Raw genomic sequence first — 115,343 nt, forward strand, 5'->3', positions numbered from 1 at the left:
AAAGATTACAAAAACAGAGTGCGATTCCATTGACCTAGAATAGAGCTTCTTTACAGAAGACTCAAAATTCCTAGAAAGGAGGTGATCCAGCCGCAGGTTCCCCTACGGCTACCTTGTTACGACTTAACCCCAATCATCGCACAAGCCTTGGCAGGCTGCCCCCTTGCGGTTAGCCCACCTGCTTCTGGCTTATGCAACTTTCGTGGTTTGACGGGCGGTGTGTACAAGGCCCGGGAACGTATTCACCGCAGCCTGATGATCTGCGATTACTAGAGATTCCAACTTCATGTGGTCGAGTTGCAGACCACAATCCGAACTGAGACCATGTTTTTGCGTTTGGCTCCACCTCTCGGCTTAGCTTCGCTTTGTCTTGGCCATTGTAGTACGTGTGTAGCCCTGGATGTAAGGGCCATGAGGACTTGACGTCATCCCCACCTTCCTCCGGTTTATCACCGGCAGTACCCCTATAGTTGCCAACTTAATGATGCCAAATAAGGGAAAGGGTTGCGCTCGTTGCGGGACTTAACCCAACATCTCACGACACGAGCTGACGACAGCCATGCAGCACCTGTATCCGTGTGTATTGCTACTATTACGCATCTCTGCGCTTTTCACGGTATGTCAAACCCAGGTAAGGTTCTTCGCGTTGCTTCGAATTAAACCACATACTCCACCTCTTGTGCGGGCCCCCGTCAATTCCTTTGAGTTTTAGTCTTGCGACCGTACTCCCCAGGCGGATAACTTAGCGCGTGGGCTACGGTACTGGAGGGGTCAACTCCCCCAACACCTAGTTATCATCGTTTACGGCGTGGACTACCAGGGTATCTAATCCTGTTTGCTCCCCACGCTTTCGTTCCTCAGCGTCAGTATTCGGCCAGGTGGTCGCCTTCGCCTCCGGTGTTCCTGCTGATCTCTACGGATGTCACTCCTACACCAGCAATTCCACCACCCTCTCCGAAACTCAAGAAACACAGTCTCAAATGCACGTCCCAGGTTAAGCCTGGGGATTTCACACTTGACTTGCATTCCCGCCTACGAACCCTTTACGCCCAGTAATTCCGAACAACGCTCGCACCCTTCGTATTACCGCGGCTGCTGGCACGAAGTTTGCCGGTGCTTCTTCTTTTGGTACCATCAAATTACTGCTTTATTAAAACAATAACCCTTCTTCCCAACCGAAAGAGCTTTACAACCCGAAGGCCTTCTTCACTCACGCGGCGTTGCTGCGTCAGGGTTTCCCCCATTGCGCAATATTCCCCACTGCTGCCTCCCGTAGGAGTCTGGGCCGTGTCTCAGTCCCAGTGTGGCTGATCGTCCTCTCAGACCAGCTATCCATCTTCGCCTTGGTGGGCCGTTACCCCGCCAACTAGCTAATGGAACATGGGCTCATCTTTCGGCTGCCGGCCTTGCGGTCCCGGCATTTCCAGCATCGCTGCTGCTTACGCGGTCTTAGCTACAGTTTCCCGTAGTTATCCCCCTCCAAAAGGCAGATTCCCATGCATTACTCACCCGTGCGCCACTAAGGTATTGCTACCTCCGTTCGACTTGCATGTGTTAGGCACGCCGCCAGCGTTCGTTCTGAGCCAGGATCAAACTCTTAGCTCTAATTTACTTACAGATAAGTATTTCTACCCATCCGCTTTTTTTACTATCTTGACGGTTCTTTTTACGGAACCTGATTTCTTTCCATTTCCTCTCGCGAGAAAATCTACTTAAAACCATGGAACCGCACTCTGTTTTTGCTTTCTTCTCTTGTCAAATAACTTAACCAGTATTATCGGGTTATTAAGTTCTTTCGAACTTTTTTTCCCTGCTGGTGAATGAAGTAGCTACAGAAACCAAAAACTTTTGTCAAATTTTTTAAAATATTTTTTAATAAAAAAATATTATTATATATTTTCAAATACTTATAACTGCACAACAAAGATGCTTTTCATTTCAAAACAAAAGTTATATCTTTCTGACTGATCGCGAATATCTTAATTATTAAGGATTTTTTATGCATATAGGACTTATTGGAACATCGGGAAGATTGGGAACCCTTGCGAAAGAACTTTTTAAAGAACAATCCGTCCCTTTTACACAGATCTCAAGAGAAGATCTAAAAAACATAAATAACTTCTCTGAATTGTTAAAGAATATTCAAGACGACATAATCATTTTGGATGTCAGCTTACCTACAGGAACGACAAGTTTATGCAATATTATAAATGACTTAAGCATTGAAGACTTACGTAAAGTACGTGGTGTAGTTGTAGGAACAACGGGGCATGATGAACATCAAAAAGATCTCCTTTATAAATCTTCTAAAAAAGTTCCTATTTGTCTTGTCTCTAATTTTTCAAAAGGCGTTTTTCTTTTTGAAGAGTTATTAAAGGCTAAAACAACAAAAGGGATAAGTGTTGCTGAGCTAGCTAGGGCATTAGGTTTTGACTTAGCAATGAGTGAAATTCATCATACAAAGAAGAAAGATGCTCCAAGTGGAACAGCTATAACACTTGCTGAAAGTGCTCATATCCATAAAAATCAAATTAGCTCTGTTCGAGTTGGAAAAGTTGTAGGCGAGCATATTCTATATCTTAGCAGCGACTCTGAAGCTTTAGAATTGAAACATACGGCTCATACCAGAAAATTATTTGCAGAAGGAGCTTTAGAACTTTGCAGAAATATTTTTAAACAAGCGCCAAAGCCTGGCTTTCTTAAGAAAGAAGATTATTTCATTCATTAAATAAGCCAAAGCAGGGGACTGTTGCATAAATTTTCAAGCTCATTTATATCAATGCAGGGATTCGCCCCAAAGGAAAAGCATTATAAAGTATAATTTACATTATTCTTTTTTGATGTTTATAGAGTTTTACTTAAATTAACTTTTAACTTGGTTGGAATATGGAAATCGTAATTCTTATTTTTCGCATATTATTTTTTGTTATAGGATCTCTAACAGCAATCGTATATATTCTGTTACAGTTTTACCAAAAAGTACCTAAATTAGCTTTTAATCTTGCTACTGCTGATTACATAGTTTATTCTGTTATCTCATTAATTTTTGGATTTGGAACAAACTCATACTATGGATTAGCAGCTTTTATTCCACTATTATTAATTAAATATTTATCAAATAAATTCATCACACCAGAAAAATTAAATGGTTCTGGATTTTGGATGGAAATAGACTGGAAAAAATTAACACCTCGTGGATTTGAACGTAACGTTCCAAAACATATTTTAGATGAAATGAATAAAATGTTAAACAGTACTCCTAAGGATACTCATTTTTTAATTCCAAGAATATATGCCATAATTGCAGTCCGTTTTATGCTTAGAAAAATGAAAAAAGAAAGCAGCAATATGCCAAAAGGAATTTCTGCACAGCAACAAAATATGGGGATGGAACAATTTACTGGATTGGCCCAAAATATATTAAGTCTTGCTAAAGGAAAATCTGAGAAAAAAGATCTTAATATTGGAATTTTAAAAATCACCCGCCATTAATTTGTTTCTTTAGGCAAATCAAAAATCCATTTAAACTCATTATTTTCTTTTTCTAATCCAGAAACAAATACGGTTGGAATAACATTATTTTCAGAGGATAAGTGGATTATTTTTTCAAAATAATCCGTGTAATCAGCTACTTTTTTTTCTTGAACCCATTCAATTAAAGATTCAATAGAGGTTGCTATAAGAAAAACTTTTGGACAATTTTCTTCCTGAATATTTTCAAAAAGAGTACTCATAGCATCATTTAACGTTCCTAATTGAGGTTCTGATTTTTTATGTTTATCAAAGCGATTTTCAACACAAATAGGAAGAGCAAGACTTTTTGCTAATACTTCACAAGTTTTCATGCTTCTAACGTCGCTACCAGATAATAAGAGGACTTCAGAATAAAGAGATAAAGATGCAGCGACCGCTTTTTGGAAAGAGCTTTGTTCTTTAAATGAACGCCAAAGTACATCTTCATTTAAAGATTGGGCTCTAGCTTCAAAATTATCTAAAATACGAATTTTTAGACTTTCAGATAAAAATGAAATTATTGTTTCCGCAAGAGTTTCAGCACCTTGCTCACCAGTCCGACTTAAATAGTCTGGCGCACCCATCTCAGATTGTGTAAAAAATAAAAAAAGAGACTTCATAATGTTTTTCCTTAAACTAAAAAACATGAATAGCAATAGATTTTATCTCTCGCCTCAGTCAAGCCCTTATTGTATGTTAGAAAATGTTCGATGCAAAATCACTTTTTTCATAGTTAGTTGCATCTTTCTAAAGAATTACAGGCAATAAAACCTGCGGAGTGATAAAATGCCTCTAGATATTGAAACCGATAGTACAAATAAAAATAAGATTGAATTTGAAAATCATTTTTCAGCAAGAGTTGTAGTTATTGTTTTTCCAAATGGATATAAAGTAAATAGCGAACAAGATCTATTAGAAATTAAAAATGCTTGGACAAAGAATTTGAAATCTTGGCATTCTCCCTATACATGCCTTTTTGATTTAAGAGATTTTTATATTTCTCCCGACCTCGAACCTTCGTTTGAAAAATTGATTCATTTTTTTAAAAACTTTTTTATGAGAAAAATAATTGGTTTTTGTGATGAAAATTCTGAAAAAGTAAATGTAAAATTTGAGACAGTAATTGGAATTGATAATGCTTCTGCACAAACTGGTCTTGCTAGAGGTAAAGGATTTGAAAAAAATATTACCGATTTAAGAAGTAAAATTCAAATTGATAATGATTTTAATGCACATGTTATGGAAATTACATTTATTAGTGACACTGATTTTACAACAAAAGAAGATATTGCTATCCTTAAATCTAAGCTTCAAAATATTCTCATGCTTTGGCACACACCATATAGTGTTATCTTTAATTGTGTTAACTGTACCTTTTCAGAAGAAGCAAAAAATGAATTCGTCAAAGTTGAAAGATTCTTGAAATCATTTTTTTGTAAATCAATTGTTGGATATGCACCAAAGGCAAATAAAGAAACATACCCATTTACCATGTTTCGTTCACGGCATTTAGCAGCTGGCTCATTGGAAAACAGCGGGATTGAATCCGGAGAAATAGCAAATTGCTCTACACGTAAAATTGGCACATAAATAAACAGAAAATAGAGTTATAATTAGATATCTGCTTGTTTTCAAGAAGGAGTCTAATTAAATGACTAATACAGTAACAGATAAAGAAATTCTTTTAGCTTTTATTAAAAATGCAACCCAAAAGGTGCAAGAATTAAATGGAGTTGCCACGGTTCTCCTAAAAGAGGGTGCCAGACCTGAACTTTTTGATGCCATTGCTAGATCGACTTCTGCTATAAAATCTTTTGCTTCAACATGCCACCAAAATCATATTTCTGATTTTATTACGTCAAAATTAGATTCAGAATTTGATCATATTAGACTTCAAAACCTTTCTATTACTGAAGAAATTAAAAAAAATGTTAAAGAAAATATAACTGTTTTAAAAGATCTTATTAAAAATGTTTTAAAAGAAGAATCACCGCAAGAAACAGAAGTTTCAAAGGAAGATGATGACACCTTTCATTCACTTTTAACTTCAATTGGCCAATTAAGTGTTTGGAGTTTTCATGAACTTATGAACGCGCTTGCAAAAGTTCATGGTTATACAGAAATGCTAGAGGATATCAATCAGCAAATACCTGATACAACTCCACAATTAAAAAGCGACTTAAAGACAATACAAGAAAAATTAATTTATAACACATCTCATATGACTGGAATTATTAATAGAATTAGATCTCTTAGAGGAAAAACAAAAATTAATATTAAAGAACATAATATTAGAGATGTTATTAAAAACATTCAAGATCTAACACAGCAACCGCCCAAATCTTTAAATTGGTCTTCATTACATATTCCCAGTGTTAACGTTCAATTTGACCAAATTATCTTTGAACAAATTTGGGTGCATTTATGGAAACTTTTAGGTGAATGGCAAATACCTGGTACTTTAGTTCAATCTATGTGTTTTGGTAAAATAGATTTAAATAAATCTACAAATAATCCTAAATTTAAAAATAATTTAACTATTTATATTTGGTTAGAACCTAACGGAACAGTAAAGTTTGACCCCACAACTCTTCAATATTCAACTCAAACACCGCAACCAGATTTAGCTTACGTTTTTCACTATACATCCAAAATTGCAAAGAGAATTTCTGCTGAAGTTAACTGTGCAAAAACAGCATATAACGGAGTTATATTTAGTATAACAATTCCGTGTGGAGATATAAATTTATCTGTTTCTGAATCAACGGGAAATCAAATTCCACAACCATTACATATTTTAAAAATGAAACAACAAGATAAAGCAGTAAAAAATGTCTTAATATTAGATGATGAAAAAGATTTAAGAACAATATTAAGTCTGAAAATTAACAAGATGGGCTATGCAGTCAGTGTGGCAGAAAATATTGCGGAAGCTAACAAAATATTAGATTCAAAACATATTGATTTAATTATTTCGGATCTTTTTTTAGGACAAGAAAGTGGATTAGATCTCTTAAAAACCTTAAGTATTAATGCTCCAAAAATTCCTTTTATTTTTATAACAGGAGCAAGTGAAGATGACATTTCAAAACCAATACTCGATATTTTAGCTAAGTATTCAAAAGCTTTCTTAACAAAACCAATTGCAACTCAATTACTTAAAGAAACACTTGATAAAATTATTCCACTATAATATTAATAAAATTGTTTTTTTGAAAGGAATAAAATGCAATTTTATTATAGAATTAAAAAATATTCACATATAATTAAATCATTTTTTGGTATTACATCAATCGCCATATTGACAAATGCAAATGCTGATACCAATATGAATTTTAATTTTACTTCACAAATTTCAGATGATGATTATAAAACATTAGCTAAAACGATTATTAATCCAACCCGTTTTCAATTTATGTCTTCACCCACTCCATCAGCAGGTAAAATTGTACCATTAGGTATTTCTTTAGGTGGCGGGTTAAGTTATTTATCTATTCCACAATCTACCATCGACATTATTAATAAATATACGGATTCCGCAAATAACTTTCCTTCAACAGTTTTAATTCCAAGATTTATTGGAAAAGTTGGAGTTCCATTTGGAATTGATTTTGCTGTTAATTATGCAAAAATTCCACAAAGCTCAATAGAACTTTATGGACTTGCAGCACAATATGTTTACGCTAATCCCAAAGTAGTTCCCATTACATTAGCAGTACGCGGAGGTTATACCCAAATTTCAGGATTTAGTCCTATGAGTGCAAACTCAAGTAATGCTGAACTATTATTAGGTATTCCTTTACCAATTATAAAACCTTATGTAGGAGTTGGAAATAATTGGTCAAACGCAAACACATCTATTTCATTAACTGGTACTTTATCGAATCAAACATTATCAAAAAGTGCAAATTGGTCTGAAACCTACGCCATTATAGGAGTTCAAGCAATTGCGCTAATTGGTTTGGATTTTGAAGCCCAAATATCATCATTTCAAACAATTTATAATGCTAAACTTTCTATAGAAATATAATTCAAATTTTAATTTTAACTTCTTTAAAAATTCAATATTAAAAAATTTATCCAAGTTCTCACCATAGGAAAATTTTACTCCATTAATAGAAAACCCGTTTTTCCGAAATCTTCAGGAAGCAGGATTGAATCTCAAAAATTCTTTCCGCCTTAGGAATCCAAGACGTGTTCCTGAAAATGCCATGGAGGCTTTTTTATGATTTTTTTTACGTTGCAGAAAAAATTAAGAGAACTTGTAACTTCAAAATGCACTTTATTATGGCTTGAAGGAACAAAACACGAAAGGGTTTTAAAAATTAAATTATCTGGCAATAAAGTAATTTTAACTTTAGCTAACGAAACAACAAAAGTCATTGCTTTTGATAAGTATACGTTTACATCCGTAGGATTACAGTTTTGGTTTCAAGGCAGAGCGGGGGTTTTGTATAAATGGGAACAAGTTTCTAATTTAGATCAATACAACCAATCTATTAAAGATGATTTTTTACCAGATGATGACCCGACACCACCAGATATTGCGGCTTAAATACACAATATCTAATTTAATGGTTTACTCGGAGAGATTATGAGGCTAACGGCAAAAATTCTATCATGGTTACTTGCATCTATTGTAGTTGTAATGATCATGTTTACAAGTTTAGCTATATATATGCTACAGAAAAACCTTGAAGAAGAGGCTTTTCGGTCGCACAAATTAATTTACTCATTATTTTTACCAACAATTACACGTTATCTTTGGGAATTTGATATTACAGGAATAAAAGAAACATTATCAAATATTATCGAAAATAATTATGCAAATAAAATATATATCTACGACGCTGATTCGGTTTTAGTTACATATCTTTATAAAGACAAATTGACTGGTAAAATATCAAACATTAAAGACAATAAAGTAACAGAGTCTACAAATATCATAACCCCAGATTTTAAAGACCAGTTAGACAAAAAATCGTTAACTAATGAAGATTTCTTTATTTATCAAGATAATATATTAAAAGATACTTCAAGAATTATAGGGGCAATGCAACACAAAAAAGGAACAAGTTCAAATTCATCGGTAATAGGTTACTTTGTTTTAGACTATTCAACTGATAACATTGCTGTTGCTGTTCAATCTATGATTCGTGGTGTAATTGTTCTAGCCGTTTGCATTACTGTTATGCTAGTTGTTTCTATAGGCTTATTATTAAGAAAGTCTTTAATAAATAGTATTCTAAAATTAAGCCAAGCAAGTATCAATATTACTAAAGGTAACTTTACAAAAATTGATGAACCAAAAAGAAGTAAAGACGAAATGGTTGATCTTGTTCGAAACTTTAATATGATGATAACACAAATTGAAGTCAATCAAGAAAATTTAAAATTACTTGCTGAAGAAGGAATTAAAATTTCTAGTAAGTTTGATATTAGTGATATGGCAATACAAGTATCAGACTCTTTAAATAAGATCTCTAAAATTAACATTCATACAGAGTTTTTTGTCATTTATTCTATGCTTGGTTCTACACAAGCAGAAGGATATCACGAAATGCTAAAAGCAGGTGATAGAAATTTCATTAAAGTTTCAGAAGAATTAAATGAACCACCAAATAAAAAGCGTTTTCTTATTAAAGATAGTTCTGGAAAAAATTGTATTGTCTTGCAAATTGATGATTTAAGAAGCGCTCATATGTATTCATTTACAGCTGCACAATCTATTTATAATGCTATTTTAGCTTTACAAATTAGTATCACAAACGCATTAGATAATATTCATTTTGTCGCAGAACAAAAAGAACAACAAAGACTAGTTAGCGAGCAAGAAACCGCTCGACTTGTTCAAAATAATCTCATGCCAAAATTTGAATATCGAAAAGTAGGTAATTTTGAAATTGCAAATCACTTTGAAGCGGCTACTGAATGCGCTGGTGATTGGTGGAATTATTATATTCTTCCTAATAATAAATTGCTTCTTTTATTAGGAGATGTCACTGGTCACGGAACAGCAAGTGCCATTTTAACCGCTGTTGTAAAAGGATATTGTGATTCCATTCATATTCAACCCAATATTACAGCTAATGATATATTAAGTCAGCTAGACTCTGTTGTTAGGCAAAGTGGAGATGGAAATAAAGTAATGACAATGTTTGCTGCAATATTAGATCCGAATAATGGAGTGATTGATTTTTCAAATGCAGCACACAATTTTCCTATGATGATTAAAAGGAAAAACGATAAAAAAGTTGTAGAGAAATTAGTTGCACAAGGAAGACCACTTGGATATGAGTTACTTTCTGATAATAATGAAGCTTCTTATGGCTATAAACAAAAACAAATTAAATTAGAATCGGGAGATATTTTATTTATTTTCTCTGACGGTTTGATTGAGGCTATCAATTCAAGTGGTGAAGAGTTTAGCGAAAAAAGATTAAAAAATGCACTACAAAAATATTCAGATAGTGAGGCAACAGAAATAAAAGATAATATCATTAATGACTTTAGAGAATTTATCTCTAATAAAAAACCAGATGATGATGTTACTTTTTTAATTTGCAAATACGATAAAGATGCAGCATAGTTTTCTAAAATATACTCTGAAAATTTTTAATCAAACCATTTTAAAATTTATTTTTTTGGTTCATAAAAATTTCTTTTAATGCATTAATGTCACCACTAGTGATTAAATTAAGATGATCACTAATTTTTTCTACATCCCAATCCCACCATTTTAATTCAAGCAAAAATTGAATCGTTTCTTCGCTAAATCTTTTACGAATTTCTTTAGCAGGATTACCACCTACAATGCTGTAAGGCTCTACATTTTTAGTAACAAGACTGTTTGTTCCAATAATGGCTCCATCACCTATTTTTATTCCTTGCATAATAGTAACACTATTTCCGATCCAAACATCATTTCCAATTACAGTATCACCTTTGCTCACAACATTCATAGGATCTTTTTTTGCCCAAATACCTCCAAATACTTTAAAAGGATAAGTAGAAATACCTTCCATAGCATGGTTTGATCCATTCATAATAAAACGAACGCCAGTTGCTATTTGACAAAAATTTCCAATGACAAGTTTATCACCCATAAATTCAAAGTGATAAAGGACATTTTTTTCAAAGTTATAAATATCCTCTGGGTCATCATAATAAGTATAATCACCAACAATTATATTTGGATTTTTTATGATATTTTTAAGATAAATAGTTCGTTTAACATTATTAATTGGATATAAATTATTTGGGTCAGGATATTTAAATTCACTCATAGCGCGCCTCTATTAAGGTTAACGATACCAGTTAAGAATAATAAAAACACAGGCTCATTAACACATCTTAGATCACCTTAATACTTACAAATTTTTTTCTCAACTTTAAAAATTCTCTTCTTTAAAAATAAAATTCAATTTACTAAGAAAGAGTTAAGTAAGTTTTAAAATTTGAGATTCAATTTCTAACCAAATTTCTTCATTAGCTAATAATTTATTTTTATACTTTTTAAGTTCTTTATCGAGTTCTTCAATTTTTTTATAATTACTTGGATCTTCTTTTTCTAATCTAGCTTCAAGATGTTTTATTTTCTCATTTAATTCTAAGATCTCAGATTCAATTTTTTCCTTTGAGCGTTCTAACTTTTGTTTTTCACGTTTATTGTCCTGTTGTTGTTCCCTTAGAATTTCTGCTGGCTTTTCATTTTGAATTTGAGATTCTTCCGTAAGCTTAGCCATTTCCATACTTCTATCTGGACTTAAAATATCAGGAAAACCAGACAGTGGGGCAAGTCGTTCGTAATCATCAAGTTTACCTTCAAATAAAGCAAAACGACCATCGTTAGTCATAGCAAATACGTGTGTACAAATTGAATCAATAAAACTTCTATCGTGACTTACAAATAATACAGTACCTTCATATTCTTCAATGGCGCTTGCTAAAATTTCAGCACTAGACATATCTAAGTGGTTTGTAGGCTCATCTAATAAAAGAAAATTTGCTTGTTGTAAAAGTAAACAAGCTAAACCAACACGGCTTTTTTCTCCTCCAGAAAGTACACCTACATTTTTAAAAACATCATCTCCTCGAAATAAAAAGCTTCCTAATAAATTTCTTGCTCTTTTTTCGCCAACATCATCCGAAATACCCATAACATTATCAAGAATAGTTTTCTTTTCATCTAAAATATCTAATTGATCCTGAGCAAAAAATGCTAAAGAAACATTGTGACCTAGTTCAAAACCACCATTAATAGCGTTTATTTTACTTGCAATTGTCTTTAAGAAAGTTGATTTTCCTATTCCGTTTGGTCCAATAATTGCAATTTTTTGTCCTCTTAAAACATTTAATTTAATGTCTTTAGAAAGAATTGAATTATAACCAATACTCATAGCTTCAATTTTTAAAACTTCCTTACCACTAGCCGTTACCTTAGGTAAAGTGAACGAAATTTCGTCAACGGAGTCATCAATATCAAAGCTACCTTCAAGCTCTTTCATACGATCAAGCATTTTCATTCTACTTTGCGCTTGTTTTGCTTTAGATGCTTTTGCTTTAAAGCGATCAACGAAACGTTGAATTTCATCGGCACGTTTTTTATGCCTTTCATAAGCAGCTGTTTCTAATTCAAGGCGTTGTTCTCTTTGTTCTAAAAATGAATCAAAGTTACCTTTATATGGCGTAAATTTTCCATTAAATAAATGCAAAGTTATTGTTGATAATCTGTTTAATAAAGCTCTATCATGAGAAACAAATAAAAGTGTTCCTTTAAAGCTTTGTAAGAATTTTTCAACCCAAATTAAACTAGGAAGATCGAGATGGTTTGTAGGCTCATCTAAAACTAAAAAGTCGGGATCGTTTAAAAAAACTCTCGCAAGTTCTAGACGCATACGCCATCCACCCGAAAGCTGTTTCGGATGTTTATTTAATTGAGAACCTAAAAATCCTAAACCAACTAATATTCCTTTAGCACGTGCCTCAAGAGCATATCCACCAGCTTCTCGAAAAGCATCTTCAATTTTTTCAAATTTTTTATGAACTTCTTCGTTGTAATTAGTTTCCATTTCAACAAGAATATCATCTAATTGGCGTTTTAATTCTTTTAATTTTAAAGCCCCATCAACACACTCTTCTAGAATAGTTGGCTTTGGGTTTGAATTGGGTTCCTGAGGTAAATACCCCAAATTCACTTTTGCTGGTTTTAAGATTTGACCCGAATCTGCTTCTTCAATCGCACAAATAATGTTTAATAAAGTGGACTTTCCTGCCCCATTTGGTCCTACTAAAGCCACTCTTTCTCCATCTGGAAAATGATATGACGAGTTTTGAAAAAGTACTTTCTTTCCATAAGCTTTGCTTAAATTTTCGATCCGGATCATTTCCTAATTTCCATTTCTTTTTTCAATTTCTTTTTTCTGTCCATTGGATTAAATCAGATAGAGCTTGAGAGCGAAATTGCTCCGTTTCATTGAAGATTTCATGCCCAGCCCCCTGAATCACTTTGAAAGTGCTATCATTATGAGAGAAATAAGGCACGCACTTTTTCGTCACGTCCAAACGAACAAGTTTGTCATCAGCAGCCGCTACAATTGTAACGGGAGCACTTATTAAACGAATTGCTTGGATGATCTTTTTTTCTTCAACAGCACCCAAAAAAGTATTCCCCATTCTTGCTGTAATCATTTTTAATATAAGAGAATCTTCGCGTGCTGCATTATTATTTTCATCATTATTTGAAAGATTTTCTGGTGGAATTCCTATGGGAGCGACAATTTGCGGAAGAAACTTTGCTACTTTATCAGCTAAAAAGCGCTTCCAAGCTGGAATAGATTGTTTCACACCATAACAAGGTGAGCTTAAAAATATGGGGGGACAAGAATCTGCTAAATGAGCTGCAGCATAAGTAACAAGTAAAGAACCAAAACTATGTCCCATTAATCCAAAAAATGAATTTTTTTGTTTCGTTAAGCCAAGCAATTGTTTTACATGATTTGTCATAAATATCACATCTAAAACCATAGCATGTAAATTTTCTGCGTCACCACGTGATGGCCCTGACTTTCCATGGCCTCTAATGTCAAAAATAGCGAAGGCAAGATTTTTTGCACATACAGCTTTAGCAACATGTGGATATCTGCCACTATGTTCACCAAATCCATGCACGGCAAGAACAACCCCATCTAATTTTGACTCAGAAAAATCTTTTTTGGCGGGTGTATAAACACGAAAGAAAAGTTCATTTCCATCAAAACTTTTTATATTTTCAGCACGTTCTTGAAACATACATAAGTCTCCTTGCTTCAAATTTTCCTACAGCATTTCAGATAGCTGCAATGTTTTCACATAACTTTCAGACTAAAACAAATTATCCTTCAATAAGAATTCAAAATTCTTTTGAAGGATCGAAAAAGGAGGCTTTTATGCTGCGTAGTTTAAACACAGCCGCAACAGGTATGGATTCACAGCAGAGGCTTATTGATACATTGTCAAACAATATGGCAAACGTGAACACAATAGGTTTTAAAGCCAGTAGAGCTTATTTTCATGATTTACTTTATCAAAATATTAGAGCACCTGGTTTGCAAACAACAACAGGAGTGATTGCGCCAAGTGGTATTCAAATTGGAAATGGTTCAAAAATCGTTTCAGTAGAAAAATCATTTGATGAAGGCGCAATTAAGATAACAAATAAAGATACAGACATGGCAATCATGGGAAAAGGATTTTTCCGAATTCAGTTGCCAGATGGAACAATAGGCTATTCCAGAGACGGAACATTCCGCAGAAGTGCTGATGGAAGAATTGTTACCTCAGAAGGATTACCTTTGATACCTGAAATTGTAATTCCACAAAATACATTGCATTTAAACATTGGTATAGATGGTATTGTTACAGCTAAAGTAAGCGGAGAACAAGAGCCACGAAATTTAGGTCAAATCCAACTTGCCAATTTTATAAATCCAGCGGGTCTCAATTCTATGGGGCGAAACTTGTATACAGTAACACCTGCATCTGGAGAGCCTATTGTTTCAATTCCAGGAGAAAATGGATTAGGAAACATAGACCAAGGTGAACTTGAAACAAGTAACGTTAATATTGTTGAAGAAATGGTACAACTTATTGTTGGACAAAGAGCATATGAATTAAATAGTAAAGTGATTAAAACGGGCGATGAAATGCTCGCATCAACAAATCAAATGAAATAATGGGATATTTAGATGATACTTTCTCCTCCACAAGTTTATGTCGAATATAAAGACCTTTCCAAGGATGAAGGTATTGCTGAAATTCAAAAGGATTTTATAGTTCAAATTATAAAATTAAATAAACAAAACGATACCATTGTAATTGACAAAATAATAGACTCAAATAACGATAATCTTTTTATAGCACATTGCATACAATGTAATTTACCAAACTTATCTTTTAATGAAATAATTCCATCTACTATTAAAAGAAACAAAAGTAATTTTAGCTCAGAGTATATTTTTGATATTAAAAATGACTCTAATAGTAAAATCACCTGGAAAATCCAACTCATTGAAAAGAAAAAAATATATTATCTTGCAGCCAAGCAAAACATATCAATAAATTCAATTTTAAATGAAAAAGATATAGATGTTCTTTCGTGCTCAACAGAAGAATCTAAATGCAATCCGAATCATTTTTACTTAAGTAACAAAGAAGCAGAAAATTCAATTTTAAATTTCAAAAATAAAAAATCTTCAAATCAAATCCGTGTTGGCCAAGAAATCGATCCTAAATGGCTTTCCCAAGAAATTCTAATCCATGCTGGTGAAAAAACAAAAGTAACTTATTCTCCGAATCGTTCTTTAATCATTCAAACATTTGGAAAATCTCTTTCAAATGCTGGACGAGGAGAAACAATTCGTGTTCAAATAAGCGACTGGTTCGATAAGAGTTCTGTTTTGCATCCAACAGGGATTATTGAAGGAATCGTAATAGCTCCTGGTGAGGTTGAATATGCAACCAAATAGTAAGTATACAAAATATAAACAAGTTTTAGATGAGATTAATCTCCAAGAAGAAGATGGATATGTAGAGTCAATCAAAAACAAGTTACATTATGAAACAAAAAGAGTAAATAAATTCCTAGAAGAAAGAGAAACAAAATCAAAAAAGAATGAAAAATTTTCAATAGTAGAAAAGTACCTTAATTCTGTTGAATACGCATTTGACAAAGGAAACAGCACAGGAAAAAAGGTATCACATGCACTCGATAATATTCCTGAACCTACTTCTAAAAAAATTGTTGTACGTTTAACAATTTGTTTTGTATTTATTGCCTTAGTTATCTTTTTTACAAGTTGCCGTGCTCATGCTCAAGTGACTTCCCCAAATGCAGTAAATAATCCTTTACCAATCCCAAAATTAAATGAAATGACAGATCAAAATATAATGAGACAAGATAAAAATGAGCGTTCCGAAAGTCAGAAAGAGCAAGAACGTTTATTTATAAAAAGAGAAAGTCTTCAAATAAAACATAAAGAACCAGGATCGCCATCGGGAAGTATTTGGGCAGACTCTTCGCAACCAAAATCTCTAGCAACTGAATATCAACCAACAAGAACAGGTGAAGTGATTACAGTAACAATTCCTGACGATCTTCAGTACAAACCTTCCACAGAACAAAGTGCTAATGGAACAACTGGACAAAAATTTGATCCTGTTAAATCTTTGAAATTTGAAATTGTTGGATTTGAACCTGGTGGTGATGTTTATTTAAGAGGCACTAAAACCTATGTAAATGAATCAGGTGAACAAAGATCAATTATGGTTATGGCAAAAATGCCTCAAAGAAGCTTAAATAAATTTGAAGTGGATGCAAAAGATCTTACTCAAGTAGCTGTTAATAGCGTCATAAATGGAGCAGCATCTGACTATTCATCTGCAGGTTGGGATATTACAACGTCAAGAAAGGTTTCTGGATTTGCACCCGATCTTAATTCAGCAATTGCGTCTCTTGATGGCCAAAAGAAAGAATTAGATACACAACAAAAAGCATTAAAAGATCAACAAAAAGCATTAACAGAAGAAGCGGATAGACTCAAAAAAGATAGAAATAGATTAAATGCTGAAACAGCTCAAGCAAAACAATTATTAGACTCAGCTACAATTATGGATCCTCCTGCAGAAGATGGAAAAGAAAATAAATCTGGCGGTGGAAAAACACAAAATAGCAACAACCAAAATGCGAGCAATGCAAAAAAACCAAGTAATTAAATTATAGTAAAAAGGAATTTACCTTGATTAAAAGGAATTTGAATTTAGCTATAAAAATATTATTCACATCTCTTTTCTTTACTTTAGGAAATACCATCGCTGCAGAAGAAATTGAGCTTCCTGTTCGTATCAAAGATCTTGTTGAATTTAGAGGTGTTCGATCAAACCAATTAACAGGACTAGGAATTGTTGTTGGTTTACAAGGGACAGGCGATAGCAAATCAAGTATTGCTACAAATAAAGCAGCTGCTTCCGTTATGAACCGACTTGGTATGGCTATCACTCCGAATGAAGTAATTACAAAAAATATTGCTGTTGTTGTCGTAACGGCCGAGTTACCTCCTTTTGCAAGAATAGGAGATAAATTGGATATTCGAATCTCAAGTATTGGAGACTGCCAAAGTTTAGAAGGTGGTACCTTATTGTTAACAAGTTTAAGCGCAGCAGATAGCCAAGTTTATGCAACAGCACAAGGAAGTATTAGCCAAGGAACTTCCATGGCGGGAAATGAAGGTGGTGCGGGACAACCTGCAAAAAGTACAACACCTAAAACAGTTTCATTATCACTAAGTGGAATTGTTGAAAAAGAATTTTTATCTACCTTTATGAGTAATAATAATGTTGAATTAAGTTTAAAAAATGCAGATTTTACAACAGCAAGCAGAATAGCTAAAGCTTTAAATGATTTTTTTGGTGAGTTTATTGCAGACCCTGTTAATAGTGGTTTAATTTCAGTTAAAATACCAAGAACAGTTGCTAGAAATAATCCTAGCTATAATCCTGTAACCTTTATGTCTATTTTAGAGCAAATTAAAGTAACACCAGATTCAAAAGCTTTAATTGTAATTAATGAAAGAACAGGAACAATTATATCAGGAAATAATGTAGTTATTGAACCCGTGGCTATTAGTCATGGACGACTTGAAATTCAAATTGGTAAAAAAACAAATAAAGTAAGTGAAATACCAACTTCAACTACAATTGGAGAATTGGTTCGCGCTCTAAACACGCTAGGAGCAGGCCCTAAAGATGTCGTTTCCATTATTCAAACACTTGAAAGTGCCAAAGCATTAAGAGCTCAAATAAAACTTATGTAAAGGATTAAAATGAGAATTAACTTAATTGATAATGCACCATTAAATAAAAGCAATGAGTATTTAAGACCCGATGAAAAAATAAATACTCAAAAAACAGATGATAAAAATAAAAATCCAAAACTACTTCAAAAAGTTAAAGATGCTGAAAATGTAGCAAAAGAGTTTGAAACAATTTATTTAGACATGATGTTAAAAAGCATGAGACAAACATCTAAACCAGAAGATGAAAGTAATGCTCATGACATTTTTCAAGGGATGCTGGACGGTGAATATACAAAATTAATGGCAGATTCACAGAGCTTTGGAATTCGCGATCTAATTTTAAATTGGATGAAAGAAAATGATCCTTCCTTAAATCCAAATTTAAAAACACTTGAAGACTCAAAGACAGATATCAACGGCAAAAAAGACTTATTAAATGCAAAAAAAATGATCGATTCCATGAAAAATGATTCATATATGTCTAAAATGGCAATCGAACAATATAAAATAGAGATGAACAAATAAATTATTATTTATATGTTATTTGTCCATTCATATCTACATAAGCAACAATATTACTTTGTTTATTTACCTTACCACCAAAACCTTCATATACCAAAGTGGTATCTAACGGTAAGTGAAATTTTGGATAAACAATATCCTTTATTTCCTTATGAGAATCGAATATTTGTCTTGATGATGAAACAATGGTTTTATAATAATCAAAGCCAGAATCTTTTTGAGAAATTCTTGTTGGAACAAAATAAATAATGGCTATAACACTAATAATTTGAATGAAGTATTTTAAATTTTTTGGAAAAATAAAATAATGATAAGCCAAAATAAGTGGAGATAAACTTAAAGGAAATACACTTGATAAAAGTAAATAGTCAGATCGAGTCGCTGGTGGAAGACTAGAATAGCAATGATAACTTATCAAAATAAATAAAAATGAAAATTTTGTTAACGATGTTCTAGCTTCTTTTTTAAATATAAATACAAATAATAAATATAAATAAACTAAAATAAAAGGATATAATTTAGATTGTTTAAACAGAATATTAAAGGAAGCTTCAAAAATAAAAAGAAAACCCTGACCGTAGGCTCCTTGAAATAAGAAAAATCTCTCAAAAGCCTTTGAAGTCCCTCGATTATAATCATTTATAACATTAAGATTTTGATACAAATGTATTAAATGAGGAATTTGTAAAATAAAAATTAAAATAATAATATACAAAACAAATTTTATTTTTAAATTTTTACCATTTGTTTTTAAAAAAACAAAGAGAAACGAAGCAAAGACAAAGAATAAAGCAGGTGAATGACACTGAACTGAAAACCAAGTAATTATAACATAAAGAATAAATATCATTCTATTTTGATTTGTGAATCCATTATCAAAAATTTTAAATAATATACCCATTCCAAAAGAAAAATTGACAAAAGCTGCAGCTAAATTTGGATTCCAAGAGGTAGATCCTATCGAAGATATTATTGGACTTGTAATATATAAAATGAAAATCCCAAAAATAAAAATGATTGAAGAATAAAAATTTTTGCTAAAAACATAAAACAAGAATGAATATGATAATGCGCTTATAAAACCCATTCCATAAACTGCAGTATGAGGTAAATAGTTAAAAAATGGACCTATATAATGATAAATAAAATGCAAAATCCAATAAAATATGGGTCCAAATGAGGTACCTCCCGTTGCAATTTGAGTTCCTGTTAGATTCAAACTTGAGTTACTCGCAATTCGCCAATCCCTCGTTTGATCATAAAACATTGCATAATGATTATTTATGCCATTAATGAAAGAAATATAAGCAAAAATAAATATAGAAAAAGACAAAAATAATATAATTATATTTTTTCTGTTGCCCTCATTTTTAAAACTACTGAACATAAAATCCCTTTTTATAAATTTGAAACAAACAAACCATTTTCTGTTGCTAAGTAGAAAGACAATGAAACGCTCTGTGAATTTGAAAAATTTATATAAATATCGTTTATTTTTTCAGCACCGAGCCCACTCTCTTCTCCTAGCACTTTGAAAGATTCGCCTCCATCCTCTGAAATTGCAATACCGTCATCTGTAGCAAGATAAAGCATGGATCCAAATTTTTGAATAGAGTTAATATGATTCATCTTTATATTAAAATCAGAAACTTGGTATTTTTTTAAATATTTATCATTATTATAAAAAACAAATAATCCATTATCTGTTCCCACATATAAATTTTCGTTGTCAAAATATAGAGATAGTATTTTTTGATCTTTTATTATATTTTTATAAACTTCAATATAATTTTGCTCATCTTCAGATTTAAATAATTTTCCATCATTTGTGACAAAATAAATTGTATTATGAAGTGAGTATATTTTTTTTGTACTTAATGAATTTAATTTTTTAATATTCCCATTGTTCAATAATTCAAATACGCCATCATTTGATGATAATAATATTCTATTTTTATAATTTGTCACATGATTATAAAAGCGATTATCTAAACTAATATCAAAAAAATTATCATTATCATGCGAAACAAATAATCCTTTATTGGTAGCTAGATATATAGAATCGCCAAAAGGAAAGATAAAATGACTTTTTATATTATTTTTACTTAAATTAATACGATTAAAATTTTTTCCATTATCAATCGATAAAATCAATTGGTTGTTATTTATAGAAAATATTTTATTTTTATTTACAATAACTTGAGATACATCTTTCAAATTTATTGAACGAGAACTATTTAATTTTAATTCTAAAAAATTTGTTATATAATCATAAATATTAACTAAATACAAACCATCACTTTTCATTATATAAAATATATTTCCTAAAAGTTTAATTGTTAGTACTTCCTCATTATTATATAAATCTAATTTCTGAAAATTCCCATTAAATATACTTTCAGAAAACCAAATACCATTTTGAGTGGCTAAATAAATTGAGTTATTTTTTACAAAAAATGAGTTTATATTTTTAGGAAGATTTGTTTTTATTTTAATAAAATTTATTTCTTTTAGCAAAGAATTTTGATCATTCACAAATAAAAATGATTTATATATGTTTTTATCAGTTAATAAATATAAAGCATTATTATCAAAATACATATCAATAATATTTTCTTTCAATCTATAATTAAATTCGGATTCATTACTTAAGTTTAAATGTCTTAATTCATATGGATTTTCAAGTTTTGATAATATAATATTTTTTTCTGTAATAAAAAATATTAATTCATTTGCCTCTATTACTGACTTGATGTTAAAATTTGAGAAAGTATTAATATGTTTAAAATTTAATGATTCAGATTTTAATAATTGTGAATTTTCTGCAAACCAGACCCCTCTGTTAGGTGAGTTTTTAACTATAGCATATATATTAGAATCATAAGCTTTCATTTGGTAAATTTCTTTTAAATTTGGTGTCATATTTATTTTATTAAAATCATTCTTTCCAAATAAATCAGAATAATATAAACTATTTTCTTCGCCATTGTTAAAAAGAAATAATCTATCTTCTTTAATAAAAAAATCACTTTTAAAGATTTGCTGAGAATCACTTATCAATTTATTCTCTATTTTACTGCTTCTATTAAATTCATAATAATCAACGCCATTAGTTTTAGTTCCATAGATACTACCACCATCAATTGTAATACCAACAAATTTATCATCTAAATTTTGATTTGAAAATATTTTTTTTGTTTCATTATTTTTACCATTATTAATTTGATAAATACCATTTTTAAACTTACAAGTTTTATTTTCACAAATTGTAACAACATATATTGAATCATCATAAACTTTTAAATCATATATATCATTAATATTAAAATTTAATTTTTCACCTCCATAAATAACATCTAATGGAATAAATTCATTTCTTAAATAATTTGATGAAAATTCACTTAATATTTTATTTGTATAAAATAAACCTTTATTCGTACCAATTAGTATTTTGTTTTTCACTAATGCGATATTTTTTATAAATATGTCTTCGTCAGTGTTGATTATGTTAATATTAAAAATTTCAAAATTTTCTTTATTTATTGAGTTAGCATAATAAATAGTTTTATCTTTAATTATAAAAATTTCATTATTAAATACAAAAACATCGCCAAATTTTTTAAAAATCTCTTTTGTATTTTTATCATGGATATTTAATTCTTTAATATTTTCATGATTTCCATTTTCAAAATAAAAAGCTCCATTTTGGTTTGTTACTAAATATAATAAATCACCATTACTAGATATTCCATGAAAATCAATATAATTTCTCATTTTATTTACTACTTTAAAATTATAATTATTTTCATTTAATTCTGCGTAGTATAGCCCTCCTCTTTCATCATTAATATTATTATTATTAAATGCTATAACATAAACTTTATTACCAGATTTAGCCATTCCTCTAATTTCAAGATTATGAGGAAGGCCACTTACTTTTACGAAATTATTATTTGTTTTTTTATTTGAGTAATATAAGCCTTTTTGGTTTTGATAAAAATTTGCTGCAAAAATAGTATTGTCAAAGTGGTATAATCTATATATATATATATCATCTAATATTTTAGAATTATAATTAAAAGTAGATTCAATTTCAACGTTTTTATTAGTGCCTTTAATTTTAGCTAATTCATTATTATATTTATAATTTGCACTTATTTTTAAATTTTTATTAGAAACATCTCTTGCAGTTAATAAAAAATCAGCAAAACAATTTTGAGATGGCGATAATAAATTAGTGCAAGTGTTATTAAAAACGAGATCATTTGAAAAACCTAAAATAGAAATAGGAGATGTACCCGTATTTGTAAAATTATATCTTTTTACTATAGAATCACCATAATTCATATTTATTTTATCCAAATTATTCTGAGCTTCTGCTTTTAGATCAACTTTTATTTTTTCTATTTTTTTATTGACTCCAATTACAGATTTTGATTTCATAAAAAATATCTCAATAATTGATTTATCTTCTGAAAGTCTTATATTAGAATAAATATAGTTATTCCTATTTTTCAGTTCTAAGTTATAATTAAAAAAATTATTTTTCAAAATTGTGTCTTCACTTCCATTTGGTATATAAATATATTCAACATTACTTAAATTTTTTAATGAAATTTTTGTAAAATGCAATTCACAGGCTTTGTCATCTTTTTTAAAAACCAAACGATTTTTTATTTTTTTATTATTATTTATATTAGAACTAATTCTCCAAATTTCTTTATTATTTCTTCCCAAACATTTAACATATTTTCCTTCTAAAATAAGTTCATTTAGAAATAAAGAACTATTACTATTTATACTTTTTAGTATATTAATGTTTGGGTATAAAAGTTCATCTGAATTGTTTAATTCAATATAACTTGAATTATCTTGCCTAGAACATGCTGTTAAAATTAAGAAATATATAAAGAACAAAATAAAATTTCTCATTTTATAAACTCCTTTTAAAAATGATAAAGTTGAAATAAATATATTTTTTTTTACTATTATAAATTATTACTAATTTCATTTTAAATGAAATTGTCTTTGAAACCCTCTTAAATTAAGAAATTTACTGACTTCATCAAATGCATTATCTGATTCAATTAATTTTTGCAAGAAATAAATATTCAATATGAAATTTTATTCAATAATAAAATGTTATAATTACAATCAAATATAATAATAATTTCATTAATAATAAAATCCATAACCAAGTTAAATTAAAATATTTTAAAAAAAATGGTAAGTTTATATTAATTTAAATTTGATATTTGATTTTTAAGCAAGTTATGATTTTATTTATCTTCAATAAAAATATTTTTTAATTCTATATCATTTTTTTTTATTTAATTTTATAATTCTCGTTGAATATTTTTATACTTTCTTTAAATTAAATGAGCAATTAAGCTGGAGAAGAAATTAAAATGGCTAGCTACAAGAACCCCAAAAAAATATTTATCCTTTTTTTAAAAATAAATTTTATTAAAACTCTAATTATATTATTTAATTTAATATCAAATTTTAATGCATTTGGACAAGAGAGTTTAAATTTTAAAACAACAAAAGAAAATAGTATGATCAAAATAGACATTGAAAACGCAATGAAAATGACTCAAAATCAATCAGACAATCTAAAAGCTTCTCAAGCAAATTTATCCTCAACTGAATACGAAGAAAAAGCAACAGCAAGAGGCTTATTACCAAATCTATCTGCTACAAGTAACATTACTTGGAATGAAGGAAATTCAGACTCCGAAAGTTTCACGTTTCCACAAAATGCACCAAGCTCTTCGTCAAATGCAACTCTTACTTTAACTCAGCCTATTTTAGGTGTTATTCCAATTTTTCATCAATTAAATCAAAAAGAAATTACCACAAAAATTAATAAATTACTTGTTTCACAAACAAAAATACAATCTGCTCTATTAGGCGCAACCTATTTTTTAAATGCTCAATTAGCTTCCCAACAATTATCTATTGCAAATGCAACAATAGAAACTGTAAAAAAATCTAAATCAGATGCTGAAGTGTTGTACCAAACAGGAAGCATATACAAAGATGACTATTTGAGAATTCTACTTCAATATTCTCAAACGACTCAGGAAGTAAATAATGCAAAATCGCAATTAGATATAGCCTTATTTTCACTTTCCCAAGCTATTGGCGTTTCAAATTTTAACCAAATTCAGCTTGTTTCAAATGAAAAATCATCTTGGGAAATTAAAAATCCTAAAATACCTTCATTAGAAGATGCAAAAAAAATTGCGCTGAAAAATAATCAAAGCATTCTCATAGCAAAAGAAAATATAAAATATGCTGAGGTAACTAAAACTTTAAATTTAGATAATTATTTACCATCAATTAATGCTTTTATTAGTTATACAAAAAATATTAATCCTTCCTCCTCAACAAATAGTTCCAATTCTTTATCAAGCTCTGATAACTATGTAAGCTATGGTTTACAAATGAGTTGGAATTTATGGGACTGGGGTATTAGAAATAACCAAGATAACTCATTAAATGAAAAAGTTGTAGCGCAAAAATATCTTGAAAAAAATCAAAAAGAACAAATTTTAAATCAAGTATTTCAAAATTATAGTACAATTCAAAATAATATAAGTTCTGTTTCATTAGCGAAAGATGCTGCTCAAACAGCTGAAGAGGCATATAAATTGGTTTCATATCGTTTTTTAAATGGCCAAGTTGCAGCACTTGATCTTGTCACTTCGCAACAATCTTTAACAACAGCAAAAGCTTCACTGGCACAAGCAAGGTTTAATTTGGATCTTGCCTGGTTAACTTTTCAAGCAACTCTTGGCCTTTACCCAAGCTTATCCAAATTAGATTGAAAGGAAATAACATGAAATATAAAATTATAATTATATCGCTATTTATAGGTTTAATTCTATTTCAAGCTTGTAAAAGAAAAGAAGTAGCAGAACTTCCTCCAGAAATAAACTTCAATAAAAAGCAAGAATTAAAAATCAATGAACAAAATGAACAAAATTTAAAACAGATAAATCCTGCCGAAAAGAAACATATTATTAATTTAAACAATGAAGTCATTTTAAATCAATTACCAGCAACAGTATATGGAACAAATACAAGTCAATTAAGTTTTAGAGTGAACGGATTTATTTATTCAATTTTAGCTAAAAATGGACAATATGTTAAAAAGGGTCAAGTAATTGCTAAATTAGATAATTCTATTTTTTCAGAACAACTTAAATTAGCACAATACAATCTTGAACAAGCAAAAAATTCTGAAAAATTCGCATTACTTTCATTGAAAAGAACCCAAACATTAAATCAAAAACAAGCAACAACACAAATTGCCCTTGAACAAGCAGAATCAAATTATTTAAATTCACAAATTGCTGTTAAATTAGCTGATACTCAACTTAAAATTGCTCAAATAAATTTTAATGATACTTCACTTATAGCTCCATTTTCAGGTTATATTTTTAATTTAACCTCATGGATAGGCAATTATGTTTCAGCTACTTCACCTATTGTAACTTTAGCTTCACTTGAAAATCTGCAAATACAATTATTAATTCCACAAACGATTGAAAATAATTTCAAAGTTGGACAAAAATTTCCATTTAAATCAACAAATCAAAAAAATAAAGGAATTTTTACTATCACAAACATTATTCCTTATATCGATCAAAACAACAAATCTTATTTGATAATAGGAGTCCCAAGTAATACAGAAAAGCAACTTATGTCAGGTGAATTAATTTTAATACAATTAAAATAAGGAAATAAAATTATGTTGCTTTCTAATGTTTCTATAAAACGCCCTATTTTTGCAGGTATGATGAACTTATTAATTATCATTATAGGGCTTTTGGCATATCAAAAAATAGGAGTAGACAATCAGCCAAAAGTAGATTTACCTATTGTCAATATCAAGGTTCAAGTTGCAGGCGCTACACCAAAATATATAGAACAAAATGTTTTGAATCCTATAGAATCTGCATTACGTTCTATAGAAGGAATTGATACAATAGATTCAACAGCTTCAAATGGATCCGTAAATATTAGAGTTACTTTTGTATTATCTGAAAATATAAATGTTGCTGTTAATAATATTAGAAATGCAATGACAAGTGTGACTGGAAAGAAAAATTGGCCATCCAATGCGCTCACTCCCGTAGTAAAGCCTGTCGACCAAAATGCATCCTCTATTCTACAAATTGCTTTATCTAGTAAAACAATTAATTTTGGAATTGGAAACTTATCAGAATATATCAATAGCATTTTTGTCCCAAATATATCACAGGTAAAAGGAGTAGGAGATATTGGAATTGCAGGTTTAAGACTTCCTGAATTTGATATTTCTTTTGATAATGATAAACTAGATTCACTTGGTCTAACGGCATATAACGTTATAAATCAAATTAAATCACAAATTGTTACTGTTCCAGGTGGGCAAGTTAAAAATGAAAAACTTGCTTATAATATTAACTCAACTACTTTACCGAATTCAATTAATGAAGTTGCAAATATTCCAATTTTAACAACAGCTGGTGTTATAATTCGGCTAGATGAATTAGCAGTCATAAAAGACACCATTCAAGAACAGACAACATACGGGGAAAGCGATGGAAAACCTGCGATTATTGTTTATGTGTCTAAATCTTCTGATGCAAATACAGTTGAAGTTGCAAATAACTCAAAAAAATTAATAAATAATTTATCGCTATCAGTAAAAGATAAAATTGATATTCGCATTGTAAATGATACTTCTCGATTTATATCTGGCTCAATGAATGCCGTTAATTTTGATATTATTCTTGGAGCTATTCTTACAATTTTAATCGTGTATTTATTTTTGCAAGACTGGAAATCTACATTTATCAGTTCAATTGCCATTCCAACTTCTGTTTTAGGAACAATTGGTCTAATTCATTTACTTGGATTTACTTTAAATTCAATGACAACATTAGCGCTCTCTTTATCAATTGGAATTATAGTTGATGATGCCATAGTTGTAATAGAAAATATACATAGGCATATCCTTTTAGGAAAATCGGCTCGTGTTGCAACATATGATGCCATGAAAGAAATAGGAATACCAGCAATTGCAATAACATTTGCTATTATTGCCGTATTTATGCCCGTTGCTTTTATGGAAGGAAAAATAGGTCGGTATTTTTATGAATTTGCTATTACGGTTTCAGCATCTGTATTAATTTCACTTTTTGTCGCCTTTACCTTAAGCCCTATGCTTGGTAGCAGGATATTAAATAAACATGACTCCGAAAAAAAGAAAAATTTTATATTAGAAAAATTTGAATCTATTTTTATATATTGGGAAAATTTATATTCAAAATTAATTATAGTCACTCTTAAAAATAGACTTGTTACAATAACAATGGGTTTTTTCGTACTTATACTAAGTTTAATCCTATTACATTTTGTACCAACAAACTTTACACCAAAAATGGATACAAGTTACTTTGCTATTTCAATGCAGCTTGCTCCAAATACATCAATACCAGAGACAACAATTCGCTCTCAAGAAATTGCAAATTGGCTTAGAAAATATCCAGGAATAAAAAACGTATTTTTTAGACTAACCGATCAAAATGACTCTGTATTTATTGTTAACTTAGTTGATCCAATTGAAAGAAATTTTACTCAGCAAAAATTAGAAAAAAGAATTCGTAGTGAATTAAAGAAATTTATTAAAAATCCAGATGAAATCATAACACTCGGAAGACCGGGAAAATCACAGCAACCTATACAAGTTATTTTAACTAATCCAAACTCACAAGATCTTGAAAAATACGCTCTTGAATTGCAAAAATATTTAAAAACAATAGATGGCGTTGAAGATATTATTTCAGACACTCCACCTCCCGCTGATGAAATTAAAGTGGTACCAAACTTCGTAATGGCAAATTCTTTAAACGTAACAAGCGATGCAATTGCAACTACATTATCTTATTTGTTCTATGGTGAAAATGTGGGGTCTTTTAATAGGAATAGCGACACATTCGACATAGTCGCAAAAGTAAATGATAAACAAGCTTTAACTCCAAACGATATTTTATCTGTGACTGTTCCAGGAAAAAATAATACACCAATTCCTTTAAACAGCATTGCAAAAATATCATTAGACAAACAAAATTCAGTCATTCAGCATCATAACGGGATACAAGAATATACAGTTCTTGCAGACTACACAGGAAATGATTTAGGTAAAGTATTAAAACAAATTGAATCTTACCTAAATCAAAATAGAATGCTTGGATTAAGCTATGATTTTTCAGGAGATTCAAAAGATTTAAAAGATACAAATACTGCTGTTATACAAACACTTTTATTATCTTTATTATTTGCTTATATGGTCTTATGTTCGCAGTTTGAAAGTTTCATAACCCCTTTTGTTATTTTATTAAGTGTTCCTTTAGCATTTTCAGGGGCTTTTATTGCTCTGCTTATTTTAAATCAACCTATGTCACTTTACGCAATGGTTGGCTTAATCTTATTAACTGGACTTGTGAAAAAAAATGCTATTTTACTATTGGATTTTACTGAACAACTCATCCAAGAAGGCAAAAATGTTAACTTAGCTTTGCAAATAGCAGGAAAAACAAGGTTAAGACCTATTCTAATGACAACTTTTGCTATGATTTTTGGAATGTTACCTATGGCATTTGGAAGCGACTTAGGTCATGAGCAGCGTTCCCCCATGGGAGTTGCTGTCATAGGTGGTCTTATTTCTTCAACAATTTTAACACTTTTAGTCATACCATGTGTTTTTAGTATTTTTAAAGAAGCAAAAATGATTTTAAGTTATAAACCTTCCAAAAAATAAGCTTATGATATATATAGAAAATTAATTATTTTTTCAGTTTTTTGAAAACCAACTCCGATAACTTAATTGTTATTCCTTATATTAAGGAAACAAAGGAGTCATAGTTGGCGAGCAAGAAATTGATTACAAAATCTATAGATCCGCAGTCTGCTATTCGCATGTTTATTATTGAATCAAATATGCTTGAACAAAATTCTTCTAAAATAAAAAGACATGCAAATATTATAGAACAGTATAAATCACTATCTAAAGATCAAAAATATTACATTGCCGAATTTACTACTGATACAATTTATACAAAATATTTAAATGCTGAAAAATTTAATGACATTTTATTTTCATATTGTATATTATCTAGTTCAGAAGAAAATTGGCATTTTTCTAAAGTTCTAATTGATATATTATTAAAAAAGACTAAAGATGAAATATTTACTAAAAAAATATGTGAAGTTTTATTTGAAATTATAGATCAAGAGTTTTCTATTGAAGAAAATGAAAGAAAAATAATTGCTAATTGTTTATCATTAGTTATTAACATTGGAATAAATAAATTTGAAGAGAATTCCAAAACAAACAAAAAAATTAATAAAAACAATGAAATTATTGAATACATCACATCAAATCTTTTAGCCAGGGGAAATATTAATAATATAGAAATAAGAATTGCTATTGTATATTATTTATCTAGAATTGAGATAAAATCAAAAATAAATTTACAAAAAATTCTTTCTCGTTTTGGGCAAAGTTTACTTGAGCATATTTTTGCGAAATATTTTTCTGAAAATGAATCCTCAAAAACAGCATTTATATTTTTAACAGAACATTTAAAAGATTTTCTATCTGGCTCAGCACATCTTGCAGAAATGGGAAATGCTGTTCTACAAAATCAAATGTTAAAAAATCCAATTGAATTTATAAATTTTTCTGATAAATATTCAGACCTAATTTTTGACAAATTAGATGACTTAAAATCACTTAATATTCATTTATCATTTCTTTTAAAAAAGTCATGTGAGATAAACAAATTAGAATTAATCAATGGGTTGCAAAAAATAATATTAAAAAACTTAAATAATTTAAAAAAACATTCTGAATCATTATTCGTAGAAAGCTTTGAAAATATTATTGAAATTATTTCAAAAGCACACTCAAAAAATATCAGAGAATCAATTAATATAATTACAAAATTTTATCAAGAAAACACAAAAAAGTTAAATTCAAACATAATACATAAAAATTTTAATCAAAACAAAAATTATAAAAACCAAAATCCAACCGAATCAAATATAAATGAGTCTCCGTTTGAACAAATATTTCTTTTGGCTAAATAATACATATTTTCCCATTTTCTCATTTTATACTCAATTATAATATCATGGTAATTATTATACTTGAGTAAGGGAAAAAAATGCCTAAAGAAAACATCAAAAGTAAAAGAAAATTTAAATATTTATTTGTTCCTTCCTCTTTTAAAATTGGAATATTAATTACATTATTATGCTTATTCTTCTTAATTAAACATTATAGTTTACCAAAAAATTCTATTGATATCGTTGGTCAATTAGAACGGGTTCTTTATGATATTCGCTTTAAATTAAGAGGTCCTAAAAAATTAAGTGGAGTTGTAGGAGCACTTACAGCAGATGATAAAAGTATAGAAAAATTTGGAAGATGGCCATTCCCAAGAGGAATTTATGAAAAGGCATTTCAAAATCTACAAAATGCAGGTGTAAAATGGATCGGGTTTGACGTATTTTTTTCAGAACCTTCACACAGGCTACTTGAAGAATCTTTGCCAGATTTAGAAAAAATTCTTATTTCTTCAAATTATAATCCAAAAGCATTTGAAAATGGCTTAGCAGAGTTATTAGAATCAAGTCCTGGTGATATTTCTCTAGGAAAAAGTATCGACAATTTTGGAAATATTGTGCAAGGATTCTTTTATTTAGAAAATGACGAACAAATAAAAGGTTCTTCTTATGACTGGTTTAACAGCTTTAATCGGCTTAAAAGTTCATCAATTGATTTTCTAGATTTTCCAAATGGCTTCTCATTAAACAATTATAAAGATATTATTTCATATGGTGCAATTACAAACACACCAATTATTGCGGGTAAATCCAAATATATGGGTTTTGCAAATAATCAATCCGATTCCGATGGAATGATTAGAAAATCAATATTAGTAAGAACAATTGATCCAATAAATAAATTTGGTGAAAAAATTGGGGCTCCCATTATTGTTCCTAGTCTTGCCTTATCTTTAGCTGCAAACTATTTAGCAAGCGGAGTTGTTATCCATTTTGACCCATCTGGCATTGATTCGATTGAACTTTATCCAACCGATAGCAAAAAGAAACAAATTAAAATCCCAGTTTATTTTGATGGACTAGGAAAACTTCTTATTAATCATTATGGTGAATTCTCAAAAATTCCTCAAATTTCGTTAGAAGATGCTTATAATAATAAACTTCCGAAAGATATACCTAAAATTTTAGTTTATGGAGGAACAGCGACAGGAACAAATGATAAAAGACCTTCTCCATTTGATGAAAACTTTGATGGAGTTGGTCATCATGTTGCGATAATTGAAAACATATTAACACAAAATTTTATGAGAAGACCTATTTCTGCCCCATTAATAGAAGTTTCATTGCTTTTATTCACTGGTATTCTTTTTTCTTATGCACTTAAATATTTAAATGCATTAAAATCTTCCTTTTTTATTATACTCATTCTTGCTACCTTCTTTTACATTGATGAAGAATATTTATTTGGACAAGGTAACTGGTACTATGCAGGTATGTTCTATTTACAAAGCGTATCTATTTATTTTGGAATAACCATATTTAAATATTTTACAGAAGAACGAGAAAAGAAAAAAGTGCGAAGCGCTTTTCAACATTATTTAAATCCCGCTGTTATTAATCAATTAATGGAACATCCTGAAAGATTAAAATTGGGTGGAGATAAGAAGTTTATGACTGTCTTTTTCTCCGACGTAAGAGGATTCACAACAATCAGTGAAGCTTTAAGTCCAGAAAAACTAACTTCCATTTTAAATGAATATTTTACACCAATGACTAAGATTATTTTAGATTCAAATGGACTATTGGATAAATATATTGGAGATGCCATTATGGCTGTTTGGGGAGCCCCAATTCCAATGGAAAATCATGCAGACAAAGCTGTTGCTTCTAGCTTAAAAATGCTTGATGAACTTGAAGTTCTTCAAAAAAAATGGAAATCAGAAAATCTACCATTTTTAGATATTGGTATTGGACTGAATACAGGAGATATGGTTGTTGGTAACATGGGTAGCGACCAACGCTTTGATTATACTGTTTTAGGCGATGCTGTTAACTTAGGAGCGCGTCTTGAAGGCATTAATAAAAACTATGGAACCCGAATTATTTGCTCAGAATTTACTAAAAATGCTTTAAAAGAGCCACATAAATTTATTTTTCGTGAACTCGATAATATTCAAGTTAAAGGAAAAAATGAACCTGTTCGTATTTTTGAAATCATGAGATTTAAAGAAATGGATAGACAAAAAGCGCTAGAATTGGTTAGGTTGTTTGAAGAAGGCTTGGCTCTTTACCGTGCCCAAAATTGGAAAGAAGCCATTCATAAATTCAAAGAAGCTATTCGCATGAACGATGGCAAAGATCCTCCTAGTGAAGAGTTTATTGAAAGATGTAATTACCTAAAAGAAAAAGGTCTTGAAAAAGATTGGAATGGCGTTTGGGTATTTAAAACAAAGTAAGGATAAAAATGACTACACTTAAAGAGACACTAACAAATGACTTAAAAAGTGCACTTAAAAATCAGGATAAAGAACTTACTGGAGTTCTTCGTATGTTAATTAGCGCTATACAATATGGCCAAACAGCTGCTAAGCCCATCTCAGAATTTGATGCTGTCCTTTCCTATAGAAAACAACTTATCGATGCTCTTGAAATGTTTCCAAAAGGAAGTGAGAAACATTTACAAACGGAAAGCGAATTAAAAATAGTCGAACGTTATATGCCTAAAGCGCCATCAGATGATGAATTAAATAAAATCATACAAGATAAAATCTCTCAAACACCTTCTCAAGAAAAGGTAAATATTGGTTTAATAATGAAAGAAATAAAACAATTATACCCTACTTGTGATGGAAAAGCTGTTATGGCTCTCATTCAAAAAGAAGTTGCTCAGCATAAATAAACATTTTTAAATTGGAATAAAAATGGCTATTACAAAAACATCAGAGAATAAAACCTTATTTCTTTGTTCTATTGGTGGTGCTTTTGAATATTATGATTTTTCCTTATTTGCTTTAATGACTCCTGTAATTAGTAAACATTTTTTTGATGATTCCATTCCAAGTGTTGCTTTATTAAAAACATTTGGAATTTTTGCTGCTGGGTATTTTGCAAGATTTTTAGGTGGTTTTTATTTTAGTCATTTAGGAGATACTTCTGGCCGTAAAAAACCATTTATGATCACTCTTTTTTTAATGGCAATTCCAACTTTAGGAATTGCCTTGTTACCTACTTATGAACAAATTGGATTTCTTGCTCCCCTTATTTTATTGCTATTAAGAATTGCACAAGGTTTTGCCTTAGGAGGCGAAGCTCCTTGCGCAATGGCTTATATTCATGAATATGCAAATGAAAAAAGAAAAAGTCTCGCAATGGGCTTTCTTTTTGGAGGCATTATTTTTGGATCTTTTTTTGCTTCCTTATTATATTCATCTTTAAATTCTTTAATGTCTCCTGAAACATTTTATTCATGGGGATGGCGTATTCCTTTTGCTGTCGGCGGAATTTTAGGAATAATTGGAATTTACTTAAGAAAAAGTCTAAACGAAAGTAAAGATTTTTTGCAATGCAAAAAATCAAATGGCGTTTTAAAAGTTCCTTTTTTTACTTTATTTCAGAAACACTTTAAAGATGTTGTTTTAGGAATCATTATATTATTGCCATCTTCAACTGCATTCTTATATTTTTTGTTAATATCTTCAAAAACCTTAGAAACCGCATTTCTATTTGAAAAAATATTTATTGAGAAAATTGTAACGTTAGGATTTTTTCTCAATGCCCTTTTTTGCATTATATTTGGATACCTTTCTGATAAAATTAAATCAAAAAATGTTTATATAATTGGTATTATTTCTCTTTTTATTTTAACTTTAATATCAAATTCAGTATTTCAATCTGGCAGTAAAGAAACCATAACAATATTTATTATACTCATGTCTATTACTTTAGGCGCTTGTGTGGGTTCTGTTTTTAATATTTTAGCAACTATGTTTTCCACTAAAATGAGAACATCTGCACTTGCTCTTTGCTTAAATACAACAAATGGATTATTTATTGGAATAACCCCATATGTTTTCACTCAAATAGCAACAATACATTATTTTAATCATTTTCCCATGTTGTATATTAGTTTTTTATGCCTAATATCTTTATTTTTAATTAGAAAATTAAAGACAAAATAATATTCATCTGTTTAGATAGAATTTTTTAGGGTTTTTGGAATTGCCCATATCATCCATTATTTTATTAAATATACTTTCATCATCATTTAGAATATCATAACTTGTTGGCTTATTAATATAATCAGAAATTACACCAATTCCTTCAATATACTGCTCGTCCTTACTATTATTTTCTCTCTTCACTTTATTCCAAGCAAAGCGAATTTCACTGCCTTTAGGTAAAGGTTTTCCATCAGGAATAAGAGGAGACTTTGTCCCAATATCATCAATAACGACAGGAATTAAAAAGTCTTTCCATTCAATCAAATTTGCACCACCACCGCCTGTATGTCTTGTCTCACCAAAAATTCGAGCTATTTTATAATCCTTAAATAAAGCTGTAAAATCGTCACATGAGGAATAGCAATTACTATTTGTTAATACTGCTATTGGCTTTTCAGTATAAATTGGTTTTAAAATTTCTGTCTCTTTTTTTGAATAATTTGGAGGAAGTGAGTCATTCTCATCTCCATCAAACCGATCAGCTGGTTTTAGTAAAAGTTCTCTTTTCTTTACTAATTCTTTTGTTAATTCATTATTAATAAAATATATCATTTCAGCATATGTATCTAAAATAGGTTTTGGCAATTCATCACTTGTCTCTTCTCTAGCAAAGAATCTTGACATTTCTAAATTATAAAAAGTGTCACTATTTGTTTGAGAAACTAAAGGAAATACTTTCATATTTTTTACAAATTTATGTGTAAACATATTTGCTATTAATAAAGGATAACTTCCATATCCTCCCCCATTATTTCTAACATCAAATATAATACCTGAAAGAATTTCGTTATTTTCTAAAACAAATTTACGAATCATATTTACTTCTTCATGAATTTTTTGTCTTACAGCTAAATAATTGTTTTCGTCATATTCACCACTTGGTATAAACATTTCTAAACGAATAATTCCATATTTTTCATTATCATGTTCAACTATTTTCATTGAAATATTTTCATTTGATTTATTCTTTGATAGTTTATAAAAACTGCTAAATTTTTCTTGTTTATTTGATTTTTTTAATTTAAAAAAATAGGATTTATTTTTGAAATTAATTTTTTTATTTTTACTAGAATCACAAATATCTAAATCTGATTTTTTTATAACCCAAGGAAAAGAATATTTTTTTATTGAGTTGTCAGATTTTCGAACATTTATCGTAAATCTTCCTTCAGGTGTTTTCATATATGCACCATTTCTTGAAAAAAAACTTTCAATAGCTCGTGTTTTAAATGCATCTATATTAGAGCCACGGGTATATTTTCCTAATTCATTTATTGCATTTTTTACTAAAATTTCATTAGGGGTAAACGCCTCAATCCCAAAATTTGATATTGATAAAATTTCATCATTTAATTGAAGATCATTATAATTTAAATTATCATCTTCATCTTCAAAATCAGGTTTATCAGTTAGCTTTTCTGAAATAATTAATTTTTCATTTTTTCCATTTGAATCATATGATAAATCTACATTTAATGGAAATCCACCTATTATACATCTAGCAGGTAGTGGATATTCAAAATCTGTATGAAGATCTCGAATATTGATAAATATGGACATTGTTTTTTTTAGTAATTCATCTGAACTCATTTCTATATTTAATTTATTTGCTTCTTTTAAAGCATCATAATTATAATCCGTAATTTTTTGTAATCTGTTCACATAGAAATCATTAAAAACTGTTTTAACAGAAGAAATAAGATTTTCTTTTTCTTCTTGAGATAATTCTGGTAATTCCCATTTTAAGTTATTATTTTTGTTACTTGTCGAAATTTCTTTACTTTCTGAGATCGAATTTATATTGCTATTTTTATTTGCTTTACCACAAGACACTAACAAAATAAAGGAACATAGAATTGGTTTTTTGTAAAATAATTTTGTAATATATTTATTTAAAATCATGATTTCTCCATAAGATACTTATTGTTAAATTATATGTATTGAAAAAATTAATCTTATTTTATATTAAAGTCAAATTTATAAAAAATATATTTTGATAGGTAATAAATAGATAGTATTCTCTATTTTTTGAGAAAATAATAAAACATCAATTTTTAATCATGAAAGGAATAATATTATTAATTTAATCACAAAATATACTATTGCTTATATTTTCTATCTTTTTCTTTCTTTCTAATTTATATTTATTATACATATAAATTATCTTTTTATTTAAATTAACTTTGATTATAAATACAAATAAAAATTGTTAATTTTTGAAAAAATTTCATATTTAAAAAAGTTACTTTACTATTTAAGAATTTATCTTTATCTCAAAAAGAAGGTGACATTTTTATCTATGCATTGGTCCACATCAACTAGATAAATATAAATCTTCAAAAAATGTATACCTAACTATTTTTTAATTTGAAGAAAATTATTGTTTTTATAATAAAAATGAATTGCATTGATTTTTTTAATATAATTGTATAAATGAGTTGAAAAATTAATTAAACGACAATACTCAGCTCAAGATTAATTAACTTTCCAAGCAGGAGTAGGGCAATAATTTCAATAAATGAAGCTATAGAATAAAGATAAACAAAAGAACTAGTGTTATTTTGGAAATAAGCTCCAATTCCTTTATTTTTGTATGAATAATAAAAAAAATTGTCTAAAATATGTATAGTTTTTGTCTATATTTGAGAATCACAATTGCTCGAAACTTAAGCTATAACTCCACCATTGTTTACCCAAGAGTGAGCTCAACTGCTACATAAGTAATTTAAACAATATTTGGATTATTAATAGAATCTAGCTGAGTAAAGAATCATGAGCGTCTAGCTATTCGTTAGCTTAAGTTATTAAAGTAACTTATCACTTAAGGACATAAATGGTATAGATTTTTCTAAATTACATATTAATATTATTAACAAGATTTACTTTTTGCTATAAAAAAATATTGTGCATGAAGTTATTATAAAGTCCAATACTTATCTGTATATTTAAATATTTTTTCTAGTTCTAAAATAGTAAGAGGTCTTCCATCTTTATTTTTAAGACAAAAACTTCTTTCATTAAAAAATTTTGAATTATTGGTATTTTTATTTTCACTATCATGAGTTTTTTCATTAAATTTATTTCCATAATTATTTCTAAATGGATAATCACTTTTTTGAAAAGCTCTTAAAGCCGAATAACCATAATTAGCAGATTTTAATTCATTTGGCATAGAAAAATTATCGTCTGTTTTACCAAAACTATACAGGTCATCAATAAATTTAATCAATTCTTTATTGCTAGTATTCCCAGAAAAAAAATCTTGGTCAATACTAATTGGAGAATTTTCGTGCAATAGGTTTCTTATTAAATAATTATTATTGTCAATGCCTAATTCTTTATCTAATTTTTTTTCATTATCAATATTAGATACTGGTTCATAATAGTATCTTGTAAGTGAATTCATTGTCGTGGGTTTAACTAAACTATTAAAATCTTTACTTTCTAATTTGATACCATAAATTACTTTATTTCCCGTAGTTTTGATTTTATTATAGACATTTTTCAAAAGTTCTTTAGCAAAAACAAATAAATTAGTTGGTATGTGGTAATTTCCTATCCATGATCCGCTATCAGAAAAATTTAATTCTGGATTTTCAAAGGGAGCATAAATTTGGTCAAATTCATTCGGCATAGTTTTCAACATGGAAGCTTTTAAAAGTCTATTGGCAAAATGGACACAGTTATGATCCATACCATACTTTGCTGAAATTGTTTTTTGCCTTCCTAATCTAATGTTCCCATTTTCAATAGGAGAAGAGGTTTCATTCCATAAATTTGATTTATTTTCTCCTCTTAATTTAGTTTCTTCTTCTATAAATCTTTTATATTTATAGTAGCGCCAATATTCAAATACCGCTGTTTCACTTAGCCCTATTTTATTTCCATCTTCCAAAGTTGGATAACAATATCTATATTTTATTTTATTGTAAAGACCACCTCCTTCTACTATGTATTTATGTTTAGGATAACTATCTCTAGGTTGAGCATGCATATGTAAAAAGCATGATTTTTTTCCTAAACCAGTTAAAGCAATACCGTAATGACCGCCAGCACCCATTTCATTATATCCAATTAAAACAAGCATAAAGTGACTCCTTTACAATACTTAACAAATTTATAATATAAAAAAATTAAGTGCCCCGAATTAAAAAAGAAGTTTGCCAAATAAAAATACAATATTTTTAAGATATTATTTTGTTAATTATATTTATAAATAGCTTAATAAGTTTAAATTTTATTTCATTTTTATACTTTTGTTTCAACTTTTTTACAAGATCTAAGATTTTAAATATATATCATCAGATACTTGCCAATAAAAACAGGAATAAATGTCGAAAATTCTGACAACTTCAAACATTAAATAAGAGAAATTTTTTTAATTATAAGAAGATATACCTTAATTTAAAGAGTATGATTTTAAAATATACAGTCTATTTTTCTTAATATTTTAATGAATTTCCTAAATTTTATTGTTTGGACGTTTTTTTACAAAAATATTTTTGGCCTTAGTTTAAAAATTTTATTCATACTAATTAATTATTATTTTGAATGAGTTTAATTAATAAAAAGAAAAATAAAGAAATACTTATTAATGAAGTTAACAAGTATTTAAAAAAATAATATTAGTACAAAAGAATTCCGCAAATATCTTGGTTTTCCCAAAATAGATTTTAATAAATTTATGGAAATTTCTGAAGATATATCACTTATACTAATGGCAGAAATAGCAGAATTTATCAAATGTGATCTTGAACTTACATTTACAAAAAAGAGTTAGATAATCATTTATTATTTTAAAATTATTGAGTAAAGTAATTATTAATTTATATCCCCGAAGCGTTGAAGCTCAAAAAGAGACAATTTTATTTTATTACTATAACTTGCAGAATCCGAAACGGAACCGAGCTTGCAAATTGCTATACGAATTGTAAGAGGCATGCAATTATTTGGAGCTTATAAAAATGAAGAAGCAAAAGAATTTATAGGAGAACTTGGATGGAAAGTTGTACAATACAACGGAGGATGGCAAGAAATATGCTACAATACAAATATTAAATATATTAGTTTATTTAAAAAGAAAAATTAAAATTAATTATATAAAAAAGCCTCAGACCGACAGCTAGAATCTTTAATTAACTTTATCATTGTCTAAAAATGTTGATGTTTTTGATAAATCAATCTAGGTTAAGGATTTCCACAAATCATGCGTACACCATTCAATCCTGAATCATCACCATCACCTTGAGGTCTTTCAACTCTTGTCATTAGTCCTACTACAACTTGGCCTGATGGACAAAATTGAAAATTACTCCAATTTCCCCAATGTGTTTTTGCTTCTGCACGAGCCACATTACCATTTCTACACATTAGGGCTACATCATTTGCAGCAGTGTCATCCCCATCCCCCTGAGGTGCTTCTATCTGAATTGCAAACCCAGTTACTGGACCGCTGCAATATGCAGGATATCCCCATGATCCCCATTTTGAAACAGTGCTTGTTACATTCGAACCGCCACTGCAGTGGAGAGCAATACCATTCAAGGCACTGTCATCCCCATTTCCCTGAGCCCCTTCAGATTTAAGCATATAACTATCGACATATTGTCCTTGTGGGCATCTTTCAGAAGAACCCCAATCACCCCAATATCCGTCAGTTGGTGAATAATTTCCTGGGAAATCAGGAAGCCAGCTATCTGCAAAAGCAAAACAAGAAAATGAGCTCATAAGAAGTATTGGTAATATTTTTGTATACATATTTTTTGCCTTTCTAATAAATTATGAATTGATTCACTGATAATACATTGATATTTTTATTAAAAATTAATACGTCAATATATTGACATATTAATAGCGGCTTGCAGGAGGGACTTTTGCGGAAATTCAATTTTAAGAAGTGAAAATTGAAATTATACTTAAATATTTGATTTTATTATATTATAATTTTTTGACTTTATAAGAGGCTATATCAGGTATATTTAAAAAATTTTAAGCAATAAATTTTTATTAGAGATAGATATGATGTTTATCTATTTGTGATAAAAATATTTTTTCTTTTGTTTTTTTAAGGTCCCATCAGAATTCAAATTTTGAATTTTTTCGTCTATTTTTTATACACTTTTTTATAGAAATGTAAATAATTTAAGCGCTTTTCAGCCTTTATAAGATTTAATTCAAAGTTTACTTAATATTAATAATTGGAATGCTTTTTGCTTCAAAAAAGTGTGTTATATTCGTTAAACCTTTTTCATTCTATCAATATGGCAACAAAAAATATTTTAACAAAATTAATTTTAATAATGTCGGTTTGTTGTTTTTTTGAAAAGCCAGTATTTTCAAAAAACTTTGTCTCTAATTATAGCGAAAATTATAATTTAGGAATTACTGCAACAAATAATTCAACAACTAAAAATAATTATTTAAGAATGCCAGCAGAAATAGAACCCACTAAGTTTGGCAATGAAGCTATCCCTGATTTTTTCCTCTGGGGAAAGCCTGGTAAAGACGCTGTTTACTTAGGAATGTGGTCATTTCATTTGAGTTTATTAGCGAAACAAGGAGACGATTTAAATTGGCAACATGATCTTATAGCTTTAGCGTACTCAGGTTTTATTGCTGGTACATTTATTAATTCATTTAATGATCGTTGTTACGTCTTTGGTTTGCATAGAAGTATTTATAGATATGGTAACAAAAATGGGTTTTCTACTGATTTAGGGTACAACTTAGGTGTTGTTAAAGGTTATGACAGTCGTATGGTTTCTGTTGCAGATGATTTAAAATATCTTCCTTTTTTGCAAGTAACATATGATATATCCTGGAAAATGCTTGGCATTCAAATGAGCTATGTAGGAACAGTTTTAACTGCTGGATTTTATATTGAATATGAAATTTAATAAACACTCTTAATCCTATTCAATTAGCTATGTTTTTAAATAGGCAATATTATTTTTAATGATTTAAGAGATAGCTCTGCGCTTTTCCTAGGGCCTTTTTATTTTGTTATGTAATTTTTTTAATATTTTTAGCAGTCAAATGACAGCAATCGAATTTGTATTACTAACTCACTTTATCTTTTGGTACAAAAGTGATTTTGACATCATAACCAATCGCTCCAAGAATTTCTTAAAACTTAGAAAGACCAGCTCCACTAGAACCATTTTCATATGCAGTTAAAGAGCATCTAGAAGTTTTTCCCATTTTTTCAATTATATTTTCTTGCGATAAATTACTAAAAGTTCTTAGTCTGTGAATAGCAAAACCAGATACTTCTTTGATTTTATCTGTCAAAATATCAAAAGTAACAGTGCTCGTGGAAATAACTTTTAAATCATTTTTTGTTATTTTTCCTTTTGTATAGTCTTCAAGTAACACCCCAAAGGCTTCTTTAATCATCTCAAATGTCTCTACAAGAGTTGAGCCTTGGCTATGTATTTCAAGTTCAGGAATCCTTATATAATAGGGGACTTTTTCACTTAAATCATATTCTAAAATTCCACTTATTCTCATAATTTATCCCTTAGCCTTTTGAGCGCCTTTTAGAATTCCTCAAGAAAGCCGTTCATTGAATTCAATGAGCCTTGGAATAGCAACAGTGTCTTTTCCATTGGCGTGTTCACACTTCGTGGCTTCCACCCTCACGTAAAAACCACCAACCTATTTCTTTGAGGGCTTTTTCTAAATCTTTTTTTTTCATATCGGCGCCTCCCAAGCATAAAATGACATAAATATGTACACAAGCCAAAATTTGTATACATATTTGTGTCACTCTTAAATTGTCGATATAATATCAAAAATCCTCATAATAAGAGTATTAGTAGCACTTAAATAAATGCCAAAATCAACACACTATAATCAAAGTTATGATAAATATATGATTATATGCATATTTTTATAAGTTTTTTTCTCTCTTATATTAACAATTTTCAGGACTTTTGGGCTAAGAATAAAATCAAATTATTGCTCTAATGGAATTTGAATTTAATAGAGATCATCATCATATAGGCCTGCGGTAAGCTATAGTGTCAAATAAGACATTATATTAAATTCGAATACAAAAATACTGTAAAAACATATGTTTATAATATAGCTAAAAAAGTAATACCAAGTTGATAATCTCATCATCTTCTAAAATACTTCCTTATTTTTCTCTTTTTTTATTCAGAGTTTTTCTGATATTAAAAGTCTATTAAATTCTTGGTATAAAACTTGATTTTACTCTACGATACTTTTTTAACTAAATAATAATTAAAAAAGAGATTAAATAAAATATAAATAATTTTCAATTCATGAATAAATTAATATAATTAAAGTCTTATATAAAAAAGAGAAGTATAAATTAATTATTCACAAATCCAAAATGAAAGTTTTTATTTATTTTCTAACTTAAATGAACTAATATATTTTTTGAAAAAAGGAGCATCATATTTTTTTGATGCATTAATCTTTTATAACTTTTTATTTGTTTTGATAAATATAAGGAATTTAAATGAAAAAAGATACTGAATTCGAAAAACTCTTTGTGTATACAGATATTAAAAATTCAATTACTGGAAAAAATGATAGCTATTTTAAATATGTAAAAACAGGAATAAAAGATTCAAAAATGTTATTATCTTTTTTAAAAAAAGACTTTTTACAAAAGTTTAACCCAACAAATTCAAGAACAAACTGTGTAGAAATCTCCACTCGTTTGCTTTGGTTTTTTATTACTGGAAAATTGATTCATGCTTCTAATAATTTAAGTAATACTGATTTAAAAAACTTCACATTTAAAGATTTTCAAAAAATGTTTTTTGAAAGTTTTCATATGAATTATGGCATAGCACAAACTAGAGAGAAAATTGCAAACATTTTCAGTATTAAAAATATAATGTTAAATTCAAATATTTTAGATTATACAGATAATACTTATAAAATAAATATTCCATATGGAGCTTTATTTCATATGACAACTAGCCCATCCCTTATTTTTAAAAATGGGAACTTTGTGATTCAAAAGCCCTCGTGTTTCTCTAATCCTATGCACTCTTTCTGTGGAATATTTCTTGAAGATGGTTTTTTTGTAATAGACGGACAAACTGCTTCTGTGTATAATATTAGAAATCAAGAATTCCTTTATTATTCATCACTTTCATCAATGATGAATGTAAAATATAGATATAACTATAACCAAATGTATACAGTTTATGGAGTATATGACAAAGATGTTGAACCAATTAATAATACCTGTAGAATTAGAAATAATTATTATCATAAATTAGGTATATTATAAAAACTTCTATTTTAGAGCAACTAAATCCTTTCAGTTATAGATTAAAGTACAATCTCCAAAGCGGATCTCAGGTTCTATCTGAGAGGAACTTTAAAATAAAATCACTAAGAGAATTGGAAATTTTATGGTTCTCTTTTGTTTTTTTTCATTTTTTATATTCTCTGGAAAACTCATTTTTTAGCTTATTTTCAATCAAAATTCATTAAAAATCATGTGTCAACTTAAATGGGGTCCAAAGCAAAGTATACTAATCATTATTCACTATAAATGATAAAGTAAGCTTTATTTTTATGATTAAAATAAAATCAATCAACTCAAAACTCTTAAATTATAAATTATAGATATTTAATTCATTAAAAATAATTTTTTAGGGACTTGATATTAAATAAATTGAAATTACTAATTATAAAATTCTTTCTTTATTCTATTGAAAGGAAAAAATTGAACAATAGTAAAAATAGATAATATAAAAATTTTATAGGATATAAAATTCCTACATCTCAATTCATTCGAGGCTATAAAATGATAAAAAAATTAATGATTATAAGTTCATTTTTCTTAATTTCCTGAAAACAGGATTCAAGTAAGTTAAATGATACCAATTCGAATAATGAAGTTAAAAAAAATGTAAAAGTTGATCCTAATTTATTTGGATACTGGAAATTAACTATAGAAGATATGTGGACAAAAACTAGTTCTGAGCCAATAATTATGCCTAATATTATAGATCCTAATGAAAGGTATTTTTATTTTATCGACAATAATTTTATAAGAAATTGTTATGTTAAATATGATAAAAATATATTAAAAAATTTATCCTACGAAATAAATTGGATTGATACTAATAATTTTAATTATTTTGATAATGATACTTTATTTCATAATAAAATTATTAAAAACATCACTTTAAATAAAAAGAAATATTTAAAAATTGAAAATAAATATGGATTTAATGGAAAAAATAGAGACTTTGAAATCAACGAAAAAACGGATTCTGATCAAAACGAATTTAAAAATTACTTCCATACCCTTATGCATTTAGAGAGTATTGACGAGGTTTTAGATAAGGAATTCCTAGAAATCGCAAAGTAAAAATGCAATATATAACATTTAATAGAGTTTAAATTAAAGCAACCAACTCTCTACAAATTCTAAAAAAACCAAATAAAATTCACATTTCTTTTTTTAGTCGACATTACACCGAATGTTTGGTATAATTTTAACAAAGGGGACTTTTATGAATAAAAACGAATTAATACAAATACTTATGACAGAGTTTCGAAAAACGGGGTATGAAGGCTTGAGTCTTTCCCAAATCTCAAAAGCGACAGGTTTAGGAAAGGCTAGTTTATACCATCACTTTCCAAATGGTAAAAAAGAAATGGCACTGGAAGTGTTAAAATTTACAAATAACTGGATACAAACAGAACTCTATCCAATTGTGAATAAAGACCTTTCTCCAAATGAAAAATTAAATAATTTAATTCAAACTTTAAATGAATTCTATTTTAAGGGAGAAAACTCTTGTTTACTTGATGTGATGTCAATTGAAAACTCATCCGAAAATGAATTAAATATTCATTCAAAAGAAATTCTTTTAAATTTTACAAATGTATTAAATAAACTTGCAAAAGATTTTGGAAAATCAAACGAGGAAGCTTCTATGATTTCTCAAATTGCATTAAGTATTTTTCAAGGGGCATTAATTCAAACAAGAATTCTTAAAGATAAAAATATTTTTCAATCACAGGTGAGCTACGTTAAAAATTTATTTAAAATATAAATTCCTATTAAAATGTATAACTAACAGTTACACCCATAGCCATTTTATTTAGATAGTCTAATTGAAATAGATCTTTAGAGTTTGTTTCCTTTATTTCATAGCCAGAGTTTTGTGGTAAAAAAGAAAGCATTGGGCGTGCTCGAAAACCTTCTTCTTTTTTCTGAGCGTTTCTTCTTCCAGAACAATCAGATAAAGACAATTCAACGATACCAACAACGGCACCAACGCCAGCACCAATTAAAGTTGCAGTAGCCAAATTTGGAGCAATTTTATCAGAAGATTGATTGGCAATTAAAACAAGAGCACCCACTCCCAATCCGATACCTGCACCAAATAAAGTATCACGAAACATGACAGGACCAACTTCACACTGAGCATGAACAGATTGAAATGTGGGAAGCATTAAGAAACAACTAGAAAGAATTAATTTCATTTTTTTTGTAAACAATTTTCTCATGAAACCACCAATTTAAAATATTTAAAAGAAGTTCAAAAGCTTCCCTTTAAAAATGCAGAATACATAAATTAACAATTCTTTGCAATAAGCTTCATGAATCAAGTTTTTTTTGTAAAACTTTAATAAACGCTTCATCATAGTCTGCTGCGATAACGTTTTGATCAATTCCACCGTTTGATATGTATTGAACAGCTAATTGCAAAAAGTTTTTTTCTTTTCCATTTGAAAGTAACTTAACAGCCTGAGGAAATAACATCCAATTCAATGAAATGCTCTCATTATTAAATAAAATATCACTTGGTAATAAGTCTTTTAATTGTGTTTGCCATTCAATTAAATATCGTAAAGAAAAATTTTTATTAACCAAGGAATCAAATTCTTCGTGCCGCTTTAAATTATATTTTTGAACACAATCTATTATTGAATTATTATGAATAGATAAGCTAGGTAATTCATTATTTTTTAATGCAAAATATATACTTGAATTCCCATTACTTATAAGAATTTTAGCAAAAAAAAGTACTTTAACTTCCATATAACCTCAATTGATTATGCCATTTCTAATAATATTTATTTAGAATAAACATTATTTTTCAAAACTGCTTCTTTAAAACTCAATTTAGATAACCAATCGTTATCCATCATTTTTGTCATGTAGTTACGAATACCATCTGGTAAAATAACAACAATTTTTGATCCGCTTGGAACATGGTCAATAATTTCATTTACTCCATAAAGAGCTGTTCCAGAACTTCCGCCACATAAAAATCCTTCTTCACGAATTGCTCTTCTTGCCCATTTAAAACTAGGCTCATCTGTCGTTTTAATCCATTGATCAATTAAAGAAACATCCAATGCCTTTGGAAAAAAGTCGTACCCTATACCCTCAACTTGGTAAGTACCAACATCTGTACCGCCCCCTAAAATACTGCCAACAGGATCACACCCGATAATTTTACAAGATGGTTTTAATTCTTTAAATTTTCTTGCTATTCCTGTAATAGTACCGCCCGTTCCTGCTCCTGCGACTAAATAATCTGGAACCATTCCTAAATCATCTATAATTTCTTGAGCTGTAAAACGGTAATGAGCATCACAATTGGATGGATTTGCATATTGATCAAGCACATGAGCATTTGGCAATTCTTTTGCCAGTTTATTTGCAATAGAAATATGGCTTTCAGGAGCATCAAATGCTGCTTCTGTAGGTGTTCTAATAATTTCAGCACCAAGAGCAGCAAGAACAACTTGTTTTTCTTTGCTCATTTTTTCAGGCAGAGTAATGATAACTCTATAACCTAAAACAGCTCCCGCTAAAGCAATACCTATTCCTGTGTTTCCACTTGTTGGTTCAATTAAAATATCACCTGGCTTAATTCGTCCGGACTTTTGAGCATCTAATACCATTTGATAGCCAATGCGATCTTTTACAGAACCACCTGGATTTAAAAATTCACATTTTGCATAAACTTCCACATTTTGCTTTTGAAATAAGCGATTAATTTTTACTAATGGAGTTTTACCTATTGCCTCTAAAATATTTTTTGTTTGCATTTTGATACCTTCCCATGCGACAAACCTTCGTCGCTTCTTTATTAAGGATCCCTTCTAACCACAAAGGATAGCTATGTCCAAGCAAAATACTAAACAACAAATACTTAAGCTTAAGGTAGCAAAAGGTCTCCGCTTTAGAATTGCAGAGGACGGAAATTCATACGCTTCAATTTCAAGTTCTTCTGGAGAGTTTTACATGGCTCCTGAAGTCTTGTCTATTATAAGTCTGCTATCAAATAAAAATCTTAATTTAACTTTAAAAGACATTCCTAAGCATTTAAATAATCATTTTAAAAATGTATCTACAAATTTGCCTTTGGAAGAAGAGTGCGAAGCATTAATAGACGATCTTGTTGGAGCTGGTATCCTAATAAAAGAGAATGATTCACAAACAAAGCACATGCAATCCGATGGCTTTGGGGATCCTTGGGCTCAATGGACCATGCTTGCCGATAAATATCGATCAGAAGCATATTTTAACTCACTGAAAAAGCATATAAACCCATCCTCTATTGTGTTAGATGTGGGATCGGGTACTGGATTTCTATCAGGAATATCACTTCATTTAGGAGCAAAAAAAGTAATTGCTATTGAAGAAACAAGTGCAGCAAATAATATTAAACCTATATTCCAAAAATTAGATCTGCAGGCATCAAATAAAAACTTTGTTCTACATAATATAAACAGCTTTGATGTAAAATTAAATGACGATATTTCTATTATTGTAAGTGAATTATTTGGCAATGATCCTTTTCAAGAAGGAGTTATTCCTACCCTAAGGGAAATCGGATCTCGTTTCTTTAATAAAACCATAACGTGTATTCCTAAAAAGGTAACAGTATTTTTTGATATCGTAGATATTCAATCCAATCCAGCTCTTCATCGAATTCAAGCATTTCAAAATTTTAAAGATAAAAAATTCTTTAAAGAAACATTTTTAAATGATTTTTTAATTTCTGCTGGTAATACACTTGATCTTGAAGATATTTCTTTTTCATTGGCATTAGGAAAAAGCGATTTCAATAAAGCAACAAAATCTACAGTGATTGGCGAAACAAGATTAGATCCACCTCCTTATTTTTCAAAAGATTTAAATAAACATCCTTTTTTTGGTAAAAAAACGATTAAAATAACTAAAGATTGTCAAAATTCAATAGCTTTAATTTGGTTCAGAGTTGAACTCACGGATGATATTTTTATTTCTTCGTTAGTATCCGAAAATGATGCTTGTGCCCATTGGAGCCCTATAGCAATCCCTTTAAAAAAATCATTAAAAGAAAATGATTTTATAGAAATCCAACATCAATTAAATGATGAAGAAAACTATATCCATTGTAATATTTACCATAATAAAGAAAAAATAGGTTCCAGATGAATATTAAAATAGAAGAAAATTTAGATCGCAAAATAAAAAAATATATTTATGGAAAATCACAAGTAGCTAAGCTAATCTTTCCTGCTGGCTTAGGATCAATTGCTTTATATGAAACAGAGCAAATTTTAAATAATTTATGGTTTCCTCAAAAATTTAATAGCAAAAGCACTCTCCTTAAAAATGAAATCCTTATAGAAAATATACATATGTTTTCTATTACAGAATTATTAATGAGAAGTTTATGTCTTACTGATATTAGACTTGTTATTTTTGAAGGCAAATGTGTAGGAAAAGAAGCCTTTGAAAAACACTGTAAAAGTATTAACTGGAATTTATTTATTAATGAATCTATGTCTCTTAAATTAAAAGTAGATTCTGTTGCTAGTAAAGCCTTTCATGAAACTGGTTTAAAAGAAATTTTAAGTTCTATTTTAAAAGATTCGGTGAAAGAAATTGTAAGTGGAGAAAATACCAGCGAAACAACTTGTGTATTTGCAGATTTATACAAAGATAAATTAACTGTAAGTATTTCCTTAGCAGGAGATCCACTGTATAAAAGAGGATATCGAGGCACATTAAGCGCCAGCGCTCCTTTAAGAGAAGATTATGCATCATGTTTACTTTTAAAAAGTATGCAATTCGTAAAAAAAATAAATGAAAATTTTGATATTCATAATTTATTTATCCCTTTTTCAGGTACTGGTACATTTGCTTTTGAATATCTTCAATATAAATATAACTGCGCCCCAGCGCTTTTAAAGAGAGAATTTGCTCTACAAAAGATGCCCTTATTCAAGCCAGAAAATTTTAATTTTTTATTAAAAAAAGCAAAAGAAAACTGCTTATTTTTTAAAGAAATATCTTCATTAAGTACTAAAAATAATTTAAATATTATTTGTAATGATAACTCAAAAAATGCAAATGATGCCTTATTAGAAAATATAACAAGTTATAAAAACTTAATTTCAAATCATAATCTTGAGGCTCATATTCCTTTTTTTGATATTAATAATAATTCATTGTTAAATCGTGAAAATTTTTTAAAAATGGATTTTACTAAATTAAATTTTATTGGAAATCTTTTTATTCCACTAAATCCACCCTATGGAATCCGCATAGGAAGCAATTCAGACTCTGCCAATTTGTATAAAAACATTGCAAATAAGCTTAATGAATTATCTAAAACAACTAAAAAAGTGAATTCAAATATACTTGGATTTATATTATGTCCTAATGAAGAAACATGGTCTATCTTTTGTAGAAATCTATTTTGCAAGGAATCAGAAACATTTCATTTCACTCAAGGTGGAATTGATATCAGAGTGTGTTTATTTTATATTTAAAAAGAATAAATATTTATGTGCCAAATAAAAAAAGAATTTTTTATTCAAAATGCTACTGAAGTTGCCCCAAAAATATTAGGAATGAAAATTTGTCGAATTACAAAAAACGGTGAATTCAAAACAGGTATCATTGTAGAAACAGAAGCCTATATGCAAGATGATCCTGCGTGCCATGCATTTAATGGAATTACAAAACGTACTGCTCCTATGTTTGAAGAAGGGGGCATTTCTTATGTTTATCTTATATATGGTATACATTATTGTTTAAATATAGTTACTGGAATCAAAGGCAGTGGACAAGCTGTGCTTATTAGAGCTATAGATTTACAAAAGTCTTCTTTTGAAGCGTCTGGTCCTGGTAAATTATGTAAGTACCTTGATATAAAAAAGGATCAAAATGGAATTTTATTTTCGAAAGAAAATAACCTTTGGCTTGAAAAAGGAATCGAAGTTCCTGACAATAGGATTGGAAGTTCCCATAGAGTCGGAATTTCAAAGGGTATAGATTATAATTGGAGGTTTTTTATTAAAAATAATCTTTATGTATCAAAATTAAAATAAAAAATTACTTTTTGTTTATTTACCAAAAAAGTAAATAATCAATCGCTTTAAAATTAAATTATTGGAGCCTATATTTTGAGCGGAATCTATACTATACTTATATTTCTTACCGCATTTGCTCTTTCTCTAGTGATTGCTCCAATTTTAATCCGTTTTGCAAAAGCAAAACGCTTGTATGATCTACCGGATGGAGCGCACTCCAATGACACACTATTAGTAGAAGAATTTTCTAATAATAATAAAATAAAACAAACACCAAGAAGGGTTCATACAACTCCAATTCCTCGCCTCGGTGGAATTGCAATTGTTTCAGCTTTCTTTATTAGCCTTGCCATTTGGAAACTACCTTCGAATATGGCTGCTATTTATATTTGCTCTTTTTTAATGTTTATTATTGGTCTTATTGATGATTTAAAAACACTTTCAGCAAAATTTAGATTATTTATTCAATTATCTGCTTCTATTTTTGTAGTTTTATTATCAAATTTAGAAATTAATAGCATTGCCATTACTTCTGTAAATTCTATTCATTTACCCTACATGATTGGATTTTTACTTTCTGTTTTTATTATAATTGGTGCTATTAATTCAATTAATATGATTGATGGATTAGATGGATTAGCTGGTGGCGTAGTATTAATTGGCATATCTTTATTAAGTTATATACACTTTTTAAGCACGCATAATATTAATTTATTAATTATATTCAGTATTCCAATCATTGGAGCTATATTAGGATTTTTAAAATATAACACTCATCCTTCAAGTATTTTTATGGGCGATTCGGGTAGCAATTGGCTTGGATTTATGATTGGTATTTTTATTATTTTAATCATAAATAATTCTATTGTAATTGAAAAATCAAATCAATGGTTATTAATTAATAACGGAAGCTCAAATATTATTCCTATTTTAAGCATCATACTATGTCTTTCCATTCCTATATTTGATACAGCTCATGTTATTATAACTCGTCTTTTAGAGGGTAAAAACCCAATGAAACCAGATAAAAGACATTTTCATCATTCATTAATGAAAATAGGCTTTAGTCATCCTCAAAGCGTTGTTGCTGTTTACTTTCTAATGCTATTTTTTGGAATTCTAGGAATTTTACCGATTGCTTATCCTCAATATCCATTAAATTGGACACCAGTGGTAGGAATTATTTTATTAACAACTTGTATAGTTTTCTCTTTGAAGTTAAATGAAGGTTTTATTACAAATTTAGCTGGATATAAAATTTTTCTTACTTCTCAAAAAACGGCAGGACCTAAAATTTCTTTTATATTAAAATACTGGGAACATCTTAATAGATATACCATATATTGCATTTTATTAGCGGCGCCTTTACTCTCTGGAATAGCCCCAAAAATTGTAGGGCTTTCCGCAGCTGCAATGTGCATTGTGATGATATGCACTCTATTTTTGAAAAAATCTTATAGCTTTTTTGAATCTTTTTTAATAGCAATATCATCAACAATATTATTAACTGCAAATAATTCTAATATTATTTGGATAGAAATTTTAGGAAAAAAGTATAATCTTCAAGAGGCATATAATTTATTATTTATTTGGCTAATTATAAGTACACTAGGATTTTTCATTGTAACATTTAAAAGAAAATATCTTGTTATAGCACCAACTGATTTTCTATTGGCAATTTTACCTTTAATTTTACTTTTATTACCTACAGATATTCAAAATGAATACAAATTAAATATTATTGCCCTTAGAAGTTTGGTATTATTTGCAGCACTTAGAACATTATCTAAAAGACATGAGATGTTTTTTTACAAAATTCATTTTATATGTATAATTGCTTTAGCTTGGATTGCATTAACAACATTAGCTGGATTGAGGTTGGTATATTAAAATATTATAAATTTAGTTAATAGATTAATTTTACTTAATCTATTACAATTCAAGCTTGTTAGTCAAAGAGGTAGTTATTAAAAGCTACTCAGGATAATATTTATTATCTTTAAAATTTTAAATAAAGGATCTTTATGTTAACAAAAAAAAATTTTTTAAATGAAATTATTCTTATTTCGCCAGTTGTTTTTAATGATGATAGAGGTTTTTTTTATGAAAACTATCATGAATTAAAATATAAAGAATTAGGTATCACATGCACTTTTGTACAAGATAATATTTCAAGATCTAAAAAAGGAACTTTAAGAGGAATGCATTATCAATTAAATAACCCTCAAGCAAAACTAATAACTGTTTTAAGAGGAGCTATTTTTGATGTCGCAATTGACATAAGAATTGGTTCTCCAACATTTGGGCAATGGTACGGCACTGAATTAAATGATGAAAATCATAATCAATTATTTATCCCTGAAGGATTTGCACATGGCTTTTATGTTTTAAGCGACTTTGCAGATATTCATTACAAATGCTCAGACTTTTATAATAATAAAGATGAATATGGAATTCAATGGAATGATTCAAAAATTCAAATCAATTGGCCATTATTAAATGAACCAATACTATCATTTAAAGATGCCGAAAATATTTCTTTAACAGATATTGATAATACAAAACTTCCAAAATATTCAGTTATAAAATGATAATAAAAATTTAAATTGGACTCTTAAATGAATATATTTTTATTTGGTAAAAGCGGACAAATTGGGAATGATATCTTTAAAATATTTTCTGAAAATGGTGATAATGTTATATTTTACTCTTCAAAAAAATTAGATATATCAAATATAGATCATATTAATGAATACAAAAATATTTTTAAAGGAGTCGATTTCATTATTAATTGTGCTGCATATACAGCTGTAGATAAAGCTGAAGACGAAAAAGATCAAGCCCTACAAACAAATCATATAGGCGTAAAGAATCTATGCATGTTGTGTAAAGAACTCGATTTACCTCTTATTCATTTATCGACAGATTATGTATTCTCTGGTGAAAAAGAAGTATATTCTGAAATAGATGAAACACTCCCATTATCTGTTTATGGAATTAGCAAGGAATTAGCAGAAAAAGAGATTATTTTTAATTTAAAAAAATATTTTATTTTAAGAGTAAGTTGGGTTTTTGGTAAATATGGAAATAATTTTGTTAAAACAATATTAAAACTATCAAAAGAAAAAGAAAGTTTAAACATTGTTGCTGATCAAAAAGGCTGCCCAACATCCGCTAAAAGCATAGCCCAAGTTATTTATAACATTACTAAGTCAAATATAAATGAAAAACAATATGGGATATACCACTATTCAAATTCTGAAATTGTTACTTGGTATGATTTTGCAAAAAAAATAGTTGACATAGGCAATAAATATATGAGCCTGAAAATCAGGAATATATCTCCAATTAGTACATCTGAATATCCATGTAAAGCTACAAGACCCAAAAATTCTGTTCTTTCTTGTAAAAAAATTAATGATATTTTTCAAATTGAACAAGATTCATGGGAGCCCTATTTAGAAGAAGTAATTTCAAACTATTCAATTCAAATAATTGATGAAAAATAAAAAAGGAATTATATGGACTTAAATCACATTGATATTATAAATCTTTTCAAAAGAAACTGGAAAGCTACTATATTCATATGTTTAATTATTTCAACATGTGGAATTTTTTTTTCAATAAAGTCTAACAAAAAAAGTTATAAAGCAATAATTCCAGTAAAAATAACCTATCAAAATGCATTAGAAAACGGAGTTAACACACAAATAGTAAATTTAGATTATTATATTCAATCTATTCAAGAATTATGCAATAATTCCATAAGAGAAACCTTTAAAAATGAAAATAGTAAAGCTATATTAATAGGGAACTCAAGTGTTAGAACATCCTCAATAACAATAACATCACTAGAAAACTTCGATAATGAAAAAATAAATAATTTCTTAGTCACACTTAATAAAAAAATTGACGAAAGAAATCAAATTTTTCTTAAAAATAATTTATATGTCTCCTCTATTTTAAATGAAAATTTAAAAAATTCTAGGAATATATCTGAAGCCGCATTCAATAGCGAAGCGCAAATAATACTTAAATATTTAAAATACATTAAAGATCTACAGGAAAAAACAAATAATAAATTTAGCTCATATGCAAATATTTTACTTTCTGACTCATTTAAAGACTACTATAGTGATAATTTAACTAAATCACAATATAGCATTGATAATATAATCACTTTAAGTCTTAAAATTAGAAAAATAAGTCTTATTTTTCTAAATGAAATCAAATCAAGCAATAAAATATCAGAAACTGAATTTAATAAATTATTAAAAGAGTCAAATGATAATTATTATTATACAATTACCGAATTAAATAATGTAAAAAAAATGTTTTCAATTTTAGAACAAAACTACTTACCAAATGTATCTAGCTTTGAAACTTATATACCAAATGAAGCTTACATTCCGCTCGAAACCAATTTAAAAAACTACATTATTTTTCTTTCATTATTCATAGGCATATGCTTTTCTTTTATTTACCTAATCATTCTTTCTAAAATAAAATTATTAAAAAATAGAAATAATAAAAATAGTTTAAATGCTTAAAATAATTAATTTTTTTCGTATTGAATTGAATACAACTCTGACCAACGAATAAATACTAAAACACGCCAAATAGCAGAGTCAAAATGAATTCTATTTTCTATAAAATTATCTGCATATTGTCTTATTATATTAATATTTAAAAATGGAATATTATTTGCTGTTTCACTATTTAAAATTTCAAGTACCCAATTTTTTAAAGATTTAATCCAAATCTCTTCTGGAGCTTGAAAACCAATTTTATCTTTTCTCTCAAGAATTTCACTTGGAACTATTCCATTAAGAGCTGAACGAAAAATCGATTTAGTTGTACCATTTTCATCTAATAAATATTCTGCAGGTAAAGACAAACCATACTCTACTAAATTTTTTGTCAAAAAAGGAACTCTACTTTCAACAGAAAAAGCCATTGAATTTCTATCCTCATATCTTAATAATTCTGGAACATTTAAAGTTTTAACTGTCAAAGCGAGTTCTTCTCTAAACAAATTTTTGCTTATTCTATTTCTTTGTTCAAAAGGATATACTAATTTCTCATTATTTCTTTCTAAAAACCATTCCTCTTTAAACCAATTTTTGCTTAAAATATTTTTATTCATTAATTTTTTAATGCTAGGAATTAAATTATTGTGGAAATAATTAGGTAATAACCATGAACACACTTGTGCCCAAGATATTTCTCTTGAAGGTAATAAGGATAATCTATTCTTTAACCTACAAGCGGATATTAAATTTCCATTACGAACAAAATTAGCAACTTTAGCAACTGAATAATATGGATATCCTGCAAATATTTCATCACTTCCCTGTCCATCTAATAACACTTTAATATTATTTTCTTTTGCTAACTTCATAATTTGATATTGAGCAAATATGGAAGAACTTGCAAAGGGTTCATCCTGAGCAATTATAATTTTATCAAAATCAATGATTAAATCATTTTGATCTGGAGATATCAAATGAGGAATAGCTTTTACCTTTTTATTAACTATATCAATCCATTTTGCTTCAGATAATTTCTCGTTATTTGGAACAAAGCTAAAAGTATGAATTTCAAGTTTTGGTTCTAAATATCGCATTACTGAAACAATTGCTGATGAATCAATCCCACCAGAAAGACATGAACCTACAGGAACATCACTTCTTAAATGTAGTTTTATATTTTCTACAAAAATTGATCTCAACTCTTCTTCAGCATCTTTTCTTGATATTTTAATTTCTGGTTTAATTTCTAAATTCCAGTATTTAATAAATTGAACGCTATTTTCGTTATATTTATCCATTTCAATTTCAAGATAACTTGAGGGATCTATTTTATAAATATTATTAAAAAAAGTATTTTTTGTATTTTCTACCTTACCATATTGTAAGTAAGTTTGAACAACCTGATGATTAATAGAAGGCTTTGACTCTAAAACAGATAAAATAGCCTTGATTTCCGAAGCAAAAACAAAAGAATCTTTATCAAAATAAAAAAATAGAGGTTTTATTCCAAAATAGTCCCTAGCTAATAATAATTTTCTTTCTTGAGAATCAAAGATACAAAAAGCAAACATTCCATTTAGTTTTAAAAGACAGTCTTTTCCCCATTCTTTATAAGCATTTAATAATACTTCTGTATCTGAGTTTGATTGAAATTCATAACCAAGAACTTTTAATTCTTCCCTAATTTCAATATAATTATATATTTCACCATTAAAAGTAATATAAAATCTTTTATCATTGCAGGGCATTGGCTGCCTGCCTGAGTCAGATAAATCTAATATAGATAATCTAAAGTGTGCTAAAAAAACTTCCGAGCTATTAAAGTCAAGTAATTCATTTACAAGCTTAATATTTCTTCCTTTATTATAATATAGATATCCTTGTCCATCAGGACCTCGATGGAGTAGAGATTTATATAAATGAGAAGAGTCAAACTTAAAAACTTTTGAATCGCGTTTAAATATACCAAAAATACCACACATTTAAATAACTCTCTTTTTAATAATTTTTAATACACTAAATTTAAAAACGTTTTTGTAATTGACATTTTTTTGCTAAAATAATAATCAATATCATAATTTATTCCATTTTTTATTGATCTCTCATATAAATCAATAAAATCATTATCTAAGTTAACTAAAGTAGCTGTTTTATTTTCTATAATATCATTTAGAAATGAGGAATATCCAAGATCAAAAATCCAAATTGGTTTCTTATAAATCATTAAATCAAATATAAGAGTGGTCATTGAGCCTGCAACAACATCTATTTCAGCCATTAATTCGGGATTGATATCTTTAATAATAGTGAAATTAGTATTTAATAAAATATCTTTATTTAAACCATAACAAAAAACTTGATCATTTATTGGTTCGTCTGAGCGTACTTTAAAAAAAATTGAAAATCCATTATTTAATAATTTTTTTATATATATTCCAACTTTTTTTGTATCCGTTAAAAACTCATAAGGAATTAAAATATTTTTTGTTTCAGACTTTTTCTCTAATAATGGTTTTAACATATAAGTGTTTTTATTTGCACCAATTATTATTTTATCTCCATTAATTATATTAGATTTTTTAAGTAAAAAATCCTTCCAATATTCACCCCATACAATAAGATAATTAAACCATCTAATGTTGTTGAATGAGTCCAATAAATAAGCTTCATGGCTTGAAGTATATGCTCCATGCTGAAATGCAACGGTTTTCATACCTGAATCTTGACAGGCATACAATAATGGATAAACATAATTTGTATCATCAATACTTAAAAGAAATTTAAAAGATTTAAATTTAAATATAAATTTATAATATTGATATGACATTCTAAAATAATTTACTCTTTTTCCAATTTGATCAAGTGCAAAGTCATATATTTTATTTTCATTCTTTAAATAACTTTTATTATTATATTTAATATTATATACAAATAAAATGAAAATATTTCTGTTAAAGAAATTTTTCAAAATTTCTTTATAACTTAAACCAAGTGCTTGAACAGGAATTTTATCTTCATAAATTAATTCTTCATATATTTCTTTTGTTCTAAAATCATTTAAACCATATCGATAAAGAATAATATCAGATTTACTATTGACAATTAATACATTTCTTAAGAAGATTAATAAATTTAAAACATATTTAAAATAATAAATTATATTTTTTAAAACTAGCTCTGAGTTTTTTTTATTATAAAATAAATTTATCATACTAATATAATTTTTACAGTCATAATTATTTTCAAAATAAAATTTTGCTTTTTTATCAATTGACAAATTTACAATTTCATTAAATTTAATATAAAGACCAAATATAGTCCAATATAAATAAGACACATTCGCAGGAAACCAATCAATCTTATCATACAAATAATCATCTTTTATACATGAATTAGTCGTAGAATTTTTTTTTGAATAGAATTCTTGAAGTATTTCTTTAGATTCTTTTAAATTATAATTATTTTCATATTCAAAATGCTCACCAGTTTCAACATTAACCAAAGAATCAACGCATGGAATATATTCTTTTACTATATATTTTCCCGATTTAATATTATATTCCTTCATTTATTCTTCTCTTGTAAAAATATAGTTCATTACGATGCCCACATGCTGACCAGGATAACTCGGCTTTAACTTGAATCCATATGATAATATTTTATTCTTTAATTCTAAATCAACTTCTATAGAAGCATCTAATTCAATTAAAATTGATTTTAAATTTTTATTACTCAATAAACTTTCTGCTCCCGTAATAATTTTATTTTCAACACCATCCACATCTATTTTTAAATAATTTGGTACTGGAAAACCATATACATTTATTAATGTATCTAGCTTAGATAAATAAACTCCCTGTCGGAAACTATTATTTGAAACATTTAAATCTATTGAGTGCATTGCACTTCCTTCTTCATTAGAACTTAGGTCTATAAAACCAAAAGTATCTTCTGAACTAAGTGCTAAATTATAACACTTCATGTTTTCAGATTTAATTGAATTTAAAAATGTGTTCTTATTTAACAACCAATAATTTGAAGCTACTGGCTCAAATGAAAAAACCTTTACACCCATTTTAGCGGCATACAAACTATATAAACCGATATTTGCACCAACATCATAAAAAATTTCACCTTTTTTAATTGACGAAATCCAATTTAACGTTTCAGGCTCTTTTGAATAAAAAGTATTTGCTCTCCACATACAAATCATATTTGGGCAATAAAGTTTTAAATTCAAATTATCACCTAGTGATATTTCATATATAAGAAACATTCTCTCATGCAATGCCACTTTAAAACTTGAAGCTTTTTTAAATAAATTATTAAATATATCAAATATGATATGTTTAATTGATTTTTTTATTCTACCTAAAAGTTTCATTATTACCTCATTTAATTGTCTCAATAAATAACTCTTTACTTACCTGAGAGTTCAAGTAAGTATTATGCCATAAAATAGTAAAAGTCCCTCCATAAAATTTTACAATACTTTTTACATCGTTAATTACATCATAGGCTTTAAATGTTACTCCTAAATTTAGTCCATAGGAATCAAAAACAGAACCCTCCATAACATGGAGTGGAGTTTCAGTCATATTTAAAGAAATTTTATTTTTCCAACTAAAAATATCGTATGATTGACATATTCCAGATCGAAAGCCGACATCCTCAACAAAACCTAATGTAGAATCATCACTTATTCCGCAATTATTCATAATTTCATGAGTTAAACCACTTTTAAATTTTAACCAATGCTGCCGGACTAATAAATTTTCTAATTGTATATTAATTTTTTTTAAATTATGTGTTAAATTTGTTAATTCATTTTGAAAATTTAGCTCACAATTATATGTAGGAAATCCACCATGTAGTCCAATTTTATGACCTCTTTTATTAATAGATAAAAGCACATTTCTAATACAATCACTTGTCAAATCATAATCTGGATTATAAATAGAATTTTCATATGCATTTGATAAAAAATAAAAAGTGGATTTTAATCCCACCTTTTCAACTTCGTCCATAATCCATTCAAATGAGTTTGAAGGATCTTGTTTTAAATCTCCATTATTAAATTTATGAAATGAAAGTAACTTATTGTAAAATTCTTTTAAAGATTTTTGATTTATAGCGTTTTTAACTGCACTTTTAAATATTTGACTTATATTTTTATTATAATAACTAAAAGCAAAATCAATATCGTGAGATATATTAATAGAAAAATCTCTAACTCTTTGTGGAATAGAGTTATCTAAATAAAGCATTAATGAATAAAGTAATTCTGCATATTCATTTATTATAGGTCTTCTATGTATCTGATATTTAAATAAATAAGAATCTTTTAAAGAAAATCTATCATATTCATCTCGTTTTTGATTAATTACTTCTTCGTATTGCACTAAATAAAAATAAGCGATAGATGGAATATCAAAATTTATTTTTATTTTTTTTTCAGAAATATAATCAATAAATAAAGAGTTTTTTTTGTTATATAAAATAGGTATATTTTTAAAATACGAATGTATTGAAACTTTAAAATCTGAAATTGGAATAAATTCAATTTTTGGTGGAAAATGGTTTACAAAATTTTCAAAATTATCTAAAATAGAAATTTCTGTATTATTATTTAAAATTAATTTTGTAAACTGTACATTTGCATCCTCTTCCAAAATAAACTCAATATCATAATTCAACATATTTTTTAAGATCTGAGTCCATACATATTTTTTTTCAAACACGCGATTTGAACTTATTATAACTTTAATACTATATAACATAAACTACTCTTAATATTAGCGAACTAATGATTTTAAATTATAAAAAAACTTAGCTTTTTTACTTAATTTCCTAGCAACATAATAAACAGTTGGTTCTCCACCAAATCCTCTAATAAAAGATTCAACTTCTTTTAAAATTGATCCTTCAAAATCAAAATTTTTATTTTCAATGATAGCAAATTTTAGCGACTCCCATAATAAAAAACTTAATGATTGCATTTTTCTACCTTCCTGATTTGCTCCTCCAAGAAGATAATAAATTGAATGCTCATCCCATACTAAAAATACAGCTGCATTAAAATCTGAAGACGCTTTATCTTTTGCAAAAAGGATTTTACACTTTTGCTTTTGAGACAAACTAGAATAAATATGTTTAAGGAGGCTAATATTTATAAAATTTGAGACATTTTTTCTAATTAAATTTGATGATATAATATTATATAATGAATTTATATCTTCACAAGTAACTGACTCTAGCTGCAATTGAGAATTTTTTATAATATTTCTTGTAGTTTTAGAAAGATAATTTTTCCACAACTGGTCTTCTGTTATTTTTGAACAATTTAAAATATAAGTATATCTAGGAATTAAAGTAAATTCTTTCCATATAAATGGATGAATAAATGGAAAACTATGATGTAGTGGTAATTCAATAATATCTGCTTTGGGTAATTCATTAATTAATTTTGTCAAAATATCAAATTCAAAACTCAATTTTGTAGATATTTTTTCTGCTGAGTTTTTTTTAATCCAAGGTCCAACATAGGGAGTTAATGGAGGTGAACTAATTTTAGTAAAAATACCGTATTTTTTTTCTAATAAAAAAGGTAATCTAGCTAAAGTCTCATTTTTATTTTTTATTTCTACAAAATTCCATGAACTATTTTCACAAATAGCATTAAACCAATCTGAAGAATCAAAAATAGAGCAGTATAATTCTTTAATTTCAGCTACTTTTTCATTCATATTTATTCCAAATTTTTAAAAATTCATTGTAAACATATTTAGGTTGTAATTCATGCATACATTTAACATTGTATTGACATGTAAGATAAGCTTCTTTTTCCGACTTTAAAAAAGAACCAGAAGTACATGGGGAACAAGGTAAATTAAGAGAGACAAATTGTGTGTTAACACCGATTTGACGAGATACAGCAAATGCAGTTGGCCCCCAAAGAACTAACGTATTTTTTGATAATGAACTACTTAAATGTGTAATTCCACTATCAGATCCTATAACTACTGATGAATTAGCTAAAATACCCATTAAGTCTGAAATATTTGTTTTACCAATTAAATTTAAAACGCCTTCAAATTTATTAAAATCATTACTTTCTTCATTTTTATCACCAACTAAAATAATTTTAAAATTTTTACTAATTTCAGTTATTAGAAATAACCAATTTTGAATAGGCCATCTTTTTGGAGTCAAAGTATTATTTGCTGCTCCTACTTGAATTGTTACAAACCTATCAGGTAAATTAAATTTTTGCTTCATTTCATTAGATAATTTTAAAATATGATTATTAGCAAAAGCTGGATTTAATATTAATTTATTTTCAGTAAAATTAAAAAATGTTAATAATGATAAATTATTTATAACTTGATGAATAGAAAACTTAAAATCATACGTTTTAATTCTTAAAAAAGTTAAAATATAACGAAATATAATATTACTAAATTTAGATTTAAAAACGAAATGAGTTATAAATTTTTCCCTAAAATATATCCTCTTAAAATATAAACCAATTAATTTTATTAAACTTATGCCACCAAACTTAGGATTAATTATAAAATCAAATTTAATATTTGGAATATCATTATAAATACAATTTGCATGGCTTGATAAAACATCTCCTGATCCATATTTATTATCAGTTACAATAAAAATACAAGAATCTGGAAAATTTCTTTTAAGGGTTAATATTATTGGAATTAGCATAACTGCATCACCAATTCCAGTATAAGCAAATATTAAAATATTTTTTGATTTCATTTATTAATTCTCATTTCAAAGAAAACAAAAAAGGAGTTTTATATCAATTTTAATTCATTGTATTTATTTTTCAAATATTCTTCAACATGTAAAATAGATGCCATTCCCATATTTGTAATTGCCTCAATCGAATTACCACCAATATGAGGAGTGAGATACAAATTAGGCATATTTTTATACTTTGAAGTATCATATGGCTCGTGAGGAAAAACATCACAAGCTAATCCCCCAATTTTCTTATTTATAACAGCATCACAACAAGATTCAATATCAATTATTTCTCCTCTTGCAGTATTAATTATAAGAGCATCTGGTTTTAATAATTTAATTTCATTATTACTTAACATAAATTTTGTTGAAGGATTTAAAGGAACATGAAATGAAATAATATCGCAATTTTTTAAAATATCTTCATAACCTCTGTAAGTTATTCCTAAGTCTTTTTCTATTTCACTTTTATCTATTACATCACTATAATATATATCATTTAATCCTATTGCTTTTAATTTTTTTGCCAGAAGTGTTCCGATGTTACCTAATCCTACAATTCCAAACTTGCAATTAATTAATTCTTTTCCGCCGTTTTTAACCCATTGCCCAGCACTAAGAAGATTCATTGAATTAAACACATTTCTACTATGTCCCAAAGAAAATGTCATAACTAATTCAACAACAGAATTTTTATTTACTCCACTAGACACACCTAACTTAACATCATATTTATTAATTATATTAAGATCAATATTATCTAGTCCAACTCCGTATTTACTTATTAATTTTAGTTGTGGATTTTTATCTAAAATTTGATCATTTATTTTCTCAAGTCCTACTATAACAGCTTCGGCTTTAATAGAGTTTAAATAATTTGCAAGAATTTCAGAACTAGCCTGTCTTTCTTCTTGATAGTAATGAACTTCAACAGGTAATTTCTGTAAAGCTTCTCTTAAATATTTATTTTTTGAAAAAGACGGTGAAGTTACAGCAACTACTAAATTATTCATTATATATATCTCTTTACTAATTCACATTTTTTAAGCATGAATTCAACTCTAATGACATCATTCAAAACATCTACAGGATAAGACTCATCATCTATTTGAGGGCAATATATTTTGTAACCATTTTCAAGCACTCTTAACATATCAACCGATTCTATTTCTTCAAGTTCAGTAACAGGTAATGCACTATATAAATCTAAAAATTTTCTTTCAAAGGGAATCACACAAATCTGTTTGTAAGGTTTTATTGAAATTGAACCTGAACATTTTGCAGGACTTGGAATAGGAGAACGACTAAAATAAAGAGCATTTTCGTTTTTATCACAAACAACTTTTACGCAATTAGGAGATTGAAATTCATCTTCATCTTTTATGATTGAACGTAAATTTACGATATTTGAATTTGTAGAAATAATTGAACTTACCGCTAATTTTAGCATTTCAAACGTAACGAGAGGCTCATCTCCTTGTACCATAGTTACGTAATTAAAGGATAAATTATTTTCACTTTCAATAATATTTGTTGCTTCTTGGACTCTATCAGAAGCTCTTTCATGTTTAGAAGATGTCATAACTACCTGAATATTATTTTTTTTACAAAATTCTACAATTTCATTATCACAAGTTGCTACGTAAACTTGATCAAATACATTGCTTAATATACAGCGCTTTGCAACATGACCTATCATTGGGTAACCCATTATTGGATACAATGGTTTTCCTGGAAATCTGGAACTATTCATTCTTGCTGGTATAACACATAAATGCATTTTACTACCTCTATCTTTTTATTTTTCTTAATTGATTTTGAACATTATGACCTAAAAATAAGGTATCAATACTGAATGCTAAAAAATTATATCCATTTTCAATATTTGATTCTAAAATTGATGAATCAGGCTGAATTATATGCATACCTAGTTTTTTTGAAGCTAATAATGCTTTTTTTTCAACTATTTTTATACACTCAAGAAGCCTTGGGTGATCAAGTTGCCCAGGAATGCCTAATGAAGAGCTTAAATCATAGGGGCCAATAAAAACGCCAGCAATTTCTTGCACAGAAAGAATTTCATCAATTTCTTCAACAGCATTTACATGCTCTACTTGAACAATTAAGTCTAATTCATGAATATTTTTATTATAGTGAGAATTAAAGTCAAATCCAAATTTGTGAGCCCTTGCTAATCCAACACTCCTTTTACCTTTTGGAGGATAAAAACAATGCTGAACAGCTTCCATTGCTTCCTTCTTTGAATTTACCATAGGAATAATTATGCCATCTGGACCAGCATCTAAAGGAAACTTGGTATGGTAATGGGAGTTTAAGGGAACTCTCACATAAGCTTTTTTACCTTTTCCTTGAATGATTTGAATAGCATTTTGCAACTCTAAGTAAGAAACTGGTGAATGCTCTAAATCTATACATAACCAATCAAAATCAAACGAAGACATTAACTCTACAATTGTTGGATGTGGAACAGTAATCCAAGACCCAACACTTACTTTTGTTTTCCCTATTGAATTTTCCATTGATGTATAGATCCTTTTATTTATTAATTTAAAAAATGATATTTACAATATAATAATGATTAATATTTATAATTTTTGATTAATAAATATAGTTTCTATAATTGCATGAATTAATGCTTCATGACCAACTTCAACTATCCCATATAATTGAGAATTTAAATAAAAAGAGATATCAGAATAAGTATTCCATAATTTGTTTTCATTTGAAAAACCAGATAACGATATAACTTTCATATCTTTACTTTTTGCCAATTGAACACAAGAAAGTATATTTTGAGAATTACCCGAACTAGAAATTGCAATAAGAATATCATTAGGCTCAGCCATTAAATTTAATGGTTTAGAATAGACATTTTCATATCCAAAATCATTTGCCATACAAGTAATTAATGCGGGATCATTTAAGAACAAAGATTTTATTTTTAATTTATTCATTAAGTCTTGTGAAAGATGCGAACACATTGCTGCACTACCACCATTTCCAACCCACCAAACCCTATTTCCGGAAGCTTTTACTTTTTCAAATAAATTTAAGCAATAAAGATAAGACTCATCAAATGAACTAATGTTTCCTTCTATTTTAGTTTCTACTTTATTTAAAACAGTTGACAAACAATTCATCCATTCACTTGGTTTATTAATATTGAAATTTTTCTGATTCATATAGATTTTTCCTTATTTATTTTAGCATATGACTAACAGTTCTAATTAAATCAATCTTATTCACTGAAGATTTATTTCCAATAATTTTGGTTTTAAGTCCTGCAAAACAATTTCCAATAAAAGGAATTATTTTTTCATCGACATTTAATTTAACTAATAATGTTGTAATCGCTAAATAAGCATCTCCTGCACCAGTTGTATCTATTGTCGAATCTTTAATAAATGTTGGACAATAAAATCTATCTTGAGATTTATTTAAATATAGACTTCCAGCAGTTCCTAATGTAATAGAATGAGTAGATTGTAAATTATTTTGTACAATTTTTTCAGCTAATACCTCTACATCACTTAAACGATCATGCGTTCCAATACGACATTCATTCTCATCTATTGACAAGTAGTCATACCTTTTATGTTTTGTAAATGGATTAAAACCAAAGTTACTTGAATTTGTTTGAACATTTAGTGCTACAAATGTTTTTATAGAAGATAAAGACTCCAATAATTTCCCTTCAAACAATCCATGACCAAAATCTGCAATTAATACAATATCAAAATTACTTGCTTCACTTCTAATAAACTCACAAATTTCATTTACAGAATTATTTGCCCACATATTATTAGAAATATTTGTGATTTCAAAAATTTTCTGTTGCTTAAAATGAGATAAATACCTTGATTTGCGAGGCGTGATAAAGTCATTATATTTAAAATCATATAATTTAATTTTTTTATCAAGAGAAGTGTCAAGAAGCTTATTAAAATAAGCTTCATTTCCATTAGGAATTGCTAATGAAACTTTACAATTAAGAGCAGCTAAATGATTTGCAATAGCTAGAGTACCACCAGCATAATCTTCTTGATATAAATATCTTGCAGAAATAGATGGACTTTTAGAAGATACGCCTTCGGCTTTACAAAATATATATGTATCCACTATGGGTTCACCAATAACAAGCACATTTAAATTTGAAAATTCTTGTAAAATCTTTTCAAATGAGGAGGGATTTAATAATTTTTTTATGGACTCAATGGCATTTATTTGATTCAAATCAAATGGATTAAAATATGAATTTATTAATTCCGTAGAGCTCATTGTATCGTCTTCTGTGAACACCATACTTCCTGAAACATGCTTAATTGCTGCTTCTTCCTCAAATATTTTGCCCGTAATGTCTTTTTCTTGATCAATATAATCGGGTCCTTTGACATAAAAATCAGGTCTCAGCTCAAGAATAGGATTCACCGCTGTCGCTGAGTTATTTAGACAAACATAATCAACAAAATCAATTGATGACAATATTTCAACTCGTTGAGCTGATGAGTAGCGAGGTCTACCAGGACCTTTATTTACAAATTCATCAGGAGTAACTGTTACCACTAAAATGTCACCAAACTTTTTTGCAGATCTCAAATGTAATAAATGTCCAAAATGAAACAAATCAAAAGTTCCATGGCAATGAACAATTTTAGATTCACTATGTTTTGCTTTTAAAGAAGAAAGATCATTGTAAAGAATTTTTTTTGCCATTTAAATATCACCTTAGCTTAATAGAGAATTATTTTAAAATATCATTTCCATATTTATTTAAAAAATCAGAAGAGCAAACTCCTACCATATGTCTAATAGGATGATCCAAAGGAAATTTATTTTTAAATTTCCTTTGATTTTCATCAAATTCATCATTAAATTTTTTATTTTTTATCCTAATTAACAATTCTTTAACCCCTGCTAAAATATCTTCCGATGCACTTTCTTCAGGTATCATATCATTCCATTTATAAAATTGGCTATTTTGAAACCTATCAGCCGATATCAATTTTAAAACACCACAATCATTAATCCATTCTTTCATTTGAAATATTTTTGATAGACTCAAAATATCTCCCTTCGAATTTTTTATCAAAGATGGCACGATTACACAGTTTTCTGCGTTTGGCCCCTCACCCAAGGGAATAAAATTATGATACAATATTGGTTTACCAAAATTCAATGGCGCAAATGCAATTCCACTAGATCCCATTATAGAAAATTCGACCTTGTAGTGTAAATAAATATCTAAAAATTCTCTGTCTTTAATATTAAAGTTTTGCATACTTATTATATTACTATCTTGAGAAATTTCATTTTCATCAAAATGTCCGCAGCGAATTATTTTATAATTTAATCCTTGAAGATATTTAATAGTTGGTAACAAATTTGCAAAAGAGCTCATACGGTAAGTATCATGAGTAAAATGACACTTTCTTATTTTTTCCCAGTAGTAATTATCACGATTATTAACGGATACCAGACGATCGGATTCTGAAATACCCATTTTTTTTAATAAAATTTTACCCCTATTTTTTTCTTCTTCGGTAAATTTAAACAAAGAATTGAGATGGGAGTTATATATAATTCCATTTTTAATTAACTTATTTACAAGTAATATTTTTCTTTTTTTTAATAAAAAATTATTTGAGCTAATAATTAAATTAAACATAACAGGATCTTTTTGAATATTAAAACTTCTACTTATGAGATCAAAATAAAAGTTATTACAACTTACTCCATCATTAATTATCAAGACGAGATCATTTTTAGGATCAATATTGTTTGCCACACATTTTCGATAATATATATTCGAATATAGGATAAAAGGACCAATTGCATCGAATGGCAAAATTGCAATAAATTTATCATTATATTTTTTTTCATATAAATTTACCAACTTAAAATAGTTAATAAGTTTTCCAAAATAATTGAATATATAATCTAAAAAATATTTGTAAAATAATTTAATTCTATATTTTAATTTAACTAACATTAATTTGCTCCAATAAGTAATCATAAGCCATTTTTAATTCATTAAAACAAATATAATCTAAACGGGACCAATTACACTTATTGCCTATAAAACTTTCTATTCTAATAAATTTTATTTCATTTTTATTCGCTGCTAGCATATCAGAAGGCGTATCCCCTATAAAAATAATATCATTATTTTTATATTTTTTATCCATCATAATTTTTTTTAATACTTGTGATTTAGAAGAACCAGAAAACATTTCACTTCCAAAAATTTCCTCTATTACTTCACTTGTATCTCCAATATATTTTTTAATTTCATTTATGGGAGCCATAGAGACTATATAGAGATTTATATTTTTAGATTTTAACATGGTTAACATTTTTTTTACTTCATAAGAAAATGTTAACGAAGAAGTATTTAAATCTAATATTATTTGAAACTGGGTTAATAATTGTTCTTTAGTATATGAATATTTATTTATTTCTTTCAAAATCCAATCACAAATATCGCCTCTAGTGGCACCCATCAAATCTGAATTTAATTTTTCACATAATTTCAAAGATAAACCAGATTGAGCAAATTCAGCTAATTCCAGCATTGAATCATATTTTGCCTTTGTTGTTTCTATTAACACACCATCAAAATCAAAAATTATACATTTCATAATTAAACTTTTGCAATAATTGTTACTGGAGCGCCATCTCCATTTTCAATTCTTAAAGGAAGGCTAACTACTATAGAAGGAGTTTTTTGACACAATGGCTCAAAATTCGCATCTTCAATTATAAGTATTGGATTATCATTTTTTAAAAACTCTTGATGAACCTTTCTTCCCAATTGGCGGTTAGAAAATGAAGAAATAGATATAAAATCAAGCGCTATAGTGGTTAAAAATGGGAAACGAGTTCTCAAAAATGCAGCAACTCCTTCAGAAACAGGAACTCCTATTGTTGAGTAACGAATATCATTATTTCTAAAACGTGAAATTCCAGTTCTAATTAAAAGTAACGTTATGTTATTTGAAATAAAATTAATATTACCTTTAATTTTTTCAACATCTAAAGTATCACCAAAATTTAAGTTTAAATTAATGAAGCCTATGTCATTATGTATAAATGAATTTGGTTGATAATCGGTTACAATTTTACCAAAATGATCGAAATGATTTGGAAAATCATAATGAGTTCCTATATGATTTGATGCTGTAAATTCATATGAATTACAAGAATCTCCTAATTCCATATTTCGAATTCTTGTCAACTGAATTCTTTTACCTTCCCCATAAGGTGGACAACTTTCACCCCATACATGAGATAAAAAAACCCAATTTCCTAATGAATTATCCATTTTCTGAAAAACCTTCTAAATGAGATATTTCTTGAATACAATCTAGAATGCCTTGTCCTAAATCAACAAACTCATTAATCATTATTTTTTTACCAACCTTGGAACTATAAGAATAAGGCGTCATAGTGTAATGAGCATTGGAATCACAATTATTAAAATCTAAGGAAATTCTACCAGGTAACATCTCTGAAATCATTTTCATGATGTCCCTAATTTTATAAGACTGAGTACCTGTCAGAATTAAATGTTTATTGCTATATTTCTCATCCTCTAAAATATTTACACTCATAATAGCTGCATCTACTGCATGAATATACTCTCTAAATTCATCCCCGGTTCCCGAGTAAGAAATGGAATTTTCTTTTAATGCCTGATAAATCATTCGAAAAATTGCATTTCTCTTATCCGCTCTTCTTCCATAAAGTGAACCATATCTTAGAATTGTAAATGGAAGAGAATATCTTTCCCAATATAATTCTGTAAATTTTTCGGCAGATTGTTTTGTTGCTCTATAAAATGATCCTGATTCACTGTAAACATATATTGAACTTGCAAAAACAAATCTTTTTATTCCATTTATTTTTGAAGCTTCTAGAGCATTTAAATTTCCAATAATATTTAGCTGAGCTGCCTTTTCAGGCTCATCAATAGCTTCATTTATATCAGATAAACCTGCAAAATTAAATACAAAATCTTTGTTTTCACATGCTTTAACTAGTTCTTCTTTTTTTAAGATATCTCCAATAATTAAGCTTTGAGAAGGTTGAAGAAACTTTGAAGGTTTATTATCAAAAATAGAAACTTGATATCCTTTATTTGTTAACTCATCGGCAACATGACTTCCAAGAAAGCCAGCACCTCCAATAACCAATACATTTTTATTATTTATCACAATAATATTCCTAAAATTAATATTTAATCAAAAAAATATTCAACAAATTTATAGTTTCACAATTTCATCTGCGTATCTCATTATACCTTCTCTATGAGAAACTAAAAGTATTGTACAATATTTATTTAAACTTTTTAAACTTTCGGAAATTTCTAACTCAGTTTCAAGATCCAAATTTGCCGAAACTTCATCTAAAATAAGAATACAAGGCTTATTTAAAATTGCCCTTGCCAAACATAATCTTTGTTTTTGCCCTGTTGATAGCCCCGAATGATCCTCATTAATAAAATAGTTCAATCCAACGTCATTTATAAAATTATCTATTTTAGCAAGTCTTATAGCGTTATCTATATCTTCTTGGGTAGCTGATACCATAACGCCATATAACAAATTATCTAGAATTGAACCTTTGATTAAAAAAGGTTCAGAACCAACATATCCTACTCGATTTTGAGAATTTTCAAAAAACTCTTTTGGCTCAATCCCATTCAGCAAAATCTTTCCAATACTTGGTTTATATAAGCCTAATATTAAGCTTAATAAAGTACTTTTACCAGATCCACTGGATCCAATGATCGCACATTGTTTACCTGAATGAACCGTTAAATTAAACTTTGAAAATATTTCTTTAGCATCACGGGAATAAAAATAATGCATATCAATTATTTCTATTTTTGGAGATATCATGGAAGATTGAGACAATTGAGTATCTGTATTTCTTTTATTTAAAGATAATTGAGAAGATTCTGATTTTAAATTTATATTATTTTGATTTTTAAAAAAACCAAAAAAATTAACCTCTGTTTTTGATTTATTAAAATCCTTAATATTAATGTTATCAAAAAAATCTAAAGACAATTTAAACTGCTCAAAGTATGTGTTCATTTGTCCTAATGCCCCTAAAACAGATGAAATATTTTGGACAAAACGAATAAATAAATAAATAAAAGAAAGAAGCACAACTCCCGGAATTGGAAATAAAATAGTAGCAGTGTAAATAATAACAATTAATAAAAATATGCCAAGAAATGAAGTCAGCGTGGTAACAAAAATATTTAAAAATGACGATTTAATTGTCAGCGATGAATAATTCATAGCAGAATTTAATAATTCATTTTCTTCAACTTTATTTTTTTTCATAACATTTATAAAAAAAATATTACGAGATACTCTTTCAATTCCTGAATTTAATTTGTACATTTCACTAGGAATTTTTTTAGAAACCAGCTTTACTTTTTTATTAATATATATAACAATTAAACCAACCATTAACATACCTATTAAACTAAAAAATAAGCAGGTAAAAGAAAGTTTAAACATAAAAAATAGGAGTATTAAACATTGAATAGAATAAGATGTAAAATTCATAAAACAGGATATAAAATAAGAAAACTTTGGAGCCAATTCAGATATTTGAAAATGAATTTCAGAAGAACTTGCCAAATTTCTTTTTCCAAAAGAAATTAAATTCATAATTGAAAGAGATTTAAATCTCAGATTAGAAACTTCGAGAACATAATTTGCACCATGCTGATTTAATACTGAAAACACAAATCTAATAAATCCAATTGACAAAAGTAAAATTAAAAAAATATTTGTTGATATATTTTCAACTTTAATTCCAAAAAACATTTCTTTCAACTGAATCATTCCAAGAGATGCTAAAAAAAATTGGATTAAAATAGCAATATTAATTTCAATTATTCCTAGCATAAATGAACTTATAATACTTATAATCATCCATTTAATAATACTACTATTAAAAAAATTACCTAATATATTCAATCGAACTAAAAAATCTTTAAACTGTTTCATTTTATTCATTCATTTTTAACTTATATAATAAATTTTATAAGCTCTAAGTAAAAAATATATTTAACGCAATAGTATAACATTATTCTTGTTTTTGTCAACTTTCACAAACTCTTTCTAAAACAAAAATTACTATCAATTCGTTTTTTTAAAGATGATCATCTTATTTCAATTACTTACAATTTTTAAAGGGATGAAAATATTTTATTTACGAATATTTGTCAACACTCATGTTATGTACTTTATCAAAATTTTATAATTTCATCGACCTTATTATGAGGTTGACGAAATTTTTTCAATAAATTTAACTTCGGCATTCACAAATGTAGTATATTCTAAATTAGTCGCAAGAACAATGAATAATACAATCTTTAAGTTTAATCTACTTGAATTTTATAAAATTATAAGAATAATAGGGATGTGATTAAAATTTAGATTGTTTTATGGATACATTCTGAAAATAACTTAAGTTTAAAAATATGGAGATAAGAATATTTTGGAAAACAATAATATAAATCAAGAAAATTTATTAATAAATAAAGACTTAATTATAAATCATCAGCAATTATTTCGAGATGACAAAGGAACTATCAAACCAATGCTTTCAACACTAGAAGGCATTTCTTTTCAAGAAAGTCCTCTAGACTTTTTCATTTTATTGGCAAGATATAAATTTGCAGCTCGTTTTATTAAGAAAAATCATTCTGTTTTAGATGCGGGTTGTGGTCATGGCAACGGCAGTGTTTTTTTGAGCAAATTTGCAAAAGAAGTAAAGGGAGCTGATTTTGATCAAGACCTAATAAACTCAAATTCAGAGCAATACAAATCAATACCTAACTTATCCTTTTCAAGAATCAACTTACTAGATGTAAATGATTTTAATACTTTTGATGTCGTTGTTTCAATGGATGTGATAGAACATTTCACTAAAGAACAAACAGAAATTGTTGCTTCAAACTATGCAAAACTTACATCTGACAATGGCTTTGCCATAATAGGGACTCCAAATATAGCCTCACAACCATTCGCTTCAAAAAGACGCATTGAATCTCATATTCATGAATTTGAACCACAAGAATTCGAAACTTTATTAAAAAGACATTTCAAAAATGTTTTTTTATTTTCGATGACAGACGAAACCGTATCAACAAGCTTTTCGAAAATGGCCTGGTACCTTATGGCTATTTGCACTAAATAAAAAATACTTTTATTTAGTGCAAATAAAAGAACCAGTCCTTCGTTGCTGTTTTAATTTGTTCAGAATCCCAAACAGTTGCTGTTTTCCAGTAATCTATATGCTCAATCATTGACTTCACACCATCTTCAAAAGATACTTGAGGTGTCCAATTTAATAATTGATTACTTTTTAATATGTCTGCATGAGTAATGTCTGGCTCACCCGGTCTTTTTGGAATATATTCAACATCTCCTTGCAATAATTCAACTAAATTATTTATTGATTTAGGTTTTCCACTTCCTATATTTATTACTTCACCACTTAAATTTGATTGGCTTGCTTTTATAAAGGCTTCAACAACATCACTTACATAAATAAAATCTCGTTTTTGATTGCCATCACCCACAACAGTATAAGGTTTTTGAGCAAGCTTTTGAGCAAGAAAAACGCCAAAAACAGCTCCATAAGTCCCGTTTGTCCTCGATCTTGGACCAAATACATTGAATAATCTCAATGAAACTGTAGGTAATTTATAAATTTTTTCCCAATGTAAAACACACTGTTCTCCAATATACTTAGTCAATGCGTAGGGATATTGAGGATCAGTCATAGATAATTCATTTGTTGGCACAGAAGATGAAATGCCATAACAACTTGAACTTGCTGCATATACAAACTTTTTTATTTTAGCTTCTACTGATTTAATCAAAACATTAACTGTAGCATCTACATTAGATTTGTGATATTCAAGAGGTCTTTGTATAGATGGCACAATATCAGCTAATGCAGCCAAATGAAAAACATTATCATATCCATCAAAACTTTCTATTGCATTAAACTCACTCAAATCAACATTTTTTACTAATAGATTGGGATTGGATATTACAGAAGCTAAATTTTCTCTTCTACCATTTGAAAAATTATCTAAAACTAACACACTGTGACCAAGCTGCAGTAATTTAGTAACTAAATGACTACCAATAAAACCTGCTCCTCCAGTAACAATTGATTTTTTCATTTTGCTCCCATCATTCTATTTAACTTAGCTGTTTATTCAATAATAGATATAAAAACACAAAGTTTACATAATATTAAAAAACTAGAATTCCTATAATCTTTTAATCTATAAGTTTGAATGCTCTTTAAGAGCTTACAACTCAAAATTACCAGAATTTAAACTCTATACAGTACTTCATATGCTAAGATATATATACTTTCAAGTGATGAACGATAATGCCCTATTTTATAAAAGCCGAAAATCTTACTTAAATTTAATTAAAAATAAATTTCTATTTTTTGGATATTTTAATTTTAATTTATATATAAAATTAGTTATTTTTACGGAAATTAAAATTTAATTTGATATTATCTTTTAAATATAAAATAAATTTCAGAAAATACATTACAAAAAAAAAGATAACTTTATATTTATAGATTTAAAAAAAACTAAAATTTTTATACTTAAGATTTACCTTAGAAATAGAAAAAATTAAGCCGGTGTAACAATGAAACTTACATGCGAGCTAAGTAAATTTTCCTGCAGAAATTTTTGAAAATTATTTCTAACATTAATTTCAGAATTACATAACATATTTGTGAAACGATCTGAAATTAATGAAGGGTTTTTAATGTAAGCATTTCTAACTATATCGAGATCTAATTTTCCAGGTGTCTTAAAATCTAAAACTTTTAATCCAGCTCTTTCAATGAGAACTTTTAAACCCTTAAAAGAAAGTAAATTAATATGGTGAGGAGGGTAAATACTATTTGAATTCTCCCAAAGCGTTTGAAGATCAAAACCAGAACACGTGAGTGTTGTAAATTGAATTATTCCACCTTTTTTTATAATTTTTTTTGCTGAAGTTAAAAAAAGGAAAGGATTATACAAGTGTTCAATAACCTCAAATGAAGTTGCATAATCTATAGAAATCTCATCATAGTCAATATTCTCCATTGTTTTTTCTAAAATTTTAAATCCTTTTTTACGACAATCATTTGCTAGAGCCGGTGAAGGCTCAATTCCTAAAATATTATTAAAAATGTTATGTCTGCCTAGCTCTTCCAATAATATTCCATATCCTGAACCTATATCACAAAATGATAGATTATTACTTGAAGATAAAAACTTTTTCACATTTTCTATAATCTCATTTGCCTTCGGGCGTATCAAATACTCTCTTCTAGCCTCAGCAGTATTTTTAAAAAAATGGGTACTCCAATATTTTACAGATGAGCCATTTTTATAAAAAGTATTTATCATATCTTCACTGGGGCGAGGCGATAGATATAAAGATAAGCAATCTAAACAAGTCTTATATTCAAAACTGTGTTTTATAAAAGAAATTTCTTTTCTAGTTGACAAACAAGCCGGACAATCTACTTCAATATATTTTTCTTTTTCATGAAAAAAACTTGAAATATCTTCTTTAGCTAGCTCAAGGTATTTATTAAAAATCTCAGCTGGACGAATGTTTTCTTCGTTAAATAAAATTTTATCCATTTATTGCTCCTAATTTTTACTGCTTGCTTTAATCCTTAGGTCGAGGTCTTAATCATACACTTAAGCAATTAATAAAAAAAGTGAAAATGTGTTATAAAATTATAATTATATCTCTTTCCCCAATTTTATCTTCAAATTGGCAAATTTTCTCTTGAATTAAATAATATAAAGATAAATCTAAAATTCTAATTTAAAATATTTTATAAAAACATAGTTTATGCTAATTTTTTTTAAATTTATGTCGAAAAATCTAAATTTTACCAAAAGAATTCAAAAATAAAAAAACGATTTCAATGATTTTTTTTATTATGAGTTTCTTTAATTTGTTAAATTAAAGAAACTCTATATTTTGATTTTATTCAATTAAAATGTAGAAATTTTTACTCAAAAATAAGGTTTATAATAATAATGAATAATATTGATAGAAGTAAAAACTTAAATTAATAAAGAAAATTCCAAGAGATTGGATCTAAATCAAAATATTTAATTTTAGCAATATCATAAATCAATTAAACTCTATAAATTCATCCAAAAATAAATTATCGTATTGAAGTATCTATTTTTATTTTTACTAAAGGACTGATTGTAACCCCATTTCAAGTTGACACTTTCTAACAAGAAAAGGAGGATTAATGGATAAATTAAAATCGGTAAAGAAAAGATTTGAATATCACGAAAAAAGAGCAGTATTTGACTTTGGATCAAATATGGGCTAATCGATCACTTTCAATAAATCATTTAAAATGAATCAAAAATTTATTCGTTGAAAAATGTCAGAAAATTTTAGGACTTATTGCCTAGAAGTGATATAATGCGGACGAAAGTTAATGAGAATTTATTGTTCTTATTTAATATTAATTTTAAAGTATAATTATTTAAAATGTAATTTACGATTTATACACCAAAAAGAAAGAGTACAAAATATGTCTAGTAACAATTTAATCATAATTAAAAAAAAACCTATATTAATAAAATTCATTTCTTTATTTAAAAAACCTCGGAATGAAATTAAAAATATATTAAAAAATAATATCCTTCATTATATAAATACAATTATCCTTTCTAAGCCTCATCTTTTAGATTTTTCCATTTCTTACCAACCCGACAGTCAAATTTATTATAAATCTTATCCTGACTTTCCTATATTATTTAAAAAATTTACTCAGTATAATAAAATAAATAATGGAGGTGACACCCCAAGATTATGGGCATTTATTTTAAATATTAATCAAATTATAGAAGAAAATATTGAAGGTGATTTCGCAGAATTAGGTGTTTGGAGAGGAAATACAGCATCTGTACTCGCACATATAGCATCAAAATATAATAAAAAAGTATATTTATTTGATACATATGAAGGATTCGATGTCCGTGATTTAAAAAATATAGATTCTCAAGCGAGTCAAAGTGATTTTAGCGACACATCATTAAGTCTTGTCAAAAATGTGATTGGTGAAAACATAAAAAACTGTGAGTTTATTAAAGGTTACTTTCCCGAATCTATTCAAGACAAACATAAATCAATAAAATACTCTGTAGTTAGTTTAGATTGTGATTTATACGAGCCAATGAAAAAAGGACTTGATTTTTTTTACCCTTTATTATCAAAAGGAGGACTTCTTTTATTACATGACTACTCCAGCAAATGTTGGTCAGGAGCTAAATTGGCTATTGACGAATTTTGTAAAGAAAATAACCAATTTGTTATTTTAATGCCTGATAAATCTGGAAGCGCTTTTATACGTAAGTCTCAGTGATAATATTAGTTACTATTTAATAACATTTTCAAATATTCAGTAACATATAAAGCACTTTTTTCATCAATATAACCGCTCATTGGTAAACTTAATACATCCTCTGAAAGAACGTCACAGATCTCCAAACTTTGTTGACCAGCAACTGGATATGTTTGATAAGCTTTTTGCAGATGTAATGGTTTTACATAATAAATCATTGAAGGAATTCCAAAAGCTTTTAAATCGGTCATAAGTTTTGAGCGATTACATTTTTTAGGCAATCTAATTGTGTATTGAGCCCAAACAGAACTCACATTTTCTAACACATGAGGGATTTGAACAATATTTTTTAATTCTTTATTGTATAAGTCAGCAATAAATTGTCTGTGTTCAATTTCTTTATTAAAAATCTTTAATTTTTCTATTAAAATAGCTGCTTGAATTGTATCTAATCTTCCATTCATACCAATTCGCACATTATCGTATTTATCTGTTCCTTGGCCATGCACGCGAAGTGACTTTATAATAGCAGCAATTTCATCATCATTTGTGAAAATAGCCCCCCCATCACCATAACAACCTAATGGTTTAGCTGGAAAAAAACTTGTAGTTGCAATTTCACCAATATTACCAACATATTTATCTTTATATTTTGCTCCAAAACTTTGCGCACCATCAGCTAATATCCATAAATGATATTCATTAGCAATTGCTTGAATGGCATCATAATCTGCAGGTTGCCCAAAAAGATCTACTGGTATAATTGCACTCGGTCTTAACCCCAACTTTTTTGCAGTATGAATTCCGATTTCTAGACTTCTTGGATCCATGTTGTATGTATCTGGATGTGAGTCAATAAATATTGGTGTTGCTCCCGTCCAAGCAACAACTTCCGCAGTTGCAGCAAATGTAAAACTTGGCACAAAAATAGCATCACCTGGCCCAACATTTTTTGCCATTAAAGCAATACCAAGCGCATCAGTGCCATTTGCACAGCTAATAACATGCTTAGCTCCACAAAATGAGCTAAGTTGTTTCTCTAGCTCATGGACTTCTGGTCCCATAATATACTGACCATGATCTAAAACTTTTTGAATTGCCAAATCAACATTTGAGCGAATAAGCTCTTGCTGAGTTTTTAAATCAATGAAAGGAATCGACGGTATTTGATTGAGTATCTGGTTTTGAGATTGATTCATTGTTTATGATCTCTTCTAAATAGCCTTTGTGATTAACACTATAGCGACGACCTTCTTTAGGACATATGAGATCATCACCAAGTTTTTCTCCTGCATGACTCATCCATCCAATTTGTTTCGCCGCGTTGCCAACAACTAAAGCATGTGGTTTAATATTTTTAGTAACAACAGCACCTGCGCCAACAAAACAGTAAGCGCCAAGTCGAACACCACATACGATTGTAGCATTCGCACCAATTGTAACGCCTCTTTCTACATATGTTAACCTAAACTCATCTTTTCTTTCTATTTCAGCTCTAGGATTATGAACATTTGTAAAGACACAAGAAGGTCCGCAAAATACTCCATCTTCTAGAATGACTCCTTTATATAGACTTACGTTATTTTGGATTTTGCATTTATTTCCAATAGTAACATCAGGACCTATCATTACATTCTGACCAATGACACAATGATTACCTAATTTAGAACCTTTTAAAATATGAGAAAAATGCCAAATTTTTGTATCATTTCCTATTTCACAACCGTCATCAATCAAAGCAGATTCATGCTTATAAAATGGCAAATCTTCATTTATTACATTAGTAGCTGATTGAGTTTTTAATGACTTTTGAGCTGCTTCTAATACCTGAAGGACTCGAATTCCTTCAGAAGAATCTGTTCTAGGTACTATTTTATTTTGAATACAATCTATAAAATGTTCACATTCAATCTTTAATGGCTCAGAACTTACTAAATTAATTTTTGTCGCCTCAGATTTTGATGGCTGAGGAAAACCGTCAACCCAATTTATTTGATTAGGATATATTGTTAATTTATCATTCCAAGATAAACTATCATCGAAAACAGCCATTCCACGCTCACCAATTACGACTAATTTTTGTTCCTTAAATGGATGAAGCCATGAAACAAATATATGAGCATGAATACCATTTTTAAAGGTCATATGAGTAGTTGTCACATCGTGAATATTTGGATTTAAATGACATGATCCTGTAGCGTATACTTTATCAGGTAAAGAGCCTGCGAGGCCTAAAATCATAGAAATATCATGAGGAGCAAAACTCCAAAGAATATTTTCTTCATTACGGAATTTTCCAAGATTTAATCTATTTGAACAAAGATACTGAAGTTTTCCAAGGCTACCTTCAGATATTAATTGCTTTAGCTTTAAGAAAGCAGGATGGTACTGAAGCAAATGACCTACCATCAAGATTTTTTTTGATTTTATAGCTAACTCATGAAGATTTTGAGCATCTTCTATTCTAAGTGATATTGGTTTTTCAACAAAAACATTTTTACCTGCAAGCAAAGCTTTTTTGACCAGAGCAAAATGCTGAGCCGCAGGAGCCGCTATAACAACTCCATCAACATCACTTTGCAACACTTGATCAAAAGAAAGTGAAGGGACATTATATTTTTTTTGCATTTCATCCGCTAATTCGGAATGAGAATCACATACAGAGTCTAAAACTCCAAGATCAAAAAAATTCCGAACAAGATTTTTTCCCCAGTACCCACATCCAACTACCGAAATTTTTATATTGCTCATATGTTTTAACTTTATCCTTAAAAGGTTTATCATATAATCAAAAGATTTTATATATCAACAATCAAATCTCTTTTCATCTAGAGGATATACTTAATATACCCAATTTGAAAAATAAAGAGACAAAGTGACTGAATCGAGGCAACTAGCTAAAATTTTAGATTTTATAAATATCATGATACAAATATTTATATTTTAATATTCTCATAAATTTAATTCAATAACTCCAATTTTAAAAAGTTCAAATTGGTATTAAAAAACATCTTGCTTCTTAATTATGAAAATAATGTGCAGATTATCAAATAACTTAATAATAAATTCATTCACCTTGATTTATTACAAAAATCGTTGCATATTGAAAATTTTATTTAATAAGCTAATCTATATTAGCCCCCCTTCCTTGTAAAAAGTAAGCCTTAGAAGTTGCTTATTATTATCATAATCTGATATTTTTATTTGACAGCGAAGTTTTATTTAATACAATATTTCTTCATTTTACAAATATTCGTTCATAGGTCAAAGCTAATGAAAATTGTTTTGGTAACATTGTTTTTTCCTCCCACTAACTCAATCGCTTCTTTAAGACTTTATTCATTTGCAAAACAATGGGAAAAAGAAGGACATGAAATAACAATTATAACTTTCCCTAAAAATGATAAAGATAATTATGATTTAAACTTAGATATTAAAAACTTTAAAATAATTGAAATGTATTCTATATTTAATTCAATACAAAATTTCTATAGAAAAAAAATTAAAAAAAACTTCACTTCAAACGTAACATCAGCTTCTACAAATAAAAATAATTATATAAGCACCCTCAAAAATAGATTTTTGAACTTTATTAAAAATAAATTTATCCAAATATCTCATAAAAAGGGGATCCTAGGAATATATCGAATGCCAGATCCTAAGGATTTTTGGATTCGTAAAGCAAGCAAATTCATAACAAATGAAATAAAACCTGATTTAATTGTAAGCTCATGCGGACCATATTCAACTCATTTAGTAGCTTATTTCGCAAAAAGAAAAAATAAAAATATAAAATGGATTGCTGATTACCGTGATTTATGGACCTCAAATCCCTTCTATTCTGGTATTTTTCCATTCAATAGAGTAGAAAAAATTATTGAAAAATATATTTTAAAAAAGGCAAATTTAATTACAACAGTTAGCCATGGCTTAAAGAATGAACTTGAAATCATGCTTGATCAAAACGTTTATGTTGTTGAGAACGGGTTTGATGAAGATGATTCAAAAAATATTTCTAATACACCTTTTTACCCTAATGATGACATAATTAGATTAATTTACACAGGAACTATTTATGAAAAATATTATCAATCTATTGAATTATTATTCAACTTAATCGCAGAATCTGTTAAAATAAAACCCTTGTTAAAAATAAATTTAATATTTTACTCAAAATATTCACCTACATTAGAAAGTCTTATTAAAAAACATAATTTAAGCAATTATGTTTTTCAATCAGGTTATTTATCAAGAGAAGAATGTCTTATGGCACAAAGAGATTCTACTATTAATATTTTATTAGGCTTGAATGATTATAAATTTAATGGAGTTTTATCTGGAAAAATATTTGAGTATATATATTCAAAAACACCAATTTTATGTATTAATTATAATACAAATTCAGAAATTTTTAAGATTTTTAAAGACACAAATGCAATATACACAAATATTAATAGCATTAATGAATTTAGCTTATTTAATAAAAAATTACTAGAATATAAAAGCATAAATAAAAAAGAATTTAGCGAAAATGAATTTCCCTATTCAAGAGCAACTTTAGCTTCAAATTTATTAAAAAAAGCTTTAACAACATAAAGTTATCGAGAGTCACAAAATGAATTTAAATGATTTAGTAAGTATTTGTATTGTCAATTGGAACTCTGGAGATTTATTAAACAACTGTTTAAAATCAATTTCAAATCAAACCCCAAATATTGAGGTAATTATATTCGATAATGCATCCAGTGACAAATCAATTATTAATATAGAAAATAAATTTCCAACATTAGACTTAAAAATAATAAAAAGTGATTTAAACTTAGGTTTTGGAAAAGCTTGTAACATATTATCTAAAAACAGTTCAAAACCATATATATTATTTTTAAATCCCGATACTGAAATCAATAAAAATGCGTTAACTAAACCAATTCAGTTTTTATTAAATAATCAGAATGTTGCCGTTTGTGGTATTATGTTATTAAATAATGCAAATGAAGTTTCTCGTTCCTGTGCTAGATTTCCTAAATTTCTTAATCTTATTTTTACATCTTTAGGATTGAATAAATTATCTGGAAAACTATTTAAATCTTTTCATATGCATGAATGGGATCATAAAACAAGTTCGTATGTCGACCATGTAATTGGAGCTTTTTATTTAATTAAAAAAGATATATTTGAAAAATTGCAAGGATTTGATGAAGATTATTTTCTTTATTTTGAAGATCTAGATCTTTCAAAAAGAGTTCAAAAAAGTGGTTATAAAATATTTTATATGACTGATGCATGCGCATTTCATATAGGAGGAGGAACGACTGATAAAATAAGAGATAAAAGACTCTATTTATCGATTAAAAGTAAATTGTTATACTCAAAAAAGCATTTATTTAAAATTGAATATTTTACAGTCCTCTTTTTCACTTTAACAGTTGAGTTTTTAGTACGAATATTAATCCTAGCACTTACTCTTAAGTATAAAGAAGTAATTCATACTATTAGAGGTTACAAAATGCTATATCGTGACTTCATAAAAGCATTTTATTTTAGGTTTATCAAAAATGAAAAATAGATATAATATTTTATTACTAAGTAAATACGATAATTTAGGACCAAGCTCTAGAGTTAGATTTTTTCAATATATTAAATATTTAGAAGAGAATGGCCTCAAAATTACAATACAGCCATTGATGCCTAATTCATATATTGAAAGTATTATGTCCGGAAAAAAATTTAATAAATTTAAAGTTTTTTACTACTATTTTAGAAGGTTTATATTCTTATTATTTTATCAAAAAAAATATGACTTAATATGGCTTGAGAAAGAATTATTTCCCTATAGCCCTTATGTTATAGAAAAATTTTTATTAAAAAAAGATTATATTTTAGATTATGACGATGCCGTTTTTCATTTATATGATAAAAATAAATCTTCTCTAATTAGATTTTTTTTATCCAAAAAAATCTCAAAAATCATGTATTCTTCAAAACTAGTTATTTGCGGTAATCAATACTTAAGAGAATACGCAGAACAAGCAAAAGCTAAAAATATTATTACTATACCTACTGTCGTTTCAAAGAAAAAATATGATATTCAAGAATTAAAAGAGAATGACAATGATAATATAATTATTGGTTGGATTGGTTCTTCTACAACAGAAATATATTTGAAAGACATTGAATCCGTTTTTTCTAAACTATCAAAGGATTTTAAAATTGAACTTCATTGTATAGGTGCAAAAAATTTAAAAATAAATAATGTCAATTTAAAAATTATTCCCTGGTCCGATAGCACAGAGGTAGAATTACTGAGGAAAATTGATATAGGAATAATGCCTTTACATTTTGGACACTTTGAACAAGGCAAATGCGGTTATAAGCTTATTCAATATATGGCTTTATCAAAACCTGTTATTGCATCTCCTGTTGGAGTTAATAAAATGTTAGTTCAAAATAATATCAATGGATTTTTAGCCAATAATTTAGATGAATGGTATAATTTTTTAACTATACTTCTAAAAGATAAAGAAAAAAGATTAGCCATGGGAGCTGAAGGAAAATCATTGTTTTTAAGTAGTTTTACAAAAGAAATTTATGAAGATAAATTATTAAATTTATTTTTTAATATTTTAAATACTAATAATTAAATATTTTTGTAATATTGAGGAGCAAAATGAATTTAATAAATGATAAAAAAAAATATATAAGTTTTAATTTTGAAAATATACCGTTTGTATGTTTTTTAACCTTAATTTTTTTAATGATGTTTGCTCCAACTATTTATACTGAACAAAAAACAATTTTGCTTTTAATCATATTTCTATTTGAATTTTTCAAAATTCTAAACAATAAATTCTCAATTAGTATAAGAACTGCAATTTTAGCATGTATTCTTTCTATATTAGGAGCATTCAGTTTACTTTATTCATTGAATTATGGAAATACAAGAATAAGTGAAGTATTATCACTTTATGTTTTATACCCAACATTAATAACATTTATTTCAAACTCAATAAATAAACCCAATAATGTCATTATAATTATTAAATCCATTTTTATATTTACATTAGTCATTAATTTGTATCAATTATGGTATGTTTTTCATATATTAAGCATTATTAAATATTTTTATTATTTCCCATTGAATTTAAGATCAAGTTATGTAGATAATATATTTATGTTTTTTAGTGATAATACCGCTCAAAATTACTTTATGTTTCCTTTTTTAATAAGTTTTTTTATTTATTCATTAATTTACAAAAAATATCTTATTAATAAAATATTTATTTTAATAACTATATTCATTCAAAGTTTAACATTAATTTTAGTTGGTCAAAGATCAGCTTATCTTTTGGTTTTTCTAACATTATTTTTTTTATCTTTAACATTATTATTTAAATATAAATCAAAGTTTATTTTCCTAATTTTTAATCTCAAGTTTTTATCTTTAAGTTTTATATTTTGTTTAATTTTTTATTTTTCAAATTTTTTTAAATATATCAAAATAATTTTTGATATAAAAATGGCTCAAAATCAAACAAACTCCTATAGCGATCGCTTTTTTCAAATAAATAGACTTTTTGAATGGTGGAAAGAAAAACCTTTGCTAGGATGGGGATTAGGTAATTCAGACCTCAATACAATACGTGATAGAGGCAATCCATGGGCATATGAATCTTACTTTGTTTATTTAATTGGAGCTATTGGAGTAATTGGTTTGTTAACTTATATAAGCACTTTTTTATATTTAATTTATAATTTATTAAATGAAAAAAATTATAATACAGAACAATATTTTAAAGAGTTTAATATATTTGGTAAATCTATTGCAGTTGCGTTATTATCTTTTATGGGACCATGCTTTTTTAATCCATATCTACCAAAATTTGATATGATGTGGATTTTCATTTTACCTTTACTATTATTAAATCAATTTGGTAGCAAATTATATTTAAATATAGATCTCAGAAAAATTTTATTTTTGTATAAAAGGACTTAATAATTTAGTAAACTTCAAATTTGAAGTTTACCTAGTATTAAAATCATAATTTTTAATTGCACTTTGAAAAAGGGGATTTATGAAAAAAATAATCACAGTAATTGGAGCAAGACCTCAATTTATCAAAGCCGCACCAGTTTCAAAAACATTTGAAGAATCTAATAAAATTGATGAAATAATAGTTCATACAGGACAACATTATGATGAATCTATGTCTAATTTATTTTTTAATGAGCTTAAAATAAAAAAACCCTTATATAATTTAGAAGTAGGATCTTGCTCTCATGCAGAACAAACTGGGAAAATATTAAATGGAATTGAAAAAATAATCATAAAAGAAAAACCAGATCTTTTATTAGTATATGGCGATACCAATTCTACAATCGCTGGTGCTTTAGCTGCTTCTAAATTGCATATACCAGTAGCACATGTTGAGGCTGGGCTAAGATCTTTTAATAGAAATATGCCTGAAGAAGTAAATAGAATAGTTACAGATCATCTTTCAGAATATCTTTTTAGCCCTACCGAAATAGCAACTAGTAATTTAATAAAAGAAGGATTAAGCAACAGAAAAATTTTTAATATTGGCGATGTAATGCATGACTCTTGTAAAGAATTTATAAAAGAAGAATATATTACTTATGACATATTAAAAAAATACAATCTTGAAAAGAAAAAATATGTTATTTGTACTATTCATAGAGCAGAAAATACGGATAGTGAAGAAGTGCTATCAAATATTCTAAAAAATTTAGATAAAGTTTCTGACACAATAAATATAATATTTCCTTTACATCCTCGAACTAAAAAAATAATTGAATCCAAAAATTTACTTAATAAAACTAATATAAAATTTATTGATCCTGTAGGCTATATTGAAATGTTAAATTTATTGAAAAATGCTGAATTTATTATTACTGATTCAGGTGGCATTCAAAAAGAAGGATACTTTTTAGGAACGCAAGCAATTGTTCTTAGAAATGAAACTGAATGGACAGAGCTTGTAGATATTAATTGGAATATTTTAGTACCTCCAAATACACAAAATTTTTATCAAAAAATATTAAATTTTAAAACAATAGAGAATCAAAAAAGATCCTCATTTTATGGAAATGGCAATTCATCTCAGCAAATGTTAAATTATATTTTAGAAAACTAAATATTTAATAATTTGGTATAGATACTAATAATTTTATTAACAATAGCATTTGAAGTAAATTCATTCAGATAATCATTATAAGCCTGCCGCCTAAGAACTTCCATTTTATTTTGATCAATTAAAAGATTTTCAATAGCAATGCTTAAATCTAATGCTGAAGCAACTTTAACTAATATTCCTGTTTTTTCATGTGAAACAATTTCACGACAACCAGGAACATCTGTTGTTATAATTGCTCTTCCACAAGCAGCTGCTTCAATTAAAGCTTTTGGAAGTCCTTCCCTATAAGAAGGAAGACAAACGATAGTGCATTTACTTAGTAATAATGCAATGTCATTTCTAAAACCCAAAAATTTTAATGAAGGATTATCTTTTTTTAATGCCTCAATTTCCAAACTTTTTAAAGAAGATGGATTACCAGGGTCTACATCTCCTGCAATCCAGATTTCGTGTAAAAAATTTTTTTTATTTAAAATTCTAGAAGCATTAATTATTTCATGAATTCCTTTTTCTTTTATCAATCTTGCTGGAAATAAAATGATGGGGCATTCTGATTTTGGTAATTCAGAATAATAAGGATAATTGTTAGGATCCACACCACTACCTTTAATTAATTCAATATTATTTTCTTTTATTTTTATAACATCTTTGAAAAAAAAGTAATCATCCATGTTCTGTATAATAAGTTTAGATTTTTTTCCATTAAATAAAAATCTGTATATAATCATTACTAAGTATTTTAATAGTTTATATTTATATTTTTTAGAAATAAATACTGTACCCAAACCCGAAACAGAAAAGATACAACATTTATTTAAAATTCTAAGGGGAATTCCACATAATATTATTGGAATTATTGTTACTAAATGAAATATTGAATTATTCTTAATTCCAAGTTGAAAAGACATTAAGAACGTTTTTATTATCCCAGAAAAAGCAATTTTTTCTCTACTAAAAGGTAAACTAAATACTTTTATATTCTTTTCTAATAAGTAATTATAGCTTTTAACTGAAGGGAATGGCGCATACAATTCCACAGTATCGCCATTTTTTAGTAATTCATTAGCAATATTTATCCTATGAGATATAAAATAATCAGCATTATTTACTATAAAACATATATTTTTTTTCATTTTCAACCAAATAATAAAAAATCACAATCTCCAATATGTTATATAGCTCGATAACATATTTATTTGCTCCCTTTTTAGTTTTGATTTAATATCAATCAAAACAATATTATGAGCCAATCTATCTTTTAAGCTTATAATATTCTCAATAGTAGAAGAAAACTCATCATGAGGTACTGCTAAAAATATAACATCATAATCTATAAAATCTGTTTTTAAGGAAGATAATTCTATTCCATACTCCGAAATTGCTTCTTCTTTATCTGCAATAGGATCAATTACGTCAACATGAAAATTAAAATCTTTCAATGTATTAATAATATCAATTATTTTTGTATTTCTAACATCAGAAACATTTTCTTTAAAAGTAAAACCTAAAATTAACGATTTATAAAACTCACCATTTATAGGTTTATTTTTTAATGTTAACTTAACCGCTTCAGAAGCTACAAACCCTCCCATAGAATCATTAATAGCTCTACCAGAAAGTATAACTTTAGGAATATAACCTAATGTCTCAGATTTATAAGTTAGATAATAAGGATCAACTCCTATACAATGCCCCCCTACTAAACCTGGAACAAAATTTAAAAAATTCCATTTAGTAGAAGCTGCTGCGAGGACATCTGAAGTGTCTATTTTTAATTTAGAGAAGATAACTGACAATTCATTAATAAGCGCAATATTAATATCTCTTTGAGTATTTTCAATTATTTTTGCTGCTTCTGCTACTTTTATACTTGGTGCTATATGAATTCCTGCTTCAACAACGGAACCATATAATTGCGCAAATAACTCTTTTGAATTTTGACTACATCCAGAAACAACTTTTACAATATTTTCGAACTTATGTTTTTTATCGCCTGGATTTATTCTTTCAGGAGAATAACCAAGATGAAAATCTTTACCATATTGTTTTGAAGAAATCTTCTCTATTACTGGCAAGCAATCCTCTTCAGTACAACCAGGATAAACAGTTGATTCAAAACATATATATCTTTTTTCATTAGTCGTTTGTAATACTTTTCCAACTATTTTACACGCTAATAATAAATATTCTAGATCAGGTTTATTACCAATATTAACTGGGGTAGGAACAGCTATAATTATGACAGAACATTGAATTAATTCTGAATACTCTGATGTAAAAAATATATTATCATTTTTTAAAACAGATGGATCTTCTATCTCTCCAGTATAATCTTGACCATGATTTAATTTTTCAATTTTATTTACGTTCGTATCAAAACCAACAACTTTATATTTTCTTGAAAATGATAAAGCTAATGGCAGACCAACATACCCTAGCCCAACAACGCCAATTTTTGTTGAACCATCTTCTAATGCAATAATAATTTCATGTTTTTCCATAGCAAACCTACATTTTATGTTTTAATTTTTATATTATTATATTCAGAAAACCAATTTAAAAAATAAACCAAACCATCATCAATCGATGTTTTAGGCTGAAATTGAACAGCATCATAAAGCTTTTTTACATCAGCATAAGTTGCATATACATCTCCTGGCTGAATTGGTTCATTATTAATAATTGCTTTTTTCCCAAAGTAATTTTCTATTTTAGAAATAACATCTTTAACTAATATCGGAGTGTGATTACCTATATTATATATTTTATATGGGCTTGAGCTTGAAGAAGGTTTGGGGTTTAATGGATCCCAATTTTTATCAGAAGTTGGAGTTATGCCACATAAACGCACAATGCTTTCACTTACATCTTCAACATATGTAAAATCTCTAAGCATATTTCCCTCATTAAATAAATTTAATGATTTTTCATTTAAAATTGCTTCAGCAAATAAATATAGCGCCATATCTGGACGTCCCCAAGGACCGTACACAGTAAAAAATCTTAATCCTGTTACAGGAAGATTAAATAAATGTGAGTAAGTATGTGCCATTAACTCATTACTTTTTTTAGTTGCAGCATATAAACTTATAGGATGATCAACTGTATCATCTTCATTAAATGGAAGCTTTTTATTATTCCCATAAACACTACTACTAGAAGCATAAATTAAATGCGAAGCATTATAATATCTACAACATTCCAATATATTTAGAAAACCTTCAACATTTGATTTTATATATATATCTGGATGTGTAAGACTATATCGAACACTAGCTTGAGCTGCTAAATTGATTACTATATCAAAAGATTTATTTTCTTTAAAAATCTCTATTAATTTTTGTTTTTCTATTATATCAAAAGAATGAAATGAAAAAGAATTATTTTTATCTAATTTTTTTAGCTCTAAAATTCTTTGTTTTTTTAAGTTTACATCATAATAATTATTTAAATTATCAATTCCAATAATCTCGTAATTTTCTAATTCTAATAATTTTTTTATAACATGAAAGCCAATAAAGCCAGCAGCCCCAGTTAATAATATTTTTTTCAACTTACACTCCATTATATGAAAAAAGTTTTTTCCATTCATTCTCTATAAAAATATTCCAACTGGATGTTAAATTTGCTCCTTTAGGAAGATTTAAAGGTAAAGGAACGCCAAATCCTTTTTTTTGTAACTTCGTTATATTACCAGTCAAACGTATCGATAAGGAATCTCGAAGTATTCTTTTATAGATTCCATCTTTAATTTTAAAATCTAATGGTAATGAAGTTCCAAATTCAATTATTCTATAATCTAGTAATGGACTTCTAGCCTCTAACGAATAAGCCATAGTACCTCTATCTACTTTTACAAGCACATCATCTCTTAAATAAGAAACTAAATCTAGTGCGGCTAACTTTTCTTCAATACTACGGTCTTCAAGGGATTGCCAAGAATAATTAGGATGCCATTTCATATTATATGAATATAAATCAGGTAATTCTGATAATTCTAATTGATCTATTTCTAATAAGTCTTTTTTTGGATTTATTGATAAAATAGTATCATATAATTGATATAAATTTTGAGACTTTAAAATTTGATTTATTTTGTAAATTTTAGCATCTATATTAGTTGAATTAATTGAAAACGATTTCAAAATAAATTGAAAAATTTTCTTTCCTAGATTTGAAGAAATTCCATATTTTATCAATTTATCACAACCATAAATAGATCTAATAGCACGATTTATATTATTTAATTTTTTAGTATATGAAAATCTTGGATAACCTAAAAACACCTCGTCACCACCATCTCCAGTTAATACAACAGAAACATATTTTTTTGCTGCTTCTGAAATAGCCATAGTTGGAATTTGTGAACTGTCAGAAAAAGGTTCATCATAATAAAATGGAATTTTAGATATTTGATTATGATAATCAGACTCTTTTAAATGTATCAAGTTTAAAGGAAAGTTCAATTGCTTACATGTATTTTGTGCTATGCTAGATTCATCAAAATTACTATCATCAAACTTTACAGTAAAAGCTTTAACATCTTGTATATTCAATTTTTTGATACTTGATAACACAAGACTTGAGTCTATCCCTCCTGAAAGAAAAGCACCTACAGGAACATCTGCAATAAGCCTGATTTTAGTGGCATCATCTAAGAGTTCTAAAAATTCATCAATAGCATTTTTATAAGAATATTTATATTTATTTTTGTATCCATTAAAAGGATCCCAATACTGTTGCTCTTTTAAATTTTCTAAATAATCATTCCCTAAATTTAATTCAGCAAAAGAGGCTGCATTTAGTTTTTTACATTCGTTATAAATACTTAAATTTGAAGGTATATAGCCCAACCAACGATAAAATGCTAAACTCTGCTGATTAACAGTAAGTTTTAAATTTAGATTGACAATTGCTTTTAATTCAGAAGAAAACACCAAACAATCTTTTGTTTCATACAAATAAAGTGGTTTTTTACCTAAACGATCTCTTGCAAATATAATTTTATTATTTGATGAATCTAAATAAGCCAAAGACATCATACCATTTAATTTCTTACAATAATTTACTCCATATAAATTTAGTCCAGCAAGAATAACTTCTGTATCCGTATTAGATTTGAATTCCCATTTATCAGATAATTCTTTTTTTAAATCAATAAAATTATAAATTTCTCCATTAAAAACAATGGAATTAAAATTGCCATTTAAAAACTGTTTGTTCATAGGTTGGTGTCCCATTGAACTTAAATCAAGAATTGACAATCTTCTTTGACCAAACCAAACATCCCATTTATCAGAGATGTTAAACTTTTCTAATCCCCAATCATCAGGACCTCTATGCGATAGCATATTTAATGCATTTTTTAATGTTTTTTCGTTAAAACGATTTGGCTTAGAAATAACACCAAATATTCCACACATAAATTCTTTCCTTAATGAGTAATTGGATTAATTACAGTTTTATTTTAAATTTTATAAGAAATTATGCTATAAAGCTATATTTAGTAGCATAAAAAATTATTTTTATAGTATAATATTAAAATAAATAAGTAAATTAGAATAATTTCATTTCTAATTTTTAAACTTTAATTATAAGATTTTTAAAAAAATAAAATTGATTACCCACTCACTTTAGGCATAAACTTTGCAACCGCTTTTTTCACTTCATCAAGCCCAGCTTCTTTTGTAATATAAAATACATTTTCATATTTGAAGCCGTTTTCACCACCTTGATTCACTAAATTACTGCTAAAAAAGATAAAAGGAGTTTGAATTTTTTCTTCGCGCAATGCAACTAAAAAGTGCGGTCCTGTCATACGTGGCATACGAACATCACATACGATAGCTACAATTCTTTCACTGATTGGCTTTTTCTCTTCTTGCTGAAAGTACTCTAATGCTTCTAAACCATCACCGGCCTCTATAGATTCCCAGCCAGATTGTTTCATTGCTCTTTTTACAAGACGACGAATATCTTGCTCATCATCAACAATAAGTACAAGTGGTTTATCTTTTCCAGAAAATACTGCAGATGAAACGTTTGCATTATCAGATGAAGATTCATCTTTATCTGATTCATCTTTATGATCTTCTGTTTCTTGGAAACAATTTAATCCTAAGCTAAACATTATATGCGAATCTTGTAAAATTGCTTCAAACTTTGCACTTCCAGGCATTTTATTTGCAAATTTTTCAAGAGTATTAGTCGCAATTTTTTGTTTACCACCAGGAATACAAGCACATTGTGCAGATATCGTAACAAACTCTTCATTTCCATTTATATCAATATAAATAACACTGTTACCTTGTGGAATCACATTACAAAGCTCAGCAAAAGCTGCATTTAACCACATTATAAAGTTAACAGGGTTTGCTAAAACAGCGGGATCATAATTTTCATCTTTGCGTATTTTATTAATAACACCTTGAGTAGTAAAACGATGCACATTTAACATTAATGCATCATCTACCATACTCATTATTTTAGTAATTTGAGTTTCAGAAAGTTTTGGATTTGAAAATTTTCTAAACCAAACAGCAAGGTCTTGGATGTCCTGCATATACTGTAAAGCTTTTTTCATATCTTCTTGTGCAGTAGCATCAGCAAGAGTTGGTGTAATTTGAGTTTGTAAGATTCCGCGGCACATTGTAATAGGATTTATCAACTGATGTGCAATATCTGCACCAATTTCTGATATGGTATTCATGCGAACAGAATAATGTAATTCAGCCTGAGCAGACATTAAGTCCGCCATTTTTTCTCTCATTTGTGCATGTGTACTTTGGAGTTCATCATACATTTTAGTTAAACTAAGATCTGCAATTTCCATACAGATCAATATTTCTTCTCCATTCGGATTAGCAATAACAATTTTATGTAATTTAACTTCTGCAGGAAAAGAACCAACAGGGCCTCTTCTTACTTGCCTTTGAAAGTCGTAAGCCTGCCCTAAACTCATTGCAATATTGAAAAGATCATAAATTAATTTATGATCTTTTTTATCAAAAAGATCGCTAATATTAACTTTTGCTGCCGATTTTCCTGCTCCACCAAACCAAGTTTGTTTTTTAAAAGTAGCATTGCACCAGCGCATAAAATGATCGTCGGGACTGAATAAAGCAATCCCTGTTGAAACATTTTTTAGAATTTGTGCGGCAAGGGCTTTATCTAAATCCTTGCTGAATTCAGCTGACATAGCTAATTTTTTTCCTCAGCTTCAAAAAAATGAAAACTTCTTAACCGACTGTCAAAATCTTTAAATCTTTTTTCAAATCTCATTAAACAAACTATTTCTGTCTTTTTTCCTGGCTGAACTGTTACTATAAAATGATGAAGTCTATCAAAAATAAGTTTAATTCCTAATCCACCACTCGCTCTTTTTCCCATGGATTCCGTTTTTTGATTTTCGTCCATATATTGCATAACTGTTTTTTTAGTTAAAGTACCAAATGGATCACTCACAGAAACACCAAATACTTCACCATCAAATCCCCATTTTACTTTTACTGATTCTTTTTCTTCTAATTCAAAAGACTCATGACGAGCCATAGTTTTTAATCTTGGATTTGCATCAAAAACCGCATTTAATAAAAGCTCATCAGTAAGTTCACAAACTCTTTGAGCATATTGGTGAAAACGCTCTGTATTACCACCTATTTTTAATACAAAGCCTTCTAAATTTGTCAAAGCTTCTCTTTTATCAATTTGATTTTTAATTTTTTTTTCATTAAATATATTAGGAAATCCTAAATGTTTGTCTAAACCAGGATAATCTTTTGTCTCAAACTTTTTTAAAAGTAATATTAATTCGCGTGCATCAAATTCGCCATTGTTTGTAGCAACAAAACATTGAATATTTACACATTCGATAAGGCTTGGAATTACTTTTTGTAAGGTTTCTTGAAGAATAACGATAATTCTACTTTCAGGATAAGCAAAAGAAAACTCTTTTAAAAAATCGACTTTTTTAGCATCTGCAAAAAGAAAAAAACGTTCTTTTTTTTCTTTAGATGCAAATAGTTTAGCATCTTCTTCACTATTACAAGGCTGAAAATCTACTCCTGCTGAACGAGTTAACATTCCAAGTTTATTTTGAAAGGCTATGGAATCAGGCAAAAAGCAGACAACTTTCAAGCAGCTTCTCCCTTAAATCTTTTTATATTTGAAGAAATAAAATAAAAATATTCATTGGGTTCAAAATCAATTTCTAAATCAAGACCATCTTTGCTTTTCATGATTAAATTAAAATCATCATAGCTATCTAAAATTGGTATTTCTTTTCCAAGAGTAAGCAACAAAGTTTCATGTGTATCGTTAGAAGGACAATAAAAATTTGCTTGAATGCTTTCCACTCTTGTTTTTTCACTTAAAAAATCACTTATATTAAATTGCTCAACCAACCAGCGTGGTACGTTTATGTAGACACACATACCATCTTTAAAACTGTCAAGAATTTTATACCAAGCTAAAATGCCGCAAGAGTTTGCTCTTTTCACTTTTGAAAAATCAAGACGTATTACTTTGTCCTTTGAATTAGCAAAAGCTTGTTCCAGTCCCTTTTTGATATTATCAATTGAGGACTCTTCATTTAAGAGACCTGAAAACTCAATAGTTGTATTATTTACTACCACTTCCATCCCTTGCACCTCAAAAGCAGACGACATATTGATGTTCATTTATCGGTCTTAAAAATGACCTCTTTAGTTTATCCAGAACTTGCTACATTTAACGCCCAATCCTATAAGTATTAGGTTGGCCTTTTTGGGCTCTCTTTCAAAAGATCATCTCATCTTACTTTATTATTTCCCTTTTAGGAGATTCTACTATGTCTACACGGATAGAAACAGATAGCATGGGCGAAATTGCCGTGCCACAAAATGCATACTGGGGAGCTCAAACCCAAAGAAGCTTTCAAAATTTTAAAATCAGCGGCGAAAGATTTCCACGAGTATTTATAAGAGCTTATGGTCTAGTCAAAAAAGCGGCGGCACAGGTAAATAGCCAATTAGGGGAACTCGACTCACAAAAAGAAAAATTTATCAGTCAAGCCGCTGACGAAGTTATTGCGGGTAAACATGACGACCATTTTCCGTTAGTTGTTTGGCAAACAGGATCCGGCACTCAAACAAATATGAATTTTAATGAAGTCATTTCAAATAGAGCGATTGAAATAGCTGGCGGCGAAATTGGTAGCAAAAAACCAATTCATCCAAATGACGACGTAAATAGAGGTCAAAGTACCAATGATAGTTTTCCAACAGCAATGCATGTTGCTGCTGCCATTGCTATTTATGAAAACTTTATTCCATCAATAGATAAAATTATTGGAACCTTTGAGAAAAAAACAAAAGAATTTGAAAAAATTATTAAAATTGGAAGAACACATCTTCAAGATGCAACACCTTTAACTCTTGGTGATGAAGTAAGTGGCTGGGTTATGCAGCTTAAAATGTGCAAAAAAGCAGTCTTAAATTCTATGGAAATGGTTTGTGAGCTTGCAGCAGGGGGGACAGCCGTTGGTACAGGCCTAAATTCACATAAAGATTATGCTAAAGGCATAGCAAAAAAACTATCCGAATTTACAAAAATTCAGTTCGTAACAGCTCCAAATAAATTTCAAGCTTTGGCAGGACAAGAAGCTCTTGCAAATTTGTCTGGCGCTCTTAACACAACTGCAACCGCATTTATGAAAATTGCAAACGACATTAGATGGCTTGCAAGTGGTCCTCGTTGCGGAATTGGTGAAATATCTATTCCAGAAAATGAACCCGGAAGTTCTATTATGCCAGGCAAAGTGAATCCGACTCAAAGCGAAGCTGCCACTATGGCTTGTTGCCAAGTTATGGGGAATCACGTTGCTGTTACGATAGCTTCAAGCCAAGGTAACTTTGAACTTAATGTCTTCAAACCTGTGATTATTCATAATGTACTTCATTCTATTCGATTGCTTTCAGATTGTTTTATTGGCTTTGAAGAACATTGCGCTTCAGGGATAAAAGCAAATCAAGAAAGAATTAATGAATTAATGCAAAAATCATTAATGCTTGTTACAGCACTAAATACACATATTGGGTATGATAAAGCAGCTAAAATTGCTAAGACTGCTCACCATAATGGAACAACTTTAAAAGAAGAAGCCATTGCACTCGGCTATTTAACAGCCGAACAATTTGATGCATGGGTTGACCCAAGTAAAATGCTTTCTCCTCATGGAAAATAAATAAACTTTAAGGCACTAATGATAATTTAGTGCCTTTTTTATTTACCAATCCATTGAATGTATAAGACCCCAGGCTTGCCCGCTTGGCTATTTGTCCCTTGGTTTCCATTTGTACCGTTCGTACCAAAAGAGCCACTTTGACCTGATGTCACCTGAGCACTTCCATTTCCGCCTAATCCTCCTTGCCCAACTTGAACGTCGATGGTTTCTCCAGGAGTTACTTTAATTGTTACTTCCTCAACAAGAGCATGAAATCCTGTTTGACCATTTCCTCCATCACCACCTTTTCCTCCAAAATAAGTTTCAGTAGAACTATCTCCAATATTATCAACAACTGCTTTACCACCGTTCCCGCCAGTTCCTCCATTACCACCTACAGCGCCTAAACAAACATCTGTATCTGTATAAGGACTTATTTTAATATTATTATTTAAATTACTTTTATTTTCATTTGCTACAGAAAACTTATAACTTCCAAAATAAGATTGTTCACCTAATCCACCAGCTCCACCAGATACAGTTGCACTTTCAGCTTGTGGATATCCTCCGTTAGAATGAAGTGCATTATACCAAGTATTATTGATAGAATACCTTCCTAAAAACCCTTGTTGACCTGAATTCCCAGACCCGTTATTTGCAGATCCTCCATTAGATCCATTTCCACCCCAAGAAGCTCCGCTCCAATTTCCATCATAAAATTTTGCGCCAGCACCACCAGCTCCACCGCCTCCACCACCATTTCCGCCAGAACAACCAATAATTTTTACTGAAGTGACAAGTTCTGGAACTGTCCAACTTCCTTTAAAAGTTGAATAACTCCCATCTTTGTTTTTAGTAGCCATAAATAATTTTGAATTTAGATTATTTGGTATGGAAGGTGAATTTACTTCTGGAGGTTTTACAACCAGCTTATCATCTTTACCTTGAACACAACTTGTTAATAAAAAAATGGTTACAGAACTTAATAAAATACTATTTTTAAACATAAATTACCTCCAGAATGCTTTGACAAAACAAAAAAATAGTTAATTTGATTCATCAAAAAAAACCGCAGACAATATTTTAATCTTCTTTTTAATTGGATGAATTGATTATAAAAGAAAATGGATTCCTTTTTTTACAGATTGCTATTTAGAAGAGTAAGTATATAAACTAATTGTCATAAATTGAAGCTGAAAATTAATTTTTTGCTTTTATTTTCAGCAGGATTTAAATCGGATTAAATATCAGGAGAAGATAAAGTTATGTCTGGAACAGATGAAATTAAGCATATTTTAAACACCCCATCATCGACTACTTATCAAAACCTAGAGGAACTTAAATCAATCATCCATAAAGAAAGAGAAACTTTTTTTAACATGGTTGGCGTGGACGGCAATAGGGTACCTGATCTGAACATATTTACACATGAAATTATTGAAGAAATACGCATTCGTTTTAGTGGTAAAAAATCACCTTTACAAGAATGGTTAAAGTCTCTTCGTAATATATCGCCTGAAGAGCGCAAAAATGCAGGCGCTTTTATTAATGAATTAAAAAATGAAATAGAAAGTAGTTTAAAAAACTTCTTAGAAACATGGCGCAGTGAATCCGAAACAAAAAAATTATCCTTAGAAATAGATGATATTTCTCTTCCATTACCAAAATTAAATATTGGTTCACGACACCCTGTTTCTGCAGTCATGCGCGATCTAATGGAACCATTTCAAAGAATGGGATTTTCAATAGTAGATGGGCCTGAAATTGATAATGATCTTTATAATTTTGACACTTTAAATGTGTTAAAAGATCACCCCGCTCGTGAAATGCAAGATACTTTCTTTTTAGCAAGTGAATGGGTTTTAAGAACACACACAAGTAACGTGCAAAGCCATGCCATGATGGAAAGAAAACTTCCTTTAAAAATTGTATGCCCAGGATGCGTTTATCGAAACGAATATGATATGACACACCTTCCTTCTTTTAGACAAATTGAATGCCTTGTTGTTGATAAAGGTATTCATATGGGTCATTTAAGACATACTATTAATGAAATGCTCAATGCCGCATTTGGTCGTCCTGTTAAGTTACGTTTTCGTTCAAGTTACTTTCCTTTTACTGAACCGAGCGCCGAAGTTGATGTTGAATGTCAACAATGTTTTGGAAAAGGCTGTAGAAGCTGCAAGAATACAGGCTGGTCTGAAATTGGAGGCTGTGGTCTTGTAAATAAAAAAGTGTTGGAAAGCTGCGGAATTGATTCTTCAGTTTATAGCGGATTTGCATTAGGATTTGGAATTGATCGAATGGCAAAAGATCGATTTGCCATTGCCGATTTACGGTCTATGCTTGACGGGGATGTTTCCTTTTTAAAATCATTTTCCTTGTCTTAACACTATAAACAGATTAATAAAAAGGTAACAAACATGCTAGCAAGTTTAAAATTTGTCGAAAAATTCATCTCCCTTCCTAAAGTAACAAAAAATATAAATATAAATGGTATCCCTACAGCTATATCTTCATACGATATTGAAAAAATAAATCCACTTTTAACAAGACAAGGGTTTGAAGTGGATAGTGTTATTAAAAAAGGAGAAGGTTTAGAGACTGTTGTTGTTGGTAGAATTGAAAAAACAGAACCACATCCTAATGCCTCAAAACTTCAAATTTGCCAGGTTAATGTTGGCAATAATATAATAAATCAAATTATTTGTGGCGCTAAAAATGCAAGGCAAGGATTGTATGTTGCTGTTGCTTTGCCTTCAACTAAACTACCAAATAATCTAGAAATAAAATCATCTAAAATTCGCGATATTGAAAGTAACGGAATGCTTTGTTCTCGTGAAGAATTAGGCCTACCAATAAAAGCAGATACAGATGGTGATGGAATTTGGGAAATTGAAGAAGATAGTCAAGGAGGAGTATCTAGCTCTGTATTAATTCATCAATTAGGAAAACCTATTTTTGAGGTTCTTGGCATTTCAGACACTATACTAGAACTCAGCGTTACACCAAACAGACCAGATATGTTATGCCATGAAGGTGTCTCGAAAGAACTTAAAGCTGCTTTCACTTACGCAAATATTCCCTTTAAATTAAACGAAGATAATAGTTATTCAAATAAAATATCTATTACAGAAGAAAAAATTAAAAATGACGCGATAAATCATTCCTCAGTAAATTGTGCGGGAATTTCATTTTCTGCAGAAAATCATTTAGGAACACCAGCTTTTTTTATGCTTATAGATTCAACTCAGGTAAAACCAAGCCCTGCTTGGCTTAGAATTTTACTTGAAAATTTAGGACAAAATTCAATAAATAATATTGTTGATGCTTCAAATTATATTCTTTTAGCTCATGGACAGCCTAGCCATGCTTTTGATCTTGAAAAATTATCTTCGCAAGATCCAAAATCAAAAAAATTAATATTAAGAAAAGCAAAACAAGGTGAAAAATTTACGGGATTAGATGGCAAAGAGAGAGAGCTTAACGATACTGACGAAATCATAAGTGATATTGAAGGAACTCAAGGTTTACTTGGTGTATTAGGCGGTGAACATTCTAAAGTAACAGAAACAACAAAAAAGATAGTTGTTGAATTTGCGAATCCAAACCCTGTTTCTGTAAGAAGATCATCCCGACGCCATGCACGACAAACAGATGCAAGCTTTATGTTTGAAAAAGGAATCGATGCTTCTGCTCGTTATCAAGCAGCCGCTGAATATCTTGGTCTAATATCAAGTGAGCAAAGTATAAAACCAATTTATTGCGGAACAGTTCACTCACAAAATTTGAATAAAAAACCCGAAATTAAAACTGAATTTCCTAAAATAGAAATTGAATTTAATTCGCTCGCACAAGAAAAAATATTAGGTGCCCATATAATAGATTTCGATAAACAATTGAATATTTTAAAATCCCTAGGTTTTGAATTATCTTCTATTGCATCTCAAGCTTTTAAAGTAACAGTCCCAAGCTGGAGGTCTCATGATATTGTTGGTGAAGCAGATCTTGTAGAAGAATTCATTCGTGTTGTCGGAATTGATAATGTTCCTTCTACCCCAATGATATCTCCAACAAATGTAAGTTACGATGACCCTCATTATAAATATTTAGAAAAAATAAGCGCTCGGTGTACCTCTTTAGGTTATAATGAAGTCATTAGTTTACATTTTATGAGAACAGATGATTACGAAAAATTAGGTTTAAAATCTATACTTTCTCTTGGAGAACCTGTAGCATTATTAAATCCAATTATTGGCGATGAACCTTTATTGCACAACACTCTTATTCCTGATTTATTACGTAAAGTAACTCGAAATTTAGGTTACGGAACAAAAAGTGGACAACTGTTTCATTCTTGTAGAACATTCCAAAATTATGATGTTTCAGGAAAAAGAGTTTTTGTACAAAACGGGGAAAGCATTGGATTACAAAAAGAATTCAATCAAAAAATAGAAGACAATTTAGAGTATCATTATTCTCAAGGCTATGCTTACTCTAGAGAAAAAACCCAAGAGGGAAGGCCAGTAGAAACACCACGCTTAGCAGGGGTTGTTTTTGGAAATAAAACTGAGAAAACATGGCAAAATTCTTCTGAAACAAATTGGTCGTTACATGACATTATTGCCCATGTAACTGATTTAGTGACAAGCCTTGGAAGCGAAATTAGTGTCGTAAAAATATCTGATACAATTGATAATTCCACAGAATGTAAATTTCATCCTTTTGCAAAAGCATTACATCCTGGCAGAAGAGTTGGTTTCTATATTTTAGATGAAAACAATCAATCTATTTCTCTAGGTTGGGCAGGGGAATTGCATCCTAAAACAATGAGAAATTATGATATTGATGTTTCCTGTTTTGTTTTTGAAATAAATATAGCTGTTTTAATACGTTCCTTAAGCAAACCTAAAAATGTGAAAAGACGCGTTGCTATAACACAAAGATTCCCAACAATATCTCGTGATTTTGCTTTTTTAATAGACGATAGTGTAACAGCAAAAGAATTAAATGAAGTTGTTATAAAATCTTTGGAACCTTTAATTATCAATGAAACTCCTGCTTTAATACAAGCAGTAAATATTTTTGATATATACAAAGGTAAAAACATTGCTGAAAACAAAAAATCAGTCGCTTTTCATATTTCATTAGAGCCAACGGAAAGAACATTTAACGATAAAGATATTCAAAAAATTACAAACACGGTAATTAAAGCTGTAACCTCTGAATTAAGAGGAGAATTAAGGGGATAGTTTATTTTTTATAAATAAACTATCTTTTTCAGTTACCAAAATTCCGTCATAAGCTCATCTCTTTTTTTTTATAAATAAATAGTAATATTATTATATTCTTTTTTTTATTTATTTTATTTATTATATGGAAATGAAATTGAAAACTGAAAATAATAATTCTATTTTAAAAAAATGGGAAATATATCCATTATTAATTTTATTTCTTATTATTCATTTTCTATGGAGTAAACATTTTCCTATAGCAGATGTTGAAGCTTATTATTGGGATTGGTCAAGAAATTTAAGCCTTTCTTATTTTGACCATCCTGGTGCTGTTGCCTGGATTTGTCGTTTAGGAATTTTTATTACTCAAAATGAAAATAACTTACGTTTTTTTGTCCCTATTTTTAATTTAATTACTATAATATTTTTAATTTTATCCTTGAATAAAATTTTAACAATAAAAAACAAAGAAACAACAATTAAACAAATTTTATATTTAGAAATTTTATGGAATATAATACCTGTATTTAGTATGCAAAGCTTTATTCTTATGCCAGACTTTGCGCTACTGACATGCCTATCTATAGTGTTATTTTTATCTTTAAAAATTTTAGAAATTATTCATTACGAAAATAGAATTCCTATCAAATATGTTATTTTATTAGGGGTATTTTCAGGGCTTGGTTTCAATTCTAAATATCACATGATACCAATTACTTTTTTAATTATTTTTACATTAACTCAAATAATTAATCTTAGTAGAAAAAATTTATTTACTTTTTTATCTATTTTTATAACAAGTTTAATAATTACATCTATGCCAACAATTTATTGGAATCTAAATAACAAATTTATTTCTTTTATTTTTCAATTAAATCATGGTTTTGGTGTTTTTGATTTTTCTTTTAAAAATTTATTTCTTTACATAATAGAATCATCAATCTATATTACTCCCATTTTATTTTTTTATGGTATAAAAAATATATATTTTATCAATAAAAAAATAAATAAAATTGAATTTCATGAAAAAATTATTTTAATTGCGCTCTCTCCTATATGTGGAATTTTTATAATTTTTTTAATTGCTTCTCTTTTTGATTATGTAGCTCCATATTGGATTTCACCAGCTTTTTTGTTACTTTTACCGTTTTTTGCAATAGAAATGAGCGATTGGAAGTTTAATAAAATATTCATTCCACTATTTCTAATACCTTCTTTTCTTATTCCAAGTAGTCTTTGTTTTAAAGAAGTCAGAAAAAAAATTGTGAGTATTTCCGATGGAAATGCAGGATATAAATTGTTCTTTTGGTATTTAATTAATAATGACAAGATAGATAAGCTTGCAGGGATAAAGCTGCCAAAGTCTATTACACCAGAAGAGTTAAATAACAGAGGGTGTAATCAAAATGACAATATTTTAGCTTCATTAAATTGGACTTGGACATCCCAGCTTGCTTATCACCTAAAAGGTCATCCTTATGTGTACAATTTAAACTTTGAGCAAAAATCATATTATTCTATTAGGGATGACTTTAAAAAATTTAAAAACTGCAAAATTACATTAATTACAACAGAAGAATTAATGACAAATAATTTATATAAAATAGAAGAAATTGATTATTTAAATGTCATTAAAATCAAACAATTTGAAAAAAAAGAAGAATATGGAAAAATAAATATCCTAAAAGGAATATTTGTAGGTGATGATGAAAGCCTTTCCACAGCCGATAATTAAGATAATAACGATTTAAAAAACTCTAACTCTTTATTCAATGAAGTAATAATACTTTCAGCCTTTTTAAAGCCATGACCTTCTCCTTCAAAAATATAAACTTCATTATATATTTTATTTTTATTTAATTCATTTACAATTTTATTTGTTTGACTAACATGAACAACAACATCTTTATCACCATGGAAAAATATAATGGGAGATTTAATATTATTGGCAAAGTTTAAAGGGGAACGATTAAAATATTTTTCACGCTCTTTTTCTACAGAACCACCAATTAAACCTTGATCATAATATGCTTCAAATTTATGAATATGTTCTGTCATAGCAATAAGATCGGCAATGCCATAGGTACAAGAACCGCATTTATAAATATTATGAAAAGCGAGTGAAGAAAGTACTGTTAATCCTCCAGAACTACTTCCAGCGATTATCAATTTATTTTTATCAACTTTATTATTATTACAGAGATAAAGAGCCGCATCAATACAGTCTTCTACATCTCTAATACCCCATTGCCCTTTTAATTGTTCCCTATAATTCCTTCCGTACCCTGTACTTCCCCTGTAATTTACTTCTAAATAAGCAAAACCTCTGCTGGTATAATATTGAACTTTTGGATTAAACATAAAATCAGCATTTGCAGTAGGTCCACCATGAACTTTAACAATTAAAGGTGGTAATTGATCATCTGAATAAGAATAATTTGGATTTTTAGGTTTATAATAAAATGCATATGCTACTTGATCATCTCTTGTTGGAAATTCAATCAATTCAGGCAAGGAAATAAAATCTTTTTGAAAAATATCACCAATAGAATTTCTCAATACCTTAGTTTTTTGAATTGATTCATAATTAGATAAAATAACTGCTAAAGGTAATGTTTCAGACCCTCCAAAAAAAGCAACGCAGTTATTTTTTGCTACAATATTATATATGCATGTTAATGAATTACTTACTTCGCTAAATGATTTTTCATTTATATGAATTACTCCCGTTTTCCAAATTCCTTTCTCACAATAACTTGAAATTATTTTATTTTCATCAATAAAATCAAAACATCGAGTTCCAGAAATCCACATTGGCCTCCCAAAATCAGCCTCTCTAGTATATATATTCTCTAATTTAGAATCTGTTACTTTATAAATATTCCAAAAACCTGTAATATCTGAAGAAACAAATAATTCATTTTTAGAACTCCAGGTAGGCTGATAAAATGATTGTTTTGATTCAATTGAAATCCGCTTTTTATTTGAAATAATTCCTTGTAAATTAACATCTGCAATCCACAACTCAGTGGCATCCCAAGGCATATTAGGATGATCCCATTGCAACCAACTTATTTTAGTTCCGTTAGGACTTATTGTTGGACTGCTGTAAAAATCAGAGCCTGTAAATAATACAGTTGTTTTTTTGCTCTGTAACGATATTTGAACAATTTCTGTTGGTGGAAATTGAGACTTTTTAGAATCATCTTTTCGAATACAATATAAATATTCATGCCTTGGATCAGCATGAAAATCAGCAAATCGTCCTTCAAAATATTCAGTAATAGGTTTAATTACATTTGATTTTAAATTTTTATGATAAACAATTCCATCTTTAGAATTAGAAAAATAAAGTTGTTGATCTCTTACAAAAAAAGCACCACCACCGTAACCATGAACGGATGTACCAATACTAAATTCTTCTGGTGTTTCATCTTGATAAGTGCCATTTTGATGATAGGACACAATGACAGATCGCCCTTTTTCATTTGGTCGTGATTCAATCCAGTAGATTATTCCATTATCAATATGTATATCTGTAAAAGAAAGTGATTTACTAGCAATGATCTCTGATGTGATAGGAGATATCCAAGAGCCAAAATTAGCATGAGTTCCAGATGCTATCATTTTTAATCCTATTCGAATGCTGTTTAAATTAAAGCCTTTGTATAAAATAGACTTTGAAGTTCTTAATATACAATTTAGAATCTTTCTTTGCATCAAATTTTTTTAAAAGGGATTTATGTGAAAAAAAACATAATATTTATAATAATTATTCTAACTATATTTGGATTATCTAGTCTCATAAACTTAAGTCAAACAAAAGATAACCCAACAGATGCAATCATTATGAATTTAATTCAGTTAAATATTGAAACAATTAAAAATCTCAACATAACTTATCCAATTTTATCCCCTATTTTATTTTCTCTTTTATTTTTTATATTAACCATAGCTTATATCCCTTTTATTGGTCCTGTTTTTGTTTTATGTTCAGGTGCTCTTTTTGGTCCTATTTTAGGGGCCATTTTATTTTCTTTTGTAGTGAGTTTATCTTATACAGCATCTTTTTTAATATCTAGACAACTTTATTTAAAATATAAGAAAAATAAAAAAAAGAACCCAAAATTACAAAAAATAATTCATGGCTTTGAAAAAGACGGCTGGTTATATTTATTATCTGTTCGATTTGCTGGGGTAATTCCAGCAATTGCTGTCAATTTAGGTATGGGTTTAACAAATATTCCCGCTTGGCAATTTTATATTGTCACACAAATTGGTACCTTCCCTATTATACTTGTTTATTCATTTGCAGGAAGCAAAATTGAAAGCTTAAAGAGTTTAAATGATTTTATCTCCCCATATTTTTTATTATTTATGATTTTTTTATCTATATGCCCCATATTAATTAAGATAATAAGTGACTATGCAATTGTAAAACTAAAAAAACGTTCAAAAAAAACTTGACAGAAGGCATTTAATAATGCAATTATAGTCCAATTTTTGGCTCGGCGACGATGCATCTCGCCGTACCTTCAATTTTTCCTATTATGTTTTAAAATTCAATATTGTAATGGAGAAGATATGCGGGCATCTCTTTTATTAGAGGATGGCACGGTTTTTCACGGCCAAGGTTTAGGAATTAAGACTGATATTGTTGGTGAAATTGTATTTAACACCGCAATGTCTGGTTATGAAGAAGTCATTTCAGACCCTTCTTACTTAGGTCAGATTGTCTTATTTACTACAAGTTATATAGGAAATACGGGAATAACACGTGAAGATTTAGAATCTCATAAAATGTTTGCAGAAGGAATGATCTGTAAAAATATTTCCTTAATCCCAGATAATCATCGTTCTAAAATTTCATTAGACTGTTACCTAAAAGAGCAGAATAAATGTGCTATTTATGATATAGATACTAGACTTATTACTCATAAAATAAGAGAAAAGGGATGCATGTCAGCAATCCTTTCCACAGAAGATCACGACATTTTATCATTAACAAAAAAATTAAATAAATTTCAAAAATTATCTCAGACCAATGCTGTCGAAATATACCATCAAGAAAACCCCATCCCAAAGGTTCCCTATTTTAATAAAAATATTTCTAAAAAATATAAGGTTGCTGTATTAGATTTTGGTATAAAGCAAGGAATATTAAATTCTTTAACAGAGCTTAATTGTGAGCCTGTATTTTTTTCTCCTTCAAGTTCAATTGAAGATATTAAAGCCATCCAACCGGATGGCATTTTTTTTAGCAATGGACCAGGAGATCCCACCATCTTAGCTAAAGAAACAAATATCATTTCTGTTATGAAAGAATTACTCGCAAGTTATCCTTGTTTTGGAATTTGCTTAGGACATCAATTAATTGGTCTTTCATTTGGTGCTTCCATTGAAAAACTAAGATTTGGCCATCATGCCATAAATCATCCAGTAAAGTCTTTAAATCCTGAATCACCTAAAGTTTTAATAACATCTCAAAATCATAATTATATTGTCAATATTGAAAATATTTCAAATATATTTGAAGCAACCTATATTCATTTAAACGATGGTACTTTAGCTGGTATGAAACATAAAAATCTACCCATATATTCTGTGCAATTTCACCCGGAATCAAACCCAGGGCCTCGAGATGCAGAACCTATTTTTAATGATTTTATAAACTCTATGCAAATGAACAGAATATAACGGAGAAAGTCATGCCAAAAAGAAATGATATAAATAAAATTCTCATTATTGGTTCGGGTCCAATTCAAATAGGTCAAGGCTGCGAGTTTGATTACTCTGGAACTCAAGCATGCTTAGCTCTTAAAGACGAAGGGTATGAAGTTGTTCTTATCAATTCAAACCCTGCTACCATTATGACTGATAAAGAAACAGCAAATAAAGTTTATATAGAACCATTAACAATAGAATCAATTACAAAAATAATTGAAATAGAAAAACCCGATGCTATTTTACCAACTATGGGTGGTCAAGTTGCTTTAAATTTATTTATGGATCTTTATAAATCCGGAATTTTAGAAGAACATAACGTAAAAGCGATTGGAGTGAACCCTAAAACAGTAGACTTAGCTGAAGATAGAAGAGAATTTAAAAATCTTGTTACCTCTATGGGCTATGACGTCGTGCGTGGGGACTTAGTTTCAAATAAAACAGATGCATTTAAAGTTGCAGAAGAACTTTCTTATCCTTTAATCATTCGAGCCTCATTTACTTTAGGAGGAACGGGTGGTGGAATCGCATTCAATTCAACTCAATTTGAAGAGCTTGTCGATGCCGCATTTGCTGCCAGTACGCACGCAGAAATCTCTATTGAAGAATCTATCATTGGCTGGAAAGAATACGAACTTGAAGTCATGAGAGATAAAAATGGGAATTTTGTTGTTATTTGCGGAATAGAAAACGTAAATCCAATGGGAGTTCACACTGGAGATTCCATTACAGTCGCTCCTTGTATGACACTTACAGATAGAGAATATCAACAATTACGTAACAGCTCAAAAAGAATTTTTGAAGAAATAGGAATGGAAACAGGTGGAGCAAATATTCAATATGCCATTCATCCTGATACAGGAAGAGTTGTTGTCATTGAAATGAACCCACGTGTTTCTAGAAGTTCTGCCCTTGTTTCTAAGGCAACAGGATACCCTATTGCACGCATCTCTGCGAAATTAGCAGTTGGCTTAACTCTAGATGAAATTAAAAATGAAATTACTAAAGTAACAAGCGCTGCTTTTGAACCTTCGATAGATTATGTCGTCGTAAAAATACCCCGCTGGGATTTTGAAAAATACAAAGAAGCTGACAACAGGCTTGGAATTCAAATGAAATCCGTTGGCGAAGTTTTAGCTTTTGGCTGTTCTTTTAAAGATGCCTTTCAAAAAGCCTGGCGTTCCCTTGAAAAAAATATTGATGGTTGGTCTCGTAGTAAAAAAGAATATTCCATTTCTGAGCTAAAAATTCTTTTAAAAACACCTACACCTGCTTTATTTGATTATATAAAAGAAGCATTTTATAAAGATATGGATATAGAAGAAATTTATTCTTTAACTGGTGTTGGAAAATGGTTTTTGTATCAATTATATGATTTGTATCTATTAGAAAAAGATCTTTTAAAAGAAAAATATCCGCTTTCAATTGATAAATTAACAAGAGCAAAAAAAGATGGATTTAGTAACACACAAATAGCAAAATTAATTTCAACAGATAAAAAATTAATAGAACAACAACTTAATGATTTTAATATTAAGCCAACATTTAAAATGGTTGATACCTGTGCTGGTGAATTTGAAGCCAAAACCCCTTATTATTTTAAAACTTATGAAACTCAAAATGAAAATCGAATTTCTAATAATAAAAAAATTGTAATTTTAGGAAGTGGACCAAATCGAATAGGACAGGGCGTCGAATTTGATTATTCTTGTGTTCATGCTGTTAAAGCGGCACAAGAATTAGGATTTGAATCCATTCTCGTTAATTCAAATCCAGAAACAGTAAGTACCGATTTTTATATTTCTGATAAATTATATATGGAGCCTTTAATTGAAGAAGACGTATTAGATATTTTAAATCAAGAAAAACCATATGGTGTTTTTATTCAATTTGGCGGCCAAAGCCCTTTAAAGCTTGCAAAGTGCATTGAAAAAGCAGGATATAAAATTTTAGGAACTTCTTTTAATTCACTTGAGCTTGCTGAAGATAGAGAGTTATTCGGAAAAGTATTAAGTAAACTAAATATTAAAGCCCCCCCGTTTGGAACAGCAAAAAGTATAGAAGAAGCTTTAAAAATTGCAAACGACATTTCGTATCCCGTTTTAGTACGCCCTTCTTTTGTATTAGGCGGTAGAGGAATGGCAGTTGTTTATAATAAAAATCAATTATTAAATTATTTTGAAAAAGCATTAAAGATAGATACCACAAAACCCGTTTTAATTGACAAATATTTAGAAGGGGCTATTGAGTTTGATATCGATCTTTTATGCGATGGCAATGATGTATATATTCCAACCGTAATGGAACACATAGAAGAAGCAGGAATTCATTCTGGCGATAGTTCATGCATTATCCCCTCAATCAGCGCAAAAGAAATGCATTTAAATAAAATAAAAGAAATTTCCAAAAATTTAGCTTTAGAATTAAATACAATTGGCTTGATGAATATACAAATTGCAATTTATCAAGACGAAGTATATGTTCTTGAAGTAAATCCAAGAAGCTCAAGATCAATTCCATTTGTTTCAAAAGCCACACAAGTTCCTATGGCTAAATTAGGTGCATATCTTTGTTTAGGAAAAAAATTAAACGAATTAGTTATACAAAATGAAATATTAAATACCGAAAAATATTTTATTAAGGTACCTGTTTTTCCTTTTCAAAAATTCCCAAATTTTACACCAATACTTGGCCCAGAAATGCGTTCTATTGGTGAAATAATGTCAAATGCAAATAACTTAGGTGAATTATTTGCAAAAGGATATATATCTGCAGGTCTTAATTTGAATAAAGATGGGCATATTTTATTATGTGCAAATGAAAATTATTTAAGTAATTTAAAAGAAAATATCGGTTTAATTTCAGAAATATCTAACAAAATTATTCTTGTTCAATCAAAAAATAATTCTGATCAAAACATCATAAATCAAATAAAAAATAATCAAGTATTAATGGTGATTGCTCCCTATGAAGATGCATTTTTAGAGAATAATAATGATTATTCATTTATTACAAAACTTGCTGTTCAATATAAAATTCCAATTGCTTCAACAATAAGATCCATAGAAGCCTTAATACAAGCCGTTCTATTTTTAAAAAGAGGTTCTTTATGAAATTAAAAGGTCGTTCTTTATCAACATTACTTGATATTTCTCAAAATGAATTCTTTTATTTGCTAGAACTATCTCATAAAGTAAAAAAAGAAAAACGAGATCGTATTTTTCCAAAAAGACTGATCAATAAAAATATTGCTTTAATTTTTGAGAAATCAAGCACCCGAACAAGATCTTCTTTTGTTGTAGCCGCTCATGATGAAGGAGCGAATGCAGAATTTTTAAACAGAAACGATATTCATTTTGGAAAAAAAGAATCTGTTAAAGATACAGCACGTGTTTTAGGAAGATTATTTGACGGAATTATGTTTCGTGGCTTTGAACAAAAAACTCTCGAAGATCTCATTCAATATTCAGGAGTTCCTGTTTGGAATGCTTTAACAGATGATCATCACCCAACCCAAGCATTGGCAGATATTATGACTTGCCAAGAAAAACTTGGAAACTTAAAAGGAAAAAAAATTGTTTACTTAGGTGACGGAGCCAATAATGTTGCACATTCACTTATGATTGCATCTTGCTATGCAGGAATGCATATTGTTATTTGTTCTCCAGAATCAAGAAGACCAAATGATTTTATTATAAAAGAATGTTTGAAAATAAATAAAGAAACAGGTTCCATTCTTGAATTTGAAACCTCTCCCATGAACGCTATCATTGATGCAGATTGTTTATATACTGATGTTTGGATATCAATGGGAGAAGAAGAAAATAAAGAAGCTAAAGAGCGTATAGAATTATTAAAACCATATCAAATTAACAGTGAAATAATGGCAGCAACAAAAAACAAAAATACTTTATTTTTACATTGTTTACCTGCAATCAAAGGTATGGAAGTTACAGAAGAGATTTTTGAATCAATGAATAGCGCTGTATTTGATCAGGCAGAAAACAGAATGCACACAATAAAGGCTCTTTTAATTGCAACGATGCAAGATTAATTTTTAATTGGTTGAAACCATCTTTCATTTCGAAATGATGGTAAAAAGGATCCTTCTTTATCATAAGTTGAATAAGAAATTAAAAATGCTCTACCATAGATACGATCTTGATCCATAAATCCCCAGAATCTACCATCTGAAGAATTATCTCTATTGTCACCTAATACAAGCAATTTATTAGGTGGTACAACCCAAGTTTGTGTTTCAGCATCCGTTAAGCTGTTCCATTTTCTTTTTAAAATATAATGAGGGTATTTGCTAAATCCAGATTCAACAAAAAGGTTAAAACTATCAGCTGTTTCTCCACCACCCAAATTTTCGAGCGGAGTTCTGTCAATCTGAAGTTCTTGTTTTGCTAAAACACCATTTATTGTTAAAATACCGTTTGCAAATGTTATTTTATCTCCAGGAAGGCCAACAACTCTTTTAATTAATGTCAATTGATTTTCGGACTCTGGGCCCTGAAATACGACAATATCTCCACGGTCTGGCTGACTCCAACTAAATATTCTTGTTTGCATAAATGGTAACATTATTCCATATGATAACTTATTAACAACGACGTGATCCCCAATTTTTAATGTAGGCAATAATGAACCTGTAGGTATTACATACCAGTTTAAAAAAGTTGATCTAAATATAAAAATTGCAGTAACTATGAATAATATGGATTTCAATTCATTTATAAGTCTGTTCATAAAAAAAATCACCTCGTTTACAAGAGCCCATTAGGGTATATCATAGAATGTCATAAATGCGAGAGGAAGTAAAAGGAGGTTTCTTTTGAAAATATTAAAAAAGTTCATAAATGGAATAGATAAATTTATTCATGCTGGAAATTATAAGTATGATTTAAACTCTATCCTCTCAAGCGCAAATCCTAAATTATCACTTGAAGAAAGAGTAGAATGGATTCAAAAACTGATGTTTTGGATACGATCCACAGAAAAAATTCCAATTCAATTTGATCCAACTATTGGCCAAATTCATACTGCGCGAGTAAGCTTTATATTACAACTTCTTGATAGAAATATAGAGTGGAAAAAAGCGGTATCTCAAACATTTCGATCCGTAATTTTAGAAACAAATGCACTTCAGTTATTTAGTCACACTGGACTACCAAAAGAAGCTGGTTTTCTTCAAGAAGCTACTGATAGAATCATGAATAAAATCATCCCCACCCCTCCGGATGACAAAGAACTTTCAGAATTATTTTTAAAAATTTTTCCGAGAGAAGAAGATGCTATTTGGATTGAAAATCTTAGCCAAGAAACCATAAGTAAAATTCATGAACTCATTACATTTGAATCCGATAAAAATGAATTATGGTATAAAATGAGAGATGATATTGCTGATGCTATATATATTTTAACAAGCCAAATTCATGCTATTGGATTATCAGATGCCATCCGAACAAGAACAAATATAAAACATATAAGAGATTCCCCTTTTATTACATTGAGTGATTGTATTGATAAATTTTTAAATTCTTATATTGAAGCAAATTCAACAGAACTCCAACATTTAATCTTATTATGTGATTCAAATATAATTGAATGTAAAAAATCTTTACAAGAAGTATTCCAACACCTTGATGAGTTTGGTGTAAGTGTGACTTTAGTGTATCAGCTTGAAAAAATTTCTTATCACCTTGCTAGATTAGAAATTCTTTTAACATTTTTACACTCTCGTGACAAAATTGTTAAATCAAATATTATATCTTTATTTATTTCTAAATTAATTCGAGAAAGTCTTGATAAAAAAAGCGTTATAGCATTAATTCAAACAAACTTAAACCAATTATCTAGAAAAATTGCTGAACGATCTGGAACAACAGGAGAACATTACCTAACAAATAATAAAAAAGAATATTTTGATATGTTTAAATCTGCTGGAGGAGGCGGTATTATTACCGCATTTACAACATTATTAAAATTTTTTATTGTTTCTTTAAAACTCCCGCATTTTTTTGAAGGTTTTTTTTCCACAGTAAATTACGCAGGAAGTTTTATATTTATTCAATTATGCGGTTTTACATTAGCAACCAAACAGCCTTCAATGACCGCTTCTTCATTAGCTGTAAAGCTTCATAACACCCAAGACGAAGCTTTGCTAAAAGACTTTGTAGATGAAGTAACAAAACTAACTCGATCCCAATTTGCTGCTATATTTGGAAACCTTGC

90 protein-coding genes and 1 other annotated feature (2 of these 91 cut by a window edge) are annotated in these 115,343 nt (G+C 28.4%); of the genes, 47 read left to right on the top strand and 43 right to left on the bottom strand.

Features of this window, described 5'->3' with window-relative positions:
* Window positions 1-1,605: a sequence feature (most likely nonfunctional fraction of RNA operon), on the bottom strand (it extends 2,886 nt beyond the left edge of the window).
* A gap of 394 nt (window positions 1,606-1,999) precedes the next feature.
* Together GCL60_RS13385 and GCL60_RS13390 are read left to right on the top strand one after the other, a co-directional pair.
* On the top strand, window positions 2,000-2,728 hold the full coding sequence (locus GCL60_RS13385; RefSeq protein ID WP_153421180.1) for a 4-hydroxy-tetrahydrodipicolinate reductase: 729 nt from the start codon (window positions 2,000-2,002) through the stop codon (window positions 2,726-2,728).
* Window positions 2,729-2,886: 158 nt separating this feature from the next.
* Window positions 2,887-3,492 (top strand): hypothetical protein, encoded by a 606-nt coding sequence (locus GCL60_RS13390; protein WP_153421181.1) that lies wholly within the window; start codon window positions 2,887-2,889, stop codon window positions 3,490-3,492.
* Here GCL60_RS13390 and GCL60_RS13395 read toward each other — a convergent pair.
* Window positions 3,489-4,133, bottom strand: coding sequence for a hypothetical protein (locus GCL60_RS13395; RefSeq protein ID WP_153421182.1), 645 nt, complete (start codon window positions 4,131-4,133; stop codon window positions 3,489-3,491). The two genes, GCL60_RS13390 and GCL60_RS13395, sit on opposite strands and share 4 nt — an antisense overlap.
* Window positions 4,134-4,299: 166 nt before the next feature.
* On the opposite strand from GCL60_RS13395, the gene GCL60_RS13400 reads away from it, so the two are divergent.
* The 5 genes from GCL60_RS13400 to GCL60_RS13420 all read left to right on the top strand — a co-directional run bounded on the left by GCL60_RS13400 (window position 4,300) and on the right by GCL60_RS13420 (window position 10,102).
* Window positions 4,300-5,103 carry a hypothetical protein gene (locus GCL60_RS13400; RefSeq protein WP_153421183.1) on the top strand — a complete coding sequence of 268 codons (804 nt, stop codon included), beginning with the start codon at window positions 4,300-4,302 and terminating at the stop codon, window positions 5,101-5,103.
* Between the two features lie 61 nt (window positions 5,104-5,164).
* Window positions 5,165-6,706, top strand: coding sequence for a response regulator (locus GCL60_RS13405; protein WP_153421184.1), 1,542 nt, complete (start codon window positions 5,165-5,167; stop codon window positions 6,704-6,706).
* 33 nt (window positions 6,707-6,739) lie between these two features.
* Window positions 6,740-7,543 carry a DUF6588 family protein gene (locus tag GCL60_RS13410; RefSeq protein ID WP_153421185.1) on the top strand — a complete coding sequence of 268 codons (804 nt, stop codon included), beginning with the start codon at window positions 6,740-6,742 and terminating at the stop codon, window positions 7,541-7,543.
* 195 nt (window positions 7,544-7,738) lie between these two features.
* A complete protein-coding gene (locus tag GCL60_RS13415) occupies window positions 7,739-8,068 on the top strand; it encodes a hypothetical protein (protein WP_153421186.1) in 330 nt (109 codons plus the stop codon).
* A 39-nt stretch (window positions 8,069-8,107) separates the two neighbouring features.
* The gene (locus GCL60_RS13420; RefSeq protein ID WP_153421187.1) at window positions 8,108-10,102 is read left to right on the top strand and encodes a SpoIIE family protein phosphatase; all 1,995 of its coding nucleotides are present in this window, start codon (window positions 8,108-8,110) and stop codon (window positions 10,100-10,102) included.
* A gap of 40 nt (window positions 10,103-10,142) precedes the next feature.
* On the opposite strand, the gene GCL60_RS13425 is transcribed toward GCL60_RS13420, so the two are convergent.
* From GCL60_RS13425 to GCL60_RS13435, 3 genes are all read right to left on the bottom strand, one after another.
* Window positions 10,143-10,799, bottom strand: coding sequence for a CatB-related O-acetyltransferase (locus GCL60_RS13425; protein WP_153421188.1), 657 nt, complete (start codon window positions 10,797-10,799; stop codon window positions 10,143-10,145).
* Between the two features lie 153 nt (window positions 10,800-10,952).
* Complete coding sequence (locus GCL60_RS13430; protein WP_153421189.1) at window positions 10,953-12,899, bottom strand: ABC-F family ATP-binding cassette domain-containing protein; 1,947 nt, start codon at window positions 12,897-12,899, stop codon at window positions 10,953-10,955.
* 22 nt (window positions 12,900-12,921) lie between these two features.
* The gene (locus GCL60_RS13435; protein ID WP_153421190.1) at window positions 12,922-13,803 is read right to left on the bottom strand and encodes an alpha/beta fold hydrolase; all 882 of its coding nucleotides are present in this window, start codon (window positions 13,801-13,803) and stop codon (window positions 12,922-12,924) included.
* A 137-nt stretch (window positions 13,804-13,940) separates the two neighbouring features.
* On the opposite strand from GCL60_RS13435, the gene flgG reads away from it, so the two are divergent.
* The 5 genes from flgG to GCL60_RS13460 are packed head-to-tail and all read left to right on the top strand — an operon-like array spanning window position 13,941 to window position 18,368.
* Window positions 13,941-14,726, top strand: coding sequence for a flagellar basal-body rod protein FlgG (gene flgG, locus GCL60_RS13440; protein WP_153421191.1), 786 nt, complete (start codon window positions 13,941-13,943; stop codon window positions 14,724-14,726).
* Between the two features lie 12 nt (window positions 14,727-14,738).
* Window positions 14,739-15,518, top strand: a complete 780-nt coding sequence (locus tag GCL60_RS13445) for a flagella basal body P-ring formation protein FlgA (RefSeq protein ID WP_153421192.1) — start codon at window positions 14,739-14,741, stop codon at window positions 15,516-15,518.
* Window positions 15,505-16,764, top strand: coding sequence for a hypothetical protein (locus tag GCL60_RS13450; RefSeq protein ID WP_153421193.1), 1,260 nt, complete (start codon window positions 15,505-15,507; stop codon window positions 16,762-16,764). The genes GCL60_RS13445 and GCL60_RS13450 overlap by 14 nt, the downstream gene beginning before the upstream one ends.
* A 23-nt stretch (window positions 16,765-16,787) precedes the next feature.
* A complete protein-coding gene (locus GCL60_RS13455) occupies window positions 16,788-17,861 on the top strand; it encodes a flagellar basal body P-ring protein FlgI (RefSeq protein ID WP_153421194.1) in 1,074 nt (357 codons plus the stop codon).
* Between the two features lie 9 nt (window positions 17,862-17,870).
* A complete protein-coding gene (locus GCL60_RS13460; protein WP_153421195.1) occupies window positions 17,871-18,368 on the top strand; it encodes a rod-binding protein in 498 nt (165 codons plus the stop codon).
* Between the two features lie 4 nt (window positions 18,369-18,372).
* Here GCL60_RS13460 and GCL60_RS13465 read toward each other — a convergent pair whose 3' ends face one another.
* Together GCL60_RS13465 and GCL60_RS13470 are read right to left on the bottom strand one after the other, a co-directional pair.
* Window positions 18,373-19,752, bottom strand: coding sequence for a hypothetical protein (locus tag GCL60_RS13465; protein WP_153421196.1), 1,380 nt, complete (start codon window positions 19,750-19,752; stop codon window positions 18,373-18,375).
* An 11-nt stretch (window positions 19,753-19,763) separates the two neighbouring features.
* Window positions 19,764-23,297 (bottom strand): hypothetical protein, encoded by a 3,534-nt coding sequence (locus tag GCL60_RS13470; protein WP_153421197.1) that lies wholly within the window; start codon window positions 23,295-23,297, stop codon window positions 19,764-19,766.
* 476 nt (window positions 23,298-23,773) lie between these two features.
* Between GCL60_RS13470 and GCL60_RS13475 the strand changes: the two genes are divergently transcribed.
* From GCL60_RS13475 to GCL60_RS13505, 7 genes are all read left to right on the top strand, one after another.
* Window positions 23,774-25,198 carry a TolC family protein gene (locus tag GCL60_RS13475; RefSeq protein WP_153421198.1) on the top strand — a complete coding sequence of 475 codons (1,425 nt, stop codon included), beginning with the start codon at window positions 23,774-23,776 and terminating at the stop codon, window positions 25,196-25,198.
* A gap of 11 nt (window positions 25,199-25,209) precedes the next feature.
* The gene (locus GCL60_RS13480; protein WP_153421199.1) at window positions 25,210-26,112 is read left to right on the top strand and encodes an efflux RND transporter periplasmic adaptor subunit; all 903 of its coding nucleotides are present in this window, start codon (window positions 25,210-25,212) and stop codon (window positions 26,110-26,112) included.
* Between the two features lie 12 nt (window positions 26,113-26,124).
* A complete protein-coding gene (locus tag GCL60_RS13485) occupies window positions 26,125-29,181 on the top strand; it encodes an efflux RND transporter permease subunit (RefSeq protein WP_153421200.1) in 3,057 nt (1,018 codons plus the stop codon).
* Window positions 29,182-29,285: 104 nt separating this feature from the next.
* The gene (locus GCL60_RS13490; RefSeq protein WP_153421201.1) at window positions 29,286-30,512 is read left to right on the top strand and encodes a hypothetical protein; all 1,227 of its coding nucleotides are present in this window, start codon (window positions 29,286-29,288) and stop codon (window positions 30,510-30,512) included.
* Between the two features lie 77 nt (window positions 30,513-30,589).
* Window positions 30,590-32,947: a CHASE2 domain-containing protein gene (locus GCL60_RS13495; RefSeq protein WP_153421202.1), complete on the top strand. Its 2,358-nt coding sequence runs from the start codon at window positions 30,590-30,592 to the stop codon at window positions 32,945-32,947.
* 8 nt (window positions 32,948-32,955) lie between these two features.
* Window positions 32,956-33,390: a GatB/YqeY domain-containing protein gene (locus tag GCL60_RS13500; RefSeq protein WP_153421203.1), complete on the top strand. Its 435-nt coding sequence runs from the start codon at window positions 32,956-32,958 to the stop codon at window positions 33,388-33,390.
* 22 nt (window positions 33,391-33,412) lie between these two features.
* On the top strand, window positions 33,413-34,669 hold the full coding sequence (locus GCL60_RS13505; protein ID WP_153421204.1) for an MFS transporter: 1,257 nt from the start codon (window positions 33,413-33,415) through the stop codon (window positions 34,667-34,669).
* A gap of 3 nt (window positions 34,670-34,672) precedes the next feature.
* Here the strand turns inward: GCL60_RS13505 and GCL60_RS13510 are convergent, their stop codons facing one another.
* Together GCL60_RS13510 and GCL60_RS13515 are read right to left on the bottom strand one after the other, a co-directional pair.
* Window positions 34,673-36,613 (bottom strand): S41 family peptidase, encoded by a 1,941-nt coding sequence (locus GCL60_RS13510; protein ID WP_153421205.1) that lies wholly within the window; start codon window positions 36,611-36,613, stop codon window positions 34,673-34,675.
* A 1,015-nt stretch (window positions 36,614-37,628) separates the two neighbouring features.
* Window positions 37,629-38,798: a hypothetical protein gene (locus tag GCL60_RS13515; RefSeq protein WP_153421206.1), complete on the bottom strand. Its 1,170-nt coding sequence runs from the start codon at window positions 38,796-38,798 to the stop codon at window positions 37,629-37,631.
* 822 nt (window positions 38,799-39,620) lie between these two features.
* On the opposite strand from GCL60_RS13515, the gene GCL60_RS13520 reads away from it, so the two are divergent.
* Entirely contained in the window at window positions 39,621-39,800 is a 180-nt protein-coding gene (locus GCL60_RS13520) for a hypothetical protein (RefSeq protein WP_153421207.1), read from the top strand.
* A 98-nt stretch (window positions 39,801-39,898) separates the two neighbouring features.
* Here the strand turns inward: GCL60_RS13520 and GCL60_RS13525 are convergent, their stop codons facing one another.
* Window positions 39,899-40,468, bottom strand: coding sequence for a hypothetical protein (locus GCL60_RS13525; protein ID WP_153421208.1), 570 nt, complete (start codon window positions 40,466-40,468; stop codon window positions 39,899-39,901).
* Window positions 40,469-40,920: 452 nt separating this feature from the next.
* On the opposite strand from GCL60_RS13525, the gene GCL60_RS13530 reads away from it, so the two are divergent.
* Window positions 40,921-41,607 carry a hypothetical protein gene (locus GCL60_RS13530; protein ID WP_153421209.1) on the top strand — a complete coding sequence of 229 codons (687 nt, stop codon included), beginning with the start codon at window positions 40,921-40,923 and terminating at the stop codon, window positions 41,605-41,607.
* 229 nt (window positions 41,608-41,836) lie between these two features.
* Here the strand turns inward: GCL60_RS13530 and GCL60_RS13535 are convergent, their stop codons facing one another.
* Window positions 41,837-42,220 (bottom strand): type II toxin-antitoxin system HicB family antitoxin, encoded by a 384-nt coding sequence (locus GCL60_RS13535; RefSeq protein ID WP_153421210.1) that lies wholly within the window; start codon window positions 42,218-42,220, stop codon window positions 41,837-41,839.
* A 979-nt stretch (window positions 42,221-43,199) separates the two neighbouring features.
* Between GCL60_RS13535 and GCL60_RS13540 the strand changes: the two genes are divergently transcribed.
* The 3 genes from GCL60_RS13540 to GCL60_RS13550 all read left to right on the top strand — a co-directional run bounded on the left by GCL60_RS13540 (window position 43,200) and on the right by GCL60_RS13550 (window position 45,768).
* Window positions 43,200-43,985 (top strand): hypothetical protein, encoded by a 786-nt coding sequence (locus GCL60_RS13540; protein WP_153421211.1) that lies wholly within the window; start codon window positions 43,200-43,202, stop codon window positions 43,983-43,985.
* A 678-nt stretch (window positions 43,986-44,663) separates the two neighbouring features.
* Window positions 44,664-45,077 (top strand): hypothetical protein, encoded by a 414-nt coding sequence (locus GCL60_RS13545; protein WP_153421212.1) that lies wholly within the window; start codon window positions 44,664-44,666, stop codon window positions 45,075-45,077.
* 145 nt (window positions 45,078-45,222) lie between these two features.
* A complete protein-coding gene (locus GCL60_RS13550; RefSeq protein ID WP_153421213.1) occupies window positions 45,223-45,768 on the top strand; it encodes a TetR/AcrR family transcriptional regulator in 546 nt (181 codons plus the stop codon).
* Between the two features lie 7 nt (window positions 45,769-45,775).
* On the opposite strand, the gene GCL60_RS13555 is transcribed toward GCL60_RS13550, so the two are convergent.
* The 3 genes from GCL60_RS13555 to GCL60_RS13565 form a co-directional block, all read right to left on the bottom strand.
* Entirely contained in the window at window positions 45,776-46,225 is a 450-nt protein-coding gene (locus GCL60_RS13555) for a glycine zipper 2TM domain-containing protein (protein ID WP_153421214.1), read from the bottom strand.
* 91 nt (window positions 46,226-46,316) lie between these two features.
* Window positions 46,317-46,760: a hypothetical protein gene (locus GCL60_RS13560; protein ID WP_153421215.1), complete on the bottom strand. Its 444-nt coding sequence runs from the start codon at window positions 46,758-46,760 to the stop codon at window positions 46,317-46,319.
* 35 nt (window positions 46,761-46,795) lie between these two features.
* Window positions 46,796-47,779 carry a pyridoxal-phosphate dependent enzyme gene (locus GCL60_RS13565; RefSeq protein WP_153421216.1) on the bottom strand — a complete coding sequence of 328 codons (984 nt, stop codon included), beginning with the start codon at window positions 47,777-47,779 and terminating at the stop codon, window positions 46,796-46,798.
* Window positions 47,780-47,852: 73 nt separating this feature from the next.
* Between GCL60_RS13565 and GCL60_RS13570 the strand changes: the two genes are divergently transcribed.
* The 7 genes from GCL60_RS13570 to GCL60_RS13600 all read left to right on the top strand — a co-directional run bounded on the left by GCL60_RS13570 (window position 47,853) and on the right by GCL60_RS13600 (window position 55,590).
* Window positions 47,853-49,154, top strand: a complete 1,302-nt coding sequence (locus GCL60_RS13570) for an SAM-dependent methyltransferase (RefSeq protein ID WP_153421217.1) — start codon at window positions 47,853-47,855, stop codon at window positions 49,152-49,154.
* A complete protein-coding gene (locus tag GCL60_RS13575) occupies window positions 49,151-50,497 on the top strand; it encodes a hypothetical protein (RefSeq protein WP_153421218.1) in 1,347 nt (448 codons plus the stop codon). The genes GCL60_RS13570 and GCL60_RS13575 overlap by 4 nt, the downstream gene beginning before the upstream one ends.
* A 15-nt stretch (window positions 50,498-50,512) precedes the next feature.
* Window positions 50,513-51,058 carry a DNA-3-methyladenine glycosylase gene (locus GCL60_RS13580; RefSeq protein ID WP_153421219.1) on the top strand — a complete coding sequence of 182 codons (546 nt, stop codon included), beginning with the start codon at window positions 50,513-50,515 and terminating at the stop codon, window positions 51,056-51,058.
* Window positions 51,059-51,133: 75 nt separating this feature from the next.
* Window positions 51,134-52,930 (top strand): glycosyltransferase family 4 protein, encoded by a 1,797-nt coding sequence (locus GCL60_RS13585; RefSeq protein ID WP_153421220.1) that lies wholly within the window; start codon window positions 51,134-51,136, stop codon window positions 52,928-52,930.
* A 134-nt stretch (window positions 52,931-53,064) separates the two neighbouring features.
* The gene (gene rfbC / locus GCL60_RS13590) at window positions 53,065-53,631 is read left to right on the top strand and encodes a dTDP-4-dehydrorhamnose 3,5-epimerase (protein WP_153421221.1); all 567 of its coding nucleotides are present in this window, start codon (window positions 53,065-53,067) and stop codon (window positions 53,629-53,631) included.
* A gap of 27 nt (window positions 53,632-53,658) precedes the next feature.
* Window positions 53,659-54,549, top strand: coding sequence for a dTDP-4-dehydrorhamnose reductase (gene rfbD / locus GCL60_RS13595; RefSeq protein WP_153421222.1), 891 nt, complete (start codon window positions 53,659-53,661; stop codon window positions 54,547-54,549).
* A 12-nt stretch (window positions 54,550-54,561) separates the two neighbouring features.
* Window positions 54,562-55,590, top strand: a complete 1,029-nt coding sequence (locus GCL60_RS13600) for a hypothetical protein (RefSeq protein WP_153421223.1) — start codon at window positions 54,562-54,564, stop codon at window positions 55,588-55,590.
* A gap of 5 nt (window positions 55,591-55,595) precedes the next feature.
* On the opposite strand, the gene asnB (GCL60_RS13605) is transcribed toward GCL60_RS13600, so the two are convergent.
* The 16 genes from asnB (GCL60_RS13605) to GCL60_RS13680 all read right to left on the bottom strand — a co-directional run bounded on the left by asnB (GCL60_RS13605) (window position 55,596) and on the right by GCL60_RS13680 (window position 73,385).
* Window positions 55,596-57,554: an asparagine synthase (glutamine-hydrolyzing) gene (gene asnB / locus GCL60_RS13605; RefSeq protein WP_153421224.1), complete on the bottom strand. Its 1,959-nt coding sequence runs from the start codon at window positions 57,552-57,554 to the stop codon at window positions 55,596-55,598.
* A 26-nt stretch (window positions 57,555-57,580) separates the two neighbouring features.
* On the bottom strand, window positions 57,581-59,140 hold the full coding sequence (locus tag GCL60_RS13610) for a hypothetical protein (protein ID WP_153421225.1): 1,560 nt from the start codon (window positions 59,138-59,140) through the stop codon (window positions 57,581-57,583).
* Window positions 59,141-59,956, bottom strand: coding sequence for an FkbM family methyltransferase (locus GCL60_RS13615; RefSeq protein WP_153421226.1), 816 nt, complete (start codon window positions 59,954-59,956; stop codon window positions 59,141-59,143).
* 7 nt (window positions 59,957-59,963) lie between these two features.
* Complete coding sequence (locus GCL60_RS13620) at window positions 59,964-61,352, bottom strand: DUF7033 domain-containing protein (protein ID WP_153421227.1); 1,389 nt, start codon at window positions 61,350-61,352, stop codon at window positions 59,964-59,966.
* Between the two features lie 15 nt (window positions 61,353-61,367).
* On the bottom strand, window positions 61,368-62,318 hold the full coding sequence (locus tag GCL60_RS13625; RefSeq protein ID WP_153421228.1) for a hypothetical protein: 951 nt from the start codon (window positions 62,316-62,318) through the stop codon (window positions 61,368-61,370).
* The gene (locus GCL60_RS13630; protein ID WP_153421229.1) at window positions 62,311-63,348 is read right to left on the bottom strand and encodes a glycosyltransferase family 9 protein; all 1,038 of its coding nucleotides are present in this window, start codon (window positions 63,346-63,348) and stop codon (window positions 62,311-62,313) included. Before GCL60_RS13630 ends, GCL60_RS13625 begins: the two co-directional genes overlap by 8 nt.
* Window positions 63,349-63,386: 38 nt before the next feature.
* Window positions 63,387-64,349, bottom strand: coding sequence for an NAD(P)-dependent oxidoreductase (locus GCL60_RS13635; RefSeq protein WP_153421230.1), 963 nt, complete (start codon window positions 64,347-64,349; stop codon window positions 63,387-63,389).
* Window positions 64,349-65,116, bottom strand: a complete 768-nt coding sequence (kdsB, locus tag GCL60_RS13640; RefSeq protein WP_153421231.1) for a 3-deoxy-manno-octulosonate cytidylyltransferase — start codon at window positions 65,114-65,116, stop codon at window positions 64,349-64,351. The genes GCL60_RS13635 and kdsB overlap by 1 nt, the downstream gene beginning before the upstream one ends.
* A 10-nt stretch (window positions 65,117-65,126) precedes the next feature.
* A complete protein-coding gene (locus GCL60_RS13645; RefSeq protein ID WP_153421232.1) occupies window positions 65,127-65,876 on the bottom strand; it encodes an HpcH/HpaI aldolase family protein in 750 nt (249 codons plus the stop codon).
* A gap of 66 nt (window positions 65,877-65,942) precedes the next feature.
* Window positions 65,943-66,539 carry an SIS domain-containing protein gene (locus GCL60_RS13650; RefSeq protein ID WP_153421233.1) on the bottom strand — a complete coding sequence of 199 codons (597 nt, stop codon included), beginning with the start codon at window positions 66,537-66,539 and terminating at the stop codon, window positions 65,943-65,945.
* A 16-nt stretch (window positions 66,540-66,555) separates the two neighbouring features.
* Entirely contained in the window at window positions 66,556-68,070 is a 1,515-nt protein-coding gene (locus tag GCL60_RS13655; protein WP_153421234.1) for a PfkB family carbohydrate kinase, read from the bottom strand.
* 28 nt (window positions 68,071-68,098) lie between these two features.
* A complete protein-coding gene (locus GCL60_RS13660) occupies window positions 68,099-69,346 on the bottom strand; it encodes a TIGR04372 family glycosyltransferase (RefSeq protein WP_161998216.1) in 1,248 nt (415 codons plus the stop codon).
* Window positions 69,336-69,995: an HAD family hydrolase gene (locus GCL60_RS13665; protein ID WP_153421236.1), complete on the bottom strand. Its 660-nt coding sequence runs from the start codon at window positions 69,993-69,995 to the stop codon at window positions 69,336-69,338. The genes GCL60_RS13660 and GCL60_RS13665 overlap by 11 nt, the downstream gene beginning before the upstream one ends.
* A gap of 2 nt (window positions 69,996-69,997) precedes the next feature.
* Window positions 69,998-70,678: a cyclase family protein gene (locus tag GCL60_RS13670; protein WP_153421237.1), complete on the bottom strand. Its 681-nt coding sequence runs from the start codon at window positions 70,676-70,678 to the stop codon at window positions 69,998-70,000.
* Window positions 70,671-71,570 carry an NAD-dependent epimerase/dehydratase family protein gene (locus tag GCL60_RS13675; protein ID WP_202614032.1) on the bottom strand — a complete coding sequence of 300 codons (900 nt, stop codon included), beginning with the start codon at window positions 71,568-71,570 and terminating at the stop codon, window positions 70,671-70,673. Before GCL60_RS13675 ends, GCL60_RS13670 begins: the two co-directional genes overlap by 8 nt.
* Before the next feature lie 48 nt (window positions 71,571-71,618).
* Window positions 71,619-73,385: an ATP-binding cassette domain-containing protein gene (locus GCL60_RS13680; protein WP_161998217.1), complete on the bottom strand. Its 1,767-nt coding sequence runs from the start codon at window positions 73,383-73,385 to the stop codon at window positions 71,619-71,621.
* Window positions 73,386-73,878: 493 nt separating this feature from the next.
* Here GCL60_RS13680 and GCL60_RS13685 point away from each other — a divergent pair, with 493 nt between their 5' ends.
* Window positions 73,879-74,580 (top strand): class I SAM-dependent methyltransferase, encoded by a 702-nt coding sequence (locus GCL60_RS13685; RefSeq protein ID WP_153421240.1) that lies wholly within the window; start codon window positions 73,879-73,881, stop codon window positions 74,578-74,580.
* 13 nt (window positions 74,581-74,593) lie between these two features.
* Here GCL60_RS13685 and GCL60_RS13690 read toward each other — a convergent pair whose 3' ends face one another.
* Together GCL60_RS13690 and GCL60_RS13695 are read right to left on the bottom strand one after the other, a co-directional pair.
* Entirely contained in the window at window positions 74,594-75,577 is a 984-nt protein-coding gene (locus GCL60_RS13690) for an NAD-dependent epimerase/dehydratase family protein (RefSeq protein ID WP_153421241.1), read from the bottom strand.
* A gap of 471 nt (window positions 75,578-76,048) precedes the next feature.
* Window positions 76,049-77,059 (bottom strand): class I SAM-dependent methyltransferase, encoded by a 1,011-nt coding sequence (locus GCL60_RS13695; protein ID WP_153421242.1) that lies wholly within the window; start codon window positions 77,057-77,059, stop codon window positions 76,049-76,051.
* Between the two features lie 923 nt (window positions 77,060-77,982).
* On the opposite strand from GCL60_RS13695, the gene GCL60_RS13700 reads away from it, so the two are divergent.
* Window positions 77,983-78,816, top strand: a complete 834-nt coding sequence (locus GCL60_RS13700; RefSeq protein ID WP_161998218.1) for a TylF/MycF/NovP-related O-methyltransferase — start codon at window positions 77,983-77,985, stop codon at window positions 78,814-78,816.
* 5 nt (window positions 78,817-78,821) lie between these two features.
* On the opposite strand, the gene GCL60_RS13705 is transcribed toward GCL60_RS13700, so the two are convergent.
* Window positions 78,822-79,994, bottom strand: a complete 1,173-nt coding sequence (locus tag GCL60_RS13705; RefSeq protein WP_153421244.1) for a DegT/DnrJ/EryC1/StrS family aminotransferase — start codon at window positions 79,992-79,994, stop codon at window positions 78,822-78,824.
* Entirely contained in the window at window positions 79,939-81,546 is a 1,608-nt protein-coding gene (locus tag GCL60_RS13710) for a Gfo/Idh/MocA family oxidoreductase (protein ID WP_153421245.1), read from the bottom strand. The genes GCL60_RS13705 and GCL60_RS13710 overlap by 56 nt, the downstream gene beginning before the upstream one ends.
* Before the next feature lie 522 nt (window positions 81,547-82,068).
* Here GCL60_RS13710 and GCL60_RS13715 point away from each other — a divergent pair.
* From GCL60_RS13715 to wecB, 5 genes are all read left to right on the top strand, one after another.
* On the top strand, window positions 82,069-83,391 hold the full coding sequence (locus tag GCL60_RS13715; protein WP_153421246.1) for a glycosyltransferase: 1,323 nt from the start codon (window positions 82,069-82,071) through the stop codon (window positions 83,389-83,391).
* A 19-nt stretch (window positions 83,392-83,410) separates the two neighbouring features.
* Window positions 83,411-84,361, top strand: coding sequence for a glycosyltransferase family 2 protein (locus GCL60_RS13720; RefSeq protein ID WP_153421247.1), 951 nt, complete (start codon window positions 83,411-83,413; stop codon window positions 84,359-84,361).
* Entirely contained in the window at window positions 84,351-85,436 is a 1,086-nt protein-coding gene (locus GCL60_RS13725; protein ID WP_153421248.1) for a glycosyltransferase, read from the top strand. The genes GCL60_RS13720 and GCL60_RS13725 overlap by 11 nt, the downstream gene beginning before the upstream one ends.
* Before the next feature lie 26 nt (window positions 85,437-85,462).
* Window positions 85,463-86,788, top strand: a complete 1,326-nt coding sequence (locus GCL60_RS13730) for an O-antigen ligase family protein (protein ID WP_153421249.1) — start codon at window positions 85,463-85,465, stop codon at window positions 86,786-86,788.
* Between the two features lie 79 nt (window positions 86,789-86,867).
* Complete coding sequence (gene wecB, locus GCL60_RS13735; RefSeq protein ID WP_153421250.1) at window positions 86,868-87,947, top strand: non-hydrolyzing UDP-N-acetylglucosamine 2-epimerase; 1,080 nt, start codon at window positions 86,868-86,870, stop codon at window positions 87,945-87,947.
* Here wecB and GCL60_RS13740 read toward each other — a convergent pair.
* From GCL60_RS13740 to GCL60_RS13770, 7 genes are all read right to left on the bottom strand, one after another.
* Window positions 87,944-89,080, bottom strand: a complete 1,137-nt coding sequence (locus tag GCL60_RS13740) for a glycosyltransferase family 4 protein (RefSeq protein ID WP_153421251.1) — start codon at window positions 89,078-89,080, stop codon at window positions 87,944-87,946. The genes wecB and GCL60_RS13740 overlap by 4 nt on opposite strands.
* A gap of 21 nt (window positions 89,081-89,101) precedes the next feature.
* Window positions 89,102-90,448: a nucleotide sugar dehydrogenase gene (locus GCL60_RS13745; RefSeq protein ID WP_153421252.1), complete on the bottom strand. Its 1,347-nt coding sequence runs from the start codon at window positions 90,446-90,448 to the stop codon at window positions 89,102-89,104.
* 14 nt (window positions 90,449-90,462) lie between these two features.
* Window positions 90,463-91,512, bottom strand: a complete 1,050-nt coding sequence (locus GCL60_RS13750; protein ID WP_202614045.1) for an NAD-dependent epimerase/dehydratase family protein — start codon at window positions 91,510-91,512, stop codon at window positions 90,463-90,465.
* Window positions 91,502-93,370: an asparagine synthase (glutamine-hydrolyzing) gene (gene asnB, locus GCL60_RS13755; protein ID WP_153421254.1), complete on the bottom strand. Its 1,869-nt coding sequence runs from the start codon at window positions 93,368-93,370 to the stop codon at window positions 91,502-91,504. Before asnB (GCL60_RS13755) ends, GCL60_RS13750 begins: the two co-directional genes overlap by 11 nt.
* Window positions 93,371-93,567: 197 nt before the next feature.
* Entirely contained in the window at window positions 93,568-95,145 is a 1,578-nt protein-coding gene (locus tag GCL60_RS13760; RefSeq protein ID WP_153421255.1) for a response regulator, read from the bottom strand.
* Between the two features lie 2 nt (window positions 95,146-95,147).
* The gene (locus tag GCL60_RS13765) at window positions 95,148-96,083 is read right to left on the bottom strand and encodes a hypothetical protein (protein ID WP_153421256.1); all 936 of its coding nucleotides are present in this window, start codon (window positions 96,081-96,083) and stop codon (window positions 95,148-95,150) included.
* Window positions 96,080-96,586 carry a hypothetical protein gene (locus GCL60_RS13770; protein ID WP_153421257.1) on the bottom strand — a complete coding sequence of 169 codons (507 nt, stop codon included), beginning with the start codon at window positions 96,584-96,586 and terminating at the stop codon, window positions 96,080-96,082. Before GCL60_RS13770 ends, GCL60_RS13765 begins: the two co-directional genes overlap by 4 nt.
* A gap of 188 nt (window positions 96,587-96,774) precedes the next feature.
* Between GCL60_RS13770 and fumC the strand changes: the two genes are divergently transcribed.
* Complete coding sequence (fumC, locus tag GCL60_RS13775; RefSeq protein WP_153421258.1) at window positions 96,775-98,169, top strand: class II fumarate hydratase; 1,395 nt, start codon at window positions 96,775-96,777, stop codon at window positions 98,167-98,169.
* A gap of 38 nt (window positions 98,170-98,207) precedes the next feature.
* On the opposite strand, the gene GCL60_RS13780 is transcribed toward fumC, so the two are convergent.
* Window positions 98,208-99,155: a hypothetical protein gene (locus GCL60_RS13780; protein WP_153421259.1), complete on the bottom strand. Its 948-nt coding sequence runs from the start codon at window positions 99,153-99,155 to the stop codon at window positions 98,208-98,210.
* Between the two features lie 258 nt (window positions 99,156-99,413).
* Between GCL60_RS13780 and pheS the strand changes: the two genes are divergently transcribed.
* From pheS to GCL60_RS13795, 3 genes are all read left to right on the top strand, one after another.
* The gene (pheS, locus tag GCL60_RS13785) at window positions 99,414-100,538 is read left to right on the top strand and encodes a phenylalanine--tRNA ligase subunit alpha (protein WP_153421260.1); all 1,125 of its coding nucleotides are present in this window, start codon (window positions 99,414-99,416) and stop codon (window positions 100,536-100,538) included.
* A 33-nt stretch (window positions 100,539-100,571) separates the two neighbouring features.
* Window positions 100,572-103,400, top strand: a complete 2,829-nt coding sequence (pheT, locus tag GCL60_RS13790; RefSeq protein ID WP_153421261.1) for a phenylalanine--tRNA ligase subunit beta — start codon at window positions 100,572-100,574, stop codon at window positions 103,398-103,400.
* A gap of 136 nt (window positions 103,401-103,536) precedes the next feature.
* A complete protein-coding gene (locus GCL60_RS13795) occupies window positions 103,537-105,117 on the top strand; it encodes an ArnT family glycosyltransferase (protein WP_161998219.1) in 1,581 nt (526 codons plus the stop codon).
* Here GCL60_RS13795 and GCL60_RS13800 read toward each other — a convergent pair.
* Entirely contained in the window at window positions 105,114-107,009 is a 1,896-nt protein-coding gene (locus GCL60_RS13800; RefSeq protein WP_161998220.1) for a S9 family peptidase, read from the bottom strand. The genes GCL60_RS13795 and GCL60_RS13800 overlap by 4 nt on opposite strands.
* Window positions 107,010-107,126: 117 nt before the next feature.
* Between GCL60_RS13800 and GCL60_RS13805 the strand changes: the two genes are divergently transcribed.
* The 4 genes from GCL60_RS13805 to argF all read left to right on the top strand — a co-directional run bounded on the left by GCL60_RS13805 (window position 107,127) and on the right by argF (window position 113,160).
* Window positions 107,127-107,849: a TVP38/TMEM64 family protein gene (locus GCL60_RS13805; protein WP_153421264.1), complete on the top strand. Its 723-nt coding sequence runs from the start codon at window positions 107,127-107,129 to the stop codon at window positions 107,847-107,849.
* Between the two features lie 117 nt (window positions 107,850-107,966).
* Window positions 107,967-109,079 carry a glutamine-hydrolyzing carbamoyl-phosphate synthase small subunit gene (gene carA, locus GCL60_RS13810; RefSeq protein WP_153421265.1) on the top strand — a complete coding sequence of 371 codons (1,113 nt, stop codon included), beginning with the start codon at window positions 107,967-107,969 and terminating at the stop codon, window positions 109,077-109,079.
* Between the two features lie 11 nt (window positions 109,080-109,090).
* The gene (carB, locus tag GCL60_RS13815; protein ID WP_153421266.1) at window positions 109,091-112,219 is read left to right on the top strand and encodes a carbamoyl-phosphate synthase large subunit; all 3,129 of its coding nucleotides are present in this window, start codon (window positions 109,091-109,093) and stop codon (window positions 112,217-112,219) included.
* Window positions 112,216-113,160 (top strand): ornithine carbamoyltransferase, encoded by a 945-nt coding sequence (gene argF / locus GCL60_RS13820; RefSeq protein WP_153421267.1) that lies wholly within the window; start codon window positions 112,216-112,218, stop codon window positions 113,158-113,160. The genes carB and argF overlap by 4 nt, the downstream gene beginning before the upstream one ends.
* Here argF and lepB read toward each other — a convergent pair.
* On the bottom strand, window positions 113,157-113,858 hold the full coding sequence (gene lepB, locus GCL60_RS13825) for a signal peptidase I (RefSeq protein ID WP_153421268.1): 702 nt from the start codon (window positions 113,856-113,858) through the stop codon (window positions 113,157-113,159). The genes argF and lepB overlap by 4 nt on opposite strands.
* An 85-nt stretch (window positions 113,859-113,943) precedes the next feature.
* Here lepB and GCL60_RS13830 point away from each other — a divergent pair, with 85 nt between their 5' ends.
* Window positions 113,944-115,343 carry the 5' portion of a site-specific recombinase gene (locus GCL60_RS13830; protein WP_153421269.1) on the top strand. It continues 658 nt past the right edge of the window, so the window shows 1,400 of its 2,058 coding nt (coding positions 1-1,400); it begins with the start codon at window positions 113,944-113,946; its stop codon lies beyond the right edge, outside the window.

It is taken from the genome of Silvanigrella paludirubra (assembly GCF_009208775.1).
GTDB lineage: Bacteria > Bdellovibrionota_B > Oligoflexia > Silvanigrellales > Silvanigrellaceae > Silvanigrella > Silvanigrella paludirubra.

Bases quoted from the DNA above. Each gene is read 5' to 3' on its own strand.
- GCL60_RS13625 (WP_153421228.1), bottom strand. From the start codon at position 62,318: ATGAATGAAAAAGTAGCTGAAATTAAAGAATTATACTGCTCTATTTTT.
- pheS (WP_153421260.1), top strand. From the start codon at position 99,414: ATGTCTGGAACAGATGAAATTAAGCATATTTTAAACACCCCATCATCG.
- GCL60_RS13420 (WP_153421187.1), top strand. From the start codon at position 8,108: ATGAGGCTAACGGCAAAAATTCTATCATGGTTACTTGCATCTATTGTA.
- GCL60_RS13425 (WP_153421188.1), bottom strand. From the start codon at position 10,799: ATGAGTGAATTTAAATATCCTGACCCAAATAATTTATATCCAATTAAT.
- asnB (WP_153421224.1), bottom strand. From the start codon at position 57,554: ATGTGTGGTATTTTTGGTATATTTAAACGCGATTCAAAAGTTTTTAAG.
- GCL60_RS13510 (WP_153421205.1), bottom strand. From the start codon at position 36,613: ATGATTTTAAATAAATATATTACAAAATTATTTTACAAAAAACCAATT.
- GCL60_RS13550 (WP_153421213.1), top strand. From the start codon at position 45,223: ATGAATAAAAACGAATTAATACAAATACTTATGACAGAGTTTCGAAAA.
- GCL60_RS13780 (WP_153421259.1), bottom strand. From the start codon at position 99,155: ATGTTTAAAAATAGTATTTTATTAAGTTCTGTAACCATTTTTTTATTA.
- GCL60_RS13730 (WP_153421249.1), top strand. From the start codon at position 85,463: ATGAATTTAATAAATGATAAAAAAAAATATATAAGTTTTAATTTTGAA.
- fumC (WP_153421258.1), top strand. From the start codon at position 96,775: ATGTCTACACGGATAGAAACAGATAGCATGGGCGAAATTGCCGTGCCA.
- pheT (WP_153421261.1), top strand. From the start codon at position 100,572: ATGCTAGCAAGTTTAAAATTTGTCGAAAAATTCATCTCCCTTCCTAAA.
- GCL60_RS13460 (WP_153421195.1), top strand. From the start codon at position 17,871: ATGAGAATTAACTTAATTGATAATGCACCATTAAATAAAAGCAATGAG.
- GCL60_RS13695 (WP_153421242.1), bottom strand. From the start codon at position 77,059: ATGGATAAAATTTTATTTAACGAAGAAAACATTCGTCCAGCTGAGATT.
- GCL60_RS13405 (WP_153421184.1), top strand. From the start codon at position 5,165: ATGACTAATACAGTAACAGATAAAGAAATTCTTTTAGCTTTTATTAAA.
- GCL60_RS13680 (WP_161998217.1), bottom strand. From the start codon at position 73,385: ATGAAACAGTTTAAAGATTTTTTAGTTCGATTGAATATATTAGGTAAT.
- GCL60_RS13650 (WP_153421233.1), bottom strand. From the start codon at position 66,539: ATGAATCAGAAAAATTTCAATATTAATAAACCAAGTGAATGGATGAAT.
- argF (WP_153421267.1), top strand. From the start codon at position 112,216: ATGAAATTAAAAGGTCGTTCTTTATCAACATTACTTGATATTTCTCAA.
- GCL60_RS13630 (WP_153421229.1), bottom strand. From the start codon at position 63,348: ATGAAATCAAAAAATATTTTAATATTTGCTTATACTGGAATTGGTGAT.
- carB (WP_153421266.1), top strand. From the start codon at position 109,091: ATGCCAAAAAGAAATGATATAAATAAAATTCTCATTATTGGTTCGGGT.
- GCL60_RS13545 (WP_153421212.1), top strand. From the start codon at position 44,664: ATGTGGACAAAAACTAGTTCTGAGCCAATAATTATGCCTAATATTATA.
- GCL60_RS13610 (WP_153421225.1), bottom strand. From the start codon at position 59,140: ATGAAGGAATATAATATTAAATCGGGAAAATATATAGTAAAAGAATAT.
- GCL60_RS13700 (WP_161998218.1), top strand. From the start codon at position 77,983: ATGTCTAGTAACAATTTAATCATAATTAAAAAAAAACCTATATTAATA.
- GCL60_RS13600 (WP_153421223.1), top strand. From the start codon at position 54,562: ATGGACTTAAATCACATTGATATTATAAATCTTTTCAAAAGAAACTGG.
- GCL60_RS13470 (WP_153421197.1), bottom strand. From the start codon at position 23,297: ATGAGAAATTTTATTTTGTTCTTTATATATTTCTTAATTTTAACAGCA.
- GCL60_RS13770 (WP_153421257.1), bottom strand. From the start codon at position 96,586: ATGGAAGTGGTAGTAAATAATACAACTATTGAGTTTTCAGGTCTCTTA.
- GCL60_RS13515 (WP_153421206.1), bottom strand. From the start codon at position 38,798: ATGCTTGTTTTAATTGGATATAATGAAATGGGTGCTGGCGGTCATTAC.
- GCL60_RS13635 (WP_153421230.1), bottom strand. From the start codon at position 64,349: ATGAATAATTTAGTAGTTGCTGTAACTTCACCGTCTTTTTCAAAAAAT.
- GCL60_RS13710 (WP_153421245.1), bottom strand. From the start codon at position 81,546: ATGAGCAATATAAAAATTTCGGTAGTTGGATGTGGGTACTGGGGAAAA.
- GCL60_RS13525 (WP_153421208.1), bottom strand. From the start codon at position 40,468: ATGTATACAAAAATATTACCAATACTTCTTATGAGCTCATTTTCTTGT.
- GCL60_RS13745 (WP_153421252.1), bottom strand. From the start codon at position 90,448: ATGGAAAAACATGAAATTATTATTGCATTAGAAGATGGTTCAACAAAA.
- GCL60_RS13500 (WP_153421203.1), top strand. From the start codon at position 32,956: ATGACTACACTTAAAGAGACACTAACAAATGACTTAAAAAGTGCACTT.
- GCL60_RS13665 (WP_153421236.1), bottom strand. From the start codon at position 69,995: ATGAAATGTATAATTTTTGATTTTGATGGTGTGTTAATAGAAACAACA.
- carA (WP_153421265.1), top strand. From the start codon at position 107,967: ATGCGGGCATCTCTTTTATTAGAGGATGGCACGGTTTTTCACGGCCAA.
- GCL60_RS13670 (WP_153421237.1), bottom strand. From the start codon at position 70,678: ATGGATAATTCATTAGGAAATTGGGTTTTTTTATCTCATGTATGGGGT.
- GCL60_RS13560 (WP_153421215.1), bottom strand. From the start codon at position 46,760: ATGGAAGTTAAAGTACTTTTTTTTGCTAAAATTCTTATAAGTAATGGG.
- GCL60_RS13705 (WP_153421244.1), bottom strand. From the start codon at position 79,994: ATGAATCAATCTCAAAACCAGATACTCAATCAAATACCGTCGATTCCT.
- GCL60_RS13575 (WP_153421218.1), top strand. From the start codon at position 49,151: ATGAATATTAAAATAGAAGAAAATTTAGATCGCAAAATAAAAAAATAT.
- kdsB (WP_153421231.1), bottom strand. From the start codon at position 65,116: ATGCATTTATGTGTTATACCAGCAAGAATGAATAGTTCCAGATTTCCA.
- rfbC (WP_153421221.1), top strand. From the start codon at position 53,065: ATGTTAACAAAAAAAAATTTTTTAAATGAAATTATTCTTATTTCGCCA.
- GCL60_RS13655 (WP_153421234.1), bottom strand. From the start codon at position 68,070: ATGGCAAAAAAAATTCTTTACAATGATCTTTCTTCTTTAAAAGCAAAA.
- GCL60_RS13480 (WP_153421199.1), top strand. From the start codon at position 25,210: ATGAAATATAAAATTATAATTATATCGCTATTTATAGGTTTAATTCTA.
- GCL60_RS13535 (WP_153421210.1), bottom strand. From the start codon at position 42,220: ATGAGAATAAGTGGAATTTTAGAATATGATTTAAGTGAAAAAGTCCCC.
- GCL60_RS13400 (WP_153421183.1), top strand. From the start codon at position 4,300: ATGCCTCTAGATATTGAAACCGATAGTACAAATAAAAATAAGATTGAA.
- GCL60_RS13555 (WP_153421214.1), bottom strand. From the start codon at position 46,225: ATGAGAAAATTGTTTACAAAAAAAATGAAATTAATTCTTTCTAGTTGT.
- GCL60_RS13495 (WP_153421202.1), top strand. From the start codon at position 30,590: ATGCCTAAAGAAAACATCAAAAGTAAAAGAAAATTTAAATATTTATTT.
- GCL60_RS13690 (WP_153421241.1), bottom strand. From the start codon at position 75,577: ATGAAAAAATCAATTGTTACTGGAGGAGCAGGTTTTATTGGTAGTCAT.
- GCL60_RS13465 (WP_153421196.1), bottom strand. From the start codon at position 19,752: ATGTTCAGTAGTTTTAAAAATGAGGGCAACAGAAAAAATATAATTATA.
- GCL60_RS13430 (WP_153421189.1), bottom strand. From the start codon at position 12,899: ATGATCCGGATCGAAAATTTAAGCAAAGCTTATGGAAAGAAAGTACTT.
- GCL60_RS13570 (WP_153421217.1), top strand. From the start codon at position 47,853: ATGTCCAAGCAAAATACTAAACAACAAATACTTAAGCTTAAGGTAGCA.
- GCL60_RS13760 (WP_153421255.1), bottom strand. From the start codon at position 95,145: ATGTCAGCTGAATTCAGCAAGGATTTAGATAAAGCCCTTGCCGCACAA.
- lepB (WP_153421268.1), bottom strand. From the start codon at position 113,858: ATGAACAGACTTATAAATGAATTGAAATCCATATTATTCATAGTTACT.
- GCL60_RS13580 (WP_153421219.1), top strand. From the start codon at position 50,513: ATGTGCCAAATAAAAAAAGAATTTTTTATTCAAAATGCTACTGAAGTT.
- GCL60_RS13725 (WP_153421248.1), top strand. From the start codon at position 84,351: ATGAAAAATAGATATAATATTTTATTACTAAGTAAATACGATAATTTA.
- wecB (WP_153421250.1), top strand. From the start codon at position 86,868: ATGAAAAAAATAATCACAGTAATTGGAGCAAGACCTCAATTTATCAAA.
- GCL60_RS13800 (WP_161998220.1), bottom strand. From the start codon at position 107,009: ATGATAGCATCTGGAACTCATGCTAATTTTGGCTCTTGGATATCTCCT.
- GCL60_RS13715 (WP_153421246.1), top strand. From the start codon at position 82,069: ATGAAAATTGTTTTGGTAACATTGTTTTTTCCTCCCACTAACTCAATC.
- rfbD (WP_153421222.1), top strand. From the start codon at position 53,659: ATGAATATATTTTTATTTGGTAAAAGCGGACAAATTGGGAATGATATC.
- GCL60_RS13390 (WP_153421181.1), top strand. From the start codon at position 2,887: ATGGAAATCGTAATTCTTATTTTTCGCATATTATTTTTTGTTATAGGA.
- GCL60_RS13410 (WP_153421185.1), top strand. From the start codon at position 6,740: ATGCAATTTTATTATAGAATTAAAAAATATTCACATATAATTAAATCA.
- flgG (WP_153421191.1), top strand. From the start codon at position 13,941: ATGCTGCGTAGTTTAAACACAGCCGCAACAGGTATGGATTCACAGCAG.
- GCL60_RS13620 (WP_153421227.1), bottom strand. From the start codon at position 61,352: ATGTTATATAGTATTAAAGTTATAATAAGTTCAAATCGCGTGTTTGAA.
- GCL60_RS13540 (WP_153421211.1), top strand. From the start codon at position 43,200: ATGAAAAAAGATACTGAATTCGAAAAACTCTTTGTGTATACAGATATT.
- GCL60_RS13750 (WP_202614045.1), bottom strand. From the start codon at position 91,512: ATGGAGTGTAAGTTGAAAAAAATATTATTAACTGGGGCTGCTGGCTTT.
- GCL60_RS13385 (WP_153421180.1), top strand. From the start codon at position 2,000: ATGCATATAGGACTTATTGGAACATCGGGAAGATTGGGAACCCTTGCG.
- GCL60_RS13565 (WP_153421216.1), bottom strand. From the start codon at position 47,779: ATGCAAACAAAAAATATTTTAGAGGCAATAGGTAAAACTCCATTAGTA.
- GCL60_RS13475 (WP_153421198.1), top strand. From the start codon at position 23,774: ATGGCTAGCTACAAGAACCCCAAAAAAATATTTATCCTTTTTTTAAAA.
- GCL60_RS13645 (WP_153421232.1), bottom strand. From the start codon at position 65,876: ATGGAAAATTCAATAGGGAAAACAAAAGTAAGTGTTGGGTCTTGGATT.
- GCL60_RS13615 (WP_153421226.1), bottom strand. From the start codon at position 59,956: ATGAAACTTTTAGGTAGAATAAAAAAATCAATTAAACATATCATATTT.
- GCL60_RS13415 (WP_153421186.1), top strand. From the start codon at position 7,739: ATGATTTTTTTTACGTTGCAGAAAAAATTAAGAGAACTTGTAACTTCA.
- GCL60_RS13450 (WP_153421193.1), top strand. From the start codon at position 15,505: ATGCAACCAAATAGTAAGTATACAAAATATAAACAAGTTTTAGATGAG.
- GCL60_RS13485 (WP_153421200.1), top strand. From the start codon at position 26,125: ATGTTGCTTTCTAATGTTTCTATAAAACGCCCTATTTTTGCAGGTATG.
- asnB (WP_153421254.1), bottom strand. From the start codon at position 93,370: ATGTGTGGAATATTTGGTGTTATTTCTAAGCCAAATCGTTTTAACGAA.
- GCL60_RS13660 (WP_161998216.1), bottom strand. From the start codon at position 69,346: ATGTTAGTTAAATTAAAATATAGAATTAAATTATTTTACAAATATTTT.
- GCL60_RS13720 (WP_153421247.1), top strand. From the start codon at position 83,411: ATGAATTTAAATGATTTAGTAAGTATTTGTATTGTCAATTGGAACTCT.
- GCL60_RS13395 (WP_153421182.1), bottom strand. From the start codon at position 4,133: ATGAAGTCTCTTTTTTTATTTTTTACACAATCTGAGATGGGTGCGCCA.
- GCL60_RS13445 (WP_153421192.1), top strand. From the start codon at position 14,739: ATGATACTTTCTCCTCCACAAGTTTATGTCGAATATAAAGACCTTTCC.
- GCL60_RS13505 (WP_153421204.1), top strand. From the start codon at position 33,413: ATGGCTATTACAAAAACATCAGAGAATAAAACCTTATTTCTTTGTTCT.
- GCL60_RS13740 (WP_153421251.1), bottom strand. From the start codon at position 89,080: ATGAAAAAAAATATATGTTTTATAGTAAATAATGCTGATTATTTTATA.
- GCL60_RS13435 (WP_153421190.1), bottom strand. From the start codon at position 13,803: ATGTTTCAAGAACGTGCTGAAAATATAAAAAGTTTTGATGGAAATGAA.